The sequence below is a fragment of the Pseudomonas sp. JV414 genome (genome assembly GCF_032424305.1).
GTDB lineage: Bacteria > Pseudomonadota > Gammaproteobacteria > Pseudomonadales > Pseudomonadaceae > Aquipseudomonas > Aquipseudomonas lini.
Genome location: NZ_VYKC01000011.1, coordinates 1 through 113,264 on the forward strand (window position 1 = coordinate 1; position 113,264 = coordinate 113,264).

Consider the following 113,264-nt stretch of genomic DNA (forward strand, 5'->3'; position numbering starts at 1 on the left):
GCGGCTGCTGGCACAGAGTTAGCCGGTGCTTATTCTGTCGGTAACGTCAAAACAGATACGTATTAGGTAACTGCCCTTCCTCCCAACTTAAAGTGCTTTACAATCCGAAGACCTTCTTCACACACGCGGCATGGCTGGATCAGGCTTTCGCCCATTGTCCAATATTCCCCACTGCTGCCTCCCGTAGGAGTCTGGACCGTGTCTCAGTTCCAGTGTGACTGATCATCCTCTCAGACCAGTTACGGATCGTCGCCTTGGTGAGCCATTACCTCACCAACTAGCTAATCCGACCTAGGCTCATCTGATAGCGCAAGGCCCGAAGGTCCCCTGCTTTCTCCCGTAGGACGTATGCGGTATTAGCGTCCGTTTCCGAGCGTTATCCCCCACTACCAGGCAGATTCCTAGGCATTACTCACCCGTCCGCCGCTCTCAAGAGAAGCAAGCTTCTCTCTACCGCTCGACTTGCATGTGTTAGGCCTGCCGCCAGCGTTCAATCTGAGCCATGATCAAACTCTTCAGTTCAAACATCTTTGGGTTTTTAAGAAACCCTAAACTTGGCTCAGCAATCGTTGGTTACATCTTTGATTTCTCGCGGAGTAACTTGTGATGCTGATAATCTTGTTGACTATCAGTCTGACTCCACAAGCACCCACACGAATTGCTTGATTCAGTTGTTAAAGAGCGGTTGGTTAAGATCTTTCGTCTCAACCGAGGCGCGCATTCTACAGCAGCCTCTGTTGCTGTCAAGCGGTTATTTTCAGAAGTTTTCAAAGTTTCGCTTGGAAATCTTTAACAACTTCAACCACTTGCGCTTCCGATCTCTCGTTAGCGGGAGGCGAATTCTACAGCGTTACACGCTGCTGTCAACACCTCTTTTTCTCCGCTTTCGACCGAGAAGATCGAACCGTCAATAAGGCGAAAACACACTGCCTTACCAACTCCTTCTGGCTTCGATGAACTGAAGCATAACCGCTGCCGAAAACTGCGTAACTCTTTGTTTACCAAGGAGTTTTCCGTTTCGACTGCGCCGGAAGTGGGGCGAATTATAGACTTCCAGAATCTGCCGTCAACCCCTGATTACGCTTTTCTATCAATAACTTGCGGAAAGCCGGAAAACTGCGCATCCCCCTCTATATAGAAGAGCAAAACCAGCCCTGCTATATAGAAGGAATCCTCAGAGCACTCCAGATGCCTTGAACTCAGCAACGACGCCGGCATCCAGACCCAACACCCGCTGCAGAACCTCCAGCGTGTGCTCACCCAACAAAGGAGGCGCACTACGGTACTCCACCGGAGTCTCGGACAGACGAATCGGGCTCGCCACCTGCGGCACCATACCTGCCAAAGCATGAGGCAGCTCAATGGCCAACCTACGCGCCTGAACCTGAGGATCGGCAAACATCTGAGCCAGATCATTGATCGGTCCGCATGGCACGCCTGCCTGCTCCAGCTGCGCCACCCATTCGGCAGTAGTCTTGAACACGGTCGCCTGGCGGATAAGCGGAATCAATACTGCTCGGTTAGCCACCCGCAATTTGTTGGTCGCAAAACGTGGATCATCCGCCCACTGCGGCTGACCAGCCACCTGCGCAAACTTGCGGAACTGCCCATCGTTACCCACAGTAAGGATGAAGTCGCCATCGGCCGTAGGAAAGTCCTGATAAGGCACGATATTCGGGTGAGCGTTGCCCAGGCGTTTAGGCGCAACGCCTGTAGTCAGGTAGTTCATCGCCTGATTGGCCAGACACGCCACCTGAACATCCAGCAATGCCATGTCTATATGCTGACCGCCACCGCCCTGGTCCCGATGAGCCAAGGCCGCCAGGATCGCTACCGTTGAGTAGAGACCGGTCAAAATATCTGTCAGCGCCACGCCGACTTTCACCGGGCCCGCGCCTTCATCTCCTTCGGGACGACCGGTCAGGCTCATCAGGCCGCCCAAGCCCTGGATCATGAAGTCGTAACCCGCACGCTTGGCATACGGACCTGTCTGACCGAATCCAGTGATCGAGCAATAGATCAGCTTCGGATTAATCGCCTTGAGCGATTCATAGTCCAGCCCGTAAGCCGCCAGACCACCGACCTTGAAGTTTTCAATGAGGATGTCCGACTTCGCCGCCAGCTCACGCACGAGCTGCTGCCCCTCTGGCCGCGTGAAGTCGATGGTCACTGATTGCTTATTGCGATTGGCGGACAAGTAATAGGCCGCCTCGCTGGTGTTCTCGCCATAGGCGTCTTTAAGGAACGGAGGCCCCCAGGCGCGCGTGTCATCGCCATTGCCCGGGCGCTCGACCTTGATGACTTCGGCGCCAAGGTCCGCCAGGATCTGCCCGGCCCAAGGCCCGGCAAGCACCCGCGACAAATCCAGTACCCGTAGATGCGAAAGCGCGCCCATGGCCGTTCTCCTATTAATAGAACGCCTGGATGCCGGTCTGCGCGCGACCGAGGATCAGCGCGTGGACGTCATGCGTACCTTCATAGGTATTCACCACTTCCAGGTTGACGAGGTGCCGAGCGACACCGAACTCATCGGAGATGCCGTTGCCACCCAGCATGTCGCGCGCCATGCGGGCGATATCGAGGGATTTGCCACAGGAGTTGCGCTTCATCATCGAAGTAATCTCGACGGCAGCAGTGCCTTCATCCTTCATACGACCCAGACGCAGGCAGCCTTGCAGCGCCATGGTGATTTCGGTCTGCATGTCAGCCAGCTTCTTCTGGATCAACTGTGTGGCCGCCAATGGACGACCAAACTGCTTACGATCCAGGGTGTACTGGCGAGCGGTGTGCCAGCAGAACTCGGCAGCGCCCAGTGCGCCCCAGGAAATACCGTAACGCGCCGAGTTAAGGCAGGTAAAAGGACCTTTCAAGCCCCGGACATCCGGGAAGATGTTCTCTTCAGGGACAAACACGTTGTCCATGACGATCTCGCCGGTTATGGATGCACGCAGGCCAACCTTGCCGTGAATCGCCGGAGCGCTAAGGCCTTTCCAGCCCTTCTCCAGAACAAAACCACGAATATCGCCCGCGTCGTCCTTGCCCCAAACCACGAACACATCGGCGATCGGGCTGTTGGTGATCCACATTTTGCTGCCAGTGAGGCTGTAGCCGCCTTCCACTTTGCGTGCACGAGTAATCATCGCGCCCGGGTCGGAACCGTGGTCAGGCTCGGTCAGACCGAAGCAACCGATCCATTCACCCGAGGCCAGTTTCGGCAGGTATTTCTGCTTTTGTGCTTCGGTACCGAATTCGTTGATCGGCACCATGACCAGCGAGGACTGCACGCTCATCATCGAGCGATAGCCAGAGTCGACACGCTCGACCTCACGGGCAATCAGACCGTAACTGACGTAGTTAAGGCCGCTGCCACCGTACTGCTCAGGAATGGTCGCACCCAACAGACCCACTTCACCCATCTCGCGGAAGATCGCCGGGTCGGTCTTCTCATGACGGAAAGCTTCGAGAACACGCGGCGCGAGCTTCTGCTGAGCGAATTGCTGAGCGGTGTCGCGAATCATGCGTTCTTCTTCAGTGAGCTGTTGATCCAGCAGCAGGGGATCGATCCAGTTGAAGCTAGCTTTACCGCCCATGAGTGAGTCCTCTCGAATCGGGTCAAATAACGTGGAGTGATCCTAGGCCGGGTTTGGCTTCACGACAAACGAGGATTTTGCATACTGTTGTGCTAATTTCTCACTCCGTAACGTCGCAAAATGGCTTATATGCGATGTATTAGTGAGGTTGACGTACATGCGCAGGAAGATCCCCAGCACTACCGCCCTGATCAGCTTTGAAGCGGCAGCGCGCCATGAGAGCTTTACCAAGGCCGCCCAGGAACTTTCCCTCACGCAGGGAGCAATTTGCCGACAGATCGCCAGCCTGGAGGAGTTCCTCAGCGTCGAACTATTCCGACGCTCCCGGCGCGGAGTGAAGCTGACGGAGGCCGGGCTTTCCTACAGCCGCCGAGTGGCCACCCAACTCGATGCGGTTGAACGCGACACTTTGTCAGTGATGGGCCAGCAAGGCGCCAACATGATCGAGTTGGCGGTGGTGCCAACCTTCGGCACTCAATGGCTGCTACCGCGACTCAAAGATTTTCAGCACAAACACCCGGAAGTGACGGTCAACCTTACCAACCGCACGCGCCCCTTCCTGTTTGCCGACACCGACTTCGACGCCGCGATCTATTTCGGCGACGCAGACTGGCCAGGTACCGAATCCCACAGGCTAATGAGCGAAAATCCGATGCCGGTGTGCAGCCCCACGTTACTGGGCAAAAAAACCAATCTGAGCCCTAGTGAAATCGCCGAACTGCCCCTGCTGCAGCAGACCACACGTCCTTATGCCTGGCGCCAGTGGTTCAACTCCCAAAACCTGAATATCCCGCGAGACATGACAGGGCCGCGTTACGAGCTATTCTCCATGCTTGCTCAGGCTGCGATGCACGATATGGGGATCGCGCTGATTCCACCGTTCCTGATTCAGCGCGAATTGGCAGAGAAGCGCCTGGTGATTGCCAACGCCCAGGCACTATCGAGCATTAAGGCCTATTACCTGATGATTCCCGAGCGAAAGATCGAATCTGCGTCTTTAAGGGCATTTCGCGATTGGCTGGTGATTCAGGCACAAGGCTACAGCCTAGAAGGATAAAGGCTCGCACTTATTAGCTGACCCCGTAGTCAGCAAAACAAAAGCACTACAGATATAAGTATTTGTCGCATATTGGCAGACTGTACTGAGGAGTAGCACAAACGTCCTACAAAGGCCTGAATACGTGGCCTTGAGCCTCTATTGGCAGGCAATGACGACTCATTCACCGTGCCGATGTGTAAATTCTTGAATTTTGGACAGAATCCTCACAAGCCACGGCCTACAAGGGATTGCGCCGATCACTGCGACATTCGGTCACGGGGTGACTTGTAGTTAATTTTCCGTCACCCGTCATAATCCCTTGAAGGGCACAAAGTTCGCCTGCAAAATGCCGCGCCCCGCCCTGATTTGGCGGGATCGTGCTGATCGGCCACCCCAGACGCACCATCCGAAGTGCCTGGGTTTACTCAACAAGATCACGCAGGAGATTTGACGTGCACATTGGTGTTCCTCTCGAAACCCAGACGGGTGAAACACGGGTTGCTGCAACCCCGGAAACCATCAAGAAGCTGATCGGCCAGGGTCATAAGGTCACTGTGCAAAGCGGCGCCGGCATTAATGCCAGCGTTGTCGACAGTGCTTATGAAGCGGCAGGCGCAACCATTGGCAGCGCCAATGATGCATTTGGCGCAGAGCTGATTCTCAAGGTGGTCGCCCCCAGCGACAGCGAGCTGACACTGATAAAGAGCGGCACCGTTGTGGTGGGCATGCTCAATCCGTTCAGCAATGAAACCATCGCAAAAATGGCCGAGTGCGGCATTACCGCGTTTGCGCTGGAAGCCGCGCCGCGTACCTCCCGCGCCCAGAGCCTGGATGTGCTGTCGTCCCAGGCCAACATCGCCGGCTATAAAGCCGTGTTGCTGGCCGCTCACCACTATCCACGCTTCATGCCGATGCTGATGACTGCTGCGGGCACCGTGAAAGCGGCGCGCGTGCTGATTCTTGGCGCTGGCGTAGCCGGTTTGCAGGCGATTGCCACGGCGAAACGTCTGGGAGCAGTCATCGAAGCGTCCGACGTGCGTCCTGCCGTGAAGGAACAGATCGAATCCCTGGGTGCGAAATTCGTCGATGTGCCGTACGAAACCGATGAAGAGCGCGAATGCGCCGTCGGTGTCGGCGGTTACGCACGCCCCATGCCGGCCAGCTGGATGCAGCGCCAGGCCTTGGCCGTGCACGAACGCGCCAAGCAGGCTGACATTGTCATCACCACCGCACTGATCCCGGGCCGCAAGGCGCCGACGCTATTGAGCGCCGAAACCGTGGCGCAAATGAAGCCAGGCTCGGTGGTCATCGACCTCGCGGCAGCCCAGGGCGGCAACTGCCCGCTGACCGTGGCCGATCAGGTGGTCGTCGAAAATGGCGTGACCATTTGCGGCCCGACCAATCTGGCCGGCGCAGTCGCGGCCGATGCCTCGGCTCTGTACGCGCGCAACCTGCTGGACTTCCTGAAGCTGGTCTTCAACAAAGAAGGCCAGTTCGAAGTGAACCTCGAAGACGACATCGTCGCCGCGTGCCTGATGTGCCGCGACGGCCAAGTCATCCGCAAAAACGCCTAAGCAGGGATTCAGACGATGGAAGAGCTTATCTCCCCCGGTATCTACAACCTGATCATCTTCGTGCTGGCGATTTATGTCGGTTATCACGTGGTGTGGAACGTTACACCTGCACTGCATACGCCGTTGATGGCGGTGACCAACGCCATTTCGGCGATTGTGATCGTCGGCGCCATGCTGGCGGCAGCTTTGACCGTGACCCCGCTGGGCAAGACCATGGGCACCCTGGCGGTGGCTCTGGCGGCAGTGAACGTGTTCGGTGGTTTCCTCGTGACTCGCAGAATGCTTGAGATGTTCAAGAAAAAAGCCCCGAAAGCCGTAAAAGAAGAGGCGCCCAAGTAATGAGCATGAATCTGGTAACGACGCTCTACCTGATCGCGTCGATCTGCTTCATCCAGGCCCTCAAAGGCCTGTCACACCCAACCACGTCGCGGCGTGGCAATGTCTACGGCATGCTTGGCATGGCGTTGGCGATCCTCACTACCGTGGGCCTCATCTATAAGCTGGGCGCTGAGCTTGCTACTGCCGGCATCGGTTACGTCATCGTGGGTCTGTTGGTCGGCGGCACTGCCGGCTCGATCATGGCCAAGCGTGTTGAAATGACCAAGATGCCGGAACTGGTCGCCTTCATGCACAGCATGATCGGTATGGCCGCAGTGTTCATCGCGATCGCTGCGGTGGTCGAGCCGCAATCCCTGGGCATCGTCAAGCAACTGGGTGATTCCATTCCTGCCGGTAACCGCATGGAGCTGTTCCTCGGCGCGGCCATCGGTGCAATCACCTTCTCCGGTTCGGTGATCGCGTTCGGCAAGCTGTCGGGCAAGTACAAGTTCCGCCTGTTTCAGGGCGCACCGGTACAGTTCGGCGGTCAGCACAAGCTGAACCTGCTGCTGGGCCTGGCGACACTGGCTCTGGGCATCACCTTCATGCTGACCGGCAACCTTAGCGCTTTCGCCCTGATGCTAGCCCTGGCCTTCGTGCTGGGCGTGCTGATCATCATCCCGATCGGCGGCGCAGACATGCCCGTCGTGGTGTCCATGCTGAACAGTTACTCCGGCTGGGCAGCAGCGGGTATCGGCTTCTCGCTGAACAACTCGATGCTGATTATTGCCGGCTCGCTGGTCGGTTCTTCCGGTGCGATCCTCTCGTACATTATGTGCAAGGCGATGAACCGTTCGTTCTTCAACGTGCTGCTCGGCGGTTTCGGCAACACCGCAGATGCCGCTGGCCCGGCAGGTTCGAAAGAAGCCCGCCCGGTGAAATCCGGTTCGGCTGACGACGCCACCTTCCTGCTGACCAACGCCGACACCGTGATCATCGTTCCGGGCTATGGCCTGGCGGTGGCCCGTGCGCAGCACGCATTGAAAGAGCTGACCGAGAAGCTGACCCACCGTGGTGTGACCGTGAAGTATGCGATTCACCCGGTTGCGGGCCGGATGCCTGGCCACATGAACGTATTGCTGGCCGAGGCCGAAGTGCCTTACGACCAGGTGTTCGAGATGGAAGACATCAACTCCGAGTTCGGTCAGGCCGACGTGGTGCTGGTGCTCGGCGCCAACGACGTGGTTAACCCGGCGGCCAAGAACGATCCGAAATCGCCGATTGCCGGCATGCCTATTCTGGAAGCGTTCAAAGCCAAGACCATCATCGTCAACAAGCGCTCGATGGCCAGCGGCTATGCCGGTCTGGACAACGAACTGTTCTACCTGGACAAGACCATGATGGTTTTCGGCGACGCCAAGAAAGTCATCGAAGACATGGTTAAAGCCGTCGAGTAATACCCTTCGGCAACCTGAACGCCCCGACTCGTCGGGGCGTTTTTGCTTGTGGCTGTTACGGATCCTGTAACGGTGTTTTGTCTGAAAGACCCAGAATAGACGCCTCGAATGCGACCTTGGTAGCGGGACGCTGGCTCATCAAATTCACTAGACTGCGCACCTTGCTTCCGTTGCCCCGAGAAAATAATTATGTACCGTGACCGTATTCGCTTGCCTTCGTTGTTGGACAAGGTGATGAGCGCCGCCGACGCTGCCGCTCTGATTCAGGACGGCATGACCGTCGGCATGAGCGGCTTTACCCGAGCCGGCGAAGCCAAGGCTGTGCCTCATGCACTGGCCGAGCGCGCCAAGGTCACGCCGCTGAAAATTACCCTGATGACCGGTGCCAGCCTGGGCAACGACCTCGACAAACAACTGACTGAAGCCGGCGTACTGTCGCGACGCATGCCGTTCCAGGTGGACAGCACCCTGCGCAAGGCGATCAATGCCGGCGAAGTCATGTTCATCGACCAGCACCTGTCGGAAACCGTGGAGCTATTGCGCAACCAACAACTCAAGCTACCGGACATCGCGGTGATCGAAGCCGTGGCAATTACCGAGCAGGGCCATATCGTGCCGACCACCTCGGTAGGCAACTCGGCCAGCTTCGCGATTTTCGCCAAACACGTGATCGTCGAGATCAACCTGGCGCACAACCCGAATCTCGAAGGTCTGCACGACATCTATATCCCGACCTACCGGCCGACCCGCACGCCTATTCCGCTGGTGAAGGTCGACGACCGCATCGGCAGTACCGCCATCCCGATACCGCCCGAAAAAATCGTCGCGATCGTGATCACTAATCAGTCCGACTCGCCGTCCACTGTCTTGCCGCCTGACAGCGACACACAGGCCATCGCTGATCACCTGATCGATTTCTTCAAACAAGAAGTGGCTGCCGGGCGCATGACCAACAAGCTAGGCCCGCTGCAAGCCGGTATCGGCACTATTGCCAATTCGGTGATGTGCGGCTTGATCGATTCGCCGTTTGAAGACCTGACCATGTACTCCGAAGTGCTGCAGGATTCGACTTTCGACCTGATCGACGCTGGCAAGCTGAGCTTTGCTTCGGGCAGTTCGATCACCCTGTCGAGCCGGCGCAATGCCGATGTGTTCGGGAATCTGGAGCACTATAAGGACAAGCTGGTGCTGCGCCCTCAGGAAATCTCGAACCATCCCGAAGTGGTGCGGCGCTTGGGCATCATTGGCATCAACACTGCCCTGGAGTTCGACCTATACGGCAACGTCAATTCCACCCACGTCTGCGGCACACGAATGATGAATGGCATCGGCGGCTCCGGCGATTTCGCGCGCAATGCGCACCTGGCCATCTTTGTCACCAAGTCGATTGCCAAGGGTGGCGCGATTTCCAGCGTGGTTCCCATGGTCAGCCACGTCGACCACACAGAACATGACGTCGACATTCTCGTGACCGAAATAGGCCTGGCCGACCTGCGTGGCCTGGCACCGCGTGAGCGCGCGCGGGTCATCATCGACAACTGCGTTCACCCGGACTATCGACCTGCCTTGAATGACTACTTCACTGCCGCTTGCGCAGTCGGCGGGCATACCCCGCACATCCTTCGCGATGCCCTGAGTTGGCACATAAACCTGGAAGAAACCGGGCGCATGCTCGCGGTGTAATTGATACAGATTGCAGCTGACGCAAACACAGTTTCGTCAGCTCGCGGTGATAACACCCAACGCCGCCAAAAACTGTACTGCTGTACCGGTCTTTTCCTACGGTATTTTCCTATCTTTTGCGCTGTATTGAGCAGAAATGCACCGTATTAGTGCAGACAGGTACAGTTGCCTCAATTTCGACCAGTACACTGCCTTTTAACAGTTAACTGGTCTCTCACAATACAGGTGAACTGTATCTACAGAGACTGGCCAAACGAGAGGATCATTGGCATCAGTTAAACCACTACCTAATCCCGCCATAAGCGGAAGGATGTCAACCATGGAACGTACACTCAGTTCCGAACTGTTCTTCGAAGATACTGCTGCAAAAACCCAGGCTTCCATGCCTCTGCGCGTTATCGCCAACCTGATGCTGTGGCAGCGCCGCATCACCAGCCGCCATCAACTGGCTCGTCTGGATTCGCGTCTGCTGGCTGACGCCGGGATTAGCGAAGCACAACGCTACGAAGAGCTGAGCAAGCCGTTCTGGCGCTAAGTTAGCGTCGCTGGCTCTGATCCTCCGGATCCACCGCCAGCACCCCGAATTGAACAAACAAAACCCGTCGTGGGAAACCACGACGGGTTTTGTCGTTTTGGAGCTTTCATATTGGGCCTTACAGAAGAGATAACCGCTAACAGGTACAGTTTATAATTTATACAAAATGAACCAGTACAATTTCATCAGAGTGTGTCTGTGCCCACAGGCGAAAGGGGGTCACCATTGAATCCCGACACGTTGGCAAAAGGACCGCGCCCATGAATAACTTACTAAATGTTTCCATCGTCACACCGCAAGCGAAGCCCCGCTTGGCCAGGCTTCGAGGATTACTGAGAGCGTTTGCCGCTGGAAAGGGCTCGCACCCGACGGTTACTGGGCCAACTCAATGATCAACAGCTCTCGGATCTGGGCATCAGCCATGCCGAGCGCCTCAATGAAGTGGACAAACCGTTCTGGCGCTAACTTTCCCCATTAACAGACGGGGACTGTTCTAACCGAGGTGCACAGGCCTAATATCCAGCTAGAACGTGGCGAACGCTTTACGACAGGCGTCTGATCCTGAGCCACCTCTAAATCGGTCTATCCAAAGGAGCTACCCCATGTCCCGTCTACGTCTGCTCAGCGCTGCCGCCCTGCTTGCCGTTGCTGCCAATTCCCACGCCACCAGTTTTATCGTGACCACCGATTCCATTGTTGGTGGACTGAAGGCGTCCTCTGACGCAACGTCGGATGTCTCGTCTTCCTTTCGCGACGACAAAATCGTCCGTGCTGCTCGTGACGATGCCGCCAGCTTCGTCGCCAGCGAAGGCGCTATTCGTGGTGTGAAACTGGAAAGCGCTCTCGACCATATCCGCCAACAGACTCCACAACTGAATGCGACCGACGCACAGCTGGCCCAGGCCATCCTGACGATCTAAGCGACAGCTCTGACGCGGGACACGCCCGTCGTGTCCCAATGTTTCGGCGCTGGCTCTAGCCCGGGCATTGCGCTAGCCTTGGGACTCGCTTTCAGCTATCGAGTCTCATGCGTTTTCTTTCCAATCTGTCGATCACTGCGGTTTTTCTTGCGGCTTGCTGGTCGGGTTCGGCCCACGCCTTCGATGCTTTCAACCTTTCTACGCAAGGCACCGTGGCCAGTGGTTATGCCTCCAGCATGGTGACCTCCGCGCCCTTCGACCATAAACTGCTGATCGCCGCCCGGGATGACGCTGCCGCGTTCGTTGCCAGCGACGGTCAGCTGCGTGGATCGCAACTGGAGTCCGCCTTGATTTACCTGCGTCGGACCCAGCCAAAACTTCATGCCAGCGACCTTGAACTGGCGCAGGCAATTCTCGTCCAATAGTTATCCCTTGTTCCTCCGGAGTCGTTCCATGCGTAGCCCTCTGATTGCTGCCACCCTTGGCCTGCTGTTGTTGGCCGACGTGGCCCAGGCGCACACCCTGGTAGCCACCAGTAACATCCTCATCAACGCCACCCAGCGCACACTTGATTTCACGTCCGATACCACCACGTCCATCCGTGATTCGAAGATTGTCCGTGAAGCCCAGGACGATGCGGCCAGTTTCGTCGCCAGCGACGGTGAAATCCGCGGTGCGCACCTGGAAGCGGCTTTCGACACCTTGCGCACCCGCGTACCGGAAGCCCGCGACGCCAGTGATCAGGTTCTCGCCGAAGCCATCCTCGCACTGTGAAGTCGCTAGGCGCCTGGCTGTTGGCCGGGGTTGTATTGCTGCTCGGCAATACGGCTCAGGCCGGCCTGCAACTACGGCTCAAGACCGACGGTCTGAGCCCCGCGCAACAGCAGGCCAGTCAGGCACTGCTTGATGAAGCCATGCAGGCGTTACCGCCGCGCTTCATCGAGCAACTGGACCGGCGCATTGATGTCGGCTGGACCGACGACATGCCGAGCGATGCTTACGGTCAGGCGTCGCTGGTGTCCGAGCTGGACCTGAATCGCAATCTGCTCGCCAGCCTCACCAACGGCAGCGCCGCGACCCAAAAAACGTATCGTCCCCACGGTACCGTGCGCCGGGAAATGCTCGCCACGGTGTTGCACGAACTCACCCATATTTATGACCGTGCGCGCCTATGGCCAGCTGCCGAGCGCACACTGATCCAGCGTTGCATGCAACGTAACAGCAGCTCCGGGCTGATCGGTATCCCCGATCAATGCCGTGGTCAGACGGAGCGACGCTGGACCCTCAGCGATGACCCTCGTCTGCTGGATTTGGCCGGCTGGCCGCAATACGTCGGTCGACGCGGCGAGCGCGAACAGCACAACCGGCAGATTGCCCGCAGCCCGGACATCTACGAGACGAGCAGCCCGAAGGAGTTCGTCGCGGTCAACATGGAGTACTTCCTCCTCGACCCAAGCTATGCCTGCCGTCGCCCCGCGCTGTATCGCTACTACAAAGAACATTTCGGCTGGGCTCCTGCCGCAAAAGATACGTGCGGCAAGTCCTTCGCGTTCCTCAATGCGGGTAACGACTTCGCCAAGCAGCCCTTGGGCCAGGTCGATCCGGAGCGGGTTTACGCTGTTGACTATCTACTGGCAGAAGCCAACCAGAACTGGGTCAGCCGCTGGGGTCACAGCATGCTACGACTGGTGATCTGTGCACCGGGTCGGCCTCGCGGGCCGGATTGTCGACTGGATCTGGATCAGCATCTGGTGTTGTCCTACCGCGCCTTCGTCGGTGACCTACAGCTATCGAGCTGGGATGGGCTGGTGGGTAAATACCCGTCGCGCCTGTTTGTCTTGCCGCTGGCCCAAGTGATCGACGAATACACCAAGACCGAACTGCGCAGCCTGGCCTCAGTGCCGCTGAACCTGTCGCAAAGCGAGATCGAAGACGTGGTGGAACACGCCGCGGAAATGCACTGGAGTTACGACGGCAACTATTTTTTCCTGTCCAACAACTGCGCAGTAGAAGGCCTGAAATTACTGCGCAGCAGCACCAACAATGCGCAACTGGTCGGCCTCGACAGCATCATGCCCAACGGTTTGCTGGAAGTGCTCAAGGGCCGCGGACTGGCGGACACCAGCGTATTGGATGATCCCCGTGAAGCACTGCGCCTGGGCTATCGCTTCGACTCCTTCCGCGAGCGTTATCAAGCGATGTTCGAAGTGCTGAAAAAGCATTTGCCGATCAAGCAGGACAAGGTCGAGGACTGGCTGTCCTTGAAAGCTGATGAGCGCCGCAAATGGATTGACCAGGCTGATTTGCGCACCAGCGCAGCGTTGCTGCTGCTGGAGCAGGCCAGTTTCCGTCAGCAGATGGTGCTGGCTCAGGACGAAGTGAAGCAACGCTATCTGGGCGCTCGGGAATTGAAGGATGGCGGCATGGATAAGGCCAATGCGACCTTGCAGGAGATTCTCGCTAACAGCGGCTTCCTCAGTCGGCCGGCCGAACTGCTCGGCACCGGTGGTTATGGTTTGCCACAACCAAACGAGTGGACCCGCCTGGAGTCGGAAAGCAGCCTGCGTCAAAAGCAGCTTCAAGCGCTGACCGGGGATCTCGACAAAGAGGTCAGAGCACTGCTCGAGCCGAGCCGTGCCGCCGAAATGGCCGCCAACGAAGCCAATCTGAAGCAGGTTGGCGAGCATCTGAGGAAGTTACACAAGGCTGCGGGTGGGTTGGAATTGCCCTGAAAGCATAAGATCGTCCGAACGCGGCCCGAACCTTTGGCGGCGCCTGGATCACTTCCCTATGGAGCTGCGGCCGCCGCGATCGCGATCGGCGCGCTGATCGGCGCTAGCATGCAGCAACGGGGTCGCACTGAGCATCAGCACGCCCAGGCTGGCAATCAGACGTTTCGGCATTTTCATCAAGTCTTTCCTCACAGCCATACAGCAAAAAGGGCTTCAGAACGTAGTCCTGAAGCCCTCGGTCTTGCTGTTTAGTCTGTGCCGCGAGGCTCTAATTCCTCTGAATCAGGAACTTTACCTTCAGCTGACCCGCGCTTTACGCACGCCGTTGGACAAGGCCGCGCACAGGCTGAGTACACCCTCCACAGCCTGATCCGGCGTCGAGGCATTGGCGATGTGATCGATCAGTGCCGACCCCACCACCACACCGTCGGCCAGACGCGCGATGGACGCTGCTTGCTCCGGTGTACGGATACCGAAACCGATGCTGATCGGCAGATCGGTATGGCGACGCAGACGGGTGACGGCTTCTTCGACATGTTCCAGAGTCGCCGCGCCCGCACCGGTCACACCCGCAACCGACACGTAGTAAACAAAGCCGGAACTGCCGTTCAATACAGTCGGCAAGCGCACGTCATCAGTCGTCGGAGTGGTCAGACGAATGAAGTCCAGGCCCGCCGCCTGTGCCGGGTCGCACAGCTCGCCGTTATGCTCGGGCGGCATGTCGACCACGATCAAGCCATCGACACCGGCCTCTTTGGCTTCAGCGATGAAACGCGGCACGCCGTACATGTGAATCGGGTTGAAATAACCCATCAGCACCAGCGGAGTCTCGTTATTGCCTTCGCGGAACTCGCGAACCATTTGCAGGGTTTTCGCCAGGTTCTGTTTGGCGCCCAAGGCACGAATGTTGGCCAGTTGAATCGCCGGGCCATCGGCCATTGGATCGGTGAAGGGCATGCCCAACTCGATCACGTCGGCACCCGCTCCCGGCAAGCCTTTGAGGATCGCCAGAGACGTGTCGTAGCTCGGGTCGCCGGCGGTCACGAAGGTCACCAGGGCGGCGCGGTTCTGTTCCTTGAGTTCGGCAAAACGCGTTTGCAGGCGGCTCATCAGTGTTTCTCCTGCTTGGATTGCTCTTGTTGAGAGTGTTCCATGTGGTGCATCACGGTCTGCATGTCTTTGTCGCCACGGCCGGACAGGTTGACCACCATCAGGTGATCTTTCGGCAGCGTCGGTGCGCGTTTGAACACTTCGGCCAGGGCATGGGCGCTTTCCAATGCAGGAATAATCCCTTCCAGACGGCAGCATTTGTGGAACGCGTCGAGGGCTTCATCGTCGGTCACCGAGGTGTACTGGACGCGGCCGATGTCATGCAACCAGGCGTGTTCCGGGCCGATGCCCGGATAGTCGAGGCCGGCGGAAATCGAATGAGCGTCGATGATCTGGCCGTCGTCGTCCTGCAGCAGGAAAGTACGGTTGCCGTGCAGAACACCCGGTACGCCGCCGTTCAGGCTGGCCGCGTGCTTGCCGGTTTCGATGCCATAACCGGCAGCTTCGACGCCGATGATCTCAACGCTCTTGTCATCGAGGAACGGGTGGAACAGGCCCATGGCGTTGGAACCACCGCCAATGCACGCCACCAGGCTGTCGGGCAGACGGCCTTCCTGGGCTTGCAACTGCTCGCGGGTTTCCTTGCCGATCACAGCCTGGAAGTCGCGAACCATGGCGGGATACGGGTGCGGGCCGGCCACGGTGCCGATCAGGTAGAAGGTACTGTCGACGTTGGTCACCCAGTCACGCAGGGCTTCGTTCATCGCATCTTTGAGGGTGCCGGTACCGGCGACCACCGGGATCACTTCGGCGCCCAGCAGCTTCATGCGAAACACGTTGGCTTGCTGACGTTCGATGTCGGTGGTGCCCATGTAGATCACGCAATCGAGGCCGAAACGCGCAGCCACGGTGGCGGTCGCCACGCCGTGCATGCCAGCGCCAGTCTCAGCGATGATGCGCTTCTTGCCCATGCGCCGCGCCAGCAGGATCTGGCCGATGCAGTTGTTGATCTTGTGCGCGCCGGTGTGGTTCAGCTCTTCGCGCTTGAGGTAAATCTTCGCGCCGCCGCAGAACTCTGTCAGACGCTCGGCGAAATACAGTGGGCTTGGACGTCCGACGTAATCTCGCTGGAAGTAGGCCAATTCTTCTTTGAACGCCGGATCTTCCTTGGCCGCTTCGTATTCGCGGGCCAGATCGAGGATCAACGGCATCAGGGTTTCGGCGACGTAACGGCCACCGAACGCGCCGAACAGGCCGTTGGCGTCGGGGCCGTTGCGCAGATTAGTCTGGGTCATGGGTCGCTCCAGTTGTATTCGAGAGGTGACGATGGGGTTCACTCTACCCCTGACATCTCGCACTGAAAACCGATAAGATCGCCACAATCTGTCAGGAAAACTCACATATCCCATGAGCCACGACCTTCCGCCGCTGAACGCCCTTCGCGCCTTCGAAGCCACTGCCCGCCTGAACAGCGTCAGTCAGGCCGCCGAACAGCTGCACGTCACTCATGGTGCGGTCAGCCGACAACTCAAGGTGCTGGAAGAACACCTCGGCGTGAGTCTGTTCATCAAGGATGGACGCGGCCTGAAACTCACAGATGCCGGTGTTCGTTTGCGCGATGTCAGCGGCGAAGCCTTCGAGCGATTGCGCAGCGTTTGCGCCGAACTGACCCAAAGCACCGCCGATGCGCCGTTCGTGCTGGGTTGCTCGGGCAGCCTGCTGGCGCGCTGGTTCATTCCGCGTTTGGGGCGGCTCAATGCAGACCTGCCGGATCTGCGTTTGCACCTGTCGGCTGGCGAAGGCGATCTCGATCCACGGCGGCCCGGCCTGGATGCTTTGTTGGTATTTGCCGAGCCGCCATGGCCGGCGGACATGCAGGTCTACGAATTGGCCAGCGAACGCATTGGCCCGGTCATGAGCCCACGATTCGTCGGCTACGAAAGGCTGCAGAATGCACCGGCAAACGCACTGTTGACCGAACCCTTGCTGCACACCACCTCACGCCCGCAAGCCTGGCCGAGTTGGGCACAGCAAAGCGGCCTCGACTCCAAGGCGCTGAAGTACGGTCAGGGGTTCGAGCATTTGTATTATTTGCTGGAGGCGGCAGTGGCCGGGCTGGGTGTGGCCATCGCTCCTGAGCCGCTGGTGGCCGAGGACTTGAAAGCCGGCCGCCTGGTTGCGCCATGGGGTTTCTGTGAAACCCCGGCGCAACTGGCGTTATGGCTACCCAAGCGCGCCGCGGACGGGCGCGCTCGGCAATTGGCGCAGTGGCTTAAAAACGAACTGCGCCAAGCATCTTAATTACCGCGCTTGCACAGCAGATAGGCCGCGAGCAGGCCCAACGCACCAACGGCGACGCCGGCTGTAGTCCAAGGATGTTCCTGGGCGTAGTCACGCGTCGCGATCCCGGTTTCACGGGTTTTGACCTTGACCTCTTCATAGGCATCGGAGAGCAGATGACGCGAATGCTTCAGCGCGTTCTCGGCGTTGATTTTCAGCGTTTTAAGGGTTTTACGCGACTCGTCCGAGGCGTCGTCCTTCAGGCTTTCCAACGATTTCAGCAGACTCTCGATCTCGGCTTCCATGCTTTGCAATGAGGCTTTGCGTAACGAGGTATTGGCCATGGTGGCTCTCCTGCATTGTTGATGAGTGGCGTGTGTTGGTTGGGACTTCAAGGGTTCGGGAAAGTGCAGTAAATCTGAACTTCCCCCCGGATTAGTCGACAGAAGAAATAAGAAAAATCACTGCTAGGCTGTATTTCACACCCTTAGGAGAACGCCATGACTGATCATCACACCTACAAAAAAGTCGAGCTGGTTGGCTCATCCACCACCAGCATTGAAGATGCGATCAACAACGCCTTGGCCGAAGCCAACAAAAGCCTCAAGTACATGGAATGGTTTGAAGTGACCGAAACCCGTGGGCACATCAAGGACGGCAAAGCGGCACACTTTCAGGTGACGCTCAAAGTCGGATTCCGGATTGCCAGTAGCTGAGCTTAAGCTAGTCTTCTGAACTTGCGCGCCGGCCGAATGCCATAGGGAATGGCAAAGCGCTACGTGGTGAGTGCGTCCGGTCGATAGCTGGATGCCCTCCCCCTATTGATCCGACCAGGGAGTGCAACCCATGAAGAAGTTTATTTTGGCGATAGGTTTGTTGAGCCTTGCGGGAACAGCCTTTGCCCAGGGCAAGTCATGCGACGAGCTGAAAGCCGAAATCTCAGCGAAACTGGATGCCAAGGGCGTTTCCAATTACACACTGGAGATCATCGACAAAGGCGCTGCTGCTGACGGAAAAGTCGTCGGCACCTGTGAAAAAGGCTCCAGGCAAATCGTCTACAAGCAGGGCTGACCGCCCTCGAAAATGAAAAAGCCGACGCAATGGCGTCGGCTTTTTTGTGGGTGCGGTTTGCGCTTCAGCCCTTCATGAGCTGCGCCAGCAACTCATAGGAGTGCAGGCGATCGGCATGTTCGTACAGGTCACAGGTAAAAATCAGCTCATCGGCCTGAGTCTGTTCGATCAGCACTTCCAGCTTGGCGCGGATTTTCTGCGGGCTGCCGACCATGGCCAAGCCCAGGAAATCACCGACCGCTTCTTTCTCATGGGGCAGCCACAGGCCTTCCATGGTCTTCACTGGCGGGCGTTGCACCAGGCTCTGGCCACGCATCAACGCGAGGATTCGCTGATAAACCGAAGTGGCCAGGTAGTCGGCTTGCTCATCGGTGTCTGCAGCCACCAGTGGCACGCCGAGCATCACGTAAGGCTTATCCAATACCGCTGAAGGCTTGAAGTGGTTGCGGTAGACGCGAATTGCCTCATGCATGAAGCGCGGTGCGAAATGTGAGGCGAAGGCGTAGGGCAAACCGCGCTCACCGGCCAACTGCGCACTGAACAGGCTCGAACCCAATAACCAGATCGGAACGTTGGTGCCGGTACCCGGCATGGCAATGATCCGCTGATCCGGCGTGCGTGGGCCGAGGTAGCGCATCAGTTCGGTCACGTCTTCCGGGAAGTCGTCGGCGCTGCCGGAGCGCTCACGACGCAAGGCGCGGGCGGTCATCTGATCGGAGCCGGGGGCGCGCCCCAGGCCCAGGTCGATCCGTCCCGGGTACAGACTTTCAAGGGTACCGAACTGTTCAGCGATCACCAGCGGCGCGTGGTTGGGCAGCATCACGCCACCCGAACCGACACGAATGGTCGAAGTGCCGCCAGCCAGATAGCCCAGCAGCACCGAGGTCGCCGAACTGGCGATCCCGTCCATGTTGTGGTGTTCAGCGACCCAGAAGCGGTTATAGCCGAATTTTTCGACGTGCTGCGCCAGGTCCAGGGAATTGTGCAGGGACTGGGCTGCACTGCCGTTCTCCCGCACGGGCACCAGATCGAGGGTCGAGAACTTGATATCGGATAGTCGTTTCATAAACCTGCTTCTCCAATGGGTAAGCAGGTTTTTTCATGAACGAAAACCTGCCGAGTCTATAAGCGTGTTCTATGCAATGAGGGCATATACCCGAGTTTCAATAGGAGAGACAAAATTCCTACACGATTAGCGGATCAATCAGATGAGGTGAACTTTGGCTGACGGTCTATCCTCAGAACCCTGGTAACCGAAAACCACGAAGGCGCGACGTTTCGCGCCGGATCTTGAGGAGGCAGACATGGCTATCACAAAGAAAGCATCGGCTCATTGGGAAGGTGATCTGAAAACCGGTATCGGCTCGATTTCCACGGAAACCGGCGTCCTCAGAGAAGCGCCCTACGGCTTCAAGGCCCGTTTCGAAGGGGGTAAAGGCACCAATCCGGAAGAGCTGATCGGCGCGGCTCACGCGGGCTGTTTTTCCATGGCGTTTTCAATGATTCTCGGCGAGGCCAACCTTAAGGCCGACAGTATCGATACCAATGCCGAAGTTACCCTGGACCAGGTAGACGGTGGCTTTGCAATCACAGCGGTAAAACTGATTCTCAAGGCGAAAATCCCCGGGGCGACCCAGGCGCAATTCGAGGAACTGAGCAACAAAGCCAAAGAAGGCTGCCCGGTGTCCAAAGTGCTGAATGCGAAAATCAGCCTGGATGCAACGTTGGTCAGCTGATAATGGGTTGATACGTTGGCGGGTAAAAGATCGCAGCCTTCGCGGGCTCCCTTGCGCAGGTTGCGGTCTTTTTTGCCCTGGAACATAACCTGACAGACAAAATTGTGGTCGAATAAATGACAGCAGCTTCAGCGCATCACCCTGCGCGCTGCCTTAAGGGAGCTTCAACCATGAAACGTTTTGCCTTGGCGGTTATCTGTTGCACGCTGGCCACATCGGCCCTCGCGGCACCGAAATCCTGTGAGGAACTCAAGGCCGAGATCGAAGCCAAGATCCAGGCCAATAACGTCTCGTCCTACACTCTGGAAATCGTCACCAACGACGAAGTGCACGATCAGAACATGGTGGTCGGCACGTGCGAAGGCGGCACCAAGAAAATCATCTACCAAAAAAATGACCGTTGATTCGTCTCACATGACGCAGTTGGTCAGTCGATCCTCGGCAACAACCTCCCGCTTGGCGTTGTACAGCCGGGCGCTGGGGGTGAACGCTATGGAACGCGCTTCCAGCAGGTAACGCTGGCCGGCCTCGAAATGGTCGTAGTTGATGGTCAAGTAGCACAGCCGCTCCAGCGGAGCGTTCATCAAGCCCGAGCCACCACCAAGCACTTCAAAATCGAAACGTACTCTCAGTTCATGGCTTCCCGGGGTGACCTGGAAGTAACGCCCGTCGCTCAGCCGCTGGTTGTCCAGCCGTTCGGCCATCAGTAGTTTCCCGCCGGGGCTCGGCGTAGCGAAGTCGACCCAGGCCATCTGCGGATCGACCGCCGGCAACGGACTCGTGCAACCGACAAAGGCGCCTGCAGCGAGCAACAGCAACAACCTGCGCATGATGAATTTCCCAAGGACTGATCATTCAGCATAGCGTCGATCAAGTACGTTGGCAGCCTGCCGGTGTGCCCTGCCCAATCACTTTTCGCTGTTTATCATAGAGCTTCGCCCACGGCCGAAAGCCGATATAGCCCGCTTGCAGCTGATATCGCTGACCGGCGTTGAAGTCCTTGAATTTCACATTCAGCTGGCAGTCGCGCCACAGCGGCTCGGCGTCGGGGCCAATGTTGGTCGGCTGGACTGCGAACAAGTAGCGAACCGTCAGCTCATGGCTGCCCGGCTGTACCTCGAAGTAGCGCTTATCGATGGAAGCCTTGTCATCGACTTCCACCGCTTGCAGCGCGGTGTCTTCCTGCCGTGAATCCAGATCGATCCATGCCTGCGAAGGATCAGGGGTGGGCAGTCCAGCACAACCGGCCAGCATCAGCAGGCCTCCCGTCAGCATCAACTTGCGCATAGCGGAGCTCCAATAGGCGGGATAGTCTTGCGGGCAGACTTTCCAGGGATGATTCATTTTGATCAGGCCGCGTCCAAGCCTTGGGTTACTTGATCGCGTTTTACGCATTTTGTTTCCGGGGATGCTTCTTTTGTTATTTAACGGCTGCACCAGCATCAGCTATTACGGCCAATTGGCCAGTGGTCAGCTGCACTTGCTGCGGGCACGGGAGCCGGTTTCCAGTGTGATTGCCGATCCCGGCCGCGATCAGCAATTGCGCGCGCATCTGGCCCAATCACAAAAGGCCCGGACATTCGCCAGCCAACGTCTGCACCTGCCGGATAACCAGAGCTACCGCCTGTACGCCGACATCGGCCGACCGTTTGTAGTCTGGAACGTCTTTGCCACGCCGGAGTTTTCGCTGAAGCCGCAGAACCATTGCTTCCCCATCGCTGGCTGCGTCGCCTATCGCGGGTATTACAGCCAGAGCGCTGCCCGCGGTGAGGCCGCGTTGCAACGATTGCAAGGTATGGACGTGTCGATTGGCGGCGTCGAGGCCTATTCGACGCTCGGTTGGTTCAACGACCCGATCATGAGCTCGATGATGGGTTGGGGCGACGAACGGTTGGCCACGCTGATTTTCCACGAACTCGCCCATCAACGTTTTTATGTGAAAGACGACACCGAGTTCAACGAGTCCTTCGCCACCTTCGTCGAGCAGGAAGGCACTCGCCAATGGCGCGCATTCCGAGGCATGCCGCCGGATAATGGAGCTTTGGAGCAGCAACGCGATCAGTTCATCCAATTGATTCTGGACGCCCGCAAGAGGCTGGAACGGCTTTACGCCCTGCCGCTGCCTGCCGGGCAAATGCGCGAGCGAAAAGCGGCAGAGTTCGAACAATTGCGCCGTGAGTACCGGACGTTACGCGACAGCCAATGGGCCGGGAACAAACGCTACGATGCCTGGATCAACACCCCGATGAACAATGCTCGACTGCTCCCGTTTGGTTTGTATGACCAGTGGGTGCCGGCGTTTGCCGTGCTGTTCGGGCAGGTCGATGGGGATTGGGTGAGGTTTTATGCGGCGGTGGAGAAATTGGGCGCGTTACCGGTTGAGGAGCGTAAGGCGGCGTTGAAGGTGTTGGCGGGATCAAAGAGCCCCGGTGGCTGAACGGGCCTCTTCGCGGGCAAGCCTCGCTCCCACATTAGATCGGTATATGCCAACGCCCTTTGGCAAAATACAAATCCCCTGTGGGAGCGGGCTTGCCCGCGAAGGCAATTCAACTAACGCTGCCAAAACGCCTGATGCATCTCCTCCAGCGTTTCAAAGTGATACGCCGGTGCTTCGGCGCTCAACTCTTCCCGGCTGCCAAACCCGTATCCCACCGCTGCCGCATCCAGCCCATTGCTGCGAGCGCCGATCAGATCGTGTTTACGGTCACCGATCATCAGCGTATTGGCCGGGTCCAGGCCTTCTTCGCTCATCAAGTGCGCAATCAGCTCGACCTTGTTGGTCCGCGTACCATCCAGCTCGCTGCCGTAAATCACTTTGAAATGCCTGGCGAAGTCGAAGTGACGGGCGATTTCCCGGGCGAAAACCCACGGCTTGGAAGTCGCGATGTACAGCTGTCGCCCTTGCCCACCAAGGGTTTCCAGCAATGGCATGACGCCATCGAACACGCGATTTTCATACAGGCCGGTGACTTTGAAACGCTCGCGATAGAAGTTCACCGCTTCCCACGCCTTGGGCTCGTCGAAGTCGTAGAACTGCATGAACGCCTGCAACAACGGCGGGCCGATGAAGTGCTCGAGCCTGGTCAGGTCCGGCTCATCGATCCCCAGTTTGCTCAGGGCGAACTGGATGGAACGGGTGATGCCTTCGCGCGGGTCGGTCAGCGTGCCATCGAGGTCGAACAGTACGGTTTGGTAATGCATGAAAATTCCTGGGCAATAGCGAAACGCTTTCCGTTATGAAAAGGCTTAGAGCTGGTCGTAGCCTTCGGCCAGATGCAGATCCTTGAGCTTCACGTAGTTCGCCGCGCTGTAGGTGAAAAAGGCTTTTTCCTTGTCAGTCAGCGGGCGGATCTGTTTCACCGGGCTACCGACGTAGAGGAAGCCGCTTTCCAGACGCTTGCCCGGGGGTACCAGGCTGCCGGCGCCGATGATCACATCGTCCTTGACCACCGCACCGTCCATGACAATGCTGCCCATGCCGATCAGAATCCGGTTGCCCACGGCGCAACCATGAAGCATGACTTTATGCGCGATGGTCACATCGTCACCGATCAGCAGCGGGAAGCCATCGGGGTTGAAGGGTCCGGCGTGGGTAATGTGCAACACACAGCCGTCCTGCACGCTGGTGCGTGCACCGATTCGGATGCGATGCATGTCGCCGCGGATCACTGTCAGCGGCCAGACGGAGCTGTCTTCGCCGATTTCGACGTCGCCGATCACCACTGCCGAGCCGTCGACAAAGGCGCCTTTGCTCAACAGCGGCGTGTGGTTCTGATACTTGCGAAGGGTCACGATAGGCTCTCTCTCTTTTGCTGATAGCTGCGGTGAGCGTCGATTGTAATTAAGATGGGGCCATGTTTCTTCCCGCATGTTTTCCAGTCAAGGTGCCAACCGTGAGCGTGAACAACCCTCTTCTGCAGTCCTACGACCTGCCGCCGTTCTCGGCGATCCGTGCCGAACACGTACAACCGGCCATTGAACAGATCCTGGCTGACAACCGCGCCGCCATCGTCGATATCCTCAAAACCCAAGGTACACAACCGACCTGGGCCGGCCTGGTACTGGCGATGGATGAGCTCAACGATCGTCTGGGCGCCGCCTGGAGCCCTGTCAGCCATCTCAATGCCGTGTGCAACAGCGCCGAGTTGCGCGAAGCCTACGAGTCCTGCCTGCCGGCCCTGAGCGCCTACGCCACCGAGCTGGGCCAGAACCGTGAACTGTTCCAGGCCTATGAAGCACTGGCCAACAGCCCTGAAGCCGCCGGTTTCGACGTGGCGCAGAAAACGATCCTGGAACACGCCCTGCGTGACTTCCGTCTGTCGGGTATCGACCTGCCTGCGCCTGAGCAAAAGCGTTACGCCGATGTGCAGAGCAAACTGTCGGAGCTGGGCAGCCGCTTCTCCAATCAATTGCTCGACGCCACCCAGGCCTGGACCAAGCACGTCACCGACGAAGCTGCCCTCGCCGGCCTGACTGAATCGGCCAAGGCGCAAATGGCCACCGCCGCGCAAGCCAAAGAGCTGGATGGCTGGTTGATCACCCTGGAATTCCCGAGTTACTACGCGGTGATGACCTACGCCCAGGACCGCGCCCTGCGTGAAGAACTCTACGCCGCCTACTGCACCCGTGCGTCGGACCAAGGCCCGAATGCCGGTCAGAATGACAACGGCCCGGTCATGGAAGAAATCCTCGACCTGCGTCAGGAACTGGCAAAACTATTGGGCTTCACCAGCTTCTCGGAGCTGAGCCTGGCCACCAAAATGGCCGAGTCCAACGATCAGGTGCTGAGTTTCTTGCGCGACCTGGCCAAACGCAGCAAGCCGTTCGCCGCCCAGGATCTGCAACAGCTCAAGGCCTACGCCGCCGAACAAGGTTGCCCGGACCTGCAAAGCTGGGACAGCGGTTTCTACGGGGAAAAACTTCGCGAACAGCGCTACAGCGTCGCCCAGGAAACCCTTCGCGCTTACTTCCCGATCGACAAGGTTCTGGGTGGGCTGTTCAGCATCATCCAGCGCCTGTACGGCATCGAGATCGCCGAGCTGAAAGGCTTCGATACCTGGCACCCGGACGTTCGCCTATTCGAGATCAAGGAAAACGGCCAGCACGTCGGTCGTTTCTTCTTCGATCTGTATGCCCGCGCCAACAAGCGCGGTGGGGCCTGGATGGACGGTGCCCGCGATCATCGCCGCACAATCAATGGCGTGCTGCAAAGCCCTGTGGCGAATCTGGTGTGCAACTTCACCCCAGCCGACAGCGGTAAACCGGCTCTGCTGACTCATGATGAAGTGACTACGCTGTTCCACGAATTCGGTCATGGTCTGCATCACCTGCTGACCCGCGTCGAGCATGCTGGCGTGTCCGGCATCAACGGCGTGGCTTGGGATGCGGTCGAGCTGCCAAGCCAGTTCATGGAAAACTGGTGCTGGGAGCCGGAAGGTCTGGCGCTGATTTCCGGTCACTACGAAACCGGCGAGCCGTTACCCCAGGATTTGCTGGAGAAAATGCTCGCGGCGAAGAACTTCCAGTCCGGCCTGATGATGGTCCGCCAGCTGGAATTCTCGCTGTTCGACTTCGAATTGCACGCCACTCACGGCGACGGTCGTAGCGTGCTGCAAGTGCTCGAAGGTGTGCGCGACGAGGTCTCGGTCATGCGTCCGCCGGCCTACAACCGTTTCCCCAATAGCTTCGCCCACATCTTTGCCGGCGGTTACGCGGCGGGTTACTACAGCTATAAATGGGCTGAAGTATTGTCGGCCGATGCCTTCTCGAAATTCGAAGAAGAGGGCGTGCTCAATGCCGAGACCGGTCGCGCCTTCCGTGAAGCGATCCTGGCGCGGGGCGGTTCCCAGGAACCAATGGTGCTGTTCGTCGACTTCCGTGGCCGTGCCCCATCGATTGACGCACTCTTGCGTCACAGCGGCCTGAGTGAGGACGCGGCAGCATGAGTGAGGGACCTGTGATTACCAAAAAACGCTTTATCGCCGGGGCGGTCTGCCCGGCCTGCAGCGAGCCGGACAAGTTGATGATGTGGAGCGAAGATGCCGTTCCGCATCGCGAGTGCGTGGCCTGCGGTTATTCCGACACGCTGAATGAACAAGGTCTGTCGGTGCCCAAGGAATTGGGCACGCGGGTCAATACTTCGGCGCTCAAGGTGCCGGACGCCAAGGTCCAGGCCGTGCAGTTTTTTCCGAACCCGAAGCTGAAGAAGAACCCAGACGAGCAACACTGAGTGCTGGCAACCACCTTCCACTGCGCAATGCAGTGGGAGGTATTACTTACTCGACATGGGCCGATTTAAACCAGTTCTTCATCGAGCAACTGGCAAATGGACTGGTGCTGCAATCACCATTGGCCAGCGCCGTACGAAGTTTGTCGACATCGACCTGCATCATGTAACGCACTCCTTCCTTGAAATGGGTGCTGTCACCAAAGCCGCCTTGGGTCATTTCATTCAGAGCGTCTTCCTTGCTCCAACCCTGCACAACCACCCGGTACATTGCAGCCATCAGGCCGGTGCGATCAGAGCCGTGCTTGCAGTGCATAAGCACAGGACCTTTGGTTTCGGCGGTCTGAATCGTGCGGAGGGCCTTGAGCACATCCGCATCATCCACGTGATTGGTGCGATAAGGCAGCTGTACCTGTGCGATACCTGGCGTGGATAACCAGCGTGAATCCGATTCGGGCAGGAAGTTGATAACGGTTGCGACCTTGAGCCTTTCCAGTAACGGCACCGCTCCCTGATCCGGCAATGCGCTGCGATAGAGCGTCGGGGACATTTGATAGAGGTTGTATTGCACCTCGACTGATTGAGCCCACTCTGCCGGGCGAGGCAAAGCAGTGTCGTCAGCGAATACCGGTGTCAGGTTGAAAAATGCGATCAGCGATAGGCCCATCACAGAGATATAACGCGGTAGGGGCATGCTCGGGACCGTTCAGGGAGAGGCTGGATATTGGCGTCGAGTTTGCGCCCTGAACGGTCAAAGGGCTGTGAGGGAGGTGTCAATGAAACGTGAAACGATTCTGCCGGATTGTCTGACAGCCAATGAGCGTCGAATTCTGGTTCTTCACCATCTTCCAGATCCAGTAATTCAATTCGCCGAACGGCACTAGCCCGCCGACATTCCTCGAGATACTGTATGCACATACAGCAATCAGGATCTCTCCCATGAATGCGCCATTGCCCCCTCGCGGCCGCGGCACCGCCACCAACCCGCATAACCGCTTCGCGCCTAACCGTTCAGTGGCCGAGGACGACGGCTGGTATCAGGAAGCGCCGATAACCCAAGGCACCGAAGTGCGCATTGAGACGGCAAAAACCATCATCACCCGCAACAACTCGCCAGACTTGCCCTTCGATCGTTCGATCAATCCCTATCGCGGCTGCGAGCACGGCTGCATCTATTGCTACGCACGGCCCAGCCACGCCTATTGGGACCTGTCACCGGGGCTGGATTTCGAAACCAAACTGATCGCCAAGACCAACGCCGCCGATGTGCTGGAAGAACAACTGTCCAAGCGCGGCTATCAATGCGCGCCGATCAACCTGGGCTCAAACACTGATCCTTATCAGCCGATCGAACGCGAACACAGAATCACCCGCAAGACACTCGAAGTGCTGCTGCGTTACCGCCATCCGGTGACCATCATCACCAAGGGCTCGCTGATTCTTCGCGATCTGGACTTGCTGGCCGAACTCGCCGAACAAAGGCTGGTGGCGGTGATGATCAGCCTGACCACGCTGGATGATGAACTCAAACGCATCCTCGAACCGCGCGCCGCAGCACCCAAGGCACGACTGCGAGCGATCCGGGTGATGCGCGAAGCCGGGATTCCGGTGGGCGTTTTGTGCTCACCGATGATTCCAATGATCAACGACTGCGAACTCGAAAGCCTGCTGACCGAAGCCCATGCGGCCGGCGCGCAAAGTGCGGCCTACATGATGTTGCGCCTGCCGCTGGAAGTGGCGCCGCTGTTCGAAGAGTGGCTGGCCGCCCACTATCCTCAGCGCGCAGCGCATGTGTTGAGCCTGATCCGCCAAAGCCGTGGTGGCGAACTCTACGACAGCCGGTTCGGTGCCAGAATGCGCGGTGAAGGACCGTTTGCCGATCTGTTGGCGCAGCGCTTCGCCAAAACCATCAAGCGCCTGGGGCTCAATCGTCGGGAAGGTTTCAATCTGGATTGCGAAGCCTTTTGTCCGCCGGGTCGCCAAATGTCGTTGATTTAAGGACAATCGAACCTATGGTTTAGAAGAGAAAACGATACGCCGCGTTTAGGCTGGTCACGTTTTTGGTGACCTGGAACACTCGTTCTAGAGCGTTTTATTCAGTTTGAGTTAAGTTTCAACGGCTACCTTGTTCATCGAGTGACTGATGGGTCTGGCTTTTCGACCTGGATGTTTTTTAAACAGCCACTGGCTTCATATCGGACAAAACGGGAAAATTCCCTGACTCCGCCAAAGAGGATGAATTATGAGTGACAAGGATAAACAGCCGTTGGCTGTGTCGGCTTCAGCCCAACCCGAGGCGGAAACCGCCGATGCAGCGCTGCAGCATATCGTTGACGGCTTTTTGCACTTTCATCACGAGATCTTTCCGCAGCAGGAAGAACTCTTCAAAAAACTCGCCACGGCCCAGCGGCCTCGGGCGATGTTCATCGCGTGTGCCGATTCACGCATTGTTCCCGAACTGATTACCCAAAGCGCCCCTGGCGACTTGTTCGTAACCCGCAACGTCGGCAACGTCGTACCGCCCTATGGGCAAATGAACGGCGGTGTTTCCACGGCTATCGAATATGCAGTGCTGGCCCTCGGCGTGCAGCACATCATTATCTGCGGGCACTCTGACTGTGGCGCGATGCGCGCAGTACTCAACCCGCAGAGCCTGGAAAAGATGCCGACGGTAAAGGCCTGGTTGCGTCATGCCGAAGTGGCGAAAACCATGGTTCAGGACAACTGCCATTGCACTGACGAAAACGAGAGCATGCATATCCTCACCGAGGAGAATGTGATCGCTCAGTTGCAGCATTTGCGCACACACCCGTCGGTGGCCTCGCGCATGGCCAATGGTCAGCTGTTTATCCATGGTTGGGTCTACAACATCGAAACCAGCGAAATCAAAGCTTACGACGCGGATCAGGGTTGTTTCCTGCCGCTCGATGGCAGCCATCCGATTCCGGTGGCGACGCCCAAAGCGCGCTTCTAAATCCTCCGTGTGGTTTAGCCGAGGCTGCTGATCCAGCAGCCTGGCTTTGCCATGCCTGAAGAAAACTTTGGGAGAGTCACCATGCGTGCTACTCAATTAAAAGCTGTTCTGCCACGGGAGCTACTGGCTTCGGTGGTTGTGTTTCTGGTCGCCCTGCCCTTGTGCATGGGTATCGCCATCGCCTCGGGGCTGCCACCGTCCAAAGGACTGATCACTGGCATCATCGGTGGTCTGGTGGTCGGCTGGCTTGCCGGATCACCGCTGCAAGTCAGCGGCCCGGCTGCGGGTCTGGCGGTATTGGTGTTCGAACTGGTGCGCCAGCATGGTATTGCCATGCTCGGGCCGATCCTGCTACTGGCGGGTTTTCTGCAGTTGGTTGCCGGACGTTTGAAGCTGGGTTGCTGGTTTCGGGTCACCGCGCCAGCGGTGGTGTACGGCATGCTCGCCGGGATTGGGGTGCTGATCGTGCTGTCACAAGTGCATGTGATGCTCGATGCCGTTCCCAAGCCGTCGGGGCTGGATAACCTGGCGGCCTTCCCCGCTGCAGTGATTCAGGCTTTGCCGTCGTTTGGCTGGCAAGCGGGTTTGCTCGGGCTGTCGACCATTGCCGTGATGTGGCTGTGGGAAAAATTCCGCCCGCACTCCCTGCGTTTCGTTCCTGGAGCATTACTGGGGGTTGGTCTGGCAACGGTCGCCAGCCTGATGCTCGCCTTGCAGGTCAAACGTGTAGAGGTCCCGGCCAACCTGGCGGAAGCCATCGATTGGCTGCGCCCGGCAGACTTGCTCAATCTCGCCGACCCGACTCTGCTGATCGCTGCCTTCGCCGTGGCCTTTATCGCCAGCGCCGAAACCCTGCTCTCGGCCGCGGCTGTGGACCGCATGCACAGCGGCCAGCGCTCGGACTTCGACCGCGAATTATCGGCGCAAGGCGTGGGCAACATGCTGTGTGGTCTGCTCGGCGCGCTGCCGATGACCGGGGTGATCGTGCGCAGTTCGGCCAACGTCCAGGCCGGCGCCACCACTCGACTGTCGACGGTGTTCCATGGTCTGTGGTTGCTGGCTTTCGTCCTGCTGCTATCGAGCGTGCTGCAAAGCATTCCGGTGGCAAGCCTGGCGGGGGTTCTGGTTTACACCGGTTTCAAACTGGTAGACCTCAAGGCCTTTCGCGGTCTGGGTCGTTATGGCCGGATGCCGATGTTCACCTATGCGGCGACCGCACTGGCAATCATCTTCACTGACCTGCTGACCGGCGTGCTGATCGGCTTCGGCCTGACACTGGCCAAACTGGCCTGGAAGGCTTCGCGCCTGAAAATCAGCCTGATCGATCTGCCGGCGGACGGCGAGATGGAGTTGCGACTGGTGGGGGCGGCGACCTTTCTCAAGGTACCGGCGCTGACCCAAGTGCTGGGGAGCATTCCGGCAGGCGCAACGGTGCATGTGCCGCTCAATAACCTGAGCTATATCGATCACTCATGCCTTGAGTTGCTGGAGGAGTGGGGTCGGGCCAATGCGGCCAAGGGTTCGAAGCTGTTAATTGAAGCACGGGGGTTGAAGCGCAGGCTTGAAGGACGGTTACGTACCACAACCGGAGTAGGCTCAGCCGCTTAAAAACAATGTGGGAGCAACTGTGGCGAGGGGGCTTGCCCCCGTTCGGCTGCGAAGCAGTCGCAAAGCTTTTGGGGCCGCTTCGCGACCCAACGGGGGCAAGCCCCCTCGCCACAGAAGCCCGCTCCCACAGGTGTTCAATTGCTACCGTTGAATCAAGCCGCTGGCTGATCCAGCTCAAGGCCCACGCCCAATTGGCGCGACAGGCACGGCCAGCGCTTCCACGCGGCGCCGGTGTCCGGGCTGTTGAGTTTCTCGCGGTAGGCCTCTACCGACTCCAGCGCGAAACTTTCATCGTTAAGCATCTCGTCCACAGCGTGATGCACTGCCTCATCCAGTTGATTGGCAAACTCTTCGCCAATCAGTTGGTGGGCAATCAGGTTGGCAACAGTCATGTCCAAGGGGATCAATGGCTGGCCAAAATGCTTGATGTACAGGTCGTTGACCTCTTCGACCAACCGATGCGCCAGATAAGCTTCGTCCAGCAGGCCGTCCAGGCCGATATGACCGGCCATGATCGCTGGCGGCTGGAGAAAGAACTGCTCGGCGATTTTCAATACCGGCTTGATCTGCGATTCAATGCCCGCTTCCCTGGCGACTTCATTGGCTGCATCCAGCAGGTCCGGCACTTGTTCTATATACGCGGTCACAAAACGCGTCATTACGCCATTGGCATCGACATCCGGCAATTGGATGGCGGAGTGAAGGTGTGGCAGTTGGGTTTCCAACTGACGAGTCAACAGGCCGGTCTCGGCCTCATGTTGTTGGGCTTTTTGGATCTGCTCGCGCAATGCGGCGGTGTTCATGAAAACTCCAGGAAACGAAGGCAATGAAATAGGGAAGACATAACTTAGCTGGCTTACGAAAAAGGCTAAGACGCATTTGTCATAATTATTTCATCCTTGAGACATCCACGTTATATCGATTTGCCACCACTCGTCTGCATCCTTCTCCATTCGTGACCTGGAACGCAAGTCCAACCTGTTTCAGTCGATTTACGCCATCGCATTGCGAGGTGGCAGTCGCTGTCTATACTCGGTTCTGAATGGAGTTAGCTGATGACGCCCGACTGCATATGCAGCAAGGCTCGGCGATTCAAGTTCGTAGTCTGAAAAAGCCGCTCCCTTGCCGCAGGTGAAAGCCGGCGGGATAAAAAGAACTATAAGGGGAACCCGCAATGATGCGACATCCACATGTCTGGATGGGCCTCCTGTTGTGGTCGATTTTCAGTCAGGCGCAAGCGGCCTGGACTGTGAATATGGCGCCTGGAGCGACTGAAATCAGTCACGCAGTATTCGATCTGCACATGACCATTTTCTGGATCTGTGTAGTGATCGGCATCATCGTCTTCGGCGCCATGTTCTGGTCGATGATGGTCCACCGCCGCTCTACCGGGCAGGTGGCCGCAAAATTTCATGAAAGCACCACCGTCGAAATTCTCTGGACCATCGTGCCCCTGCTTATTCTGGTGGCCATGGCGGTCCCGGCAACCGCCACCCTGATCCAGATGTACGACAACACTGAGCCGGATATCGATATCCAGGTCACCGGTTACCAGTGGAAGTGGCACTACAAATACCTGGGTCAGGACGTCGAATTCTTCAGCAACCTGAGCACTCCCTCCGATCAAATCAACAACAAGGAAACCAAGGGCGAGCATTACCTGCTGGAGGTCGACAAGCCGTTGGTGTTGCCGATCGGTGCCAAGGTGCGCTTTCTGGTGACCTCCGCCGACGTCATCCACTCCTGGTGGGTGCCGGCCTTCGCGGTCAAGCGCGATGCGATTCCGGGCTTCGTCAATGAATCCTGGACCCGTGTCGAAAAACCCGGCATCTACCGTGGCCAGTGCGCCGAGCTGTGCGGCAAGGACCACGGCTTCATGCCGATCGTGGTCGAGGTCAAGGAAAAGGCCGATTACGAAACCTGGCTGGGCGAGCGCAAGGCGGAAGCTGCGCAGCTCAAAGAGCTGACCAGCAAGGAATGGACCCTCGACGAACTCAAGGAGCGCGGCGACAAGGTCTATCACACCACCTGCGTGGCCTGTCACCAGGCCGAAGGTCAGGGTCTGCCGCCGATGTTCCCGGCACTCAAAGGCTCGAAAATCGCCACCGGACCGATCAAGGATCACTTGAGCATCGTCTTCCACGGCAAACCCGGCACCTCGATGGCAGCGTTTGGCAAGCAGCTCTCGGAAGTCGATATCGCAGCGGTCGTGACCTACGAACGTAACGCCTGGGGCAACAATAAAGGCGACATGGTCACCCCTAAAGAAGTGCTGGAGCTGAAACAGGCGGAAAGCAAATGACCCGGTTAATTGCGCATGTAAGGAACCGCTCGGGGCATGACGCCCCGGCCCGCCCAGCCCATCCGTTTGCAGGAGACAGGACATGACTGCTGTAGTCGATGACCATGTTCATACCGGCACCGCCCACGCCCACGGCCCCGCCAAAGGCCTGATGCGCTGGGTGCTGACCACCAACCACAAAGATATCGGCACGCTGTACCTGTGGTTTGCGTTCTCCATGTTCCTGCTGGGCGGCTCGTTCGCCATGGTGATTCGTGCCGAGCTGTTCCAGCCGGGACTACAAATCGTCCAGCCGGAATTCTTCAACCAGATGACCACCATGCATGGCCTGGTAATGGTGTTCGGTGCGGTGATGCCGGCCTTCGTCGGCCTCGCCAACTGGATGATCCCGTTGATGATCGGCGCGCCGGACATGGCCTTGCCGCGGATGAACAACTTCAGCTTCTGGCTGTTGCCGGCAGCGTTCCTGCTGCTGGTATCGACCCTGTTCACCCCCGGCGGCGGGCCGAACTTCGGCTGGACCTTCTATGCCCCGCTGTCGACGACCTACGCGCCGGAAAGCGTGACGTTCTTCATCTTCGCCATCCACTTGATGGGGATCAGTTCGATCATGGGGGCGATCAACGTGATCGCGACCATCCTCAACCTGCGCGCCCCCGGCATGACGCTGATGAAAATGCCACTGTTCGTCTGGACCTGGCTGATCACCGCATTCCTGCTGATCGCGGTGATGCCGGTATTGGCCGGCTGCGTGACCATGATGCTGATGGACATCCACTTCGGCACCAGTTTCTTCAGTGCCGCCGGTGGCGGTGACCCGGTGTTGTTCCAGCACGTGTTCTGGTTCTTCGGGCACCCCGAGGTGTACATCATGATCCTGCCAGCCTTCGGTGCCGTCAGCTCGATCATTCCGGCCTTTTCGCGCAAGCCATTGTTCGGCTACACCTCGATGGTCTACGCCACGGCGAGTATTGCGTTCCTGTCGTTCATCGTCTGGGCGCACCACATGTTCGTGGTCGGCATTCCGCTGGTGGGCGAGTTGTTCTTCATGTACGCCACGCTGCTGATCGCGGTGCCCACCGGGGTCAAGGTGTTCAACTGGGCCAGCACCATGTGGCAAGGCTCGCTGACCTTCGAGACGCCGATGCTGTTCGCCGTGGCGTTCGTCATCCTGTTCTCCATTGGCGGGTTCTCCGGGTTGATGCTGGCGATCGCCCCGGCGGACTTCCAGTACCAGGACACCTACTTCGTGGTCGCGCACTTCCACTATGTGCTGGTGCCGGGAGCGATCTTCGGGATCTTCGCTTCGGCCTACTACTGGCTGCCGAAATGGACCGGCCACATGTACGACGAAACCCTCGGCAAGCTGCACTTCTGGCTCTCGTTCATCGGCATGAACCTGGCGTTCTTCCCGATGCACTTCGTGGGCCTGGCGGGCATGCCGCGGCGGATTCCGGACTACAACCTGCAGTTCGCCGACTTCAACATGGTGTCGTCGATCGGCGCGTTCATGTTTGGGGCCACGCAGATCTTCTTCCTGTTCATCGTGATCAAGACCATTCGTGGCGGCGAGCCGGCACCGGCCAAGCCGTGGGATGGCGCCGAAGGCCTGGAATGGAGCATTCCGTCGCCCGCGCCGTATCACACCTTCACTACGCCGCCGGAAGTGAAATGAAACGCCTCGGTCTTGTGGGAATTCCTGTGGGAGCTGGCTTGCCTGCGATGCATGCGGCGCGGTGTGTCAGACATATCGCTATCGCGGGCAAGCCCGCTCCCACAGGGTTCCGCGTAGAGGGCTCGTGCGATGGCTGATTCGATTTCGATGAAAAAACTGGTCACCCGCCTGTTGCTGGTGGTGGTAGCAATGTTTGTCTTCGGTTTTGCCCTAGTGCCGATCTACGACGTGATGTGCAAGGCGTTCGGCATCAATGGCAAAACCTCCGGGCAGTATGAAGGCGAGCAAACGGTCGACGCCTCGCGGCAGGTTCGCGTGCAGTTTCTGTCGACCAACGCCGCCGACATGACCTGGGATTTCTATCCCAAGAGTGATGAGCTGACCGCTCACCCGGGGGCGGTGAACGAGATGATTTTTATCGCCCACAACCCGACTGATCGCCCGATGAGCGCTCAGGCGGTGCCGAGCATCGCGCCCAGCAACGCAGCCGCGTACTTCCACAAGACCGAATGTTTCTGCTTTACCCAGCAAGTGCTGCAGCCCGGTCAGCGAATCGAGATGCCGGTACGGTTCATTGTTGACCGCGACATGCCCAAGGAAGTGAAGCACCTGACGCTGTCCTACACGCTGTTCGATATCACCGCACGTCATCCGCCCGTGGCTGTTGCAGCAAGCACAGGCGGCTAGGCGTTAAAGCGTGCCCGATAAGGAGAACAATAAATGGCAACTCATGAACATTATTACGTTCCAGCCCAGAGCAAATGGCCGATTATCGCCACGTTCGGGATGCTGATCACAGTGTTCGGCCTGGGCACCTGGTTCAACGACCTGAAGGCTGCGCGTCCGGAATCCCATGGTCCATTGATCTTTTTCGTCGGCAGCCTGTTGCTGGCCTACATGCTGTTCGGCTGGTTCGGTACGGTGATCAAGGAAAGTCGCCAAGGGTTGTACAGCGCACAGATGGACCGCTCGTTCCGCTGGGGCATGAGCTGGTTCATTTTCTCGGAGGTGATGTTCTTCATCGCCTTTTTCGGTGCGCTGTTTTATGTGCGCAACATCACGGGCCCGGCACTGGGCGGTGAAGGCACCAAAGGCATCGCTCACATGCTGTGGCCAGCGTTTGAATTCACCTGGCCGCTGCTGAACAATCCGGACCCGAAACTCTTTCCTCCACCCAAGGAAGTCATCAGCCCTTGGGGCCTGCCGCTGCTCAATACCGTGCTGCTGGTGAGTTCCAGTGTCACGGTGACCATTGCTCACCATGCCTTGAAAAAAGGCCACCGCGGCGCACTGAAAATCTGGCTGGCACTGACCGTGTTGCTCGGTTGCGCGTTCCTCGGTTTCCAGGCCGAAGAATACCTGCACGCCTACCACGAGCTGGGCCTGACTCTGGGTTCCGGCATCTACGGCGCGACCTTCTTCATGCTCACCGGTTTCCACGGCGCTCACGTGACCATGGGCACCATCATTCTGTTCGTGATGCTGATGCGGGTCATGCGCGGGCACTTCGATGCCGACCATCAATTCGGCTTCGAGGCGGCGAGTTGGTACTGGCACTTCGTGGACGTGGTGTGGATCGGTCTGTTCGTTTTCGTCTACGTGCTCTGAGCCTTGGCTCTCATGACTACCAAGGCACGTGAGACACCAACTGGCCGCTGAAAAAACCCCAGGCGATCAAGCCGACAGTGGTGGCGGCCAGCGCAACACGAACACTCAAGGCGATGACCAGGCGATTCGAGTGGCTGTCGTCCTTGACCAGAAAAAACAGGCCGCTGAACAGGCTGACGACCGTGGCAATCAGCATCAGGACGATGGCTGCTTTGAGCATGGTGACACTCCGGGGGACAGGCGATGCATTTGAGTATAGCTATCGCAACTACCGACTTTCAGGCGACGCCATGAAACGCTTCCGGCCGGGCCTCGTGCCGACTCTGATGGTCGCGATGCTGCTGCCGTTGCTGGTGTCACTCGGGTTCTGGCAGTTGAGCCGGGGCGCGGAGAAAAGCGCGCTGCTGCAAAGCTACGCCGAGCGCCGGGCGGCCGAACCGATGGCCAGCACTGAACTGCAACACACCGAAGATCCGGCCTTCCGCCGGGTTCGCCTGCATGGCCAGTTCGATGCCGAACACAGTCTGCTGCTGGACAACCGTCAGCGCGACGGCAAGGTCGGGGTCGAGCTGCTGCAACCGTTTCAGGACCGGGCAACCGGGCTCTGGCTACTGGTCAATCGCGGCTGGTTGCCGTGGCCGGATCGGCGCACACCGCCGTCATTCACCACACCGACTCAGGCATTGAGCCTCGACGCCTGGGTCTACGTCTCCCCCGGCGCAACGTTCCAGTTGCACGCCGACCCAGACGCCACAACCTGGCCACAACTGGTCACCGCCATTGAACCGGCCAGGCTCTGGGCGGCGCTTGGTCGTGACGGTTTCGCCTACGAATTACGCGCGCAAAGCGGTCCCGCGACCTACCAGGCCGATTGGCCGGTGGTGGCCATGGGGCCGGAAAAACACTTGGCTTATGCCGTGCAGTGGTTCGCCCTGTCGATAGCCCTGCTCGGCCTTTACCTCTATCTCGGCTGGCACAACGCAAAGGAGAAAAATAATGGGAGCGGCCATGAATCCACCCGGCATGTCTGAGGCGAAAACGCCGGTAAATCGTCGGCGCGGGCGCTTGCAGTTGTTACTGATCCTGTTGGGAGTGATCGGTCCGATGATCCTCGCCACCGGCATGTACAAATTGCAGTTCTGGGTGCCGGAGGGCCGCAGTTATCACGGTGAACTGATCGGCAACGGCCAGACCCGCGCCGACATCGGCGTACCGGCGCAAGAAGACCGCTGGCAGTTACTGGTGACGGCGCCCAAGGACTGTTCGGTGGACTGCCAGCAGCTGGTTTATCTGGCGCGGCAGATCCAGATCGGCCTCGGTCGCGATGCCTCCCGCGCCAGCCATGCGCTGGCCATCGCGCAGCCGCTGAACAGCGATTACGCGACTAAACTTCAACGCGAGTACCCGCAGTTGCAGCGCTATTCGCTGGACCCGCCGACCTACATCAAAGGCGCGCAGAGCAATGACACGCCGCACCTGTGGATCATCGACCCTCACGGCAATTTGGTGCTGCGCTACGACCCGACGGTGAAGGGCAAGGACCTGCTCAACGACCTGCGCCATTTGCTGAAACTGTCGAACATCGGATAAGGGCATCGTCATGGCCAAACCTGGATTTCGCCTCGCGCTGTTTGCCACCTTGCTGGCACTGATTGTGGTGTTGCTCGGCGCCTACACACGCCTGACCCATGCAGGCCTCGGCTGTCCGGACTGGCCCGGCTGCTACGGCTTTATCAGCGTGCCGAACAGCGAAGCCCAACTGGCCCATGCCGAACTGCATTTTCCCGATACGCCGGTAGAAGCCCACAAAGGCTGGAACGAGATGCTTCACCGCTACTTCGCCGGCACATTGGGCCTATTGATCACGGTGCTGGCGGGCCGGGCCTGGACCCATCGTCATCACCCGGGGCAGCCGGTGAAATTACCGTTGTTCTTGCTGGTGGTGGTGTTCGCCCAAGCGGCGTTCGGCATGTGGACGGTGACGCTCAAGCTGTGGCCGCAAGTGGTCACCGGGCATTTGCTCGGCGGCTTTGCGACTTTGAGCCTGTTGTTTCTGCTGACCTTGCGCCTGTCCGGCGTGTTGCCGGCGCTGACCGTGCCACGGCGTTTGCAGCACTGGGCGACCGCCGGGTTGTTGCTGGTGATCCTGCAAATTGCCCTGGGTGGCTGGGTCAGTTCCAATTACGCGGCGGTGGCCTGCATCGACTTTCCGACCTGCCACGGGCAATGGCTGCCACCGGCTGATTTCGCCAACGGCTTTCACCTGACCCAACACATCGGCCCCAATTACCTGGGCGGGCAACTGGACAGCGATGCCCGCACCGCGATTCACCTGACTCATCGCATCGGCGCGTTACTGGTCACCCTCGTTCTGCTCGGTCTGGCCTGGCAACTGAAGGTCGTTGGCATGACGCGCCTGGCCGCCATGGTGCTGATCGCCCTGGCCGCACAAATCACCCTGGGCATCAGCAATGTGGTGTTCCACTTGCCACTACCGGTGGCCGTCGCCCACAACGCCGGTGGCGCAGCGCTGTTGCTGACGATGGTGCTGGTCAATTATCACGCACGAACCAGTCTGGTTCGGGTCAAGCATCAGCCCCCAGTGCGTTGGCGTCTCAGCCTGCGTAAACACTCGGCCGGGCCCATAACAATAAAAGGAGAAATGCCATGGCGACCTTGATCGGCGAACGTCACAGTCAGGCAATCTGGCGCGATTACCTGGAGCTGACCAAGCCGAAAGTGGTGGTGCTGATGCTCATCACCTCGTTGGTCGGCATGTTTCTCGCGACGCGCGCCGGGGTGCCGTGGACGGTGCTGGTGTTCGGCAATCTGGGGATTGCCTTGTGTGCCGGCGGTGCGGCAACGGTCAACCATGTGGTGGACCGGCGCATCGATGCTGTCATGGCCCGGACCCACAAGCGGCCCTTGGCCGAAGGTCGGGTTTCTCCAACCGCTGCGCTGACTTTCGCTCTGGTGCTGGCAGTGCTCGGCCAGTCTTTGCTGCTGGCCTTCACCAACCCGTTGACGGCATGGCTGACCCTCGCATCCTTGCTCGGTTATGCGGTGGTTTACACCGGCTTCCTGAAACGCGCGACGCCGCAGAACATCGTCATCGGCGGCCTCGCTGGTGCGGCCCCGCCGCTGCTCGGCTGGACCGCCGCCACCGGTCATGTCAGCGCCGAACCGTTGCTGCTGGTGCTGATCATCTTCGCCTGGACCCCGCCGCACTTCTGGGCACTGGCGATTCATCGCAAAGAGGAATACGCCAAGGCTGACATTCCGATGTTGCCGGTGACCCATGGCGAGCACTACACCAAAGTCCACATCCTGCTTTATACCTTTGCGCTGCTGGCTGTCAGCCTGATGCCCTACGTAATCCACATGAGCGGCGTGCTCTACCTGATTTGTGCCCTCGCACTGGGCGCGAGGTTTCTGCAATGGGCCGTGGTGCTGTACCGTGGCACTCGGCCGCACGCGGCGATCAACACGTTCAAGTACTCTATTTACTACTTGTTCCTGCTGTTTATCGCGCTGCTCGTAGACCACTACTTACTGTTGAACCTATGACTCGAACCCAGAAAACCGTCTTCATTCTCGTCGCCTTGATCGCGCTGATCCTGGGCCTGACCATTAATAAAGTACTGACCGGAAAAAACCAGGGCGACCCGACGGCACTGATCGATGCGGGGATCATCCTGTTGCCCCAAAGCCGTAACCTGCCAGACGTGAAGATGACCGATCAGGACGGTAAACCGGTGGCGGTCAACGAGCTGAAAGGCAAATGGAGCGTGTTGTTCTTCGGCTACACCTTCTGCCCGGACATCTGCCCGACCACCCTCGCCCAGCTGCGGCAGATCAAGAGCGAACTGCCGGCGGATGCTGTGGACAAGTTGCAGGTCGTTTTGGTCAGCGTCGACCCGAATCGCGACACGCCAAAGCAACTCAAGCAATACCTGGGCTACTTCGATCCGCAATTTATCGGGCTGACTGCGTCCTCGGTCGAAGACATTCAGAAACTGGCCAATGCGGTGAGTATTCCGTTTATTCCGGCGGACACCAGCAAGCCTAATTACACCGTCGACCACAGCGGCAACCTCGCGGTGATCGGGCCGGACGGGACTCAACGCGGATTTATTCGTGCACCGTTGAACAATCAGAAGCTGGTGGCGCAGTTGCCGGTGATGCTCAAGCGCGAATAACCACCCCCCCCCTGTAGGAGCCAGGCTTGCCGGCGAAGGCGATCTCGCGGGCGCCTTCGCCGGCAAGCCTGGCTCCTACAGGGGGGGTGTTTCAGGCATAAAAAAACGGGGACGCAATCATTGCGTCCCCGTTTTTTTGATCGTTCCCACGCTCCGCGTGGGAATGCAGCCAAGGATGCTCTGCGTCCCCTTCAACGTCAGAACGCTGGCAATACCGCGCCTTTGTACTTCTCGAGAATGAAGGCTTTCACTTCCGGGCTGTGCAGGGCAGCAACCAGTTTCTGCATCGCAGCGCTGTCCTTGTCGTCCGGACGGGCAACGAGGATGTTCACGTACGGCGAGTCGCTGCCTTCGATGACCAGCGCATCCTTGGACGGATCGAGCTTGGCTTCCAGCGCGTAGTTAGTGTTGATCAGCGCCAGGTCGACCTGAGTCAGCACGCGCGGGATGGTCGCGGCTTCCAGTTCACGGAATTTCAGGTCCTTGGTGTTCTCGGTGATGTCCTTCACGGTCGACAGGATGTTGTTCGAGTCCTTCAACTTGATCAGGCCAGTCTTCGCCAGCAGCAACAGCGCACGACCACCGTTGGTGGCGTCGTTCGGGATCACCACGTTGGCGCCGCCCGGCAGCTCGGTCAGCGCTTTGTACTTGCTGGAGTAAGCGCCCAGCGGCTCCAGGTGTACACCGGCAACGCTGACGAGGTTGGTGCCCTTGGCCTTGTTGAACTCATCCAGGTACGGCTGGTGCTGGAAGAAGTTGGCGTCCAGACGCTTCTCGGCCACCTGCACGTTCGGCTGGATGTAGTCGGTGAAGACTTTGACCTTCAGGTCCACGCCTTCTTTGGCCAGGGCCGGTTTAACAAACTCGAGGATTTCCGCATGAGGCACCGGGGTGGCCGCGACGGTCAGGGTGTCGGCAGCGTGTGCGGAAAAGGCTGCAACGGCAGCGAACGCGACGAGTAGTTTTTTCATTCAGCTAACTCCTTGTGAGGCGCCCGTTTGGCGCCTGCCAGCGAATGGCCGGCTCATGACTTATTTACGTGAGAAGTGGACAACCAATTTGTCGCCAACGGTTTGCAGCACTTGAACCAGCATCAGCAGCAATACCACCGTCACAACCATCACATCCGTCTGGAAACGCTGGTAACCGAAACGGATCGCCAGGTCGCCCAGGCCGCCAGCGCCGACCACACCGGCCATTGCCGTGTAGGACACCAGTGTAATCGCTGTCACCGTAATCGCCGCGAAGATGCCCGGGCGGGCTTCCGGCAGCAAGGCATTGATGATGATCTGACGTGTCGTCGCGCCCATGGCCTGGGTCGCCTCAATGATGCCGCGATCCACTTCACGCAGGGCGGTTTCCACCAGTCGCGCGAAGAACGGCGTGGCACCCACCACCAGCGGTGGAATCGCACCGGCGACACCCAGGGAGGTGCCCGTGATCAACACGGTGAACGGAATCATCACGATCAGCAAAATGATGAATGGCAGCGAACGCAGAATGTTCACCACCAGCGACAGCATCGCGTACACACCTTTGGCTTCCAGCAACTGGCGCGGGCTGCACAGGAACAACAACACGCCCAGCGGCAGGCCCAACAGCACGGTGAACAACAGCGAACCGCCGAGCATCAGCAGGGTGTCGCAGGTAGCCAGCCAGATTTCGTACCAGTCGATATTGGAAAAGAAACTCATCAGGACTTCCATCAGCGCAGCACCTCCATGTGGACGTCAGCTGCAGTGAAGTGAGCAAACGCCGCTTCCATATCGCCACCGGTGACGGCCAGGGTCAATTGCCCATAAGGGACGTCTTTGATGCGGTCGATACGACCGGCCAGGATGCTGTAGTCCACCCCCGTTTCCCGGGCGACGGTACCCAGCAATGGCGCGTAGGTCGCTTCGCCCTGGAAGGTCAGACGCACGATACGCCCCGGTACATGAGCGAAGTCGTCGCGCTGTTCGCTTTCGTCGATTTGCTCGTCTTCCTGCACGAAGCGCTTGGTGGTCGGGTGCTTGGGGTGCAGGAACACCTCGGCCACCGGACCCTGCTCGACGATCTTGCCGGCATCCATTACCGCCACCTGATCGCAGACCCGACGGATCACATCCATTTCGTGGGTGATCAGGACGATGGTCAGTTTCAGCTCACGGTTGATCTCGGCCAGCAGTTGCAGGACCGACGCCGTGGTTTGCGGGTCCAGGGCACTGGTGGCTTCATCGCACAGCAGGATTTTCGGTTTGGTTGCCAGGGCGCGGGCGATGCCGACACGCTGCTTCTGACCACCAGACAGTTGCGCCGGGTACTTTTTCGCATGGTCAGACAGGCCGACCCGCGCCAGCAACTCCGCCACACGCCGGTCGATTTCGCTACGGGACAGTTCACCGGCGAGGGTCAGCGGCAGCGCGACATTGTCGGCCACGGTTTTGGACGCCAGCAGGTTGAAGTGCTGGAAAATCATCCCGACCTGCTGACGGAAGCGCCGCAGGCTATTGGCGTCCAGCGCGGTGACTTCTTCGCCATCGACGATGATCTTGCCGCCACTGGAGTTCTCCAGGCGATTGATCAGACGCAGCAGGGTACTTTTTCCCGCGCCGGAATGGCCGATCAAGCCAAAGACCTGACCATTCTCAATCGTCAGACTGGTTGGATGCAGGGCGGGAATATCCTTACCGGCGACGCGGTAAGTTTTGTGGACGTTTTGAAACTCGATCACGTAGCGAACCTTGTGGGGCGCGTTAGAAAAGGATCAGCGGTTAGCCGGGCGCGCATTTTAGCCTGTCCGTATAGAGGTTCTTAGCATTTATTTCGCATTCAACCAGCGATTTGGCAATAACGCGATCAAAGGTCAGAAAAAAGGAACGGCGCCAACTCCCCATCGGTCACTGATTAAGCAACTCGAGAATGCCTGGATGCCGTGGCTGGGCAATGGCTCAGAAGCCTTGGCCCGACGGGAATCGCAACGAGGAGTTTACGTCTGATGAGTACTAAAAAGCCTGCCGCCCCCAAAAGCGCACTGGCCGGGACCGATACCCTGGACCGCAGCAACACCAACGCCAAGCTCGACAGCCTGGAAAAATTTCGCTCCGATGCCTCCGAGCAGGCCTTGCGCACCAACCAGGGCGTAAAGGTCGCGGACAATCAGAACACGTTGAAGGGCGGTGCCCGCGGGCCGTCGTTGCTGGAAGATTTCATCATGCGTGAAAAGATCACGCACTTTGACCATGAACGCATTCCCGAGCGCATCGTCCATGCCCGTGGTACCGGCGCCCATGGTTACTTCCAGGCGTATGAAACCCATTCGGTACTGACCAAGGCCGGATTCCTACAAGACCCACTTCAAAAGACTCCGGTTTTTGTGCGCTTTTCCACGGTGCAAGGCCCACGCGGGTCAGGCGATACCGTCCGGGACGTACGAGGTTTCGCGGTGAAGTTTTTCACCGATGAAGGCAACTTCGATCTGGTGGGCAACAACATGCCAGTGTTCTTCATTCAGGATGCGATCAAGTTTCCTGACTTCGTACATGCGGTAAAACCCGAGCCCCACAATGAGATTCCTACCGGCGGTTCGGCCCACGATACGTTCTGGGACTTTGTTTCTCTGGTGCCGGAATCCGCGCACATGGTGATGTGGACCATGTCTGACCGGGCGATCCCCAAAAGCCTGCGCACCATGCAAGGCTTCGGCGTGCACACGTTTCGCATGATCAATGCCGAAGGCAAGGCGCGCTTCGTAAAATTCCACTGGCGCCCCGCCGCCGGTACCTGCTCGCTGGTGTGGGATGAAGCGCAGAAGCTTGCCGGTAAAGACACCGACTTCCACCGTCGTGATCTTTGGGAGTCCATCGAGATGGGGGACTACCCGGAATGGGAATTGGGCGTACAGGTCATCGAGGAGGAAAACGAACATGCCTTCGATTTCGACCTTCTCGATCCAACCAAAATCATTCCCGAGGAAGTCGTGCCGATCACTCCGCTGGGCAAGATGGTGCTCAACCGCAACCCGGACAACTTCTTCGCCGAAACCGAGCAGGTTGCCTTCTGCCCCGGGCATATCGTGCCGGGGATCGACTTCTCCAATGATCCGTTGCTGCAAGGTCGGTTGTTTTCCTACACCGATACGCAGATCAGCCGACTGGGTGGGCCGAATTTTCATGAGATCCCGATCAACCGTCCGGTTTCACCATTCCACAACGGCCAACGAGATGCGCAGCACCGCACCACCATCGACAAGGGACGCGCCTCCTACGAGCCGAACTCTATCGACAGCGGCTGGCCGAAGGAAACCCCACCAGCCGCGCAGAACGGTGGCTTCGAGACTTATCCGGAGCGCATCGACGCTGCGAAAATCCGCCAGCGCAGCGAGTCGTTCGCCGACCACTTCTCTCAGGCGCGGCTGTTCTTTCACAGCATGAGCAAGCACGAACAGGAACACATCATCGCGGCCTACAGCTTCGAGCTGGGCAAGGTCGAACGCGAATTTATTCGTGCGCGGCAGGTGAATGAGATCCTGGCCAATATCGATCTGGAACTGGCCAAACGCGTGGCGCAGAACCTGGGCTTGCCGGTACCGAAGGCCGGAACGGTCGAGGTGCGCAAAACTTCACTCGACCACTCCCCCGCCCTGAGCCAGGCCAACCTGCTGTCGGGGGATATCAAAACCCGAAAAGTGGCCATTTTGGCGGCCAACGGGGTGGATGGCGCAGCGGTTGATGCGATGAAAAAGGCTCTGATGGCCGAAGGCGCGCACGCCAAACTGCTCGGCCCGACCTCGGCCCCCGTGACAACCGCCGATGGCAAAGCGCTGCCGGTGGATGCGTCGATGGAAGGTTTGCCTTCTGTAGCCTTCGACGCGGTGTTCGTGCCGGGTGGCGCGGCCTCGATCAAGGCGCTGAGTACCGATGGAGTAGCGCTGCATTATCTGCTGGAGGCGTACAAGCATTTGAAGGCCATCGCGTTGCATGGCGAAGCGAAGCAGTTGCTGGATGTGTTGAGACTGGAGGCTGATGCCGGGTTGATCGTGGGGACGGATGCCAAGCTGTTCAAGGCGTTTTTTGCCGCGATCGGGCAGCATCGGGTTTGGGAGAGGGAGCCAAAGGCCAAGGCGGTTCCGGCTTAAGGATTTTTATCGAATAGGAGGACGCCTTCGCGGGCAAGCCTCGCTCCTACAGGTTTTTTACGTCGAATCTGTAGGAGAGAGGCTTGCCCGCGAAGCTTTTAGGGCTTACGCGGACTCAAAACCATCTGCGCCGGAATGTTGCGCAAAATCTGCTTTTCCAGCTTCAGATCAAACTCCGAATCCAGCTTCTTCACCCGTTTGGTCAGCAGCGTGGCCAGCCATGGGTAATCCTGGGTGCGCGGCGCCTGAATGCTCACATCGCACTGATAATTCACCACGTCGGCGGCAATGGCATCCAGTTGACGACGAAGCTTGCTCATATCGGTGAGGTTCAACGCCACCGTAGTGCTTTCAGCCGTCGGGTCGATCACTTTGGCCTGAGGTTTGGCTTCAGCCGCCATGAGAGCCGCTTCGGCTTTATCCAGTTCGGCCTTGCGCGCATGGACAATGGCGCTGTTGACGCCACCGGTCAGCGCCGGAGCCTTAGGCATCAATACCCGGGCACGGCTCAGCGCCGTGGCCGCGGCATTCACATCACCTTTCTGCAGCACGATCCGGCTGCGCAGCAAATAAGCTTCGGCCAATTGCCGCTGGTATTGCTCGAGGGATTGATCGTTGGGTGACTCGGCTTGCAAGGCCGCCAATTGCCCTTCGGCGGTGGCCAGTTCGCTGCTGGCCAGGCTTTGTTCCAGCTGTGCGATAGCCGTGGCCCGCGCATCGGGGGCCTCGGTGGCCGCCGGTGGCGTGCTTTGGCAAGCGCCCAGCAGCAGCGAAAATGCGACAAGGAGCAGATAACGGGAGGCGAACAGCTTCATTCCTGCGACTCTCTATTTGCGCAAAAAACGAGCAAGTCTACACCCCTCGACGGGGCAGGACAAAACTCAGCAGAAACAGCGCGGCGGCCGTCACCACAATCGACGGGCCAGCCGGGGTGTCCTTGAACCAGGACAACGCCAGCCCGCCACACACCGCGAGCATGCCCAGCAGGCTCGCGCCCAATGCCATCTGCTCCGGCGAGCGGGCGTGACGCTGTGCCGCAGCCGCCGGAATAATCAGTAACGAAGTAATCAGCAACACGCCGACGATTTTCATCGCCACCGCAATCACCACAGCGATCAGCAACATCAGCGCCAGGCGCAACGCCGCCACGGGCAAACCTTCCACTTTGGCCAGTTCTTCGTGCACCGTGATCGCGAGCAACGGTCGCCACAGCGTGACCAGCAATGCCAGCACCGCCGCGCTACCGCCGAGGATCCAGGCCAGATCGGTCGGACTGATCGCCAGCAGGTCGCCGAACAGATAGGCCATCAGGTCGATCCGTACTTCATGCATGAAGCTTAGTACCACCAGGCCAAGCGAGAGCGTGCTCGGTGCGAGAATTCCCAAAAGCGTGTCGGACGCCAGTGGCTGCCGTTGTTGCAACGTCACCAGCAATACCGCCAGCAACAAGCAACCGACCGTGACGGCAACGGTCGGGCTGACATCCAGCAGAAAACCCAGTGCCACGCCGAGCAATGCGGCATGGGATAGCGTGTCGCCGAAATAGGCCATCCGCCGCCAGACCACGAACGAACCCAACGGGCCCGCGACCAGCGCCAAGGCCAGACCTGCAAGCAGGGCATAGAGCAGAAAATCAGCCATGCTTGCAGCTATCTCCATGAACGTGAGTCGACGGGACCGCGATGACCACCGAGCCATGCAGGTCGTGGGCGTGGTCGTGATGGTGGTGATAAATCGCCAGGCTTTGTGCGTTTTTTCCGAACAGCTCGACGAATGCCGGATCGCCGCTGACCTGCTCGGGATGTCCAGAGCAGCAGACGTGGCGGTTCAGGCACACCACCTGGTCGGTGGTGCTCATCACCAGATGCAAATCGTGAGAGACCATCAAAACGCCGCAACCATGCCGGTCGCGCAAGCGTGTAATCAGGCTATAGAGCTCGGCTTGACCGGCCACATCGACGCCTTGCACCGGCTCATCAAGCACCAGCAGTTCCGGCTCACGCAACAATGCCCGCGCCAGCAGCACTCGCTGCATTTCGCCACCGGAAACACTTTGCACCGGGCTGTCGATGACCTGTTCGGCACCGACTTCCTTGAGGGCCGCCAAGGCCCGAGCGCGATCCACGCCCGGAACCAGACGCAAGAAGCGCAGCACCGACAGCGGCAGGGTCGGATCGACGTGAAGTTTTTGCGGCATGTAACCGACCCGCAACTTCGGCTTGCGCCAGACGCTGCCGCTGTCCGGTTTCAGCAAACCGAGCACCGCGCGCACCAGCGTGGTTTTGCCGGCACCGTTGGGGCCGATCAACGTGACGATCTGCCCCGGTTCGACGCTTAGCTCGATATTGTCCAGCACGTTTTGCCCGGCAAAGGTGACAGCCACCTGCTCGAGGCGAATCAGCGCGTTGCTCATCAAGCCCCCTGGCAACCCGAGCAGAGACCGATCACTTCAACGGTCTGGGCCTCGACGATAAATCCGACATCTTTGGCGCTATTGATGATCGCGTCGCTGATGGATTTCTGTTCGAGTTCGATGGCGGCGTGGCATTCGCGGCAGATCAGGAACTGGCCTTGGTGAGCGTGTTCCGGGTGATTGCAGCCGACGAAGGCGTTCAGCGAAGAGATCCGGTGTACCAGGCCGTTTTCCAGCAGGAAATCCAGCGCGCGGTACACGGTTGGAGGCGCGGCGCGGCGGCCGTCCTGCTCGCTGAGCACCGCCAGAATGTCGTAGGCACCCAATGGTTTGTGGCTTTGCCAGACCAGTTCCAGCACTCGCCGGCGCAATGCGGTCAGGCGCAGCCCCTGACGTGCGCACAAGGCATCGGCCTCAGACAATGCGCTATGCACACAATGAGAGTGGTCGTGGGGACGGCTGGCAATCGGTGTTTTAGGCATGAGCGCGACGAGTTTTGTGAGAGACGTTATTATGTTACCCGTTCTCGCCTCTTCGAGTGGTCATCGTGTCCCGACTTTTTTCCATCTTTGTCGCATTTATCGCAAGTTTTCTGCTGATCGGCTCAGCTCAAGCCGAGGTCAAAGTCCTCACCAGCGTCAAACCCCTGCAGCTGATTGCCGCGGCGGTGCAGGACGGCATAGCAGTTCCGGAAGTCTTGCTGCCGCCCGGCGCCTCGCCCCATAACTATGCCTTGCGCCCTTCCGACGTACGGAAAGTGCAATCGGTGGATCTGCTGTACTGGATCGGCCCGGACATGGAAGGTTTCCTGCCTCGCGTGCTGAAAGGTCGTACGTTGCCCAACGTCGCGGTACAGGATTTGCCTGGCCTGAAACTGCGACATTTCGCCGGAGATAACCACTCCGACGCAGAAGAAGCCGACGAGCATGACCACGATCACCGTCCCGGCAGCCTGGATGCACACTTGTGGTTGTCACCGATCAACGCCCGAGTGATCGCCACCAAAATGGCCACCGATCTGAGCGCTGCCGATCCGGCCAACGCGGCACGCTACCAGAGCAACCTCAAGGCATTCGATGAGCGACTGGATGCTTTGGACCTGCGCCTGAAGACCCGTCTGGCGGGTATCGCGGGCAAGCCTTACTTCGTGTTCCACGAAGCCTTCGACTACTTCGAAGACGCTTACGGCCTCAAGCACACCGGCGTGTTCAGTGTCGCTGCCGAAGTGCAGCCCGGTGCCCAACACGTGGCAGCGATGCGCACGCGGTTGCAGGAAGTCGGCAAGACCTGCGTGTTCAGTGAACCTCCGTTGCGCCCACGCCTGGCAGAAACCCTGGTGGCCGGGTTGCCGGTGAAATTGGCGGAGCTGGATGCATTGGGCGGGTACACGCCAGCGACCGCTCAGGGGTATGAGCAGTTGCTGGAAAAGCTGGGGAATGATTTGGCGGGGTGTCTGGAGTCGTTGTAGTTCCGAAAATTGTGTCGCCCCCAATCGCGGGCAAGCCACGCTCCCACAGAGTTTGTATCGTTCGCCAATATTATGAACGACACAAACCCTGTGGGAGCGTGGCTTGCCCGCGATGCTTTTAGAGGGCGAACGGCAGCGGCGTACTGACCTTCTGCCGCTGCGCCAACCGCAGCTGAAACTCCATCGGATCGTGAATCAACACGTCCTGCCCGGCGAAAGACTCCGCGGCAATCAACCGCGACAACCAGAACCGTACGCACGCCACGCGCAGCATGGTCGGCCATAGCTCGGCTTCGGCAGCGGTAAACGGTCGCAGCGCGGCATAAGCGCCCAGCAATGCCCGCGCCCGAGCGCCATCAAGCTGTCCTTGTTCGTCCGAACACCAATCGTTCAAGGCAATCGCCACGTCATAGAGCATCGGTCCCGAACAGGCGTTGTAGAAGTCGATCAACCCGGTCAGGTGCGTGCCTTCGAACATCGCGTTGTCGCGGAACAGGTCCGCGTGGATGTTGGCTCGCGGCAGTGCCAGAATTTTCGTCTTCTGTTGTGTGATTTCATCCAGCGCCCGTTGCAGCAAATCGCTTTGCTCGGCATTCAGATGCGAAAGCAACTGCGTGCCCTCCTCCAGCATCCAGTCCAGGCCGCGATCGGTTTTGCGTTTGATCATGTTGGCCTGGGTCGCCAAATGCAGATGAGCCAGCAACTCGCCGACCTGAGCGCAATGCTGCGCGTTGGCGTCCTTGATGTGCTTGCCCGCCAGACGTGGCTGCAACAGCGCAGGTTTGCCGGCCAGCTCGCGCAAGGCGACGCCGTCGGTGGTACGCAGTGCATAAGGCACCGGCAGGTTGGCATCGTGCAGCACGTCGAGCAGCTCGATGAAGAACGGCATCTCCTGCACCGGACCGCGCTCAACGAGGGTCAGGACAAATTCGCCCTGCTCCAGGCTGATAAAGAAATTGGTGTTTTCGCTACCGGCGGCGATCCCCTGGAAATCAAGCAGGCGGCCGAGCCCGTAAGGGGCGAGAAAGGTTTCCAGCTCGGGCCGAGCCAGGGGGGTGAACACAGACATGGTTAAAACTGCCAGTACGGGCGCCGCGACTGTCGGCGCCGATTTAAGTTAGGAGCGGTTTACCACTCGAATATTTTCCACGACGGAATCAGCATATCCGGCTGGTCCGAGCGGATGAAGTTACCGTCCGAGCCATCAGCGCGCACCAGGAAATAAGGCTTACCGACTTTCGGAGTCACCTTGATGGCGTACAAAAAGCCATTTTGCCGATATTCCTGAATGGTTTTATCGCCTTCCGTGCGGATTGTTACATCCGGGTCTGCCGAGGGCGCATCGTCCGCCGCCATGACAGCCAATGGAGTGATTGCAAACAAGCCAGCCAGCAACAAGCGATTTAGTGTGCGCATGATAACCTTGTCCCTTTGTCGTCAACGGTCCCGCTATTCTAGCGCCGGACCCGCCGAAAAGGTTGATCCTGCTCATGAGCCAAGCCCCCCTCGTCCTGGTGGACGGTTCTTCTTATCTGTACCGCGCCTTTCACGCGCTGCCACCGCTGACCACGTCCAAAGGCCTGCCGACCGGTGCGGTCAAAGGCGTATTGAACATGCTCAAGAGTCTGCGCAAGCAGTACCCGGACAGCCCGTTCGCCGTAGTATTCGACGCCAAGGGCGGGACCTTCCGCGACGCGATGTTCGCCGAATACAAGGCCAATCGCCCAAGCATGCCCGACGACATGCGGGTACAGATCGAACCGTTGCACGCCAGCGTCAAAGCCTTGGGCTTTCCATTGCTGTGCGTGGACAACGTCGAAGCGGACGACGTGATTGGCACTCTGGCCCGCAGCAGCGCGGCCGCCGACCGTCCGGTGGTGATCTCCACCGGCGACAAGGACATGGCGCAACTGGTCGACGGGCACATTACCTTGGTCAATACGATGACCGGTAGCGCGCTGGACGTGGAAGGCGTGAAAGAGAAATTCGGCGTCGCACCCGAGCAGATCATCGATTATCTGGCGCTGATGGGCGATTCGTCTGACAACATCCCGGGCGTTCCGGGTATCGGCCCCAAGACTGCTTCTGGCCTGCTGGTCGGCGTGAACGGCGGCCTGACCGAGCTCTATGCGCAGCTCGACATCGTCCCGACCCTGCCGATTCGCGGCGCCAAGACCCTGCCGGCCAAGCTCGAAGAGCATAAGGAGATGGCGTTCCTCTCCTATCAACTGGCAACCATCAAGATCGACGTGCCGCTGGACATCGGTCTCGATGACCTGCAAATGGGCAAGCCGGATCACGACAAGCTCGCCGAGCTCTACACCCTGCTGGAATTCAAAAGCTGGTTCGAAGAGAACCAGCGCGACGCGAAGCGCTCGGGTCAGGAAATTGTCGAGGTCGCCCAGGAATTGCCGGGCGCCGCCGAAGCGAAGTACGAAACCATCCTCGACCAGAAGCGCTTCGAGACCTGGCTGGACAAGCTCGATAAGGCACCGCTGATCGCCTTCGTCACCGAAACCAATGGCACCGATGCTCAACATGCACAACTGGTGGGCCTGGCGTTTTCCGTCGCGGCCAGCGAAGCGGCCTACATTCCGCTGACCCATTCCTACATGGGCGTGCCGGAGCAACTGGATCGCGACACCGTGCTGCTGGCACTGAAGCCGCTGCTGGAAAATCCGAACAAACTGAAAGTCGGCCAGCACGCCAAGTTCGAAACCAATATCCTCGCCAACTGCGCCATCGGTGGCGATCAGAACAACGGGATTATTGTTCGGGGCATTACTTACGACACCATGCTCGAGTCTTACGTCCTGGACTCGACGGCCACCCGCCACGACATGGACAGCCTGGCGCTCAAGTACCTGGGCCAAAGCAAGACCGACATTCAAGGGATCGCAGGCAAAGGCGTCAAACAGCTGACTTTCGACCAGATCTCTCTTGAGCTGGCGGGCCCCTATGCTGCCGAAGATGCCGATGTCACCTTCCAGTTGCACCTGGCTTTGCAGGAAAAACTGGCAGCAACGCCAAGTCTGGGTAAAGTGCTCAACGAGATTGAAATGCCGCTGATGCCGGTTCTGGCCCGTATCGAGCGCCAGGGCGCGCTCGTGGATGCCAACCTGCTGGGTATCCAGAGCGTCGAACTGGGCGAGAAACTGGTCGCCCTTGAGCGTGAGGCGTTCGCCATTGCCGGTGAAGAATTCAACCTGGGTTCGCCGAAGCAGCTGGGCGTGATCCTCTACGAAAAGCTCGGCTTGCCCGTACTCAGCAAAACCGCCAAGGGTCAGGCCTCGACAGCCGAAGCGGTACTGGCCGAGTTGGCCGAACAAGACTACCCGCTGCCCAAGGTGCTGATGCAATACCGCTCGCTGAGCAAGCTCAAGAGCACCTACACCGACCGTTTGCCAGAGCAGATCAACGCTCGCACAGGGCGCATTCATACGTCTTATCAGCAAGCCGTCGCCGCCACCGGACGCTTGTCGTCCATCGACCCGAACCTGCAGAACATCCCAATTCGCACTGCCGAAGGTCGTCGGATTCGTCAGGCATTCGTCGCGCCGAAAGGCTACAAGCTGCTGGCCGCGGACTACTCGCAAATCGAACTGCGGATCATGGCGCATCTGGCCAAGGACGAAGGCTTGCTGCATGCCTTCCGCAACAACCTCGATGTACACCGGGCAACAGCCGCAGAGGTGTTTGGCGTCGAGCTGGACGCAGTCACTAACGATCAGCGTCGTAGCGCGAAAGCCATCAACTTCGGTTTGATCTACGGCATGAGCGCGTTTGGCCTGGCCAAGCAGATCGGCGTTGACCGTAAACAGTCCCAGGCCTACATCGACCGCTATTTCGCCCGTTATCCCGGCGTACTGGAATACATGGAGCGCACGCGCGCCCAGGCCGCTGAGCAAGGTTTCGTCGAAACCATCTTTGGTCGTCGTCTGTACCTGCCGGAAATCAACGCAAAAAACCAGGCCCTGCGCAAAGCTGCCGAGCGCACAGCGATCAACGCCCCGATGCAAGGCACCGCGGCGGATATCATCAAGAAAGCCATGGTAACGGTGGATAACTGGCTGACATCGTCAGGCCTGGACGCCAAAGTCATCCTGCAGGTACACGATGAATTGGTGCTTGAGGTGCGTGAGGACCTGATCGACCAGGTGCGTGAGGAGATTCGCGTACACATGAGCAGCGCCGCACAACTGGATGTACCGCTTCTGGTCGAGGTAGGCGTGGGCAACAACTGGGATGAAGCGCACTGATCGGCCTGAAAGACGCCTGTGCTGCGGCCTTATGCCGCAGCACAAAATAACGAAGGGCTATAGTGCGGAAAATGACATCGATTATTTCCAATGGTTTTTGAAAATAGTCTGAACTAAATCCGTGATCCGCCACTCAGAGATACTGAATGGCTGGTGAAGCCCTTCGATGCTCCTATGTTGTGTTAAGTGTTGGCAGATATCTGGACCCCGCCCTAGCGGTCCGGAGCTTGAACCCCGGAACTTCTCCCTCCCCATATGAAGTCCGGGGTTTTTTTTGCCTGGCTTTTCACCTGCAAAGCCTTACTCGGCAGTCTCGCTACCCTTGTCCGCCAGCTCCATCCAGCCCGCCAGTACAGTGTAGGCGTCTTCCAGGCCCATGCGTTTGGGTGCCGAAAAAAGCTGGATAGTGATCGAATCGCCCCAGCCCTTGCGGATTTCCGCCTGAACCTTGAGCAGCGCGTTTTTCGCCGCGCCATAGGTCAGCTTGTCTGCCTTGGTCAGCAAAATATGCATCGGCATGCCGCTGGCGATGGCCCAATCGAGCATCAGCAGGTCGAAATCGGTCATTGGATGACGGATGTCCATCATCAGAATCAAACCTTTCAAACTCTCGCGACCGCCCAGATAGGCTTCGAGGTGACGCTGCCAGTGCAGCTTCAACGGGATCGGTACTTTCGCGTAACCGTAACCCGGCAGGTCGACCAGACGGCGTTCATCGTCTAGCTTGAAGAAGTTCAACAGCTGCGTGCGACCCGGTGTTTTCGAGGTCCGCGCCAGGCTGGCGTGTGTCAGGGTGTTCAACGCGCTGGACTTACCGGCGTTGGAACGCCCGGCGAAGGCCACTTCAAAGCCTTCGTCGTCGGGGCATTGATCGACTTTGGCGGCGCTGAGCATGAAGGTGGACTGTTGGCACAGACCGAGGATGGGGTTCTTGAGTTGCATGGGATTTCCGATGTGGGCGGCGCCGGGAATGGACGCGGCAAGCAGTGTCGTTTCCGTTTCAGTGACGCCAGTATATAATGCCGCAGATTTTGTGTGCGCTTTGTCCCAGCGTAGGATGAAGTTCACGAGAGCGATTGACCTTGATTGCGCATTAGAACGCAGAACGCTCTCAACCCTGAAAAGGTCGTTTTATGACGAAATGGCTGCTAGCTGCCGGTGTCTTGATGCCGCTTTACAGCGCTCAGGCTACACAGGATCCGGAAGCTGTGTACAACCGTGTTTGTGGTGCCTGTCATTCCGGCCAACTACCCATGGCGCCCCGCAAGGGCGATCAGGAAGCTTGGACGCCGAGGTTGGCGAAAGGTATGGAGACGCTGGTGCAACACGTGACCCAGGGTTTCAAGGCGATGCCGCCGCGTGGTTTGTGCAAGGACTGCAGTGCCGAGGATTACCGAGCCATCATCCAGTGGATGAGCGAGTAAACCCGGCCCATAACTCTTTAACCCTTAGCCGTAGTTGGATTAGCTGATGAACAAATTGATCGTGAGTCTGCTGTTGACCGTGGGGATCTCCGGCATTGCCCATGCTGCAGGTGATGCGACTGCTGGTCAGGCGAAAGCCGCAGTATGTGGCGCCTGTCATGGCCCGGATGGCAATAGCATGGCGCCAAACTTTCCGAAACTGGCAGGTCAGGGCGAGCGTTATCTGAACAAGCAGCTGCACGACATCAAGGCCGGCAAACGCACGGTACTGGAAATGACCGGCCTGCTGACCAACCTGAGCGATCAGGACCTGGCTGATATCGCCGCCTACTACGCCAGCCAGAAAGGCAGCGTCGGCGCCGCCGACCCGAAAGTCGTGGCTCGCGGTGAAGCACTGTTCCGTGGCGGTGATCTGGCCAAGGGTCTGCCAGCCTGCACCGGCTGCCACTCTCCAGACGGCAAAGGCAACGCTGCTGCCGGCTTCCCGCATCTGGGCGGCCAGCATGCCCAGTACGTCGGCAAGCAACTGACCGATTTCAGAAAAGAAGAAGGTGGCCGGACCAACGACGGCGATACCAAACCGATGCAGAGCATCGCTAAAAAGCTGAGTGACGAAGATATCGCCGCAGTCTCCAGCTATATTCAAGGCTTGCACTAAGGCCTGCGATCGAGCGTTGCGAGTGATGTACATCTCTTGCAACGTTAACACTCGATTAATCCGTCGATGCAAACATAAAAAGGGTAGCTTTGGCTGCCCTTTTTTGTGGCCGCTGCCGTTACACTACAGCACTCAAGCCCGCCAGGATCTGTCTGAAAACAGGTCGCGCGAGGCGCCCCAATTGTCCAGGAGTAAAGCATGCGTAATCTGATCATCAGCGCCGCGCTCGTCGCTGCCAGCCTGTTCGGCATGACTGCCCAAGCCGCCGAAAAACCTGAAGCGCCCTATGTCGAACTGAGCAATCCGGTCCCGGTGGCCGTGCCTGGCAAGATCGAAGTCGTGGAGCTGTTCTGGTACGGCTGTCCGCACTGCTATGCCTTCGAACCTGTCGTTAACCCATGGGCTGAAAAGCTGCCTGCCGACGTGAATTTCGTGCGTATTCCGGCGATGTTTGGCGGCCCTTGGGACGCACACGGCCAGATGTTCCTGACGCTTGAAGCCATGGGTGTCGAGAACAAGGTTCACGCAGCGGTGTTCAACGCGATTCAGAAAGAACACAAGAAACTGACCGACAAACAAGACATGGCGGACTTCCTGGCGACCCAAGGTGTAGACAAGGACAAGTTTCTGGCCACCTTCGACTCCTTCGCCATCAAGGGCCAGATCAACAAAGCCAAAGAACTTGCAAAGAAATATGAAATCACCGGCGTGCCTACCATGGTCGTCAACGGCAAGTATCGTTTTGACATCGGCTCTGCCGGTGGTGCCGAACAAGCGCTGAAACTGGCCGATCAACTGGTCGCCAAAGAGCGAGCGGCAACCAAGGCCGTCGCCAACTAAGCGCGGCACCTGCCATGCGCCGCTGGGGAACTGAACGCATCGTTGGCCTGCATCATCCGCAGGTCAACGAGCATCACCTGGAATCGACGGGGTTGCCCGTGGACAGCCGTCTGCGTTTGCTCAGTTTCAATATCCAGGTCGGCATCAGTACCGAGCGCTATCGGCACTATCTGACCCGCGGCTGGCAACATCTTTTGCCGCACAACGGGCGTGCCGATAACCTGCAAAAAATCGGCAATCTGCTGGGCGACTTCGATCTGGTCGCCTTGCAGGAAGCCGATGGCGGCAGCCTGCGATCAGGCTACGTCAATCAAGTCGAACACTTGGCGCAGCTCGGCGCCTTCCCCTACTGGTATCAACAACTCAATCGCAATCTGGGTCATCTCGGTCAGCACAGCAATGGCGTGCTCAGCCGGCTGCGCCCGTGGGCAATTGAAGATCATCCGCTACCGGGGCCCAAGGGTCGCGGAGCTATTCTGGTGCGCTTTGGCGAAGGTCCTGAGGCGCTGGTGGTAGTCATGATGCACCTGGCGCTGGGCGCTCGCGCCCGCAGCCTGCAACTGGCTTACATCCGCGAGTTGATCGGCGGTTATAAACACCAGGTGCTGATGGGCGACATGAACACCCATGCCAGTGACTTGCTGCAAAACTCCCCGTTGCGTGATTTAGGCCTGCTCGCGCCGCAACTGGAAGCGACCTTCCCCAGCTGGCGCCCACAGCGTTGCCTGGACCATATTCTGCTCAGCCCCACCCTGACCCTTGAAAAGGTCGAAGTGCTGGCACATCCCATTTCCGATCACCTGCCGGTCGCGGTAGAGATTCGTCTGCCGGGTTCGCTCACGGCCGATGCATTGCCCGCGTTGAGTCCTGCCTGAATGAGCGACGAAGCACAGCGCTGGAAAGAGAAATACCTCAAAAGCATCGAACAACAAGAAAAACTGGAACGTCGATGGGACGCCCGGCTTGATCTGCTGCGTCGTGGGCTGGTGCGCAGTACCCTGGCCGCGGAAGGTACCGATCGCGCCGTTGATCAATGCATGAAGGAAATGCGTGAAGTCGTACGCACCGATGACATGGATGCCGGCCTGGCTGCCTTGCTGCCGCGCCTGGAAAAAGCCGTGCTCGACTCTGAGCAACGCCGGGAAACCCGAGTCGATCAAGTCAGTGCCGCACTGACGGCGCTGGTCTCTCAGCTGCAAGCGTTGCCACTGCCCAGGGAAGTGAGCCGGCCACTGAAAAAATTCGCCAAACAGCTCGACGGACGCGTAAGCCAGGCTCGCGAAATTCCGTTGCTGCTTAGCGAGCTGAGCGGCTTGCAAGGCAAAGCCTTGAACCTGCTGGAGAACCCTGCCGAACCTGATCGTCCGGGGTTTCTGCAGCGGTTGTTCAGTAGGGAAACGGAGGAGACTGCGCCACAGATCGTCGCCCCCGAATCACAAAGACCTGCCGCGCAACCTGTCGAACCGGTTGCAGCAGCGCCGACCGTGCCCCTGGAAGCGACGGTCAATCTCGCGCCAGCCGCCGATAAACCGCAAGTGGTGCTGCCAACTGTAGAAGTCGCTCTACCCGCCGCTGCACCGCTGCAAATTCAGGCGCCAACAACAATGGCACCTGCGGCTGAAGTCATGGCGTTTGTCCCGCCAGTCCTTGATCCAGAAGCTAAAAGCAGTCAGATCCCAGAGCCTCAAACACGATTACACATTGAGCGACCACAAGAGCCGGCTCCCTCAATTGCCGCCCCGGTCACTGCGGCCCCCTTGGCAATCAATCCCGATGAACTGACTCCGGTCACTATCGATCCAGAGCCGTCTGAGCACGATATTCTGTATGCCCTGCCGGACTCGCCGGAACCGTCCTACAGCTCTGTCGCCAAGCATATCGAAGAAACGCTGCTGGGCCTTCTCGATGATCTGGCGTTGCCCGAGCGCCATCGTCCGCAAGCCGAGGCGATGCGCGATCGTCTTCAAAATGGCTTGAACTGGTACGAACTACTACCCATCCTCGATGACCTGGCCACATTGATGCTGGCAATCACCGACAGCGGCCAGCACGAATTCGAAGCGTATCTACAGCAACTCAACGAACGACTTGAGTCATTCCAGAGCAACCTGCAGGCCGCAAGCGACGGCCACGCCGACAACCGTTCGGCCGCGCGCGAGATGGACACGCAGATTCGCGAGCAAGTCGACGGCTTGCAAAGCAGCATGCAGGAAGCGGCAGATCTTGATGATCTCAAGCATGTGCTGGAAAACCATCTCGAAGGCCTGCTCGGCACCATGGACCAACACCAGAAGCAGCGCGATGAGCGTGAGCAGGAAGTAGCAGCCCGTCTGCAAAGCCTGGCCGAAAGGGTTGCCCATATGGAGCAGGAAGCCCTGGGCTACCGCGAGCATCTTGAAGAACAGCGCCAGAAGGCGTTGATCGATCCATTGACCAGCCTGCCGAATCGAGCAGCCTGGAGCGAGCGCCTGGAGCATGAAGTCGGCCAATGGCAGCAACATGGCAATACCCTGTTGCTGGCAATGCTCGACCTCGACCATTTCAAACGCATCAATGACAACTATGGCCATCTGGCGGGCGACAAGGTGCTGAAAATCATCGCCAGCGTGCTACGCAAGCGACTGCGCGGGACTGATTTCATCGCCCGATTTGGCGGTGAGGAGTTTGTACTGTTGATGCCTGCCACAATCCCTATGGTCGGCGCGAAACTGCTGGAAACCTTGCGCGCATCGATCGAAGCCTGCCCGTTCCACTTCAAGGGCGAGCGAGTCACCATCACTATTTCCATGGGACTGACAGCATTCAGGGCTGGGGAACACAGCGACCTGGTGCTTAAAAGAGCCGATCAGGCGCTATATCGTGCGAAAAATACTGGACGAAATCGGGTAGAACTGGGCTGACGGCCAATTGTTCCATTTTGTTTAAAGGAACGTTTTTTGCCGTCAGCGCCGCAAGGCGATACGTTACACTGTTGCATTATTGTCTCGCGTGTATTGCCCTAGCCATGAAATGTCTTGTTCTTATTGCGTCGCTGCTTCTATTAGCCGGTTGTGCCAGCGGCCCCCGAATCGATACCAGCCACCCTTCAGCCAATCACGACAGTCGTATTCAGTTCGTGGTGATGCATTACACCTCCGCATCCCTGGAAGAGTCGTTGCAATTGCTGACCCATGGCGAGGTCAGTAGCCACTACCTCATCAGCGACGACAAGCGCGCCACTATTTATAAGCTGATGGATGAAAATTTCCGGGCCTGGCACGCTGGTGAAAGCGAATGGCAAGGCCGGACCTGGCTGAACTCCAGTTCCATTGGTATCGAGATCGTCAATCAGGGCTTTAAGGACACCCCGAACGGGCGTCTTTGGTATCCCTACAGCGAAGCCCAGATTCAGTCGATGATCTTCCTGCTCAAGGACATCAGTAAGCGCCAAGGGATCAGCCCCCGCCACATCATCGGTCATAGCGACATCGCACCGATGCGCAAACTCGACCCAGGCCCGCTGTTCCCCTGGAAGCGCCTGGCTGCCGAAGGCCTGGGGATCTGGCCAGACGAGCAGACCGTGGCGCGGCAGCAAGTGCAGTTCGCCGTGCAACTGCCAAGCATCAGTTGGTTTCAGGGACAGCTTGCCCGCTTGGGCTATGCCACGCCGCAAACCGGCGAACTGGATGTAGAAACACGTAATGTACTGGCGGCCTTTCAGCTGCATTTTCGCCCTTCCCGTTTCGACGGTACACCGGACGCACAAACCGCGGCGATTCTTCAGGTGTTGAATCAGACAAAATAATGACGCCCGCCCGACGGTCAGCGCTTTTTCCAAATCAGCAGCTATAACTCATTGGTAATTCTTCGGATATTCCATGATGCCTGCTGCTCGGGAGAGACTGCATAGCTGGTTCTATCGCCCTTGGTTTTTGGCGATGCTGGCTACTGCCTTGAGCGCAACGCTTCTAACGGTTGGCAGTTTGTTCGTGGCGATGAATCAAGTCGAGCACAATGAAAGCCAGGAAATGAATGCCCAGGGAGAACGTTTTCTGGTCCGTCTGGAGCAGCTGTTCGGGCAGTTGCGCGAAAGCCTAGATGATCTGCAAGCCCAACCGCTGCGAGGTTGCGATGACGAAATGATCGCCACCCTGCAGCAGGTCAGCTTCAATTACCGCTTCGTTTATGAAGCCGCTTATATGGACACTTCGCGAACCTGCTCCAACCGCCCCCGCCAGGAAGGGGTATCGCTGATCCGACCGCCGGACATCAAGGGCCCCACCTACAGCTATTGGCTGAACACCACCACCGAACCCGATGAGAACCGCGCCGCACTGATGCTTGGGCGCGGCAATTTCCGGGTGGCGACGTCGCGCGGGCATTTGACCGATATGGTCGATCTGTCTCCGGGGAGCAGCCTGTTGGTGGTACTCGACCAGGGCACCCGGGCGATTCCGGTACTCGGTGTCGCGCAGGCCTGGCCCCCCGCGGAGCCCTGGCCCCCGAAAAGCCGCGATGCGCTGCAAGTCACCCATACCCGACTGATTTACCGAATGCCCACTAACACCCCCGAATACCAACTGGTACTGATCACCCCACGCACTGGAATGCATGTACCGGCGGTATGGTGGTGGCTACTGCCGGCCAGCCTGGCGCTGAGTGCCTGTGTCGGTATTCTGGTGTTTTTGCTGGTACGCCAGCGTCAGTCGCTGGATGCCGAACTGCAAGGCGCCATACGGCGAGGCGAGCTACAGGTGTTGTATCAACCGATCTTCGACCTCGACAGCCGCAACTGCGTCGGTGCCGAGGCCCTGCTGCGCTGGCGAAGGCCGGACGGCACGCTGACCAGTCCCGACCTGTTCATTCCCATGGCGGAGAATACCGGCCAGATCCGCCAGATGACCGACTTCGTATTGCAGCGCCTGCTGGAACAGCTCGGGCAACTGTTGCGGTCCAATCCGCAGCTGTACATCTCGGTCAACCTGGCAGCCTGCGATGTCATGGTGCCGCGTATCGGCCAGGTGATGGCGCGCCTGCTGAGTGTGCACCGAGTGGCGGCCAGGCAGATTGCCTTTGAAGTGACCGAGCGCGGATTGGTCGATGTGGTGGTGGCCAGAGAAAACCTGCAAGCCCTGCGGGATGTCGGGCATCAGGTGCTGATCGATGACTTTGGCACCGGCTATTGCAGCCTCGCCTACCTGCAAACCCTACCGGTGGACTGCCTGAAAATCGACAAGGCGTTTATCGACGCACTGGGCCATGATGCCGCCAGCAGCGGCGTGGCACCGCACATCATTCGCATGGCTCAGGCCCTGCAACTCAAGGTGATTGCAGAAGGCATCGAACATGAAGCCCAAGCGGTGTTTCTGAGCAGCGAGGGGGTGAAGTTTGGTCAGGGCTGGCTGTTCGCCCATGCACTGAGCGCCGTGCAGTTCATCGAACTGATTACCCGTGGCCGCCGACTGAGCACGCGACGCCTGGACGACGAGGCCTGAGTGGGCCCCCAGTTTATAGCGCCAGCGCCATGTAGAACTGCGTCCCCTGCCCCGGCCGCGAGTAAACACCCATCCGCCCGCCATGCAGTTGCACGATTTCCTTGCACAGCGCCAGACCAAGCCCGGCACCGCCCTTTTTGCGGCCGACCTGGACAAAGGGCTCGAAGATCCGTCCTTGCTGGCCGTAAGCAATGCCTTCGCCGTTGTCCTCGACGCTGATAATCATCCGCTCGCCATGGCGCCGGGCTTGCAAACGGATCAGTCCATCGTGGGAGGTATGGCGCAAGGCGTTGTCAATCAGGTTGTCGAGCACCCGCTCCAGTTGCGCCTGATCGGCTTGCAGCCGCGGCAACGGTCCCTGCACTTCCACCAGCAGTTCAATGCCTTTCTCCTGTGCCGGGCCGGCAAAACGTATCTGGGCCTGATCCAGCAAGTCTTCGATGGAGCACGGTGCCAGCGTGAGTTTTTGCAGGCCATTTTGATAGCGAGAGAAATTCAGCAGGTCATTGATCAACTGCATCAGGCGCTGCATTTCTTCGTTGACGGTGTCCAGCAGGTCGGCTTCGCGGGAGTCTGCGGCAAAATGCGTCCGCTCGCGGAACAGGCCGAATGCCATGTGCATCCCGGTAACCGGTGTGCGCAACTCATGGGAGGCGCGCAAGACGAACTCGCTGCGTACCCGTTCGAAGGCACGCTGTTCGGTGACGTCATGCAACACCATCACCGCGCCGAGAATATGACCCTGGGTATGGCTGACCGGCGTCAGGCTATACGTCAGCAATCGCGACTCGCCATCGACCTCGATGCTCAGGTCGTCCGGCGCTCGTTCCAGAGTGCCGCCGCGCAACACCAGTTGCAGTTGTTCATCCAGTTCGGGACGCTCAAGCGCCGTGCCCAGCCCTTGGCCGAGACGATCGGTGTCCCAGCCTAGCTGGCGCTGAGCCACTGGGTTGAGGTGCTCGAGATGACCTTGACGATCGATAATCAGCAAACCGTCGTCGATGCTGTCGAGCACCGCTTGCAAACGTTGCTGGCCGGCGAGCAGCTCGTCGATATTGGTAGCCTGGTGCTCACGCAGGGCCTCAGCCATGATTCCGAACCGCCGGCTCAACTGGTTCATTTCCACCGCGGACGAAATCGGCAGGGTCACTTCGAAATTGCCCTGGCCGATATTGTCAGCTGCCTGCACCAGAGCCTCGATCGGAGCCCCGAACCGTCGGGCAATCGCATGGGCGGTAATGAACCCGATGAACAACACCGCCACCCCGACCAACCCAAGCAGGCCGGCAATCAACAGTGCCCGCTCCCGGGACTCGCGCTCGATCTCAGTGATGTTATCCAGTGCGCGCTTCTGTTCAGAGATCAAACCGTTACGCAACGCGTTGAATTTTTCCGTGAGATCTCCGTCATCATTGACTACCTGTACCGGAGCGCGGGAAAGATCAAAGGCCTGCAGTAAGCTCTGATAATCAGCCTTGGCCTTTCTGAAACCATACTGGCCACCCTCGCTGGACGGCTCGCGAGCAATGCCTTCGTCAAGCAATTCGAGGGAATGCTGCCTGGAGGCCTCGAACGCCGCAGGGTCAGGGTTCTCGCCAAGCACGATAATCAGTTGATCACCCAGGCTCTGACGCAGCTTCAATCCCAGATCCAGCGTGACGAAGTTGTCACGGAGCAGGGCTTCCTGAGTCCCAGCCATCTGCATCACGCTGACCAGCCCGAGCAAGAGCCCTAGCAGCGCCACGGTGATCAGCGCGGAAATACTCAGAAACAGCCGGGTGCGCAACGTCATCGCCAGTTTCATCGGTTAAGACTCACAGGTTGTACTGCTTGCGTTTGCGGTACAGGGTCGAGGCATCGATACCCAGGGTCTTCGCCGCCTGGTCCAGCGTGTCGGCCGTGGCGAGGACCGCGCCAATGTGAGCTTTCTCCAACTCATCCAGGCTCAACGCAGCACCAATGCGCGGCGTGTGGTTGGCCGGGATCTCGGCCATGCCCAAGTGGCTGAGCTCTACCCGCTCCTGCGGACAAATAATGCTCGCGCGCTCCACCACGTTGCGCAGTTCGCGAATGTTGCCCGGCCAGCGGTAGCTGAGCAGCGCTTCGCGGGCCTCGTCGCTGAAACACCGGGCCGGACGCGAGTATTCCTTGACGAAGCGCGCCAGGAAGCGGTCTGCCAGGTTCAGAATATCTTCCCTGCGCTCGCGAAGCGGCGGCAAGTGCAAGGTGATGACGTTCAGGCGATAGAGCAAATCTTCACGAAAACGACCATCGCGAACCATGTCTTCCAGGTTGAGGTTTGTGGCTGCGAGGATTCGCACGTCGGCGCGACGGGTCACCGGGTCGCCCACGCGCTCGTATTCCTTGTCTTGGATGAAACGTAACAATTTTGGCTGCAAGGTCAGTGGAAAATCGCCGATCTCGTCGAGAAACAACGTTCCGCCGTCGGCCTGATTGACGCGACCCAAGGTGCTTTCGCTGGCACCGGTGAAGGCGCCCCGGCTGTGGCCGAAAAGCTCGCTATCCATCAACTCTGCAGTCAGGGACGGACAGTTGATGGTGACGCAGGATTTCTTCTGGCGTTTGCTCCAGCCGTGAATCGCCCGTGACAGTTCACCTTTACCGGTGCCGGACTCGCCGAGAATCAGGATGTTGGCGTCAGTACTGGCGACCTGACGTGCGGTTTCGAGCACCACTTTCATGGCCGGACTGTGGGAATCCAGGCCCTCCTTGGGTTTGCGCACTTCACCTTCGAGGGCTTCCAGCCGCGCCGAGAGTTGTCGCACTTCCAGCTGTTTGGCCGTGGCCAGACGCAACTGGTCGGGGCTGCAAGGTTTGACCAGATAGTCGGCGGCACCGGCCTGAATCGCATCCACCGCAGTGTCCACGGCCGAATGAGCAGTCACGATCACCACCCGCATCCACGGCGCCTGGATGCGCATTTGGGCCAGTACATCGAGCCCATTGTCTTCACCCAGCCGCAAATCGAGAAAGCACAGATCGAAAACCTGGCGCTGCAACAAGGCTTCGGCCTGAGCAGCGCTGGTCGCGGTGGCCACGCTGTAGCCTTCATCTTCGAGGCAATAGCGAAAGGTTCGAAGGATGGCGGATTCATCATCCACCAGCAGAATGCGGCCTTGATGCTCAGTGGCTGATTCCATGTTCCTGCGCTCCTTTAATTGTTGATTTTGGTTAGGCCCAGAAAAATCGGGCAAGTTGCATGATTGATTGTGGCCGATTTCAGCTAAATCAGCGGAGCTATCTACTTATTAACAAGATAACCAACTGATTTATATGATTTTTTATTAATGAACCGTTCTGCGCCGATGGCCTGCGTCCCTTTCTGACATCTGCGCCCTTCCCTCAATTCCAAAAATATTGAAAGTTTTCGCGAGTCCATCGTGCATTACGCACGACCTCAGAAGGTCCATCGTGCAGGATGCGTCCAAAACGATTTGGACAAACCATCTAATTCATTGATTTTTAACATATTAATACCAACAAAAAGCTGGCATGCAGGCTGCAGGAGTCTGGGTAACCAGGGCATTTAATGAATCAGCGCCCGCCAAAGATCACTACCCCAGCGTGGGAGGAACTTCAGGATGAATCGCCAAGGTGCCGCCCAATTGCGTATCTCGCCTTTGCTTGTCCAGCAAGGCTTGTTTGTCCTGCTGGCGTTATTGATCACCTTGATTGGCGGCCAGCAGTACTTGCGTTGGGAACAGAGCCAGCAGCCAGAGACGCCGCACCTGTCGATTCCACACACTCCTCAAACCCACTTCAGCGCCGCCAGCAGCAGCCTGGCTGACAGCGACTCGATGCGAATGATGGACGTCGACCAGGCCCAGCCTGTGGATGAGACGCCTCAGGAGCGTTGGGTGTTTTAAGCAAACGAACTTGGCGCGCTCAACGCGCCGGGATAAGCACCACAAGCAACACCTTTAAATAGAAGCGTAAGGAGAATCACCATGTTGAGCTGGGCAATCACATTCTTGATCATTGCCATCATCGCTGCAGTATTGGGCTTCGGTGGTATCGCGGGCACCGCCACGGGTATCGCCAAGATTCTCTTTGTCGTATTCCTGGTGATGTTCATTGCTTCCTTCTTCTTTGGCCGCCGCGGTCGAGGCTGAACATGAGCATTTCGTTAAAGACAGTGGCAGCCGCCCTGCTTCTGGGCGGCAATGCCATGGCGATGGCGGCCAATGATGGCCAGATACGCCAATGAATGGCTCAATTGATGGAACAACTAAAAAAGATCCAGGCTGGTACTGAGTTTCGAAACACGAAAGAGGCCCCAGCGCTTCTTTCCACTGCGCTACCCGAGGACGGTAGACGCATGACCAAGGGGTCGGGACGTTCTGACTGTTTCAGGGTCGGAGTGACCTACGGGTACAGGGAGTACCTGCGCAAGGGCCGGGTCAGGCAAAGCTGCGACGCAAGTTCGCCGCAGGCAGCGCCTCGACGGACTTGCGGAGAGCTTCAACGTGCAAAACGTTGATCTAGAGCATTCAGCTCATCTGTTCTTAGTGCATATTCCCCGCAAAACCGTTTCGCGGTGTTTCTTCTTGACCGTATATCGAGAAAGCTCCGACTTTCCCGAGAAGAAAATTCGCAGCCAAACGTAGGCCTTTTCCTAAATTTCCGCCTATTTAAAAAACATCGACCTGCGCTGAAATGGCCGGCATACGGCACTTATGCCCGCCTGAATGTCGTATTCAAACCGGGTGGGACGCGGGTTTCAGTTAGAAAATCTCATGCCGATTCGGCATAGGGTAGGCGTTTACGGCATTAGACGGCGCTTCCCGGCATCGGAATAGTTGCGCCTTTTTCACTGCCTGAGAGCTGTAAATGCTCGCTCGCGGGGACCTTATACGGGGGCCGATGCAAGACTTGTTCGCCATTGGGCGTTTCAGTTCGTGCATCAGCCTGAGTCAAACGCAAGTAAGGGTAAAGATATGAAGAAGGCAAAGCTTAGCCTCGCCTGGCAGATCCTCATCGGTCTGGTTCTGGGGATAGCAATTGGTGCACTGCTCAACCATTTCAGTGCCGAAAAAGCCTGGTGGATCAGCAACGTGCTGCAACCGGCAGGCGATATCTTTATCCGTCTGATCAAGATGATCGTGATCCCGATCGTGATCTCCTCGCTAGTCGTCGGCATTGCTGGCGTGGGCGACGCGAAGAAACTCGGTCGCATCGGTCTGAAGACCATCATTTACTTCGAAATCGTCACCACCATCGCCATTCTGGTCGGTCTGGTGTTGGCCAACGTGGTCCATCCGGGCACCGGCATCGACATGAGCACCCTGGGTACGGTGGATATTTCCAAGTACCAGGCCACTGCCGCCGAGGTTCAGCATGAACATGCGTTCATTCAGACCATCCTCAACCTGATCCCGTCGAACATCTTCGCGGCCATGGCCCGCGGCGAAATGCTGCCGATCATCTTCTTCTCCGTGTTGTTCGGTCTCGGTCTGTCGAGCCTGCAATCGGACCTGCGCGATCCGCTGGTGAAGATGTTCCAGGGCGTATCGGAAAGCATGTTCAAGGTCACCCACATGATCATGAACTACGCCCCGATCGGTGTGTTCGCATTGATCGCGGTAACCGTGGCCAACTTCGGCTTCGCCTCTCTGCTGCCACTGGCCAAACTGGTCGTTCTGGTTTACTTCGCCATCGCTTTCTTCGCCTTCGTGGTGCTGGGCCTGATCGCTCGCCTGTTCGGCTTCTCGGTGATCAAGCTGATGCGCATCTTCAAGGATGAGCTGGTCCTGGCCTACTCCACCGCCAGTTCCGAAACCGTGCTGCCGCGCGTGATCGAGAAGATGGAAGCTTACGGCGCGCCGAAAGCCATTTGCAGTTTCGTGGTACCGACCGGCTATTCGTTCAACCTCGACGGTTCGACCCTGTACCAGAGCATCGCGGCAATCTTCATTGCCCAGCTCTACGGCATCGACCTGTCGATCAGCCAACAATTGCTGCTGGTGCTGACGCTGATGGTCACCTCCAAAGGCATCGCCGGCGTACCGGGCGTGTCCTTCGTGGTGCTGCTGGCCACCTTGGGCAGTGTTGGTATTCCGCTGGAAGGCCTGGCGTTCATCGCCGGCGTCGACCGCATCATGGACATGGCCCGTACCGCGCTGAACGTGATCGGTAATGCCTTGGCCGTGCTGGTCATCGCACGTTGGGAAGGTATGTACGACGACGCCAAGGGCGAGCGCTACTGGAACTCCCTGCCGCACTGGCGCAGCAAGGAAAAGCTGCCGGTTGGCGAGATTTCCAGCAACTGACGTAGATCCCTGTAGGAGCGAGGCTTGCCCGCGAATGGGACGCCGCGGTGTTTCAGTTGCACCGCGTTATCGTTCTTCGCTGGCAAGCCATACTCCTACAGGACCGAGTTGCACGCACAATGTGTAGGGCGCAATCCCGCAGCGCGATAAACGCTCGCAAACAAACCCCGGAGAAATCCGGGGTTTGTCGTTTCTGCCTACCCCGCTATCATTCGCCGCATCTTCCGGGGGATTTGACTGATGCTTAATGGCCTGTGGCTTGGCTTCTTCATCGTGGCTGCCGTTTCGGCGCTGGCGCAATGGCTGATCGGCGGTAACGCCGGGATCTTTGCGGCGATGGTGGAGAGCATTTTCGCCATGGCCAAATTGTCGGTCGAGGTCATGGTCCTGCTGTTCGGCACCCTCACCCTCTGGCTGGGTTTTCTGCGGATTGCCGAAAAGGCAGGGATCGTCGAATGGCTGGCCAAGGCGCTGGGCCCATTGTTCCTGCGCCTGATGCCGGAAGTGCCGGCCGGGCACCCGGCCATCGGCCTGATCACGCTCAACTTCGCCGCCAATGGCCTGGGCCTGGACAACGCCGCCACGCCGATCGGCCTCAAAGCCATGAAGGCGCTGCAAGAGCTCAACCCCAGCGACACCATTGCCAGCAACGCGCAAATCCTGTTTCTGGTGCTCAACGCCTCCTCCCTGACTTTGCTGCCGGTGACGATCTTCATGTACCGCGCCCAGCAAGGCGCGCCCGATCCGACCCTGGTGTTCCTGCCGATTCTGCTCGCGACCAGTTGCTCGACCCTGGTCGGCCTGTTGTCGGTGGCGTTCATGCAGCGTCTGCGCCTGTGGGACCCAGTGGTGCTCGCCTACCTGATTCCCGGTGCCCTGGCCCTCGGCGCCTTCATGGCGCTGCTGGCGACGCTCTCGGCGACCGCTCTGGCGAGCCTGTCATCGATCCTCGGCAACCTGACGCTGTTCGGGCTGATCATGCTGTTTCTGGTGATCGGCGCATTACGCAAAGTGAAGGTCTACGAGGCGTTCATCGAAGGCGCCAAAGAAGGCTTCGACGTGGCCAAGAATTTGCTGCCGTATCTGGTGGCGATGCTCTGCGCTGTGGGCGTGCTGCGAGCATCCGGAGCGCTGGATTTCGGTCTGGACGGGATTCGTCATCTGGTGGAATGGGCCGGTTGGGACACGCGCTTCGTCGACGCGCTACCGACGGCCATGGTCAAACCCTTCTCCGGCAGCGCCGCACGGGCAATGCTGATCGAAACCATGAAGACCTCCGGAGTCGACAGCTTCCCGGCGCTGGTGGCGGCGACAATTCAGGGCAGTACCGAAACAACCTTCTATGTGTTGGCGGTGTACTTCGGCGCGGTGGGCATCCAGCGCGCACGGCATGCGGTGGGGTGTGCGTTGCTGGCGGAATTGGCGGGGGTGCTTGGCGCGATCGGGGTTTGCTACTGGTTCTTCGGCTAAACCAAGAACCCTGTGGGAGCGGGCTTGCTCGCGAAGAGGCCGGTACATTCAACATCTCTGTTGACTGACACACCGCCTTCGCGAGCAAGTCGAATCGTCGCACCGCCGCTCCCACATTAAATAGGCGTCGGACCTTTATGGCCTCAGCGGCGGCGCAACTTTCTGACCTTGCTCCACCGTCCAAGCCACCACCTGCGCCGTCAATTGGTCGCTGGCCAAGCCAAAACCGGTCACCACTGCCGGCACCTTCACATCACTCAACGGCTGACGCACTTCAAAGTGCCGGCTGGCGAGGATTCGCTGGTCATACCCACGCACCAGCAACGCATCCAGGCGCACGACCACACTCGCTGCCGTGCCCTGATACTCGGTCTGGAATGCTTGCAGGTTGCCGCCCAGCTCCAGGTCTGCCTGGAAATTGCTGTCATCGGTGCTGAGCAACGGCACCCGACCGTCACGCTGGAAACCATCAAGCAGACGATTACGCAACAGCACCGGTGCCGGATCGCTCCAGCGTGAGGCCTTGTAGCTGCTGATCAGGTCACCTTGAGGTATCACTGCGATTTTCGGGTTGTTCAAGGCTTCGCTAGTCTGAGGCTTGGCCAGCCGCAACGACCAGCGCTGCGGCGTGCCGTGTTGGGCCGATGCGTCGCGCTGTGCCGACGGCAGTCGATAGACATCGGACGGCTCGGCCTTGGGGAAAATCGAACAGGAAGCGACCAACGCAAAACCGGCGAGGAGGGCGAGATGAGCCTGCTTCATGGCGTGAACTCCTTGTTCTTGTCATTGCCCAGCAGGTAACCGCTGGGGTTGGCCTCAAGCCGCTGGGAAATGGTCCGCAACGAACTCAAGGTATCGCGCAGCTCGCGCACCGCCGGCGCCAGGCCATTGAAGCCCTGCATGCCGCTGTTGAGGGAATCCTGATTGGCGGAAAGCAATGTGTTGATGGTCGCGCTGCTTTGCTCCAGGGACTTCATCGCTTGCTCGGCACTGCCGAACATCTGCTTGCCCTGATCGTTGAGCAGGCCATTGGCGTTGCGCATCAACGCGGTGGTCTGTTCCAGGGTGGCGCTGGCCTGCTTGCCAACCGAAGCCAGTTGCTGCATCGCCTGACGAATATCGCCGCGCTGATCGGCAATGGTGCCTGTGGTTTGCTCCAGGTTCTCCAGGGTGCTGCTGATACGCGCGACGTTCTCCGAGGAAAACAACTGATTGGCGTTGTGCATCAACACGTTCACGCCCGCCATCAGATCGCTACTGTCATTCATCAACCGGGCAATGGGCGAGGGCGATGCAACGATTGTCGGCAAATCACCGTCCTTGCCCTTGAGCGTCGGACTTTGTGGCGTGCCGCCGCTGAGCTGGATGATCGAAGTCCCGGTGATCCCGGTCAGCGCCAGCTTGGCCTGGGTGTCTTCTTTGATCGGAGTGTCTCCGCCCAGGCGAATCCGCGCCAACACCCGGCGCGGATCGTTCGGGTCCAGGCGCAGCATCACCACGTCGCCGACCTTGATCCCGCTGTACTGCACGGCGCTACCGTTGGACAGGCCGCTGACCGCCTCGTTGAAGACGATTTCGTAATCCTTGAATTCGGTATCGACACTGGACTTGGCCAGCCACAGACCGAAGAGCAGGGCGCCTGCCACCACTATGACGGTGAACAGGCCGATCAATACGTGATGGGCTCGGGTTTCCATGTCAGACCTCGTTGAGCTGGTTAGCGGCTGTCAGCGCCGCGCGGCCGCGAGGGCCATGGAAGTATTCGTGAATCCACGCATCATCGGTTTCCGACACCTTGTCGATGGCGTCCGCCACCAGCACTTTCTTCTGCGCCAGCACTGCCACCCGGTCGGTGATGGTGTAGAGCGTGTCGAGGTCGTGGGTCACCAGAAACACACTCAAGCCCAAGGCATCGCGCAGGGTCAGGATCAGTTGATCGAAACCGGCGGCGCCAATCGGGTCTAGACCGGCGGTGGGCTCGTCGAGAAACAGGATGTCCGGGTCCAGCGCCAACGCTCGGGCCAAAGCCGCGCGCTTGATCATGCCACCGGACAGCGAAGCAGGGTATTTGTCGGCCGCCGACAACGGCAACCCGGCCAACGCCAGTTTCACCGCAGCCAGGTGCTCGGCGTCGGCACGGCTCAGGCCGGCGTGTTCAATCAGCGGCAGGGCGACGTTCTCGGTCACGGTGAGCGAAGAGAACAAAGCGCCTTTCTGGAACAACACACCGAACCGCCGTTCCACCAGCGAGCGCTCGTGTTCCGACAGGCTCGGCAAGTTCTTGCCGAAGACCTTCACCAGCCCTTCGCTGGGCTGACGCAGGCCGACAATGCTGCGCAGCAGCACCGATTTGCCGCTGCCGGAACCGCCGACCACCGCCAGAATCTCGCCCTTGTACAAGTCCAGGTCGAGGTTCTCGTGCACGCTCTGCCGGCCGAAGCGATTGCACAGCCCACGGACTTCAATCACCGCCTCTGAAGGCGCTCGGGGTAAACGACTCACCAGTCCATCTCCATGAAAAACAACGCAGCCACGGCGTCGAGCACGATCACCACGAAAATCGACTGCACCACACTGGACGTGGTGTGCGCGCCGACGGACTCGGCGCTGCCGCTGACCTTGAAGCCCTCGAGGCAGCCGATGGCGGCAATCAGGAACGCAAAAATCGGTGCTTTGACGATCCCCACCAGAAAGTGCTGAACGCCGATATCCGATTGCAGCAGTGACAGGAACATCGCCGGCGAAATATCCAGCGACAGCGCGCAGACCACGCCACCTCCGACAATCCCTGACACCATCGCCAGAAAGGTCAACATCGGCAGCGCCACCAGCAACGCCAGGACGCGGGGCACTACCAGCAACTCCATCGGGTCGAGGCCGAGGGTGCGGATCGCGTCGATTTCTTCGTTGGCCTTCATCGAACCGATCTGCGCGGTGAACGCACTGGCGGTGCGGCCCGCCATCAGGATCGCCGTGAGCAACACGCCGAACTCCCGCAGAAAAGAGAACGCCACCAGGTCCACGGTGAAAATACTCGCGCCAAAACTCGCCAGCACCGTCGCCCCGAGAAACGCCACCACAGCGCCCACCAAAAACGTCAGCAGGGCGACGATGGGGGCGGCATCGAGGCCGGTCTGCTCGATGTGAGCGACCATCGGCGTGAGGCGCCAGCGCTTGGGCCGAAACAACCCGCGAGCAATGGTTTCCAGAATCAGGCCGACGAAACCCAACAGTTGCAACGTGTCCCGCCAGACCGCATCGACCGCGCGGCCGATGCGGGTCAGCAGTTGAATGCCGACGCTGATTTCCGGTTCTTTGATCGGCACGCAGAAATCGGTCAGCGAGCAGTACACCGTCTGCAGCAAGGCGCGATCAGCGGAAGAAAGGGTGCAATCGGGGTGTTCGGCAGATTTGCCCAGCCGCTCGGCCCCCAGCAGCTCCACCAGCAATGACGCACCCGCCGTATCGAGCGCGCCGAGGCCATTGAGATCGATGTGGGTGTTGCTGTCGTATTGGCCACGGAGCTTTTCGCTCAGGCGGCTGAGATCGGCGTAATGGGCGAGCGTCCAGTCACCCGTGACCCGCAACAGGGCAGGGCTGTGCGAGGTGTCCAGTTGGGCACTGCCGGGCATTGTGCTGCTAGTCATAAGCTCCGTGCTTGTTCGGCTATTACGCAGATCTGACTAATAGCACGAACCGCGTTACTTTTCTTTGATGGGTGTGCTGTCCAGGACCTTGAAGCGCAGCACGCCAATCAGCTGACCGTCCTCAGTCAGCACCCGGACCTGCCATTTGCCTGCGGGGTTGCCGGGGAAGTTCTGCTTGTGGGTCCAGGCGCGGTAGCCTTCCTTGCGCCCCCCGTTGATGTCCAGCGGGATACGGTCGACTTCTTTACCGTTGAACATCCAGACGTGATAAATCCGCTCGGCCAGACCCCGCGGGGCATTGATCGCGGTGTACGCGTACAGCCCACCGCCGCGAATCTGCTCGGCGCTGACTTCTTCCAGGCTCTTGCCGGGGGTTCGATCCTGCATTTGAGTGCTGATCGCCACATCGGTCATCCACAGGGTCGCCGGCGGAACCCAGGAGCGCAGTACCCAACCGGCGGCGCCGATGCCGACGGTGATGCTGAGGATCGCCAACGCATTGCGCACGGTGCGAATCGGGAAGATCGAGGCCAGGCTCGGGAACGACAGCAACATGGCAATGCCCAGCGCCAGCTTGAAGCTCTGGGCGGTGGTCAGGTGCAGGATGACGGGCAGGGCGGTCAGCAGGGCCGCGAACAGGGTCAGGGTGTGCAGCGCCAGGAACGCCCAGCGGCGCGGTGCCAGCCATTTGTAGTAGAGCGGGTCGATGATCGAAATCAGCGCCGCCATGCTCAGTAATCCAGTGAAGAACAACTGGCCGCTGTTCCAGGTGGTGGTGATTAAAAAGAACGGCAGGACGAAGAACAGGCTTTCCTGATGGATCATCTGCGTCGCATAACGCAGCAAGGGCTGGGGTATTTCGCGCTTGAAGACCCTGGCGAACAGCTTGGTGAGGCTGTTTTCCAGCATCAGCCAGACCCAGCTGACCAGCATGATGGTGGTGATCCAGGTCGCCAGCCCTTGTTGGCGATCCACCAGCATGAAGCTGCCAACCCCTGAAATGAAACCGCCAAGCGCAATGACCCCGGGATAGCGCTTCATCAATTCGAGGATGCGCTGTACGTACAGGGTCAGATTCGGCATTCGGCGATTCACAATAGTCGTGGGGAAAATCCTCGACAGGGTACCGCCCGAAGGACCCCTGTGGCGAGGGGGCTTGCCCCAATGCCGCGACGAAGATCCTGTAGGAGCGTGGCTTGCCCGCGAAGAATACACCGCGGTTTTTCAGGTATTACGCGTCATCGTTCTTCGCGGGCAAGCCACGCTCCCACAGGTTCTGCGCCTTGCCACAGGGAAATCATTACTTTCTGCGGCGAACGCGCCAACCCAATATGCCAAGCACCATCAATCCAAATCCCCCGACAATCGCCCACATCACCTGGTCATAACTCATCAGCGGCTTCTCGATCCGCAGATACCCCGGCTGCAGCAGCAACTCGCGCATCGCCTTGTTCGCCTCGGCCAGTGTCACGTCTTGCAGTGCCTTGGCCGGGTTGACGAAATGGCCGTCCTCGTAGTCGCCAAGGGCGCTCCAGTAATAGTCCGCCAGGGCGCTGTTGCCTTGCACGGCCCAAGCCTGGCGAGCGATGGCGGCTTGCTTGAGACGGGCGAAGGTGGCGGCGTCGAGGCCGTTCTTGAGTAGATCGGCTTTAAGCTCATCCAGCACCTGTTCCGCTGCCAGCACGTCGTCGCGATCAAGGTCGGCGTTCAGGCTCATGAAGCCCACCCCGCCAAATACCTCGCGCTCGGCCGAGGGACCGTAGGACAGCCCATGGGCCAGGCGCAATTGGCGATAGAGCGCCCAATCCAGATAGTCCTTGAGCAGGTCGAAGGTTTCGTCATGCTGGTCTTCCAGCACCGGTTCCGGCACCAGCCAGTGCAACTTGGCTCCGCCGCCGACGAAACCGTTACTCAAATTGCGCTCGTGGGCCGCGCTGGCCTGAATGTCTGGCAGCGGCAGGTGAGCGCTAGGCTCAACCGCTTCGAGCGCACCATAGGCCCGTTCCAGATAGGCCGGCAGCAAGCGGTCGAGGTCACCGACCACGATCAGGGTCATGTTGTTGGGCGCGTACCAGTCCTTGCGCACCTTCTCCAATTGCTCGCGGGTCAGGTGATCGACTTGCGCGCGCTCGGGGCATTTGAGGCCCAGCTCCACCGCCAACTGATTACTCGCGGTGTGGCCCAGGTCCTGGCGATCCAGCCAGCGTTGCAGGTGCGAGTAATGACCACCGTCTTCGCGCTCGACCACTTGCTTGGCGACGTTGATCGCATTGTCATCGATCCGGGTCTGGGTCAGCAGCGCCAATAACAGGTCGAGGACCTTGCGCTGGTTTTTCGCCGGGGCTTCGATGACGAAAGTCGTGTCGGCATTGCTGGTGTAGGCATTCCACTCACCGCCCAAGGCCTGCATGCGCTCTTCCAGACCGCCTTCGCCGGTGGCGTCGATGCCGCTGAACAACAAGTGTTCGAGCAGATGCGGCAGCTCTTTGTCGGCACAGCTGAAATCATCCAGGCCCACGCCAACCACCAACCGGATCGCCACATGCCCGCGCTCGGTGCCCGGTTTGAGGACCAATTGCAGGCCGTTGCGCAAGGTGTAGCCCTCGACCTGAAAGCGATCCAGGGCAAATGAAGGCAGTGAGCCAAGCAGCAGACAAGCGAACAGCAGACAACGCATAACGAGTTTCCGTACGACCAGCGTAAGTTCAACAGACTTCAGGTAACTGTGGACGTTCAGGGTGAATGAGTGATGTCAGTCAAATCGTCGACCGCCAGAGCGCCGGTGTCCGAAGTGCCCAACACCGCATAGGCACTGCTGCAGAACAGCGAATTCAAGCGTCTCATGTCAGCAATCAGTTCCAGATGCAGCGAACTGGTCTCGATACTTTGCACGATCTTACGGTTTAAACGGCTGACATGAGCGTGGGCCAGGCGGCGCTCCTGCGCGCGAAAGCGACGTTTCTCACGCAGTAACTGGCGAGCACTTTCCGGGTCGGCACTAAGGAACACTGACAACCCCAGACGCAGGTTGGCAATCAGCTGACTGTGCAGCCCCGCCAACTCCTCCAGCCCGACCTCGGAAAAAGACCGGCGTTGCGAGGTTTTCTGCTGCTGAACCTTTCGCAGCATGCGTTCGATCAGGTCGCTGGAGAGTTTCAGGTTGATCGCCAGCTCGATGGTTTCCGCCCAGCGCCGACTGTCCTGCTCGCTGAGGTCTTCGCGGGGCATTTGTGCCAGATAGAGTTTGATGGCGCTGTAGAGCGCTTCGACATCATCGGTCAGGCGACGAATTTCCTGGGTGACGGCGGTCTGTTTGCCGCGCAGCACGTCGAGCATGGCTTCGAGCATGCTGTCGACCAAATCGCCGATGCGCAGGGTTTCCCGGGCAGCATTGGCCAGCGCCAGACTCGGGGTGACCAATGCGGTTGGATCAAGATGCCGCGGTTTGGCTGTGCCATTGATGTCCGGCCGCTCTGGCAGCAACCACGCACAGAGCCTGGCCATCGGCCCGACGCTGGGCAAGAGGATCAGGCAACGCACGGTGTTGTAGAGCAGGTGGAAGCCGATGACCATTTCCTGAGGGCTGAAGTCGAGGCTGTCGATCCAGTGCACCAGCGGGTCGAGCACCGGAATGATCAGCAGCAGGCCGATCAATTTGTACAACAGGCTGCCGAGCGCCACCTGACGGCCGGCTGCGTTCTGCATGCTGGTGCTGAGGAACGCCAGAATGCCGCTGCCGATGTTGGCACCGATCACCAGGCCGATGGCCACTGGCAGACTGATCACGCTGGCACCGGCGAGGGTCGCGGTCAGCAGGACGGCGGCCAGGCTGGAATAGGAAATCATCGCGAACAGCGCGCCGACCAAAGCATCGAGCAGGATGTCGCCGGTCAGGGAGGCAAAGATGACCTTCACGCCTTGCGCCTGAGTAATCGGCGCAGCGGCCTCGACGATCAGTTGCAGCGCGAGAATGATCAGCCCCAGACCGATGCTGACCCGGCCCATCTGCCCGACCCGGGTCTGCTTGCGCGACAGGAAGAAAATCACCCCGAGGAAAATCAGCAGCGGCGACAGCCACGACAAGTCGAGGGTCAGTACCCGCGCCATCAGCGCGGTACCGACATCGGCGCCGAGCATGGTCGCCAGCGCCGGCGTCAGCGCCATCAGGCCCTGACCGACAAACGAGGTCACGAGCATGGCGGTGGCATTGCTGCTCTGGACCATGGCGGTCACCATGATCCCGGCGACAAACGCCAGCCAGCGCCTGGACATGTTATGGGCGATCACGTGGCGCAAGTTGGAGCCATAAACCCGCAGGATGCCGGTTCGGACGATGTGCGTGCCCCAGATCAAAAGGGTCACGGCCGATAACAAATTGAGCAGGGTGAGCATGCAGGCCCCCTGTGGTGGTAGCGCCCCAGTGGGGCAAGTCAACGGTGCCGCGCGTTTTTCTACGTTCTACATAAGCTGTAGTTGGCTAACGGTCTGGGCGCCAGCATCGCATAGCTAAAGAGACGATTGAAACAAAACTGTCATGAAAACAGTTTGCTGCAGCGATGACAAAGGGGCCCGAAGGCCCCTTTGTCATCGCTGGGTGTTCGGGTTACTGACCCGGAACATCCTTGCGCAGTTTCACCGGATCCTGCTGTTTGCGCTTTCTCGCCATGGCGGTGCGCAACTTGATGTTGATCGCTTCCACCGCCAACGAGAACGCCATCGCGAAGTAGACGTAGCCTTTTGGCAAGTGCACGTCGAGCGATTCGGCAATCAGCACGGTACCCACCAGCAACAGGAACGACAGCGCCAGCATTTTCAGCGACGGGTGCTTGTCGATGAACGCGCTGATGGTGCCCGAGGCCGCCATCATTACCAGTACGGCAACGATGATCGCCGCAACCATGACCGGTACGTGGGAAACCATGCCCACCGCCGTGATCACCGAGTCCAGCGAGAACACGATGTCGATGATCGCGATCTGGATGATGGTGTACAGGAAATTGCCGCCCTTGCCCGAAGGCTCGTCGCCGCCTTCATCTTCACCTTCCAGCGCGTGGTACATCTCTTGCGAGCTCTTCCACAGCAGGAACAGACCACCGAAGAACAGGATCAGGTCTCGCCCGGAAATACCCTGGCCGAATACTTCGAACAGGTCTGCGGTGAGGCGCATGACCCAGGTGATCGACAGCAGCAACAAAATCCGCGTGATCATGGCCAGCGCCAGGCCGAAAATCCGGGTGCGCGCCTGCATGTGCTTGGGCATGCGGCTGACCAGGATCGAGATCATGATGATGTTGTCGATGCCCAGGACGATCTCCAGGGCAGTCAGGGTGAAGAAGGCAACCCAGATTTCAGGGTTGGTCAGCCATTCCATGTGTATTCCTTTGAGCGAGTGTTTAAACCACAAAGGGCCCGGGCTTCAAACAACAAAGCCTGGACCCGTCATGGTGAGTCTTGGGCTTATAGAGTGCTGAACAGCGGAAAAATCCCCATCAGCAACGCAGCGACCAGTATGCACAGGCAAACCAGCACTGCCCACTTCAAGGTGAACCGCTGATGATCACCGAATTCGATACCGGCCAGGGCCACCAACAGATAAGTCGATGGTACCAGCGGGCTCAGCAAGTGGACGGGCTGACCGACGATCGAGGCACGTGCCATTTCCACCGCGGTTATACCGTAATGACTGGCAGCTTCGGCAAGTACCGGTAACACGCCGTAATAAAATGCATCGTTCGACATGAAGAACGTGAACGGCATGCTCACCAGCGCGGTGATCACGGCCAGGTACGGGCCGAGGAAATCCGGGATGACCGCCAGCAGGCTTTTCGACATGGCGTCGACCATGCCAGTGCCCGTCAGGATACCGGTGAAGATACCCGCGGCAAAGATCAAACCGACCACCGCCAGCACGCTACCGGCGTGGGCCGCGACGCGATCCTTCTGCTGTTGCAGGCAAGGGTAGTTGACGATCATCGCGATACTGAAGGCCACCATGAACAACACCGGCAACGGCAACAGGCCGGCGATCAGAGTGCACATCAGCGCCAGGGTCAGGGCGCCGTTGAACCAGATCAGCTTTGGACGACGAGCATCCGGGAATTGCGAAACGCTGATTTCGCTGTGGTCGACTTCATCGCCCACCAGGTGCAATTCACCCAGACGCGCACGCTCGCGTTTACCGTAGAAGTAGGCAATCGCCAGAATCGCCACCACGCCGGCCAGCATTGCCGGAATCATTGGCACAAAGATGTCGGACGGGTCGACATGCAGCGCACTGGCCGCACGAGCGGTCGGGCCGCCCCAAGGGGTCATGTTCATCACGCCACCGGCGAGGATGATCAGACCGGCCATGATCCGCGGGCTCATGCCGATACGGCTGTAGAGCGGTAGCATGGCGGCCACGCAGATCATATAAGTGGTCGCGCCGTCACCATCGAGGGAGACGACGAGCGCCAGTACGGCGGTGCCGACCGAAACTTTCAGCGGATCGCCCTTGACCAGTTTGAGGATCTTGCGCACGGCCGGGTCGAACAGGCCGGAGTCGATCATCAGGGCGAAGTAGAGAATGGCGAACATCAGCATCACGCCGGTCGGCGCGAGCTTAGTGATGCCTTCGAGCATCATCGGGCCGATTTTCGGCGAGAAGCCGCCGAACAGGGCGAAGATGATCGGGATGATGATCAGGGCGATCAGCGCGGACAGGCGCTTGGTCATGATCAGGAACATGAACGTGATGACCATGGCGAAGCCAAGGAAAGTCAGCATAGGAATACTCCAGGCGTAGCGCGGCTAGTAAATGGGCGAACCGGATGAGGTCAGCGCAGAACGGGAAGCACGAGGCGTACGGGCGGAGTTGCAGCGAAGAGGCGGGTAGTAGCGGACATCAGAATCACCATTGTTGTTGTTTAATGGACCGGGCGGGCAATAAAACACTCGCATTGGCCAACCGGTCTGTTGCCGGCAGTGAGGGCGATCCTAATCGGGGAAGCTTTCAGCCAGCTTTCGCGAGTGAAAGCATTGACCGAATGTACAACCGGTCGTCGGCCCGGTTGAAAGGCCGTAATCACGGGGTCAGGAGCAAAAGACATGGGTGAACTTCACACCGGCGGTTGCCACTGCGGACAAATCCGCTATCAATTCAGCGGGCCATTGCACGACATCGCTCACTGTCATTGCTCGATTTGCCGACGGGTCAGCGGCGGGATCGTGACCACCTGGATCACCGTGCCCGCCTCAGCATTTGAATGGATGGCGGGTACGCCATCCCGGTACGAGTCTTCGTCTACTTGCGTGCGATATTTCTGCCCAAACTGTGGGGCGCAACTGGCACTGGTGACGCAGCTCAGCCCCGAGAGCATCGATGTGACCATCGCCACCCTCGACCATCCCGAGCAGGCACCGGCCGAGCGGCATATCTGGACGGACAGTCGTTTGCCGTGGCTGCATCTGGACGAGCACTTGCCCGGTGAGGCGCAAGAACAACTCTGATCAGAAAACAGACAGGTTCAGCGGCCGGATCGCGCCCATCCAGATCGCGTGCTCGGTGTGGTCGAGCAGATCGTCGCCGGTGTCCGGGTGCAGGAATATCACTAATCCCTTACGGTTGAGCGCCAGCCACGGCAACACCTCGCCAATGTACTGCGGCTCGAAAGCCAATTGGTAGCTCCAGTCTGGATGCGGGCCGACCGGGCGTTCGTGCATTCGGCCCATCTTCAGCGGAAACAATTGCACTGCCTGTTCACACAGGGCCCGGGCCTGCGGCAGGGTACTGGCGTCGAAATAGACATGGGCGTGGTAGCCCTTGATCGTTTGCATCTGACCCCCTCTGAAACCTTGTCGAACCCTCGCCGCTTCCCGCAGGTCACACACCATATACGCAGGAAAGTAGGGAGCACGGCCATGAAAAATGCCGAAACCCCGGTGGTGAAGGTAGTGCTTTATGGTGCCATGAGTAGCTTGGGCAGTGCGCTGATGGCTGAAATGCTGCGGCGCCAGCATGAAGTGATCGCGATTCTCGATGACCTGAACGCGCTCGCGCCGCGCCCGGGTTTACGCACCAAGGCCGGTGACCTGTTCGATGCCAAGCGGGTCAAGCAGAGCGTGGCCGGCTGTTCGGCGGTGATCTGCCTGCTCGATGCGCCAGGGTTGCCGATGAACAGTGAGCACATCGAAAAATCCATCGTGCCCGGTCCGGTCGAGGAGGTGCTGGCGGTGGATGCACTGATCGACGGCATGCAGGCCGCAGGCATTTCCCGGCTGTTTGTGGTGGGCGATTTCGAGGTGCTGGACGACCCGGAAATAGAAGACCCGTTGCAACGCCACGCCGCCGAAGAAATCCGCGAGGCTCTGCAAAGCAGCTCTTTGCACTGGACCTTGGTCAACGCACCACGCCGCGTGCCCGGCCTGACCATCGAGCATTTCAGTCACGTCAGCAGTAGCCTGGAACCTGGCCTGGCCGCAGCGCTGGAACGGCTGAACAGGGTAGCCGTAGGGATTGCCGATGAGCTGCACCTGAACCTGCATGTTGGTGAGCATGTGAATTTTATTGCGACATCGGAATAGTAAAAATCGTCCGAACCCGTTTACACCGCAATCGAAGGTAAAGGGAGACCATTGAGCGATTGCGCACTGCTGGCCTGTTCCGCCATCAACCAATCCACAAACAGTTGAATCAATGCCCCACGCCGTTTGCGCTGGGGCAGAACCACGTAATAACCCAGCCTGGAAATCACCGTGTCGGCGATGGGGCGACACAACAAACCTTGCGCCAACAAGTTATCCACAAGGTGCCGCCACCCAATCGCAACGCCCTGGCCGCCAATTGCCGCTTGAATCAGCAGGGTGTAATTGTCGAAGCGCAGTTGTCCCGGGGACGGGGTCGAGGTGATCCCCAATTCGCGAAACACGCCGCTCCAGTCGAACCAGTTGCTGCTGTTTTCGCCTCGCAGGTGCAGCAGCGGAAACTCCAGCAATGCCTGTGCCGGCAAGGGCAGGGGACGGTCCTTCAATAGCAGCGGACTGCACACCGGAAACACCTCTTCGCTGAACAGCCAATGGCTCTCGCCTTGCTTGAACCGGCCATCGCCGAACAGCACCGCCACATCGATATCGGTTCGCAGCATGTTGTGGCTGCGTTCGCTGGTGACCAGGCTGACGTCCACTTGAGGGTTGGCGGTGTGGAAGCGGTGAAGTCGCGGCATCAGCCAGTACGCGGCGAAGGCGAAGTCGGTGGCCACCTGCAACACTTCGTGCTGTTGCTGTGCGCTGATTGCGCTCAATCCTGCATCGATATTCTGCAAACCGAGCTGAACTTGCTCGAACAGAATGGTCCCGGCCTCAGTCAGCTCAATTCCGCGATAAATACGATCGAACAACCGGGTCGCGAGCTGTTCTTCCAATCGTTTGATCTGCTGACTGATGGCCGGTTGCGTGGTGCCGAGCTCCACCGCGGCGGCGGTGAAGCTGCGCTGCCGGGCCGCGGCTTCAAAGGCGCGCAGCAAGTCCAGAGACAAATCACCGAGGGCGTCATACATAAGCTGTGCTTATCCTAGTCATTGCCTAGCATGGGCTTTACCACAAGGTTAATGGACTCCATGCTCGATCACAGCACTCTCGCATAAATATCCACTATGGAATGCCGCGATCACATGAAGCGCAAAAATATTCTTTTCATCATGGCCGATCAAATGGCCGCGCCAATGTTGCCGTTCTACGGCCCTTCGCCTATCAAACTGCCGAATCTCAGCCGCCTCGCCGCCGAAGGCGTGGTGTTCGACGCCGCTTATTGCAATAGCCCTCTTTGCGCGCCGTCGCGTTTTACTCTGGTCAGCGGTCAGTTGCCGAGCAAGATCGGCGCCTACGACAACGCGGCCGATTTCCCCGCCGACGTTCCAACCTATGCCCATTACCTGCGTCGCCTCGGTTATCGCACCGCGCTGTCGGGCAAGATGCACTTCTGCGGCCCGGACCAGTTGCACGGCTATGAAGAACGCCTGACCAGCGACATCTACCCGGCCGATTACGGTTGGTCGGTGAACTGGGATGAGCCGGATGTGCGGCCAACCTGGTATCACAACATGTCGTCGGTGCTGCAAGCCGGGCCTTGCGTGCGCACTAATCAACTGGATTTCGACGAAGAGGTGGTGTTCAAGGCCCAGCAATACCTGTTCGATCACATTCGCGAGGATGGCGATCAGCCGTTCTGCCTGACCGTGTCGATGACTCACCCACACGATCCGTACACGATTCCCAAAACTTTCTGGGATATGTACGACGACGCCGACATCCCTTTGCCCGAAACACCCGCACAGGATCAACTTGATCTTCACTCCCAGCGTTTGCTCAAGGTCTATGACCTTTGGGACAAGCCGCTGCCTGTGGATAAGATTCGCGACGCGCGACGCGCCTACTTCGGTGCATGCAGCTATATCGACAGTAACGTCGGCAAACTTCTGCAAACACTCGAGGAAACCGGGCTGATCGATGACACCATCGTCGTATTCTCCGGTGACCATGGCGACATGCTCGGCGAGCGCGGCCTCTGGTACAAAATGCATTGGTACGAAATGGCTGCCCGTGTACCGCTGTTGATCAGTGCACCAGGGCAATTCGGGGCCGGCCGGGTCAGCGCGGCGGTGTCCACTGCCGACCTGCTGCCGACCTTTGTCGAATTGGCCGGCGGCTCGCTGGAACCGGGTCTGCCGCTGGACGGCCGTTCGCTGGTTTCGCACCTGCAAGGGCAGGGCGGTCACGATGAAGTTTTCGGTGAATACATGGCTGAAGGCACCATCAGCCCGTTGATGATGATTCGCCGTGGCGCCTACAAATTCATCTACAGCGAAGACGATCCTTGCCTACTCTTCGATGTACATAACGACCCCAAGGAACAGGAAGAACTCAGCCAATCGCCGCAACATCGGCAGCTTTTCGAGGAGTTTCTCGCCGAAGCGCGGGCCAAATGGGATATCCCGGCGATCCACCAACAGGTGCTCGCCAGTCAGCGACGCCGGCGTTTCGTCGCCGACGCCCTGACCATCGGCAAGCTGAAGAGCTGGGATCACCAGCCGCTGGTGGACGCCAGCCAGCAGTACATGCGCAACCACATCGACCTCGACGATCTGGAACGTAAAGCACGTTATCCACAACCCTGCCAAAACCAATAATGTTAAGGGGAAGTCCATGCAAAGGTTATCCACAGTACTGACGGTCGGGCTTCTGGCTCTGGGCAGTGCCTCGGCCTATGCCGAGCAAAGCTGCGAGACGGTGAAAATGGCCGATCCTGGCTGGAGCGACATTGCTGCAACCAACGCCATCACCGGGTTTCTGCTGGACGGCATGGGCTACAAGGCCAAGGTCGATACGCTGGCAGTACCGATCACCTTTGGCGGTCTGAAGGATGGCCAGGTGGACGTGTTTTTAGGTAACTGGATGCCGGCGCAGCAAGGCTTCTACGACAAGTTCGTGGCCAATGGCGACGTTACGCAACTGGCGAAGAACCTCGACGGCACCGAGTTCACGCTGGCGGTCCCGGATTACGTTTGGGACGCGGGTGTGCATAACTTTAACGACTTGAACAAGTTTGCTGACAAGTTTGACAAGAAGATCTATGGCATCGGCTCTGGCGCCCCGGCGAACATCTCGCTGCAAGAGATCATCAAGAAGAACGACTTCGACCTGGGGCAGTGGAAGCTGATCGAATCCAGTGAGCAGGCGATGCTGGCCGAAGTGTCTCGCGCGGTGAAGAAACAGAAGTTCGTGACCTTCCTCGGCTGGACGCCCCACCCGATGAACGTGCAGCTGAAAATGCATTACCTGAAGGGCGGCGAGAAGTACTTCGGCGACACCGGCAGCGTTTATACACTGACCCGCAAAGGTTATGCACAGGCCTGCCCGAACGTCGGCAAACTGCTCACCAACCTGAGTTTTACCCAGGAAATGGAGAACAGCATCATGGCCGAGGTGGTGAACAAAAAGATCAGCAATGCCGCGGCGGCCAAGGCATGGATCAAGGCCAATCCGGCGGTGCTGGATAAGTGGCTGGACGGGGTGAAGACCGTGGACGGGAAGGACGCGTTGCCGGCCGTGAAAGCCAAGCTCTAAGTTCATGTGGGAGCGGGCTTGCTCGCGAAGGGGTCATCAGATCCGGCATTTATATCGACTGACACACCGCATTCGCGAGCAAGCCCGCTCCCACAGTGGGAACGATCAGCGTGGGTCCTGATACTCTTCCGTAAAACCCCACCCGAGAGGACCCATGGCCTTCCCCAGCCGCCATTCACTCTTTCCCTTCCTGACCTGGTTGCCCCGGCAAACCCGCGCCAGCGTCGGCCGTGACCTGATCGTCGGCCTGAGCGGTGCGATTCTCGCGTTGCCACAATCGATTGCCTACGCCCTGATCGCCGGTCTCCCACCGGAATATGGCTTGTACGCCGCGATCATCCCGGTGCTGATCGCCTGCCTGTGGGGTTCGTCGTGGCATTTGATCTGCGGTCCTACGGCGGCCATTTCCATCGTCCTGTACGCCAGCGTCAGTCCTCTGGCCGTCCCCGCGTCGCAGGACTACGTCACGCTGATCCTGCTTCTGACACTCCTTGCGGGCATTTTCCAGTGGTTGCTGGGTTTGCTGCGTTTCGGCGCCCTGGTGAATTTCGTCTCTCACTCAGTGGTGCTGGGCTTCACCCTTGGCGCAGCGGTGGTGATTGCCATTGGGCAACTGCCGAACTTGCTGGGGTTGGATGTGCCCAACCAGGCCACGGCGCTGAACAGCCTGGTGCTGCTGTTCAGTCATCTCAGTGAGGTGGACAAACCCTCGCTGGTACTGGGCCTGGCCACGGTGGTGATAGGCATCGTGCTAAAACTGCTGGTGCCGCGCTGGCCGACGCTGTTGATCGCTCTGGCCTTGAGCGGGTTGCTGGTATGGCTGTGGCCAGCGATGTTCGGTCATGTGAAGCTAGTCAGCGCCTTTGTCGGGCGGCTGCCGCCCTTCAGCCCGTTGCCGCTGGACCTAGACCTGGTGTTGCGCCTGCTGCCTAGCGCGGTGGCGGTCGGTATGCTCGGGCTGGTGACAAGCCTGTCGATTGCCCGCTCCTTGTCGGCGCGCTCGCAGCAGTTGCTCGACGCCAATCAAGAAGTCCGCGCCCAGGGTTTCTCGAACATGGTCGGGGCGTTTTTTTCCGGCTCGCTGTCAGCCGGTTCCTTCACCCGCTCGGCCCTGAGCTATGACGCCGGTGCCTGCTCACCGTTGGCGGGCGTTTTTTCAGCAGTGTGGGTGGCGTTGTTCGCTATCTTCGGCGCGCTATTGATCGCGCACATTCCGATCCCGGCCATGGCCGGCAGCATTTTGTTGATCGCCTGGGGATTGGTCGACCATCGCGGCATTCGCGCCTTGTTGCGGGTCAGCCGTGCCGAGTTTCTGGTCATGGCGCTGACCTGTGTCGCGACGCTGTTGCTGGAGTTGCAAACGGCGATCTACGCCGGCGTGCTGGCCTCGCTGTTCTTCTACCTCAAACGCACCTCGCAACCTCGAGTGCAGTATTGGCGTGAGGGCGACGAAGACATTCTGCGAGTCGGCGGTTCGATTTTTTTCGGCGCCAGCCATTACCTGCAAGTGCGTTTGCAACGGATGCAAGGCGCGCGGGTAGTGATCGAGGCGCAGCAGATCAACTTCATCGACTATTCGGGCGTGGAAATGCTGCACCAGGAAGCGCGACGGCTGCTGCGCCAGGATCGCAGCCTGACCTTGCGGCGAGCACGGCCGCAGGTGGTGGAGGAATTGAGAAAGCTCGAAGGCGCGGAGAAATGCCCGATCCGGTTTGAAGATTGAAACACTCGACCCTGGAATAAACACCGACTTGTGGCGAGGGGGCTTGCCCCCGTTCGGCCGCGCAGCGGTCGTGGCAGTTTTGGGACGGCTTCGCCGTCCAACGGGGCGATGTGGCGTTCCGACAAGCCCCCTCGCCACAAAAGCCTAGAGCGCGAGCTGGCGGCGGAGTTCGGCCAATACCGGCGCGGTATCCGGGCGCACACCGCGCCACAGGTAGAAAGCTTCCGCCGCCTGCTCGGCCAGCATTCCCAGACCATCCATCGCCACCGCCGCGCCGTGCTCGCTGGCCCAACGGCAGAACGAAGTCGGATCTTTGCCGTACATCATGTCGTAGCAAACCGTCTTGCCCGGCTCGATCAAACTGCTGGCAATCGGCGGTACATCGCCTGACAGACTGGCGGACGTAGCGTTGATGATCAGGTCCACCGGCTCCCGCAACCAATCGAAACCGCTGGCCGATACCGGCCCCAGATCCGCGAACAATTCCACTAGCAATTCGGCTTTTTCCACCGTGCGGTTGGCGATAATCACCGACGCCGGTTGCTCCACCAGCAGCGGTTCCAGCGCCCCGCGCACCGCACCGCCGGCCCCGAGCAGGAGGATGCGTTTGCCCGCAAGGCTGAAACCCGCATTAACCGTCAGGTCCCGCACCAGCCCGGCACCATCGGTGTTGTCACCCAGCAAACTGCCATCGGCCAGTTTGCTCAGGGTATTCACCGCGCCGGCCCGCTGTGCTCGCTTGGTCAAGCTGTTCGCCAAACGATAGGCGTCTTCCTTGAACGGCACCGTCACATTCGCCCCACGCCCTTCGCGGAAAAATGCCTGGGCACAGCCGGAAAAATCGTCGAGGGGCGCCAGCAAAGTGCTGTAGTCCAGTTTTTGCCCCGTCTGCTCGGCGAACAAACGGTGGATCAGCGGCGACTTGCTGTGGCCAATCGGGTTACCGAATACGACGTAACGGTCCATCAGAATTCCTCGTTCAGGCCTTGGCCAACCAATCGCGGTCTTGCAGGAAGTACTCGGTCAGGCGCGCTTCTTCACTGCCCGGCTCGGCTTTCCAGTCGTAGGCCCAGCGCACTTGCGGCGGCAGCGACATCAGGATCGATTCGGTACGTCCGCCCGATTGCAGGCCGAACAGCGTGCCGCGGTCATAGACCAGGTTGAACTCGACGTAACGACCACGGCGAAACTCCTGGAATTCCCGCTGTTTGGCCGTGAACGCATCATTCTTGCGGCGCTGCACGATTGGCAGGTACGCGTCGATAAACGCATCGCCGATGGCGCGCATGAAGGCGAAGCTGGTGTCGAAGTCCCACTCGTTCAAGTCATCGAAAAACAGGCCGCCGATGCCACGCGGCTCGTGACGATGCTTGATGTGGAAGTAACTGTCGCACCATGCCTTGTAGCGCGGGTAGACGTCCGGGCCAAACGGCGCGCAGGCCTGTTCGGCGACGCGGTGCCAATGCACGCAGTCTTCTTCATTACCGTAATAAGGGGTCAGGTCGAAGCCGCCACCGAACCACCAGACCGGCTCTTCACCTTCTTTTTCAGCGATGAAAAAGCGCACGTTGGCGTGGGACGTCGGTACATGGGGGTTATGCGGGTGAATCACCAAGGACACGCCCAGGGCTTCGAAGCCTCGGCCGGCCAATTCTGGCCGATGAGCGCTGGCGGAGGGTGGGAGACCGCTGCCAAAGACGTGGGAAAAGTTGACGCCGCCCTTTTCAATGACCGCGCCGTTTTCGATCACCCGGGTGCGACCGCCACCACCGGCAGGCCGGGTCCAGGCATCTTCGACGAAACGCGCGCCGCCGTCTTCAGCTTCCAGAGCAGCGCAAATGCGGTCTTGCAGGTCGAGCAGGTAGGCTTTTACAGCCTCGGTGCGGGTAGTCATGGCATCACCTTGAATCGGGCAAAGCTACGCGGCGCTCATACAGGCCGGCGGCAAATTGCTGCGTAGGATAACACTGCACCTTGTGCCGTCGCAGTTGACGAAGGTCAAGCTTTAAGAGTCCGATAGGCCGCTTGGCGCTACAACTCTAGAAGCTAATACTTAAGGAAAGTGCAGATGGCAAAGCGTATCCAGTTCCGCGCCCATGGCGGTCCCGAAGTGCTCGAGCATGTCGATTACCAGCCCGCCGAACCCGGTCCGCTGCAGGTGCGCGTGACCAACAAGGCCATCGGCCTGAACTTCATTGACACCTATTACCGCGGTGGCCTTTATGCGCCACCCGCCTTGCCGTCGGGCCTGGGCGCGGAGGGCGCGGGTGTGGTCGAGGCGGTAGGCAGCGAAGTCACCCGCTTCAAGATCGGCGATCGCGTGGCTTACGGCAGTGGCCCATTGGGCGCTTATAGCGACGTTCATGTCTTGCCGGAAGCCAATCTGGTACATCTGCCGGACGCCATCAGCTTCGAACAGGCCGCCGGCGTGATGCTCAAAGGCCTGACCGTGCAGTACTTGCTGCGCCAGACATATGAACTCAAGGGTGGCGAAACCATTCTGTTCCACGCAGCAGCCGGTGGCGTCGGCTCACTGGCCTGCCAATGGGCCAAGGCCTTGGGCGTGAAGCTGATTGGCACGGTCAGTTCACCCGAAAAAGCCGCCCTGGCGAAGGCCAATGGTGCCTGGGCGACCATCGATTACAGCCATGAAAACGTCGCGCAACGCGTGCTGGAATTGACTGACGGTAAAAAAGTGCCGGTGGTGTACGACGGTGTAGGCAAAGATACCTGGCTGACGTCACTCGACAGCGTCGCACCTCGAGGGCTGGTGGTGAGTTTCGGTAATGCTTCGGGCGCAGTGGACGGAGTGAATCTGGGGATTCTCGCGGGGAAGGGTTCGCTGTACGTGACCCGACCGACCCTGGCGACCTACGCCAACAACGCTGAAAACCTGCAAAGCATGGCCGATGAGCTGTTCGAGATGATCATCAGCGGCAAGTTGAAGGTGGACATCAGTCAGCGGTATCCATTGGCTGAAGCGGCGAAAGCACAGATCGAATTGTCGGCGCGGCGCACGACGGGCTCAACCGTTTTGTTGCCTTGAGGACGCCATCGCGGGCAAGCCCGCTCCCACAGGATTTCGGTCGTTCACATAATTTGTATACGCCTCGGACCTGTGGGAGCGAGGCTTGCCCGCGAAGAACGATGACGCGGTCTCAATCCGGGCGCACAACGTGGCCGGTCGCCAGATCGCGAATCACGCTCGGATTCTTGCGCCCGCCCAGATTCCCACCCAATACCCAATCAACCTGCCCGCGGAAATACTGCTCCACGCGAAGCCGCGTCCGCGCCGCTGGTTGCCCCTGAGGGTTGGCCGAGGTCGACACCAGCGGCCCGACCAACGCACACAAATCCCGCACCAGTGGGTGATCGCTAACCCGCAACGCCACTGTTTCGTGCACGCCGGTAATCCACTGGGGCAACAAATTCTGATGCGGCACCAGCCAGGTGTTGGGGCCCGGCCAAGTGCTGGCCATGCGGTCCATCCACAATTCAGGGAAGTCTTCGAAGAGGAAGTCGAACTGGCGAATATTGTCGGCCACCAGAATCAGGCCTTTATCCACAGACCGTCCCTTGATCGCCAGCAGACGATAGACCGCCTCTTCGTCCCAGGGGTCGCAACCCAGGCCCCAGACAGCTTCGGTTGGGTAGGCAATCACCGCGCCTGCGCGAATGGCTCTTGCGGCTTGTTGCACACGCCAACTGTTAACCATGAAAAACTCTCCGGAATAAGGCTCTGCGCAGTTTACCGATCTTCCATGCAAAACCTAGCCTGTAAAATCTAGTGCCCCCGCGCAAGCCAGCGGCCACTTTCACAGACCGCACGGCCGTCCATCTCCAGCTCCGTCAGCGCTGCCAGCACTTTCGACAACGCCCAGCCGCTGGTGATCGACAAGGCTTCGCTGGTATGGGGCGCCGCGTGGAGCAATATGAGCAGCGGATGAGTCTCTGTCGTCTGCGGCGTTTCTGTGGATAACGGCAGCTGTTGCCAGCCGCGCAAGGCTTCGAGGATGTGCTCGATGGTTTCCACCAGCACCGCGCCGTCGCGGATCAGTTGATGGCAACCCTTTGCGCCAGGGTGATGGATCGACCCCGGTATCGCATACACCTCACGCCCCTGTTCCGCCGCCAGCCTGGCGGTGATCAATGAACCACTGGCAACACTCGCCTCGACCACGAGCACACCGAGGGACAAACCGCTGATGATTCGATTGCGTCGGGGGAAGTTGCTGGGGGAAGGGCCGGCGTCCAGCGGGAACTCCGAAAGTACCGCGCTTCCCGAGGCGATCATGGCCTCTGCCAGTCGCTGATTGCGCTGTGGATAAAAATTTTCCAGCCCCGTGCCAAGCACGCCGACCGTTTGCCCGCCAACGTCCAGAGCCGCCTGATGCGCGGCGGCATCGATGCCCAGGGCCAGACCGCTGGTGATGACAAAACCGGCGCCGGCCAGAGTGCGGGAAAACGCGGCGGCGGTGTCCATGCCTGGTCGCGAAGCACGACGGCTGCCAACCATCGCCAGCTGTGGTTTTTCCAGAATTCCCGGATCACCCGCGACGAATAACAGCGGCGGCGCATCACTGATTTGCGCCAGCAGAGCGGGGTAGTCAGGTTGGTCCCACATCAGTAAATGCTGGCCCGGACGCTCTAACCAGGCTAATGCATGGCTGGCGCCGTCACGAATTTCGCTGGAGCGCCGGGCCTCCGCGCAAGCGAGTGGCAGGCCCAACGCACGCCAGGCACTGGCCGGTGCGCTGATGGCTTTGGAGGCAGAGCCGAAGGCCTCAAGCAATTTCTTGAAACGCGCAGGGCCAAGCTCCGGTAAACGGTGCAAGCGTAAACGGGCTTCCAGTTCCGCAGGGGAAACGGACGTACAGGCAGACAGCGACATGGATCATCCTTGATCGTTATAGAGTCCCGTCGAATCGGGAATAAGCTGTGGATAACTCTGTTGGTAACTTGTGAGCAGGCTTACGGATTTCGCACCTTGTCCATCACCGCCAAAGAGCGCGATGCGTTAAGGACAAGCCCGTAGCTGAGCTTGTCGTAGGTGCGGAAGACCATCAGCAAACCGGCCCGCTCGTCGGGAATTTTCAATGGCTGGCCAGTGATCCGGTCACGCACGGTTTCACCGGTTTTCATCACCACCAGCACATTGCCTTCGGCCAGGCCATCGCGCTGCCCCTTGTTCAGCGTGACGACATCCAGCGCGCCGATCTGGGTGACCCCGCGCGGCACATCAATAATCAGGCCGTTGATTTCGGTTGTCGGGGCACTGGGCATGAAGGTCGAATTGATCGAGCGCTCTTCGCCGCTGAACAGCCGGTCGCCGAGTCGCACTTCCTGAGTGGTGCGTTGCAGGGCCAGGGTGGCGACGTCGCCTTCAGTGGCAATGATCTCGCCGCCACCGATGTCGTCGGCGTTGATCCCCAAAAACTCCTTGCTCTGCGGATCGGTGTAGACCTTGCCCTGACGGAAGATGCCGTACGACGGTTGTGCCGGGTCGAAATGGCCACGGGCGAATATTCGATCACCGGTACCGCTGAGCACCCGTTCGGCATCGCCGGCGACGATGTAGGGCGCCTTGTCGAAATCCTCTGCCTTGTCGACGATGCGATTGCTCAGCAGAAAGCTGTTGATCGATTTCAGCGGAATGCTCGGAATGGCATCGGCCACCGGCGAGCTGCGGATTCGTGGCGAAAGCTTGATTGTGCCCCGGGAAGCGCCGCGATTGAGGGTCAGGCGTGGCTGACCGTTGACGTAAACCAGCGACAGCGTATCGCCCGGATAGATGAGATTGGGGTTTTCGATCTGTGGATTGGCCTGCCAAAGCTGCGGCCATTCCCACGGTTCACGCAGGTATTTAGCGGAAATGTCCCAGAGTGTGTCCCCTGCCACCACGGTGTATTGCTGTGGAAAACCTTCCCTGAGTTGCACTTGCCCGTGCGCAAAACCGGCCGAGGCCAGAAGGAGCAAGGCGAGTAGTGATTTCCTCATGCGGTGAATCCCTTTATTATGTACGTTCGCGTGAAACGCCAGAGCCCTCGTGGCTCGCTTCCTGCTCATTATTGAAAAGCCGGAAGCTACGTTCACAACGGTAGCCTGCATCCTCGGACTCGCCAGGCCATCGACCCGACTTTACCTCACACGTGCAGCAATTGAGCTTATGGCCATTTTAGACATCCTCGAATTCCCCGACTCGCGCCTGCGTACTATCGCCAAACCAGTGGCTGTAGTGGACGACGAAGTGCGTCAGTTGGTCGATGACATGTTTGAAACAATGTATGAAGCGCCAGGCATCGGCCTCGCCGCGACCCAGGTCAACGTGCATAAACGTATCGTCGTGATGGACCTCTCCGAAGACCGCAGCGAACCGCGGGTGTTCATCAACCCCGAGTTCGAAGTCCTGACCGACGAGGTGGACCAGTACCAGGAAGGCTGTCTTTCGGTGCCGGGTTTCTACGAAAACGTCGACCGCCCGCAAAAGGTCAAGATCAAGGCCCTGGACCGCGACGGCCAGCCGTACGAACTGATTGCCGAAGGCCTGCTCGCGGTATGCATCCAGCATGAATGCGACCACCTCAACGGCAAATTGTTCGTTGACTATCTGTCTACGCTCAAACGCGACCGGATCAAGAAGAAACTGGAAAAGCTCCATCGCCAGAACGCTTGATGCCCTTCTTTCAAAGGCTTGCTGCGGCAAGCCTTTTTCTTTTCAAGACGCTTTGTAATTGAGAGCTTTCATGACTGAGCCACTGCGCATTGTCTTTGCCGGTACCCCGGAATTCGCCGCCGAACACCTCAAGGCCCTGCTCGACAGTCCTTACAAGATCGTTGCGGTCTACACCCAACCGGACCGTCCGGCGGGCCGTGGGCAGAAGCTGATGCCGAGCCCGGTCAAGCAGTTGGCGTTGGAAAACAACATCCAGGTGTTGCAACCGCCGACCCTGCGCAACGAAGACGCTCAGGCTGAACTGGCTGCACTGAAACCGGATTTGCTGGTAGTGGTCGCTTACGGGCTGATCCTGCCGCAAGTGGTGCTGGATATTCCGCGCCTGGGTTGCATCAACAGCCACGCTTCCTTGCTGCCACGCTGGCGCGGTGCGGCACCGATCCAGCGCGCCGTTGAGGCGGGCGACAGCGAAAGCGGCGTGACCGTGATGCGCATGGAACTGGGCCTCGACACCGGGCCGATGCTGCTCAAGGTCACCACGCCGATCAGCGCCGAAGACACCGGCGGCAGCCTCCATGATCGCCTCGCAGAGATGGGCCCACCGGCCGTGGTTCAGGCGATTGCCGGCCTGGCCGCAGGCACTCTGGAAGGCGAAGTGCAGGACGACAGCCTCGCCACCTACGCACATAAATTGAACAAGGACGAAGCGCGCATCGACTGGAGCCGCCCGGCAGTTGAGCTGGAGCGTCTGGTTCGCGCCTTCAACCCATGGCCGATCACCCACAGCACGCTGAACGGCGAAGCGCTGAAAGTGCTGGCTGCGAGCCTGGCCGAAGGGCAGGGCGCACCGGGTGAAATCCTCAGCGCCAGCAAGGACGGCTTGGTCGTCGCCTGCGGTGAACAGGCACTGTGCCTGACCCGTCTGCAATTGCCCGGCGGCAAGGCGCTGAACTTCAGCGACGTGTTCAACAGCCGTCGTGAGAAATTCGCCGTCGGCACCGTTCTCGGTCAAGCGGCGGACGCTCAATGAATCCACGTCTGGCTGCCGCCAAGGCACTGGCTGCTGTTCTTAACGGAAAAGCCTCACTCAACAGTTCTCTGCCGACGCAAATGGACAAGGTCGAAGACCGTGATCGCGGCTTCACCCAGGACCTGGCGTTCGGCACGGCTCGCTGGCAGCCACGTTTGTCGGCGTTGGCGGCCAAGTTGCTGCAAAAGCCGTTCAAAGCAGCTGATGCCGATGTCGAGGCGCTGTTGCTGGTCGGCCTCTACCAACTGCTCTACACCCGGGTTCCGGCCCACGCGGCCATCGGCGAAACCGTCGGTTGCGCCGACAAACTGAAAAAGCCGTGGGCCAAAGCCTTGCTCAACGCCGTGTTACGCCGCGTCCAGCGCGAAAGCGAAACACTGCTGGCGGAGCTGGAACACGACCCGGTGGTGCGTACCGCTCACCCGCGCTGGCTGCAAAAATCCCTCAAAGCCTTCTGGCCTGAGCAGTGGGAAGCCATTTGCGCGGCGAACAACGCGCATCCGCCGATGATTTTGCGGGTCAACCGTCGCCATCACACCCGCGATGCTTATCTCGGGTTGCTGACTGAAGCGGGCATCGCTGCCACGCCGTGTGTTTACAGCCGGGACGGCATCATCCTCGACGCAGCGGCCGACGTGCGCAGCCTCCCGGGTTTCGCCGAAGGCTGGATCAGCGTGCAGGACGAAGCCGCGCAACTGGCCGCCGATCTGCTGGACCTCGCGCCAGGCCAACGGGTGCTGGACGCTTGCTGCGCACCGGGCGGCAAAACCTGCCACATCCTTGAGGCCGAGCCCAAACTGGCCGGCGTGGTGGCTGTGGATCTGGAAGCCAAACGTCTAGTGCGAGTACGGGAAAACCTTGCACGCCTGGGCCTGAGCGCCGAACTGATCGCCGCCGACGGCCGCGATACCGCCACTTGGTGGGACGGCAAACCGTTCCAGCGCATCCTGCTGGATGCACCATGCTCGGCTACCGGAGTGATCCGTCGTCACCCGGACATCAAACTGACCCGCCAACCCGATGACATCGCCGCGCTGGCGGTGCTTCAGGGCGAGCTGCTTGATGCCATGTGGATAACGTTGGAAGTGGGCGGCATTCTGCTTTACGCCACCTGCTCCACGTTGCCGACCGAGAACACCGAAGTCATCGAGGCGTTCCTCGCTCGCACACCGGGTGCCCGCGAACTCGACATCGCCAGTCAGGCCGGCATCAAGCAGCCCCACGGTCGCCAATTGCTGGCCCAGGAAGGTGGCCACGACGGGTTCTACTACGCCAAGCTGATCAAGATTGCCGCCGCGCGCGGTTAACCGGTTTTAAGGGAGTGACTGGATGAAAATCATCATCCTCGGCGCAGGGCAGGTCGGCGGTTCGCTGGCAGAACACCTGGCCAGCGAAGCCAACGACATCACCGTGGTCGACACCGATGGCGAACGCCTGCGCGACCTCGGCGATCGGCTGGACATCCGCACCGTACAGGGTCGCGGTTCGCTGCCGACCGTACTGCGTCAGGCCGGTGCCGACGACGCCGACATGTTGGTTGCAGTGACCAACAGTGACGAAACCAACATGGTGGCTTGTCAGGTCGCTCACACCTTGTTCCACACGCCAACCAAGATCGCCCGAGTCCGCGAAGCCGCGTACCTGACCCGCGCCGACCTGTTCGATAACGAAGCGATTCCGGTCGACGTGCTGATCAGTCCGGAGCAAGTCGTTACCAACTACATCAAGCGCCTGATCCAGCATCCGGGTGCGTTGCAGGTCATCGACTTCGCCGAAGGCAAAGCACAGTTGGTGGCAGTGAAAGCCTATTACGGCGGCCCGCTGGTGGGTCAGCAACTGCGCCAGTTGCGCGAACACATGCCGAATGTCGAAACCCGCGTTGCGGCGATTTTCCGTCGTGACCGGCCGATCCTGCCTCAAGGCGATACGGTGATCGAGGCCGACGACGAAGTATTTTTCATCGCAGCCAAAGCGAATATTCGCGCGGTGATGAGTGAAATGCGCCGCCTCGATGAAAGCTATAAGCGCATCGTCATCGCCGGTGGCGGGCAGATTGGCGAGCGTTTGGCCGAGGCCATCGAAAGCCGCTATCAGGTGAAGATCATCGAGATGAACCCGGCCCGCTGCCGCCATCTCTCGGACACCCTCGACAGCACCGTGGTGTTGCAGGGCAGTGCCTCCGACCGCGACTTGCTGATGGAAGAGAACATCGCCGACGCCGACATCTTCCTGGCGCTGACCAACGACGACGAAGCCAACATCATGTCGTCGCTGCTCGCCAAGCGCCTGGGCGCGAAGAAGGTGATGACGATCATCAACAACCCGGCCTACGTCGACCTGATCCAGGGCGGCGACATCGACATTGCCATCAGCCCGCAATTGGCGACCATCGGCACCTTGCTGGCCCACGTGCGGCGCGGCGATATCGTCAGCGTGCACTCACTGCGTCGAGGTGCGGCGGAAGCCATCGAGGCCATCGCCCACGGTGATGCGAAGTCGAGCAAGGTGATCGGCAAGGCCATCGAAAACATCGGCCTGCCGCCGGGGACCACCATTGGCGCGATCATTCGCGATGAGGAAGTGATCATCGCCCACGACAACACAGTGATCGAAGCTGGCGACCATGTGATTCTGTTCCTTGTGGATAAAAAGCATATTCGGGATGTGGAGAAGCTGTTCCATGTGGGCTTGAGCTTTTTCTGATGATCGTTCCCACGCTCTGCGTGGGAATGCCTCAACGGACGCTCCGCGTTCGGCTTTGAATGGGACGCAGAGCGTCCCGGGCTGCGTTCCCACGCAGAGCGTGGGAACGATCACTGACTGAGGAAGCACCGATGATCGAATCCCTGGAAAAAATGCTCGCCAAGGGTGTGGATAACTCGCTGCTGCGTTTCGGCCTGGGCAAGGGTTATCTGGATCTGGGTGAAAATGCCAAGGCCGCGGAGCATTTCCAGCGCTGCGTCGAGTTCGATCCGAAGTATTCGGCGGCCTGGAAGCTATTGGGTAAGGCCCATCTGGCGCTGGCGGATTACGCGGCGGCGCGTCAGGCCTGGGAACAGGGCCTGGAAGCCGCCCGCAACCATGGCGACAAGCAGGCGGAGAAGGAGATGGCGGTGTTTCTGAAAAAGCTTGAGCGTCAGGCGCACGCAGGCCAATAAAGATCAAAAGATCGCAGCCTCCGGCAGCTCCTACGGGATGTACGCCGAGCCTTTGTAGGAGCTGGCGAAGCCTGCGATCTTTTGATTTTTTGCATCAATACCAGCGTTCTTCACCCGGCGGACGCTTCTTGAAGCGCTTCATGCTCCACATGTACTGGCTCGGATAAGCCCGCACATAGCGCTCGACCACCTGGCTCATCGCCGCGCAGGAGGTTTCGGTATCGGTGCTGTACATGGCCTCTGGCGCGGCTTCGAGGATCACTTTGTAACCCGAACCGTCCGGTAGCCGCAGGGCATGCAGGAACACGCCGACCGCTTTGCCGCCGGCCAGCATGTTCGGGACGAATTTACTGGTCAGGGCCTGAGTGGCGAAGAACGGCACGAAGATCCCGGCGGATTCGGCCGGTTCCGGGTCTGCCGGAATGCCCACTGCACCACCTTTGCGCACTTCCTTGATCACGCTGAGGATGCCTTCCTTGGTGGAAGCTGCCACCCGGTTACCCAATTGCACCCGCTGCTTGCGCAGCAACTCATCCACCGCCTTGAGCTTGGGCGGACGGTAGAAAATGATCGGTTTGCACTGGTTGCAATAGAAATGGTTCAACACTTCCCAGTTGCCCAGGTGACTGGTGATGCCGACCACGCCTTTGCCGGAGGCGAGAGCATCCTTGAGCACGTCGAGACCTTCGACTTCGCGCACCAAATCAATGGAACGCTGAGCCGGCCAGATCCACGCGCAAGCGCTCTCGGTCAGGGACTTGCCAATGTCTTTCAGGCTCTGGCCCACCAGACGCTCGCGTTCGGCCGGGTCCATCTGCGGAAAGCACTTGGCGAGGTTGATCCGCACCACGTCGCGGGAACGGTTGGGGGTTTTCCACATGATCCAGCCAATCGCCGAACCCACCGTCTGCACTGCCCGCCAAGGAAGCAGGGCAAACAGACGCAGAGCGCCTACCAGCAAGGCGCCTTTCAACTTATCCACAGGTCACTCCTGATCTTGTGCTGTGCGCGAGGCGGCTATTCTAACCGCCGTTCACCAAGGTGGCGTAGCGATCGCAATCCCGAGTGTGGTCCATGACCATGCCCGAAGCCTGCATCAACGCGTAACAAATGGTCGGGCCGACGAACGTGAATCCGGCTTTTTTCAGGCCTTTGCTCATCTCGACGGCGACCGGTGTCACGGCCGGCACTTCACTGCGATCCTTGAAATGATTGATCACCGGCGTTCCGCCGACGAACGACCAGAGAAACGCCACCGGGTCCTCCAGCGCCAGCCAGGCCTGGGCATTGCGCCGGGCGGCATTGAGTTTGAGGCGATTGCGTATGATCCCCGGATCGAGCATCAATTCATCGATTTCCGCATCGCTCATCTGTGCCACGCGCTGTACGTCGAAGCTAAACAGTACCTCGCGATAGCGCTCTCGTTTGCGCAACACGGTGATCCAGGAAAGCCCGGCCTGGAACCCTTCGAGCAAAAGCAACTCGAACAAACCCTGCGCATCGCGTAGCGGCGTGCCCCACTCCTGATCGTGATAAGCCATGTATAGCGGATCTTCGGTACACCAAAAGCAGCGTGGCATAAGGCTCCAGGGGGCGTGCGCAGGACCGAATCGGGTATACTCCCGCTCTTTAAATCGCAGCCCAAGAAACAGGTGAATTTCGTGAGCCAGCCTACGCCAGCCGTGCGTACCTTCCAAGACTTGATCCTCGCCCTCCAGCAATACTGGGCCGAGCAAGGTTGTGTGGTACTTCAGCCCTACGATATGGAAGTAGGCGCCGGCACTTTCCACACTGCCACGTTCCTGCGCGCCATTGGCCCGGAAACCTGGAACGCCGCTTATGTGCAGCCCAGTCGTCGCCCGACTGACGGCCGCTACGGCGAAAACCCGAACCGTCTGCAGCACTACTACCAGTTCCAGGTAGTCCTGAAGCCGAACCCGGACAACTTCCAGGAACTGTACCTGGGCTCCCTCAAGCACGTGGGCCTCGACCCGCTGGTGCACGACATCCGTTTCGTCGAAGACAACTGGGAGTCGCCAACGCTGGGCGCCTGGGGTCTGGGCTGGGAAGTCTGGCTCAACGGCATGGAAGTGACGCAGTTCACTTACTTCCAGCAAGCGGGCGGCATCGAGTGCTACCCGGTGACCGGCGAGATCACTTACGGTCTGGAGCGTCTGGCCATGTACCTGCAAGGCGTGGACTCGGTCTATGACCTGGTCTGGGCTGACGGTCCGTTTGGCAAAGTGACCTACGGCGACGTGTTCCACCAGAACGAAGTGGAGCAGTCGACCTACAACTTCGAACACGCCAACGTCGAGAAGCTGTTCGAGTTGTTCGACTTCTACGAAAGCGAAGCCAAGCGCCTGATCGAACTCGATCAGCCATTGCCGTTGCCGAGCTACGAAATGGTGTTGAAGGCTTCCCACACCTTCAACCTGCTGGATGCGCGCCGGGCGATCTCGGTGACCGCGCGTCAGCAATACATTCTGCGTGTCCGCACCCTGGCGCGTTCCGTTGCACAAGCCTACCTGCTGGCTCGCGCCAAGCTGGGCTTCCCGATGGCGACCCCGGACCTGCGTGATGAAGTACTGGCCAAGCTGGAGGCTGCACAATGAGTGCTCAAGATTTTCTGGTTGAATTGGGCACCGAAGAACTGCCACCCAAAGCCCTGAACACCCTGGCCGAAGCGTTTATGGCCGGTATCGACAAAGGCCTGCAAGCTGCCGGCCTGAACTACGAAACCAAAACCGTCTACGCCGCGCCACGTCGCCTGGCCGTGCTGATCACCGCGCTGGCAACCCAGCAGCCGGATCGCAGCATCAACCTCGACGGCCCGCCGCGTCAGGCCGCGTTCGATGCCGAAGGCAACCCGACTCAAGCGGCCCTGGGCTTCGCCAAGAAGTGCGGCGTCGACCTGAGCGAAATCGATCAGAGCGGTCCGAAACTGCGCTACAGCCAAAGCATCGCCGGCAAGCCGACCGCGAGCCTGATGCCGACCATCGTCGAAGATTCCCTGAACGACCTGCCTATTCCCAAGCGCATGCGCTGGGGTGCTCGCAAGGAAGAATTCGTTCGCCCGACTCAATGGCTGGTGATGCTGCTCGGTGACCATGTCATCGACTGCACCATCCTCGCGCAAAAGTCCGGCCGCGATTCCCGTGGTCACCGCTTCCACCATCCTGAAAGCGTGCGCATCACCTCGCCGGCCAACTACCTGAGCGATCTGCGTGCTGCCTATGTGTTGGCCGATGCCAACGAGCGTCGCGAGCTGATCAGCAAGCGCACCGAAGAACTGGCGACGCTGCAGGAAGGGACGGCCATCGTGCCGCCAAGCCTGCTCGACGAAGTGACCGCGCTGGTTGAATGGCCGGTGCCGCTGGTGTGCTCGTTCGAAGAACGTTTCCTCGACGTGCCGCAAGAAGCGCTGATCACCACCATGCAGGACAACCAGAAGTATTTCTGCCTGCTGGATGCCGACGGCAAGTTGCTGCCTCGTTTCATTACCGTGGCCAACATCGAAAGCAAAGACCCGCAGCAGATCATCGCCGGTAACGAGAAAGTGGTTCGTCCACGCCTGACCGACGCCGAGTTCTTCTTCAAGCAAGACAAGAAGCAGAAACTCGAAGACTTCAATCTGCGTCTGCAGAACGTGGTGTTCCAGGAAAAACTCGGCAGCGTCTACGACAAGGCCGAACGCGTTTCCAGACTCGCTGCGTTCATCGCTCAACGTATTGGCGGTAACGCCGCATGGGCTTCCCGTGCCGGCCTGCTGTCCAAGTGCGACCTGGCGACCGAAATGGTCGGCGAGTTCCCGGAGATGCAAGGTGTCGCCGGTTACTACTACGCCCTCAACGACGGCGAGCCGGAAGAAGTCGCACTGGCGCTGAACGAGCAGTACATGCCGCGCGGCGCCGGCGCTGAACTGCCGACGACCCTCACCGGTGCAGCCGTGGCCATCGCCGACAAGCTCGACACACTGGTGGGCATTTTCGGTATCGGCATGCTGCCTACCGGGAGCAAAGACCCGTATGCCCTGCGCCGTGCAGCGCTGGGTGTATTGCGCATCCTGATCGACAAGAAGCTCGACCTCGACCTGAACGACGCCGTGGCGTTTGCCGTGAATGCGTTCGGTACCAAAGTGAAGGCTGCCGGCCTGAATGACTCGGTGCTGGAATTCATCTTCGACCGTCTGCGTGCCCGTTATGAAGACGAAGGCGTTGATGTCGGGACTTATCTGTCGGTACGTGCCCTGAAGCCGGGTTCGGCGCTGGACTTCGATCAGCGTGTACAAGCGGTAGAAGCGTTCCGCAAATTGCCGGAAGCCGCAGCCCTGGCCGCTGTGAACAAGCGCGTTTCGAACTTGCTGAGCAAGGTCGAAGGCTCTGTTCCTTCGGTCGTTGAAGCCAAGTACTTCGACAACGCCAACGAGTTCTCCCTGTATTCGGCGATCCAGCAGGCTGACCAGGCTGTTCAGCCAATGGCCGCTGCTCGTCAGTACAGCGAATCGCTGGCGCGTCTGGCCGCCTTGCGCGAGCCGGTGGATGCGTTCTTCGAAGCGGTGATGGTCAACGCCGAAGATGCCAAGGTGCGAGCCAACCGCTATGCGCTGCTGGCGCGTCTGCGTGGGTTGTTCCTCGGCGTCGCCGACATTTCGCTGCTGGGCTAAGGGGCTGCTGTTGAAACTGCTGATTCTCGATCGGGACGGGGTGATCAATTACGACTCCGATGCGTACATCAAGTCGGTGGAGGAGTGGATTCCGCTCCCCGGTTCGATCGAAGCGATCGCGCAGTTGAGCAAGGCCGGCTGGACGGTGGCGGTCGCTACCAACCAGTCGGGCATCGCTCGCGGCTACTACGACATCGCCACCCTGGATGCCATGCACGCTCGCTTACGCGAGCTGGTGGCGGAGCAGGGCGGTGAAGTCGGGCTGATCGTCTATTGCCCGCACGGGCCAGACGATGGCTGCGATTGCCGCAAACCAAAACCCGGGATGTTGAAAACCATCGCCGCGCATTACAACGTTTCGCTGACGAATCTATGGTTCGTCGGCGATACTCTCGGTGACCTGGAAGCCGCCAGAGCCGTCGACTCTCAGCCAGTTTTGGTAAAGACCGGGAAAGGCGAAAAGACGCAGGGCAAGACCCTACCGGCGGGCACCTTGATTTTTGACGATCTGGCGGCGATTGCCGCGGAACTTATCCACAACTAAGGCTCTTCTGACATCCTGGCCAAGGACTGATCGGGAGTGCGCTTGAATAGGCGGGCAATGCCCGCAACGGTAAATGTCGCCATGTCGATACTGCAGGCCATCAGAACTTTCCTCTTTTACCTGCTGCTGGGCACCAGCTCTTTGCTCTGGTGCACCCTGAGCTTTTTTATCGCGCCGTTTCTGCCATTCAAGGCGCGCTATCGCTTTATCAACGTGTACTGGTGCCGCTGCGCCTTGTGGCTGAGCAAAGTCTTTCTGGGTATCCGTTATGAAGTGAAGGGTGCCGAGAACGTGCCTGACCAGCCCTGCGTGATTCAGTCGAACCACCAGAGCACTTGGGAAACATTCTTTCTCTCGGCGTACTTCGAGCCCCTGAGCCAGGTGCTCAAGCGCGAACTGCTCTACGTTCCGTTCTTCGGCTGGGCCATGGCCATGCTGCGACCGATCGCCATCGATCGTGGCAACCCGAAAGCAGCGCTCAAGCATGTGGCGAAGAAGGGCGATGAGCTGCTCAAGGACAATGTCTGGGTACTGATCTTCCCGGAAGGGACTCGCGTTCCTTACGGCACCATCGGCAAGTTCTCCCGCGGTGGCACCGCGTTGGCTGTCAATGCGTCATTACCGGTGTTGCCGATTGCGCACAATGCCGGCAAATTCTGGCCAAAAGCCGGTTGGGCGAAGCAGGAGGGCGTGATCACCGTGATCATTGGCGCGCCAATGTACGCCGAGGGTAGTGGGCCGCGGGCCATCGCCGATCTGAATGATCGGGTGCAGGCCTGGAACGAACAGATGCAGCGCGAGATGGGTTCACTGCCAGCAGCTCCGGCGGCACCCAACGCTACTGATCAAGTGACTGTCTGAGATTCTGTGGATAACCTGTGTACCGTTTTGTTGAAAAACGTCGTTTTTAGCTATTAAGCTTATGATTTACATACATATTTCTTAAGTAAATAAAACGTCGAAAAAGGTGCATAAGTTTATTTAGGACGTAAAAAAACCGGCTGATATAGCCGGTTTTTTTATGCCCGCTGAAAACGTCTGTATCACTCGCTCAATAGCGGTAACTGGACGCTGAACGTCGAGCCTTGCCCCACCACGCTACGACAGGAAATCCGCCCGCCGTGACGATCTACCACGGCCTTGACCATGGACAAACCCAGCCCCAGACCGTCGCTGCCATGAGCCGAGGCAAAACGCCGATACTGACAGAACAACTCGGGAAGTTCATCGACAGCAATCCCTCGGCCCTGATCGGCGATTTCGCACAGTAGCCAGCCCTCGGCACAACTCACCCGCACCGAGATCCGCGACCCCGCCGGACTGTACTTGATGGCGTTTTCCAATAGGTTGAACAGTGCCCGTGTCAGTAGCGATTGATCGGCCAGGACCAGCGCTTCGGCGTCTTCGTCGAGGTCATGCAGCAACTGAATATTCTTCAGATGAGCGATGCTCGAGGCTTGGTCGAAGGTATCGAGCAACAACATTGCGAACATGCTCGGCTGAAACTGATAGGCCTCGGACTCGGCTTTTGCCAACTGCACAAAAGCCTCGGTCAAGTTCAGCGCTTTGCGCACTTGTAACTCGATCTGACTGAACACTTGAGTGTCGCCGGACACCTGATGCCGCTGAACATCGAGCAAGGCCAGAATTGCAGAGTGAGGAGCTCTGAGGTCGTGAGACAAAAAGCGCAGCAGTACGGCGCGCTGTTCTTCGGCGTCCCGCTCGACGCTCAAGTCAGTAAGGCTCAGTAGCCAGCCAATCACGGAGTCGCCCTCGGCCGGCAACAGCGGTGCCAGGTCCAGACGCAGACTACGTGCCTGAGTGTCACGAAACTCCAACGGCTCCAGGGTCGACAACGCAGATGGCATTCCGTTGGACGGCACCGGGTAACCCAGGTCGCTCAGTTGCTCGAGCATGTCCTCGCCCACCAGACCACGACAAAACACTTCTCGAGCCTTGCGGTTGGCCAGCAGAATACGTCCGTTCGGATCGCTGATCAGCGTCGCCACCGGCAGGTATTCAAGTCCATCGGCGATGAAACGTCGGGTGTCGCGGGTCCGGCTCATAGCCTGCTCCAGCGCAACGATTTGCCCTTGCAGCACATCACCGGCCGGAGCCTGGGTGCGACGACGTTCGGGAAAAACTTTTGGCTCGCTGTCCAGGCGCGCCAGTTCCCAGCCGAAATAGGCGAGCACCGCGTTCAGCCTTCGCCAATTCCAGATCAGATAACCCAGCATCATCCCTAGCAGGCTCGCAGCCGGGGACCACCACCAGCCAAGCCGCAACAGTACACCCGAGCCCAGCAGAGCAGCGGCCATTGCACCTAGGGTCAGCCATAGGGCGCGACGCGGACGCACCAAGAGCAGGCCCAGCAACTCTCCGACAATCACTACCGATAGCAACGCCGCCAAGCGCTTATCGAGAACCACAATGTTGCGCTTTTGTAGCAGTCCGTTGAGGATATTCGCCTGAATCTCGATGCCCGATGTGGTGCCGATGCTGGCCGATTGCGGTGTCACGTAGCGGTCGCCCAGGCCTGCAGCGGTCGAGCCGATCAGGATCAAGCGATCGCGCAGCAATTCGGGTGGGACTTCACCGCGCAATACGCTGACGTAGGGTACAGTGGGAAAGCCCGCGTCGGAATGGATGAAAGGAATCCGTATTTCGTGGGCTCGCTGCCAGCCTTGCACCGATGGCAGCGCCGGGGTACCCGGCATTGGTGCATTTCCCTTATCGGCGAGGGTTTCTTCGTACAGCAGCCAGGCCAGTTGCGGGCGTGTTTTTTGCGCCGGTCCTTCGCTTAAATACACGCTGCGCACGATCCCGTCGGCGTCCGCTTCGGCATTGATATGCCCGACGCCTTTGGCACAGTGGTTCAGCGGATCCACTGGTTCAATTTCCCCCAAGGGCTGACCATAACGCGCTACATCTTCGCGCAGCAGCGGCACGAAAACATTACCGGCCCGGCAGGCCGCCTGAGCCAAAAGGTGATCGTTCTCGGGTTCGCTATCAGGCTCGCTGAAAATTACGTCGAATAGAACGCCTTTAACGTTCGCGGCGCTGAGCCGATCCAGCAGTTGCGCGTGCGTCGCCCGCGACCACGGCCATTGGCCGATCTGCTGCAAGCTGTAGTCGTCGATCGTGACAATGAGTATTCGCGGGTCCACCGGCAGCGGGTTCAGTCGGCGCAGGTTGTCGTAGAGCAGTTTGCTCAGGACCAGACCCTGACTCATGGACAGCATCGCCGTCAGCGGCAACAGAATCAGACAGACCCACAGCCACTCACGGACCATCCGCCGAAACAATCGCTGAGCCTGGGTCGGCTCGCGGTCATCCTTCCTTGGCCGGTTCTTCATCGGTCGTCTGCCAGGGCGCTATTGGACACGCGTGGTCCTGGGGTAATAGAAAATGTCATACACCCCGGTCTCTCCCTCTAACCCCTGAGCATCATAGGCTGACAGGCGAACATGGTAGAAAAACGCTTTCAGCCCGCTGAACTTGACCTCGGGTGTGCTGGAAAACTGCTCTTGCTTGATGTCCAGAAAGGCTTCGTCGGTAGCCACTTGCGCCCGATAACGCGTAGCCCCTTCGATGGGTTTCATGATCAATTGCCAGATAGGCACATTACCCGTCTGACCGGCCTGCCCCAACAAACCTGGGGCGGGTAACAAGTCGATTGGCGTCAACGCGCCTTGTTTCTGAATACGCAAACCTTGACGGGCCATGACCTGGACCTCGTCATCCTCAGGGCTCTGAGTCCGTTTGGCAGCCGACCGGGCAGGGCGGGCGCCCGACGTTTCCACATCACGATTAACCGCGACTTGCCCGTTCAGAACCTCCAGTAGCGCCTGGCCATCGTCATCGTTGCGCACCCGGAAATGCGTGCCCCGTACGCCCAGTACGCCGACCGGCGTGACGATCTGAAAGCGATCACGGTCGCTGGCCCGCTTGATCACATACGACTCAACCTGCCCCTGCTCAAGAATGACCTGAGGGATCGAATGTTCTTCATTGAGATGCAAGGTGATATGGGAACTGGAGGGCAACACCATCCGCGAGCCATCACCCAGGGACAGGCTGACAAATGCCGAGGGCGATGTTTTGATGCCTTCCTGCTCGTCAATCGACGTACCTTCCTGCAGTGGCGTCTGCTTGCCTTTGGCGTCCAGCTTCCAGGCTTCGCCGGTCAAATGCTCGACAGTCGCCGGTAGTGGTTGGCCACGGCATTGTTGGTTTTCATCGATATAAGGCAGGCGTTTTGCCGAGGCGACAGTCGCTGATGCACTCTGGGTGAACAATCCCATCAGGCCAGCAACCAGTAAAAGACAGACACCCGAACGGCGGGGGAGCAATAAGGTCATGGGGTTCATGGATTGCTTTTTATGCTCTTATGGAAATCTTGCCGGGGAAACGTACGCGCTTGACGCACGATACCTGACTGGATGCTCTGGCAGATAGCCATGGGGTAAAGGAAATGACACATCCCTGTGTCGGAGCTGAGCAGGCACTCCGTGTTTTCCCCTGAACTGCAGACTCGCCGAAAACCGGCGATCGACGGCCCTGCAGAATTGGCGTTGACGCTCCCTGCGTCGGGGCACATCCCAATGCCCCTGTGCCGCTCAGCGACAACGAATTTACCGGCATAAGTGACCTTGCGAGCCGATTCTCAATATTTGTTCAGAATTGGCCGAAAGCTAAAACACCCAGCGTTGTTGCGTTGAAGGGATGTCGAGCTCTACGGACTCCATCGGGGGGGAGTGCATCGGGGCAAAGCCTGGCGAGTCCCCCACGACCGTGTTTGTCTCCGTTGGACCGAAGTAACGCGGTCTAACCTCATGGTCAATGATTGGAGTCGACTGAACCGTGGTACATCCCAGGCCAAGACCAGCCGCCAACATCAACGCTGCCAACCTTGTGAATCCATTAGAGAGAATCTCTAGACGCATCTTCCCCACAGTCCCTCTTAAGCATTCTGCCGATGGTTCATCGCCTACCGGCGAAGTGACATCAGCGTAGCCATACTTGGGAACTTCGCAGCAATTCGCCACAATTGTTCAGATTCAATCAATCAGCCTAAACTCCCGTGGGAATTTTTACTTTGCACTTACGAGATGAAGGAAACACTCGGCATGCGTGTCGCAATACTGGATGACGAGCCCGCCGAACTCCGCCGGGTGGAACAGACACTGCGACAGATCCCCGTCACGGGAGAGCAGGCGTGGATGCTGCATTGCTTCGAGCGGGGAGAGGACCTGCTACGGCAACTCCGGCGGGAGACCTTCGATCTGCTGATCCTCGATTGGCAACTGCCCGATATCAGCGGCCTGGCATTGTTACGCTGGACCCGTGAACACATGGACGTGCCACCAGCCGCGATCATGCTCACCAGTCGCGATACCGAAAGCGATATCGTCCAGGCATTGAACGCCGGGGCCGACGATTATGTGAGCAAACCGTTTCGTCCCAATGAGCTGATGGCTCGGGTCAGCGCGGTGCTACGTCGTCATGGGCTGCAACGCGCGGCAGCCACCGAAATACTGACCTTCAATGACCTCGAATTCGACGACGCCGAACTCACCGTCACCCGCGCCGCCACCCCCATCAGCCTGACCGAACGGGAATACCGTCTCGCCCGTTGCCTGTTCGCCAATCTGGGCCGACCTTTGTCCCGTGAATACTTGTATGAGCGCTTTTGGACTCATGAAGAAATAGTCTCCTCGCGCCCGCTGGATACTCACATTTATCGCCTGCGCAACAAGCTGGGCCTGACGGCTGATCGCGGTTGGCAACTGCTGACGATTTACGGGTATGGGTATCGGCTTGAGAGCGTGGCCACTGCTAGCGAATGACGACGTTTCGACGATCAATAAAAAAGGCCAACGCTAAGCGTTGGCCTTTTTCGTTTTAGCGGTCCTGCCGGATCAGAAGTCCAGGTTGGAAACCGCCAAGGCGTTGCTTTCGATGAAGTCACGACGGGGTTCGACCGCATCACCCATCAGGGTGTTGAAGATCTGGTCCGCGCCAATGGCGTCTTCGATGGTCACTTTGAGCATCCGGCGCTGGCTTGGGTCCATGGTGGTTTCCCACAGCTGATCCGGGTTCATTTCGCCCAGACCTTTGTAGCGCTGGATCGTGTGACGCTTAGTGCTTTCAGCCATCAGCCATTCAAGTGCTTCCTTGAATTCGGTGACCGGCTTCTTGCGCTCGCCGCGCTGGATGTACGCCCCGTCGTCCAGCAAGGTGCTCAATTGAGCGCCCAACGACACAACAGTCTTGTAATCGTTACTGCCGAAGAAATCGCGGTTGAAGGTGATGTAGTTCGACAGGCCGTGGGAGATCAACTCGACCTCTGGCAGCCAGACGTTACGTTCACGGTCTTCACGCAGGCTGGCTTTGTAAACCAGGCCGGATTTCTCGACGGTGCGCAGACGAACTTCGAACTGAGCCATCCAATCCTGCATCGCTGCGTGATCGGACAGTTGCTCCATGCTCACCGCTGGCAGGTAGATGAAGTGCTCGGTCAGTTCCTGCGGATACAGGCGCGACAAACGCTTGAGGGTCTTCATCACCAAGCGGAAATCATTCACCAGACGCTCAAGGGCTTCGCCGGAGATACCCGGGGCTTCCTCGTTCAGGTGCAGGCTCGCGTCTTCCAGGGCCGACTGCGTCATGTACTCTTCCATGGCGTCGTCGTCTTTGATGTATTGCTCTTGCTTGCCTTTCTTGACCTTGTACAGCGGTGGCTGAGCGATGTAGATGTAACCGCGCTCAATCAACTCCGGCAACTGACGGAAGAAGAAGGTCAGCAACAGGGTACGGATGTGCGAACCGTCGACGTCAGCATCGGTCATGATGATGATGTTGTGATAACGCAGCTTGTCGATGTTGTACTCGTCGCGGCCAATGCCGCAGCCGAGCGCAGTGATCAAGGTGCCCACTTCCTGAGAAGAGATCATCTTGTCGAAGCGTGCCTTCTCCACGTTCAGGATCTTGCCCTTGAGCGGCAGGATGGCCTGGGTGCGTCGGTTGCGTCCCTGCTTGGCGGAGCCGCCAGCAGAGTCACCTTCCACGAGGTACAGTTCGGAGAGGGCAGGGTCTTTTTCCTGGCAGTCAGCCAGTTTGCCCGGCAGGCCGGCGATGTCCAGCGCGCCTTTACGGCGGGTCATCTCACGGGCCTTACGCGCTGCTTCACGCGCACGCGCCGCGTCGATCATCTTGCCAACAACCAGCTTGGCTTCGTTCGGGTTCTCCAGCAGGAAGTCGGAGAAGTACTTGCCCATTTCCTGTTCGACCGCGGTCTTCACTTCGGAAGACACCAGCTTGTCTTTGGTCTGGGAGCTGAACTTCGGATCCGGCACTTTTACCGAAATGATCGCGGTCAGGCCTTCGCGGGCGTCGTCACCGGTGGTGGCAACTTTGTGCTTCTTCGCCAGACCTTCAGCTTCGATGTAGGTATTCAGGTTACGCGTCAATGCGGAACGGAAACCCACCAGGTGAGTACCGCCATCGCGCTGCGGAATGTTGTTGGTGAAGCACAACAGGTTCTCGTTGAAGCTGTCGTTCCACTGCAGGGCGATTTCCACGCCGATGCCGTCTTCACGCTGGATGTTGAAGTGGAACACCTGGTTGACCGCAGTCTTGTTGGTGTTCAGGTATTCAACGAACGCACGCAGACCGCCTTCGTACTTGAACAACTCTTCCTTGCCGCTGCGCTCGTCCTTGAGGACGATGCCGACACCGGAGTTGAGGAAAGACAGTTCGCGAATCCGCTTGGCCAGGATGTCCCAGCTGAAATGGATGTTCTTGAAGGTTTCAGCCGAAGGCTTGAAGTGAATCTGGGTACCAGTGGTTTCGCTCTCGCCAACGATTTTCATCGGCTCTTGCGGAACACCGTGGACATAAGTCTGTTCCCAGATCTTGCCGCTGCGGCGAACGGTCAGGATCAGTTCTTTGGACAGTGCGTTCACCACCGACACACCTACACCGTGCAGACCGCCGGATACCTTGTAGGAGTTATCGTCGAACTTACCGCCGGCGTGCAGCACGGTCATGATGACCTCGGCTGCCGAAACGCCTTCTTCTTTGTGCACGTCTACCGGGATGCCACGACCGTTGTCGCGAACGGTGATGGACTCGTCCGGGTGGATGATAATGCTGATGTCGTCGCAATGGCCGGCCAAAGCTTCGTCGATCGAGTTATCGACCACCTCGAACACCATGTGGTGCAGACCACTGCCATCGTCAGTGTCACCAATGTACATACCGGGACGTTTGCGTACGGCATCCAGGCCTTTCAGCACTTTAATGCTCGTTGAGTCGTACGTATTTTCTTCGCTCAATGCCTTCACTCCCGATGGTCGTGGGTCTGGGTGATACGGCCCTGTTCCACGTGGAACAGAGCGACTGGCGTTTCCGTCTGCCAGCCTTCCCTCAATAATTCGTGATCTACACAGGTGATAAAGACCTGGCAGCGTAAGTCTTCCAGCAAGCGGCAAAGCGCGCGACGGTGGTGCTCGTCCAGTTCAGACGGCAGGTCATCCACCAGATAAATACACTGGCCGCGACGGGCCTGGCTAACCAAGTGCCCTTGGGCGATCCGCAATGCACAGACCACCAACTTCTGCTGGCCACGAGACAAGATGTCCGCGGCGTTATGTGCGCCCAATCTAAGACGCAAATCAGCGCGTTGTGGTCCGGCTTGGGTATGACCCATTTGCTGATCCCGCTGAAGGGACCCGGCGAGCACAGCACTCAACTCACGGTCTTTGTCCCAACCTCGGTAATAGCTGAGCGTTAAGCCCTCAAGCTCAACCAGTTCGCTCAAGGTCTGTTCAAAGACTGGTTTCAAGGCTTTGATGTAAGCGCGGCGGTATTCATCTATTTCAGCGCTGGCCTGGCACAGTTCTCTGTCCCAAACCGCTTGCGAAACGGCGTCAAGTGTACCATGTCGCAGCCAAGAGTTTCTCTGGCGCAAGGCCTTCTGCAAGCGCTGCCACGTGGACATGAATCGGGGTTCCACGTGGAACACACCCCAGTCGAGAAACTGTCGGCGAATCTTCGGCGCACCTTCCAGCAGGCGGAAGCTGTCCGGGTTGATCAACTGCAACGGCAGGATCTCTGCAAGTTGCGCAGCACTTCGGGCGTTCTGCCCATCGATGCGGATCTGGAACTCGCCTTGGCGGTCGCGAGATATCCCCAGCGCACTATGTCCACCCTCAGCCAGTTCGATCTGGCCAAACACCGTACACGCCAATTGCTCGTATTGAATGACGGGTAACAGACGGCTGCTACGAAACGAACGGGCAAGCCCCAGCAGATGAATGGCTTCCAGAACACTGGTTTTGCCGCTGCCGTTGGCGCCGTAAAGAATGTTTATTCGGGGGGAGGGGGAGAAGGTCACCGGGTGCAGATTGCGCACCGCGGTGACCGAGACGCGACTTAAGGACATCTAGCTTCTACTGAGCATGATTACAGACGCATCGGCATGACAACGTAGGCCGAGTCGTCGTTGTCGGACTCTTGCACCAGCGCACTGCTGTTGGAGTCGGACAGGATCAAGCGAACCTGCTCGGTGGTCATCACGCCCAGCACGTCGAGCAAATAGCTCACGTTGAAGCCGATTTCCAGAGAGCCGCCGTTGTACTCAACGCCCACTTCTTCTTCCGCTTCTTCCTGTTCCGGGTTGTTCGCCTGAATCTTCAGCTGACCATTGGCCAGTTGCAGACGGATGCCACG

At 58.9% G+C, this 113,264-nt stretch carries 109 protein-coding genes, 1 rRNA gene and 1 pseudogene (1 of these 111 running past the window's edge); 61 read left to right on the forward strand and 50 right to left on the reverse strand.

Annotated elements, in window-relative coordinates:
• The 3 genes from F6R97_RS13800 to F6R97_RS13810 form a co-directional block, all read right to left on the reverse strand.
• A 16S ribosomal RNA gene (locus tag F6R97_RS13800) occupies nt 1–522 on the reverse strand; the annotation flags it as partial.
• 652 nt (nt 523–1,174) lie between these two features.
• Nucleotides 1,175–2,395 carry a CaiB/BaiF CoA transferase family protein gene (locus F6R97_RS13805; protein ID WP_038980283.1) on the reverse strand — a complete coding sequence of 407 codons (1,221 nt, stop codon included), beginning with the start codon at nt 2,393–2,395 and terminating at the stop codon, nt 1,175–1,177.
• Between the two features lie 13 nt (nt 2,396–2,408).
• Nucleotides 2,409–3,590, reverse strand: coding sequence for an acyl-CoA dehydrogenase (locus F6R97_RS13810; RefSeq protein ID WP_007897013.1), 1,182 nt, complete (start codon nt 3,588–3,590; stop codon nt 2,409–2,411).
• Between the two features lie 157 nt (nt 3,591–3,747).
• Here F6R97_RS13810 and F6R97_RS13815 point away from each other — a divergent pair, with 157 nt between their 5' ends.
• The 11 genes and pseudogenes from F6R97_RS13815 to F6R97_RS13865 all read left to right on the forward strand — a co-directional run bounded on the left by F6R97_RS13815 (nt 3,748) and on the right by F6R97_RS13865 (nt 13,848).
• Nucleotides 3,748–4,647: a LysR family transcriptional regulator gene (locus F6R97_RS13815; protein WP_038980286.1), complete on the forward strand. Its 900-nt coding sequence runs from the start codon at nt 3,748–3,750 to the stop codon at nt 4,645–4,647.
• A 434-nt stretch (nt 4,648–5,081) separates the two neighbouring features.
• A complete protein-coding gene (locus tag F6R97_RS13820) occupies nt 5,082–6,203 on the forward strand; it encodes a Re/Si-specific NAD(P)(+) transhydrogenase subunit alpha (RefSeq protein ID WP_038980288.1) in 1,122 nt (373 codons plus the stop codon).
• Nucleotides 6,204–6,218: 15 nt separating this feature from the next.
• A complete protein-coding gene (locus F6R97_RS13825; protein WP_003187010.1) occupies nt 6,219–6,542 on the forward strand; it encodes an NAD(P) transhydrogenase subunit alpha in 324 nt (107 codons plus the stop codon).
• Nucleotides 6,542–7,978: an NAD(P)(+) transhydrogenase (Re/Si-specific) subunit beta gene (locus F6R97_RS13830; RefSeq protein WP_038980291.1), complete on the forward strand. Its 1,437-nt coding sequence runs from the start codon at nt 6,542–6,544 to the stop codon at nt 7,976–7,978. The genes F6R97_RS13825 and F6R97_RS13830 overlap by 1 nt, the downstream gene beginning before the upstream one ends.
• A 189-nt stretch (nt 7,979–8,167) precedes the next feature.
• The gene (locus F6R97_RS13835) at nt 8,168–9,661 is read left to right on the forward strand and encodes an acetyl-CoA hydrolase/transferase family protein (RefSeq protein WP_007902745.1); all 1,494 of its coding nucleotides are present in this window, start codon (nt 8,168–8,170) and stop codon (nt 9,659–9,661) included.
• A gap of 319 nt (nt 9,662–9,980) precedes the next feature.
• Nucleotides 9,981–10,196, forward strand: coding sequence for a DUF1127 domain-containing protein (locus tag F6R97_RS13840; protein ID WP_030129620.1), 216 nt, complete (start codon nt 9,981–9,983; stop codon nt 10,194–10,196).
• Nucleotides 10,197–10,456: 260 nt separating this feature from the next.
• Nucleotides 10,457–10,661: pseudogene (locus F6R97_RS13845) on the forward strand (DUF1127 domain-containing protein).
• A gap of 137 nt (nt 10,662–10,798) precedes the next feature.
• On the forward strand, nt 10,799–11,116 hold the full coding sequence (locus F6R97_RS13850; protein WP_007902756.1) for a DUF2388 domain-containing protein: 318 nt from the start codon (nt 10,799–10,801) through the stop codon (nt 11,114–11,116).
• A gap of 107 nt (nt 11,117–11,223) precedes the next feature.
• Entirely contained in the window at nt 11,224–11,541 is a 318-nt protein-coding gene (locus F6R97_RS13855) for a DUF2388 domain-containing protein (RefSeq protein WP_038980295.1), read from the forward strand.
• A 28-nt stretch (nt 11,542–11,569) separates the two neighbouring features.
• On the forward strand, nt 11,570–11,890 hold the full coding sequence (locus tag F6R97_RS13860; RefSeq protein WP_038980296.1) for a DUF2388 domain-containing protein: 321 nt from the start codon (nt 11,570–11,572) through the stop codon (nt 11,888–11,890).
• Nucleotides 11,887–13,848 (forward strand): DUF4105 domain-containing protein, encoded by a 1,962-nt coding sequence (locus F6R97_RS13865; RefSeq protein WP_038980297.1) that lies wholly within the window; start codon nt 11,887–11,889, stop codon nt 13,846–13,848. The genes F6R97_RS13860 and F6R97_RS13865 overlap by 4 nt, the downstream gene beginning before the upstream one ends.
• 48 nt (nt 13,849–13,896) lie before the next feature.
• Here F6R97_RS13865 and F6R97_RS13870 read toward each other — a convergent pair whose 3' ends face one another.
• The 3 genes from F6R97_RS13870 to trpB all read right to left on the reverse strand — a co-directional run bounded on the left by F6R97_RS13870 (nt 13,897) and on the right by trpB (nt 16,193).
• Nucleotides 13,897–14,025, reverse strand: coding sequence for a hypothetical protein (locus tag F6R97_RS13870; RefSeq protein ID WP_267885950.1), 129 nt, complete (start codon nt 14,023–14,025; stop codon nt 13,897–13,899).
• A gap of 120 nt (nt 14,026–14,145) precedes the next feature.
• A complete protein-coding gene (gene trpA / locus F6R97_RS13875; RefSeq protein WP_038980299.1) occupies nt 14,146–14,958 on the reverse strand; it encodes a tryptophan synthase subunit alpha in 813 nt (270 codons plus the stop codon).
• Nucleotides 14,958–16,193 carry a tryptophan synthase subunit beta gene (gene trpB / locus F6R97_RS13880; RefSeq protein ID WP_007902766.1) on the reverse strand — a complete coding sequence of 412 codons (1,236 nt, stop codon included), beginning with the start codon at nt 16,191–16,193 and terminating at the stop codon, nt 14,958–14,960. Before trpB ends, trpA begins: the two co-directional genes overlap by 1 nt.
• Before the next feature lie 112 nt (nt 16,194–16,305).
• Here trpB and F6R97_RS13885 point away from each other — a divergent pair, with 112 nt between their 5' ends.
• On the forward strand, nt 16,306–17,199 hold the full coding sequence (locus F6R97_RS13885; protein ID WP_048397309.1) for a LysR family transcriptional regulator: 894 nt from the start codon (nt 16,306–16,308) through the stop codon (nt 17,197–17,199).
• On the opposite strand, the gene F6R97_RS13890 is transcribed toward F6R97_RS13885, so the two are convergent.
• Nucleotides 17,196–17,522, reverse strand: coding sequence for a YqjD family protein (locus F6R97_RS13890; RefSeq protein WP_007902771.1), 327 nt, complete (start codon nt 17,520–17,522; stop codon nt 17,196–17,198). The genes F6R97_RS13885 and F6R97_RS13890 overlap by 4 nt on opposite strands.
• Nucleotides 17,523–17,678: 156 nt before the next feature.
• Between F6R97_RS13890 and F6R97_RS13895 the strand changes: the two genes are divergently transcribed.
• The gene (locus F6R97_RS13895; RefSeq protein WP_007902773.1) at nt 17,679–17,894 is read left to right on the forward strand and encodes a dodecin; all 216 of its coding nucleotides are present in this window, start codon (nt 17,679–17,681) and stop codon (nt 17,892–17,894) included.
• Nucleotides 17,895–18,024: 130 nt separating this feature from the next.
• The gene (locus tag F6R97_RS13900; RefSeq protein ID WP_038980303.1) at nt 18,025–18,249 is read left to right on the forward strand and encodes a DUF1161 domain-containing protein; all 225 of its coding nucleotides are present in this window, start codon (nt 18,025–18,027) and stop codon (nt 18,247–18,249) included.
• A 64-nt stretch (nt 18,250–18,313) separates the two neighbouring features.
• Here the strand turns inward: F6R97_RS13900 and F6R97_RS13905 are convergent, their stop codons facing one another.
• Nucleotides 18,314–19,315 carry an LLM class flavin-dependent oxidoreductase gene (locus tag F6R97_RS13905; RefSeq protein ID WP_048397313.1) on the reverse strand — a complete coding sequence of 334 codons (1,002 nt, stop codon included), beginning with the start codon at nt 19,313–19,315 and terminating at the stop codon, nt 18,314–18,316.
• Between the two features lie 238 nt (nt 19,316–19,553).
• Here F6R97_RS13905 and F6R97_RS13910 point away from each other — a divergent pair, with 238 nt between their 5' ends.
• Together F6R97_RS13910 and F6R97_RS13915 are read left to right on the forward strand one after the other, a co-directional pair.
• Nucleotides 19,554–19,985, forward strand: coding sequence for an OsmC family protein (locus F6R97_RS13910; RefSeq protein WP_038980307.1), 432 nt, complete (start codon nt 19,554–19,556; stop codon nt 19,983–19,985).
• 170 nt (nt 19,986–20,155) lie between these two features.
• Nucleotides 20,156–20,389 (forward strand): DUF1161 domain-containing protein, encoded by a 234-nt coding sequence (locus F6R97_RS13915; RefSeq protein ID WP_038980309.1) that lies wholly within the window; start codon nt 20,156–20,158, stop codon nt 20,387–20,389.
• Between the two features lie 6 nt (nt 20,390–20,395).
• Here the strand turns inward: F6R97_RS13915 and F6R97_RS13920 are convergent, their stop codons facing one another.
• The gene (locus F6R97_RS13920; protein WP_315866697.1) at nt 20,396–20,815 is read right to left on the reverse strand and encodes a hypothetical protein; all 420 of its coding nucleotides are present in this window, start codon (nt 20,813–20,815) and stop codon (nt 20,396–20,398) included.
• Between the two features lie 40 nt (nt 20,816–20,855).
• Nucleotides 20,856–21,272 (reverse strand): hypothetical protein, encoded by a 417-nt coding sequence (locus F6R97_RS13925; RefSeq protein WP_315866698.1) that lies wholly within the window; start codon nt 21,270–21,272, stop codon nt 20,856–20,858.
• 58 nt (nt 21,273–21,330) lie between these two features.
• On the opposite strand from F6R97_RS13925, the gene F6R97_RS13930 reads away from it, so the two are divergent.
• The gene (locus F6R97_RS13930) at nt 21,331–22,422 is read left to right on the forward strand and encodes an aminopeptidase (RefSeq protein ID WP_315866699.1); all 1,092 of its coding nucleotides are present in this window, start codon (nt 21,331–21,333) and stop codon (nt 22,420–22,422) included.
• A 113-nt stretch (nt 22,423–22,535) separates the two neighbouring features.
• Here the strand turns inward: F6R97_RS13930 and F6R97_RS13935 are convergent, their stop codons facing one another.
• Entirely contained in the window at nt 22,536–23,186 is a 651-nt protein-coding gene (locus tag F6R97_RS13935) for an HAD family hydrolase (RefSeq protein WP_050681402.1), read from the reverse strand.
• Between the two features lie 45 nt (nt 23,187–23,231).
• Nucleotides 23,232–23,777 (reverse strand): gamma carbonic anhydrase family protein, encoded by a 546-nt coding sequence (locus tag F6R97_RS13940; protein ID WP_315866700.1) that lies wholly within the window; start codon nt 23,775–23,777, stop codon nt 23,232–23,234.
• A gap of 62 nt (nt 23,778–23,839) precedes the next feature.
• On the opposite strand from F6R97_RS13940, the gene prlC reads away from it, so the two are divergent.
• Complete coding sequence (gene prlC / locus F6R97_RS13945; protein ID WP_315866701.1) at nt 23,840–25,930, forward strand: oligopeptidase A; 2,091 nt, start codon at nt 23,840–23,842, stop codon at nt 25,928–25,930.
• A complete protein-coding gene (locus F6R97_RS13950) occupies nt 25,927–26,214 on the forward strand; it encodes a YheV family putative zinc ribbon protein (RefSeq protein WP_038980320.1) in 288 nt (95 codons plus the stop codon). The genes prlC and F6R97_RS13950 overlap by 4 nt, the downstream gene beginning before the upstream one ends.
• A 46-nt stretch (nt 26,215–26,260) precedes the next feature.
• Here the strand turns inward: F6R97_RS13950 and F6R97_RS13955 are convergent, their stop codons facing one another.
• A complete protein-coding gene (locus tag F6R97_RS13955; RefSeq protein ID WP_038980322.1) occupies nt 26,261–26,905 on the reverse strand; it encodes a tyrosine-protein phosphatase in 645 nt (214 codons plus the stop codon).
• 245 nt (nt 26,906–27,150) lie between these two features.
• On the opposite strand from F6R97_RS13955, the gene F6R97_RS13960 reads away from it, so the two are divergent.
• The 3 genes from F6R97_RS13960 to F6R97_RS13970 all read left to right on the forward strand — a co-directional run bounded on the left by F6R97_RS13960 (nt 27,151) and on the right by F6R97_RS13970 (nt 30,793).
• Nucleotides 27,151–28,209 carry a PA0069 family radical SAM protein gene (locus F6R97_RS13960; protein WP_038980323.1) on the forward strand — a complete coding sequence of 353 codons (1,059 nt, stop codon included), beginning with the start codon at nt 27,151–27,153 and terminating at the stop codon, nt 28,207–28,209.
• 244 nt (nt 28,210–28,453) lie between these two features.
• The gene (locus F6R97_RS13965; protein ID WP_038980324.1) at nt 28,454–29,185 is read left to right on the forward strand and encodes a carbonic anhydrase; all 732 of its coding nucleotides are present in this window, start codon (nt 28,454–28,456) and stop codon (nt 29,183–29,185) included.
• Between the two features lie 81 nt (nt 29,186–29,266).
• Complete coding sequence (locus tag F6R97_RS13970) at nt 29,267–30,793, forward strand: SulP family inorganic anion transporter (RefSeq protein ID WP_048397322.1); 1,527 nt, start codon at nt 29,267–29,269, stop codon at nt 30,791–30,793.
• 152 nt (nt 30,794–30,945) lie between these two features.
• Here the strand turns inward: F6R97_RS13970 and F6R97_RS13975 are convergent, their stop codons facing one another.
• Nucleotides 30,946–31,596, reverse strand: a complete 651-nt coding sequence (locus F6R97_RS13975) for a hypothetical protein (protein WP_050681400.1) — start codon at nt 31,594–31,596, stop codon at nt 30,946–30,948.
• Nucleotides 31,597–31,967: 371 nt separating this feature from the next.
• Between F6R97_RS13975 and coxB the strand changes: the two genes are divergently transcribed.
• From coxB to F6R97_RS13995, 4 genes are all read left to right on the forward strand, one after another.
• Nucleotides 31,968–33,095, forward strand: a complete 1,128-nt coding sequence (gene coxB / locus F6R97_RS13980; RefSeq protein WP_038980326.1) for a cytochrome c oxidase subunit II — start codon at nt 31,968–31,970, stop codon at nt 33,093–33,095.
• An 82-nt stretch (nt 33,096–33,177) separates the two neighbouring features.
• Entirely contained in the window at nt 33,178–34,770 is a 1,593-nt protein-coding gene (gene ctaD / locus F6R97_RS13985; protein ID WP_050681399.1) for a cytochrome c oxidase subunit I, read from the forward strand.
• A 129-nt stretch (nt 34,771–34,899) separates the two neighbouring features.
• A complete protein-coding gene (locus F6R97_RS13990; RefSeq protein WP_315866702.1) occupies nt 34,900–35,457 on the forward strand; it encodes a cytochrome c oxidase assembly protein in 558 nt (185 codons plus the stop codon).
• A 33-nt stretch (nt 35,458–35,490) separates the two neighbouring features.
• On the forward strand, nt 35,491–36,378 hold the full coding sequence (locus F6R97_RS13995; RefSeq protein ID WP_038980328.1) for a cytochrome c oxidase subunit 3: 888 nt from the start codon (nt 35,491–35,493) through the stop codon (nt 36,376–36,378).
• 16 nt (nt 36,379–36,394) lie between these two features.
• Here F6R97_RS13995 and F6R97_RS14000 read toward each other — a convergent pair whose 3' ends face one another.
• Nucleotides 36,395–36,598: a twin transmembrane helix small protein gene (locus F6R97_RS14000; protein ID WP_030129650.1), complete on the reverse strand. Its 204-nt coding sequence runs from the start codon at nt 36,596–36,598 to the stop codon at nt 36,395–36,397.
• 70 nt (nt 36,599–36,668) lie between these two features.
• Here F6R97_RS14000 and F6R97_RS14005 point away from each other — a divergent pair, with 70 nt between their 5' ends.
• From F6R97_RS14005 to F6R97_RS14025, 5 genes are read left to right on the forward strand one after another with little or no spacing between them, the layout of a single operon-like run.
• A complete protein-coding gene (locus tag F6R97_RS14005) occupies nt 36,669–37,409 on the forward strand; it encodes an SURF1 family protein (RefSeq protein WP_048397328.1) in 741 nt (246 codons plus the stop codon).
• Complete coding sequence (locus F6R97_RS14010) at nt 37,375–37,968, forward strand: hypothetical protein (RefSeq protein WP_038980330.1); 594 nt, start codon at nt 37,375–37,377, stop codon at nt 37,966–37,968. The genes F6R97_RS14005 and F6R97_RS14010 overlap by 35 nt, the downstream gene beginning before the upstream one ends.
• 10 nt (nt 37,969–37,978) lie before the next feature.
• Nucleotides 37,979–39,058 (forward strand): COX15/CtaA family protein, encoded by a 1,080-nt coding sequence (locus tag F6R97_RS14015; RefSeq protein WP_038980331.1) that lies wholly within the window; start codon nt 37,979–37,981, stop codon nt 39,056–39,058.
• A complete protein-coding gene (cyoE, locus tag F6R97_RS14020; protein ID WP_038980332.1) occupies nt 39,046–39,945 on the forward strand; it encodes a heme o synthase in 900 nt (299 codons plus the stop codon). The genes F6R97_RS14015 and cyoE overlap by 13 nt, the downstream gene beginning before the upstream one ends.
• Nucleotides 39,942–40,577 (forward strand): SCO family protein, encoded by a 636-nt coding sequence (locus F6R97_RS14025; protein ID WP_048397331.1) that lies wholly within the window; start codon nt 39,942–39,944, stop codon nt 40,575–40,577. The genes cyoE and F6R97_RS14025 overlap by 4 nt, the downstream gene beginning before the upstream one ends.
• Before the next feature lie 197 nt (nt 40,578–40,774).
• Here F6R97_RS14025 and F6R97_RS14030 read toward each other — a convergent pair whose 3' ends face one another.
• Genes F6R97_RS14030 through F6R97_RS14040 form a run of 3 tightly spaced genes read right to left on the reverse strand, consistent with a single transcriptional unit; the run spans nt 40,775 to nt 43,290 of the window.
• The gene (locus F6R97_RS14030; RefSeq protein WP_315866703.1) at nt 40,775–41,548 is read right to left on the reverse strand and encodes a MetQ/NlpA family ABC transporter substrate-binding protein; all 774 of its coding nucleotides are present in this window, start codon (nt 41,546–41,548) and stop codon (nt 40,775–40,777) included.
• Nucleotides 41,549–41,608: 60 nt separating this feature from the next.
• Nucleotides 41,609–42,283: a methionine ABC transporter permease gene (locus F6R97_RS14035; RefSeq protein ID WP_052963571.1), complete on the reverse strand. Its 675-nt coding sequence runs from the start codon at nt 42,281–42,283 to the stop codon at nt 41,609–41,611.
• Entirely contained in the window at nt 42,283–43,290 is a 1,008-nt protein-coding gene (locus F6R97_RS14040; RefSeq protein ID WP_038980336.1) for a methionine ABC transporter ATP-binding protein, read from the reverse strand. Before F6R97_RS14040 ends, F6R97_RS14035 begins: the two co-directional genes overlap by 1 nt.
• A 264-nt stretch (nt 43,291–43,554) precedes the next feature.
• Here F6R97_RS14040 and katE point away from each other — a divergent pair, with 264 nt between their 5' ends.
• A complete protein-coding gene (katE, locus tag F6R97_RS14045; protein WP_048397333.1) occupies nt 43,555–45,693 on the forward strand; it encodes a catalase HPII in 2,139 nt (712 codons plus the stop codon).
• A gap of 98 nt (nt 45,694–45,791) precedes the next feature.
• Here katE and F6R97_RS14050 read toward each other — a convergent pair whose 3' ends face one another.
• From F6R97_RS14050 to zur, 4 genes are read right to left on the reverse strand one after another with little or no spacing between them, the layout of a single operon-like run.
• Nucleotides 45,792–46,508, reverse strand: coding sequence for a PA5502 family lipoprotein (locus F6R97_RS14050; RefSeq protein ID WP_038980338.1), 717 nt, complete (start codon nt 46,506–46,508; stop codon nt 45,792–45,794).
• Between the two features lie 37 nt (nt 46,509–46,545).
• Nucleotides 46,546–47,334 (reverse strand): zinc ABC transporter permease subunit ZnuB, encoded by a 789-nt coding sequence (gene znuB / locus F6R97_RS14055; protein WP_030129661.1) that lies wholly within the window; start codon nt 47,332–47,334, stop codon nt 46,546–46,548.
• On the reverse strand, nt 47,327–48,106 hold the full coding sequence (gene znuC, locus F6R97_RS14060) for a zinc ABC transporter ATP-binding protein ZnuC (RefSeq protein ID WP_048397334.1): 780 nt from the start codon (nt 48,104–48,106) through the stop codon (nt 47,327–47,329). Before znuC ends, znuB begins: the two co-directional genes overlap by 8 nt.
• Nucleotides 48,106–48,588 (reverse strand): zinc uptake transcriptional repressor Zur, encoded by a 483-nt coding sequence (gene zur, locus F6R97_RS14065; RefSeq protein WP_007902861.1) that lies wholly within the window; start codon nt 48,586–48,588, stop codon nt 48,106–48,108. Before zur ends, znuC begins: the two co-directional genes overlap by 1 nt.
• A gap of 65 nt (nt 48,589–48,653) precedes the next feature.
• Here zur and F6R97_RS14070 point away from each other — a divergent pair, with 65 nt between their 5' ends.
• Nucleotides 48,654–49,574, forward strand: coding sequence for a zinc ABC transporter substrate-binding protein (locus tag F6R97_RS14070; RefSeq protein ID WP_315866704.1), 921 nt, complete (start codon nt 48,654–48,656; stop codon nt 49,572–49,574).
• A gap of 118 nt (nt 49,575–49,692) precedes the next feature.
• On the opposite strand, the gene F6R97_RS14075 is transcribed toward F6R97_RS14070, so the two are convergent.
• Together F6R97_RS14075 and F6R97_RS14080 are read right to left on the reverse strand one after the other, a co-directional pair.
• Nucleotides 49,693–50,643 carry a homoserine kinase gene (locus F6R97_RS14075; protein ID WP_038980340.1) on the reverse strand — a complete coding sequence of 317 codons (951 nt, stop codon included), beginning with the start codon at nt 50,641–50,643 and terminating at the stop codon, nt 49,693–49,695.
• Between the two features lie 59 nt (nt 50,644–50,702).
• Nucleotides 50,703–50,990 (reverse strand): DUF2782 domain-containing protein, encoded by a 288-nt coding sequence (locus F6R97_RS14080; protein ID WP_008076254.1) that lies wholly within the window; start codon nt 50,988–50,990, stop codon nt 50,703–50,705.
• 74 nt (nt 50,991–51,064) lie between these two features.
• Here F6R97_RS14080 and polA point away from each other — a divergent pair, with 74 nt between their 5' ends.
• Nucleotides 51,065–53,833: a DNA polymerase I gene (gene polA, locus F6R97_RS14085; RefSeq protein WP_048397336.1), complete on the forward strand. Its 2,769-nt coding sequence runs from the start codon at nt 51,065–51,067 to the stop codon at nt 53,831–53,833.
• Between the two features lie 300 nt (nt 53,834–54,133).
• On the opposite strand, the gene yihA is transcribed toward polA, so the two are convergent.
• Nucleotides 54,134–54,775 (reverse strand): ribosome biogenesis GTP-binding protein YihA/YsxC, encoded by a 642-nt coding sequence (yihA, locus tag F6R97_RS14090; RefSeq protein WP_038980342.1) that lies wholly within the window; start codon nt 54,773–54,775, stop codon nt 54,134–54,136.
• A gap of 191 nt (nt 54,776–54,966) precedes the next feature.
• Between yihA and F6R97_RS14095 the strand changes: the two genes are divergently transcribed.
• The 7 genes from F6R97_RS14095 to F6R97_RS14125 all read left to right on the forward strand — a co-directional run bounded on the left by F6R97_RS14095 (nt 54,967) and on the right by F6R97_RS14125 (nt 62,229).
• The gene (locus F6R97_RS14095) at nt 54,967–55,257 is read left to right on the forward strand and encodes a c-type cytochrome (RefSeq protein ID WP_048397338.1); all 291 of its coding nucleotides are present in this window, start codon (nt 54,967–54,969) and stop codon (nt 55,255–55,257) included.
• 46 nt (nt 55,258–55,303) lie between these two features.
• Entirely contained in the window at nt 55,304–55,915 is a 612-nt protein-coding gene (locus F6R97_RS14100; protein WP_048397339.1) for a c-type cytochrome, read from the forward strand.
• Between the two features lie 198 nt (nt 55,916–56,113).
• A complete protein-coding gene (gene dsbA / locus F6R97_RS14105; protein WP_038980345.1) occupies nt 56,114–56,755 on the forward strand; it encodes a thiol:disulfide interchange protein DsbA in 642 nt (213 codons plus the stop codon).
• 14 nt (nt 56,756–56,769) lie between these two features.
• Nucleotides 56,770–57,630 (forward strand): endonuclease/exonuclease/phosphatase family protein, encoded by an 861-nt coding sequence (locus F6R97_RS14110; protein WP_038980346.1) that lies wholly within the window; start codon nt 56,770–56,772, stop codon nt 57,628–57,630.
• Nucleotides 57,631–59,655, forward strand: coding sequence for a GGDEF domain-containing protein (locus F6R97_RS14115; RefSeq protein WP_038980347.1), 2,025 nt, complete (start codon nt 57,631–57,633; stop codon nt 59,653–59,655).
• 104 nt (nt 59,656–59,759) lie between these two features.
• Nucleotides 59,760–60,539, forward strand: coding sequence for an N-acetylmuramoyl-L-alanine amidase (locus tag F6R97_RS14120; RefSeq protein ID WP_038980348.1), 780 nt, complete (start codon nt 59,760–59,762; stop codon nt 60,537–60,539).
• A 73-nt stretch (nt 60,540–60,612) separates the two neighbouring features.
• The gene (locus F6R97_RS14125) at nt 60,613–62,229 is read left to right on the forward strand and encodes an EAL domain-containing protein (protein ID WP_038980349.1); all 1,617 of its coding nucleotides are present in this window, start codon (nt 60,613–60,615) and stop codon (nt 62,227–62,229) included.
• Between the two features lie 13 nt (nt 62,230–62,242).
• Here F6R97_RS14125 and F6R97_RS14130 read toward each other — a convergent pair whose 3' ends face one another.
• The gene (locus tag F6R97_RS14130) at nt 62,243–64,033 is read right to left on the reverse strand and encodes an ATP-binding protein (RefSeq protein ID WP_038980350.1); all 1,791 of its coding nucleotides are present in this window, start codon (nt 64,031–64,033) and stop codon (nt 62,243–62,245) included.
• A 10-nt stretch (nt 64,034–64,043) separates the two neighbouring features.
• Nucleotides 64,044–65,390: a sigma-54-dependent response regulator transcription factor AlgB gene (gene algB / locus F6R97_RS14135; protein WP_038980351.1), complete on the reverse strand. Its 1,347-nt coding sequence runs from the start codon at nt 65,388–65,390 to the stop codon at nt 64,044–64,046.
• Nucleotides 65,391–65,831: 441 nt separating this feature from the next.
• Here algB and F6R97_RS14140 point away from each other — a divergent pair, with 441 nt between their 5' ends.
• From F6R97_RS14140 to F6R97_RS14155, 4 genes are all read left to right on the forward strand, one after another.
• Nucleotides 65,832–66,116 (forward strand): hypothetical protein, encoded by a 285-nt coding sequence (locus tag F6R97_RS14140; RefSeq protein ID WP_038980353.1) that lies wholly within the window; start codon nt 65,832–65,834, stop codon nt 66,114–66,116.
• 81 nt (nt 66,117–66,197) lie between these two features.
• Entirely contained in the window at nt 66,198–66,362 is a 165-nt protein-coding gene (locus F6R97_RS14145) for a DUF1328 domain-containing protein (RefSeq protein WP_003177151.1), read from the forward strand.
• Nucleotides 66,363–67,187: 825 nt separating this feature from the next.
• On the forward strand, nt 67,188–68,519 hold the full coding sequence (gltP, locus tag F6R97_RS14150) for a glutamate/aspartate:proton symporter GltP (RefSeq protein WP_038980359.1): 1,332 nt from the start codon (nt 67,188–67,190) through the stop codon (nt 68,517–68,519).
• A 240-nt stretch (nt 68,520–68,759) separates the two neighbouring features.
• A complete protein-coding gene (locus tag F6R97_RS14155) occupies nt 68,760–69,989 on the forward strand; it encodes a nucleoside recognition domain-containing protein (protein ID WP_315866705.1) in 1,230 nt (409 codons plus the stop codon).
• A gap of 135 nt (nt 69,990–70,124) precedes the next feature.
• Here F6R97_RS14155 and F6R97_RS14160 read toward each other — a convergent pair whose 3' ends face one another.
• The 9 genes from F6R97_RS14160 to F6R97_RS14200 all read right to left on the reverse strand — a co-directional run bounded on the left by F6R97_RS14160 (nt 70,125) and on the right by F6R97_RS14200 (nt 80,401).
• On the reverse strand, nt 70,125–70,751 hold the full coding sequence (locus F6R97_RS14160) for an ABC-type transport auxiliary lipoprotein family protein (protein ID WP_217857015.1): 627 nt from the start codon (nt 70,749–70,751) through the stop codon (nt 70,125–70,127).
• A complete protein-coding gene (locus tag F6R97_RS14165; RefSeq protein ID WP_217857014.1) occupies nt 70,748–71,686 on the reverse strand; it encodes an MlaD family protein in 939 nt (312 codons plus the stop codon). The genes F6R97_RS14160 and F6R97_RS14165 overlap by 4 nt, the downstream gene beginning before the upstream one ends.
• A gap of 1 nt (nt 71,687) precedes the next feature.
• Nucleotides 71,688–72,491, reverse strand: coding sequence for an ABC transporter ATP-binding protein (locus F6R97_RS14170; protein WP_038980365.1), 804 nt, complete (start codon nt 72,489–72,491; stop codon nt 71,688–71,690).
• Nucleotides 72,488–73,636, reverse strand: coding sequence for an ABC transporter permease (locus tag F6R97_RS14175; RefSeq protein WP_315866706.1), 1,149 nt, complete (start codon nt 73,634–73,636; stop codon nt 72,488–72,490). Before F6R97_RS14175 ends, F6R97_RS14170 begins: the two co-directional genes overlap by 4 nt.
• A gap of 54 nt (nt 73,637–73,690) precedes the next feature.
• Nucleotides 73,691–74,719, reverse strand: coding sequence for a DUF5924 family protein (locus F6R97_RS14180; protein ID WP_217857011.1), 1,029 nt, complete (start codon nt 74,717–74,719; stop codon nt 73,691–73,693).
• Between the two features lie 217 nt (nt 74,720–74,936).
• Complete coding sequence (locus tag F6R97_RS14185; protein ID WP_315866707.1) at nt 74,937–76,313, reverse strand: M16 family metallopeptidase; 1,377 nt, start codon at nt 76,311–76,313, stop codon at nt 74,937–74,939.
• A gap of 56 nt (nt 76,314–76,369) precedes the next feature.
• Nucleotides 76,370–78,028: a Na/Pi cotransporter family protein gene (locus F6R97_RS14190; RefSeq protein ID WP_038980369.1), complete on the reverse strand. Its 1,659-nt coding sequence runs from the start codon at nt 78,026–78,028 to the stop codon at nt 76,370–76,372.
• A gap of 211 nt (nt 78,029–78,239) precedes the next feature.
• Nucleotides 78,240–79,007, reverse strand: coding sequence for a TerC family protein (locus tag F6R97_RS14195; RefSeq protein WP_038980370.1), 768 nt, complete (start codon nt 79,005–79,007; stop codon nt 78,240–78,242).
• Nucleotides 79,008–79,093: 86 nt separating this feature from the next.
• Nucleotides 79,094–80,401, reverse strand: a complete 1,308-nt coding sequence (locus F6R97_RS14200) for a CitMHS family transporter (protein WP_038980371.1) — start codon at nt 80,399–80,401, stop codon at nt 79,094–79,096.
• Nucleotides 80,402–80,722: 321 nt separating this feature from the next.
• Between F6R97_RS14200 and F6R97_RS14205 the strand changes: the two genes are divergently transcribed.
• Nucleotides 80,723–81,124 (forward strand): GFA family protein, encoded by a 402-nt coding sequence (locus F6R97_RS14205; RefSeq protein ID WP_038980372.1) that lies wholly within the window; start codon nt 80,723–80,725, stop codon nt 81,122–81,124.
• Here the strand turns inward: F6R97_RS14205 and F6R97_RS14210 are convergent, their stop codons facing one another.
• Nucleotides 81,125–81,451 (reverse strand): DOPA 4,5-dioxygenase family protein, encoded by a 327-nt coding sequence (locus F6R97_RS14210; protein ID WP_315866708.1) that lies wholly within the window; start codon nt 81,449–81,451, stop codon nt 81,125–81,127. It abuts the gene before it with no gap.
• Between the two features lie 84 nt (nt 81,452–81,535).
• Here F6R97_RS14210 and F6R97_RS14215 point away from each other — a divergent pair, with 84 nt between their 5' ends.
• Nucleotides 81,536–82,198: an NAD(P)-dependent oxidoreductase gene (locus F6R97_RS14215; protein ID WP_038980374.1), complete on the forward strand. Its 663-nt coding sequence runs from the start codon at nt 81,536–81,538 to the stop codon at nt 82,196–82,198.
• Between the two features lie 20 nt (nt 82,199–82,218).
• Here the strand turns inward: F6R97_RS14215 and F6R97_RS14220 are convergent, their stop codons facing one another.
• Complete coding sequence (locus F6R97_RS14220) at nt 82,219–83,169, reverse strand: choline sulfate utilization transcriptional regulator (RefSeq protein ID WP_315866709.1); 951 nt, start codon at nt 83,167–83,169, stop codon at nt 82,219–82,221.
• A gap of 114 nt (nt 83,170–83,283) precedes the next feature.
• On the opposite strand from F6R97_RS14220, the gene betC reads away from it, so the two are divergent.
• The 3 genes from betC to F6R97_RS14235 all read left to right on the forward strand — a co-directional run bounded on the left by betC (nt 83,284) and on the right by F6R97_RS14235 (nt 87,458).
• A complete protein-coding gene (gene betC / locus F6R97_RS14225; protein ID WP_048397349.1) occupies nt 83,284–84,798 on the forward strand; it encodes a choline-sulfatase in 1,515 nt (504 codons plus the stop codon).
• A gap of 16 nt (nt 84,799–84,814) precedes the next feature.
• Nucleotides 84,815–85,735 carry a choline ABC transporter substrate-binding protein gene (choX, locus tag F6R97_RS14230; protein ID WP_048397350.1) on the forward strand — a complete coding sequence of 307 codons (921 nt, stop codon included), beginning with the start codon at nt 84,815–84,817 and terminating at the stop codon, nt 85,733–85,735.
• Between the two features lie 154 nt (nt 85,736–85,889).
• On the forward strand, nt 85,890–87,458 hold the full coding sequence (locus F6R97_RS14235) for a SulP family inorganic anion transporter (RefSeq protein WP_048397351.1): 1,569 nt from the start codon (nt 85,890–85,892) through the stop codon (nt 87,456–87,458).
• A gap of 144 nt (nt 87,459–87,602) precedes the next feature.
• On the opposite strand, the gene aroE is transcribed toward F6R97_RS14235, so the two are convergent.
• Nucleotides 87,603–88,424 carry a shikimate dehydrogenase gene (gene aroE, locus F6R97_RS14240; protein ID WP_315866710.1) on the reverse strand — a complete coding sequence of 274 codons (822 nt, stop codon included), beginning with the start codon at nt 88,422–88,424 and terminating at the stop codon, nt 87,603–87,605.
• A gap of 13 nt (nt 88,425–88,437) precedes the next feature.
• The gene (hemF, locus tag F6R97_RS14245; protein ID WP_007902928.1) at nt 88,438–89,352 is read right to left on the reverse strand and encodes an oxygen-dependent coproporphyrinogen oxidase; all 915 of its coding nucleotides are present in this window, start codon (nt 89,350–89,352) and stop codon (nt 88,438–88,440) included.
• A 174-nt stretch (nt 89,353–89,526) separates the two neighbouring features.
• Between hemF and F6R97_RS14250 the strand changes: the two genes are divergently transcribed.
• Nucleotides 89,527–90,504, forward strand: coding sequence for an NADPH:quinone reductase (locus tag F6R97_RS14250; RefSeq protein WP_048397354.1), 978 nt, complete (start codon nt 89,527–89,529; stop codon nt 90,502–90,504).
• Between the two features lie 112 nt (nt 90,505–90,616).
• Here F6R97_RS14250 and F6R97_RS14255 read toward each other — a convergent pair whose 3' ends face one another.
• The 3 genes from F6R97_RS14255 to F6R97_RS14265 all read right to left on the reverse strand — a co-directional run bounded on the left by F6R97_RS14255 (nt 90,617) and on the right by F6R97_RS14265 (nt 93,455).
• On the reverse strand, nt 90,617–91,174 hold the full coding sequence (locus F6R97_RS14255; RefSeq protein ID WP_038980384.1) for an L-threonylcarbamoyladenylate synthase: 558 nt from the start codon (nt 91,172–91,174) through the stop codon (nt 90,617–90,619).
• Nucleotides 91,175–91,242: 68 nt separating this feature from the next.
• Nucleotides 91,243–92,349: a DNA-processing protein DprA gene (gene dprA / locus F6R97_RS14260; RefSeq protein WP_315866711.1), complete on the reverse strand. Its 1,107-nt coding sequence runs from the start codon at nt 92,347–92,349 to the stop codon at nt 91,243–91,245.
• A gap of 80 nt (nt 92,350–92,429) precedes the next feature.
• Complete coding sequence (locus tag F6R97_RS14265) at nt 92,430–93,455, reverse strand: LysM peptidoglycan-binding domain-containing protein (protein ID WP_038980388.1); 1,026 nt, start codon at nt 93,453–93,455, stop codon at nt 92,430–92,432.
• 169 nt (nt 93,456–93,624) lie between these two features.
• Here F6R97_RS14265 and def point away from each other — a divergent pair, with 169 nt between their 5' ends.
• The 5 genes from def (at nt 93,625) to F6R97_RS14290 (ending at nt 98,319) form a co-directional block, all read left to right on the forward strand.
• A complete protein-coding gene (def, locus tag F6R97_RS14270) occupies nt 93,625–94,131 on the forward strand; it encodes a peptide deformylase (protein ID WP_008007919.1) in 507 nt (168 codons plus the stop codon).
• Between the two features lie 70 nt (nt 94,132–94,201).
• Entirely contained in the window at nt 94,202–95,161 is a 960-nt protein-coding gene (gene fmt / locus F6R97_RS14275) for a methionyl-tRNA formyltransferase (protein ID WP_315866712.1), read from the forward strand.
• Entirely contained in the window at nt 95,158–96,468 is a 1,311-nt protein-coding gene (rsmB, locus tag F6R97_RS14280; protein WP_315866713.1) for a 16S rRNA (cytosine(967)-C(5))-methyltransferase RsmB, read from the forward strand. Before fmt ends, rsmB begins: the two co-directional genes overlap by 4 nt.
• A 22-nt stretch (nt 96,469–96,490) precedes the next feature.
• Nucleotides 96,491–97,864, forward strand: a complete 1,374-nt coding sequence (gene trkA / locus F6R97_RS14285; RefSeq protein WP_038980394.1) for a Trk system potassium transporter TrkA — start codon at nt 96,491–96,493, stop codon at nt 97,862–97,864.
• Between the two features lie 131 nt (nt 97,865–97,995).
• Entirely contained in the window at nt 97,996–98,319 is a 324-nt protein-coding gene (locus F6R97_RS14290) for a tetratricopeptide repeat protein (RefSeq protein ID WP_315866714.1), read from the forward strand.
• A 94-nt stretch (nt 98,320–98,413) separates the two neighbouring features.
• Here the strand turns inward: F6R97_RS14290 and F6R97_RS14295 are convergent, their stop codons facing one another.
• Together F6R97_RS14295 and tag are read right to left on the reverse strand one after the other, a co-directional pair.
• On the reverse strand, nt 98,414–99,301 hold the full coding sequence (locus F6R97_RS14295) for a lysophospholipid acyltransferase (RefSeq protein ID WP_038980396.1): 888 nt from the start codon (nt 99,299–99,301) through the stop codon (nt 98,414–98,416).
• Nucleotides 99,302–99,341: 40 nt separating this feature from the next.
• Nucleotides 99,342–99,899, reverse strand: coding sequence for a DNA-3-methyladenine glycosylase I (gene tag / locus F6R97_RS14300; RefSeq protein WP_315866715.1), 558 nt, complete (start codon nt 99,897–99,899; stop codon nt 99,342–99,344).
• Nucleotides 99,900–99,980: 81 nt separating this feature from the next.
• Here tag and glyQ point away from each other — a divergent pair, with 81 nt between their 5' ends.
• From glyQ to F6R97_RS14320, 4 genes are all read left to right on the forward strand, one after another.
• Nucleotides 99,981–100,934, forward strand: a complete 954-nt coding sequence (gene glyQ / locus F6R97_RS14305; RefSeq protein ID WP_003213601.1) for a glycine--tRNA ligase subunit alpha — start codon at nt 99,981–99,983, stop codon at nt 100,932–100,934.
• Nucleotides 100,931–102,985, forward strand: coding sequence for a glycine--tRNA ligase subunit beta (glyS, locus tag F6R97_RS14310; protein WP_048397358.1), 2,055 nt, complete (start codon nt 100,931–100,933; stop codon nt 102,983–102,985). The genes glyQ and glyS overlap by 4 nt, the downstream gene beginning before the upstream one ends.
• 4 nt (nt 102,986–102,989) lie before the next feature.
• The gene (gene gmhB, locus F6R97_RS14315) at nt 102,990–103,529 is read left to right on the forward strand and encodes a D-glycero-beta-D-manno-heptose 1,7-bisphosphate 7-phosphatase (protein WP_162831697.1); all 540 of its coding nucleotides are present in this window, start codon (nt 102,990–102,992) and stop codon (nt 103,527–103,529) included.
• 81 nt (nt 103,530–103,610) lie between these two features.
• The gene (locus F6R97_RS14320) at nt 103,611–104,390 is read left to right on the forward strand and encodes a lysophospholipid acyltransferase family protein (protein ID WP_038980400.1); all 780 of its coding nucleotides are present in this window, start codon (nt 103,611–103,613) and stop codon (nt 104,388–104,390) included.
• A 182-nt stretch (nt 104,391–104,572) separates the two neighbouring features.
• Here the strand turns inward: F6R97_RS14320 and F6R97_RS14325 are convergent, their stop codons facing one another.
• Together F6R97_RS14325 and F6R97_RS14330 are read right to left on the reverse strand one after the other, a co-directional pair.
• Nucleotides 104,573–106,885: a CHASE2 domain-containing protein gene (locus tag F6R97_RS14325; RefSeq protein WP_038980401.1), complete on the reverse strand. Its 2,313-nt coding sequence runs from the start codon at nt 106,883–106,885 to the stop codon at nt 104,573–104,575.
• Nucleotides 106,886–106,903: 18 nt separating this feature from the next.
• Entirely contained in the window at nt 106,904–107,833 is a 930-nt protein-coding gene (locus F6R97_RS14330) for a FecR domain-containing protein (RefSeq protein WP_173667534.1), read from the reverse strand.
• Between the two features lie 825 nt (nt 107,834–108,658).
• On the opposite strand from F6R97_RS14330, the gene F6R97_RS14335 reads away from it, so the two are divergent.
• On the forward strand, nt 108,659–109,378 hold the full coding sequence (locus F6R97_RS14335; RefSeq protein ID WP_048397362.1) for a response regulator transcription factor: 720 nt from the start codon (nt 108,659–108,661) through the stop codon (nt 109,376–109,378).
• A gap of 72 nt (nt 109,379–109,450) precedes the next feature.
• On the opposite strand, the gene gyrB is transcribed toward F6R97_RS14335, so the two are convergent.
• The 3 genes in view from gyrB to dnaN are tightly spaced (at most 20 nt apart) and all read right to left on the reverse strand, a layout consistent with a single transcriptional unit that may run on beyond the window.
• The gene (gene gyrB / locus F6R97_RS14340) at nt 109,451–111,868 is read right to left on the reverse strand and encodes a DNA topoisomerase (ATP-hydrolyzing) subunit B (RefSeq protein ID WP_007902994.1); all 2,418 of its coding nucleotides are present in this window, start codon (nt 111,866–111,868) and stop codon (nt 109,451–109,453) included.
• 5 nt (nt 111,869–111,873) lie between these two features.
• The gene (gene recF, locus F6R97_RS14345) at nt 111,874–112,977 is read right to left on the reverse strand and encodes a DNA replication/repair protein RecF (RefSeq protein ID WP_315866716.1); all 1,104 of its coding nucleotides are present in this window, start codon (nt 112,975–112,977) and stop codon (nt 111,874–111,876) included.
• A gap of 20 nt (nt 112,978–112,997) precedes the next feature.
• A protein-coding gene (gene dnaN / locus F6R97_RS14350) for a DNA polymerase III subunit beta (RefSeq protein WP_007903001.1) crosses the window boundary here: on the reverse strand, nt 112,998–113,264 show its 3' end. 837 nt of this gene lie beyond the right edge of the window; 267 of the gene's 1,104 nt are visible here — the last part of the coding sequence; its start codon lies beyond the right edge, outside the window; its stop codon occupies nt 112,998–113,000.

Coding starts and splice junctions, on each gene's coding strand:
- F6R97_RS13805 (WP_038980283.1), bottom strand. CDS start 2,395: ATGGGCGCGCTTTCGCATCTACGGGTACTGGATTTGTCGCGGGTGCTT.
- F6R97_RS13810 (WP_007897013.1), bottom strand. CDS start 3,590: ATGGGCGGTAAAGCTAGCTTCAACTGGATCGATCCCCTGCTGCTGGAT.
- F6R97_RS13815 (WP_038980286.1), top strand. CDS start 3,748: ATGCGCAGGAAGATCCCCAGCACTACCGCCCTGATCAGCTTTGAAGCG.
- F6R97_RS13825 (WP_003187010.1), top strand. CDS start 6,219: ATGGAAGAGCTTATCTCCCCCGGTATCTACAACCTGATCATCTTCGTG.
- F6R97_RS13830 (WP_038980291.1), top strand. CDS start 6,542: ATGAGCATGAATCTGGTAACGACGCTCTACCTGATCGCGTCGATCTGC.
- F6R97_RS13835 (WP_007902745.1), top strand. CDS start 8,168: ATGTACCGTGACCGTATTCGCTTGCCTTCGTTGTTGGACAAGGTGATG.
- F6R97_RS13840 (WP_030129620.1), top strand. CDS start 9,981: ATGGAACGTACACTCAGTTCCGAACTGTTCTTCGAAGATACTGCTGCA.
- F6R97_RS13850 (WP_007902756.1), top strand. CDS start 10,799: ATGTCCCGTCTACGTCTGCTCAGCGCTGCCGCCCTGCTTGCCGTTGCT.
- F6R97_RS13855 (WP_038980295.1), top strand. CDS start 11,224: ATGCGTTTTCTTTCCAATCTGTCGATCACTGCGGTTTTTCTTGCGGCT.
- F6R97_RS13860 (WP_038980296.1), top strand. CDS start 11,570: ATGCGTAGCCCTCTGATTGCTGCCACCCTTGGCCTGCTGTTGTTGGCC.
- F6R97_RS13870 (WP_267885950.1), bottom strand. CDS start 14,025: ATGAAAATGCCGAAACGTCTGATTGCCAGCCTGGGCGTGCTGATGCTC.
- trpA (WP_038980299.1), bottom strand. CDS start 14,958: ATGAGCCGCCTGCAAACGCGTTTTGCCGAACTCAAGGAACAGAACCGC.
- trpB (WP_007902766.1), bottom strand. CDS start 16,193: ATGACCCAGACTAATCTGCGCAACGGCCCCGACGCCAACGGCCTGTTC.
- F6R97_RS13885 (WP_048397309.1), top strand. CDS start 16,306: ATGAGCCACGACCTTCCGCCGCTGAACGCCCTTCGCGCCTTCGAAGCC.
- F6R97_RS13890 (WP_007902771.1), bottom strand. CDS start 17,522: ATGGCCAATACCTCGTTACGCAAAGCCTCATTGCAAAGCATGGAAGCC.
- F6R97_RS13895 (WP_007902773.1), top strand. CDS start 17,679: ATGACTGATCATCACACCTACAAAAAAGTCGAGCTGGTTGGCTCATCC.
- F6R97_RS13900 (WP_038980303.1), top strand. CDS start 18,025: ATGAAGAAGTTTATTTTGGCGATAGGTTTGTTGAGCCTTGCGGGAACA.
- F6R97_RS13905 (WP_048397313.1), bottom strand. CDS start 19,315: ATGAAACGACTATCCGATATCAAGTTCTCGACCCTCGATCTGGTGCCC.
- F6R97_RS13910 (WP_038980307.1), top strand. CDS start 19,554: ATGGCTATCACAAAGAAAGCATCGGCTCATTGGGAAGGTGATCTGAAA.
- F6R97_RS13915 (WP_038980309.1), top strand. CDS start 20,156: ATGAAACGTTTTGCCTTGGCGGTTATCTGTTGCACGCTGGCCACATCG.
- F6R97_RS13920 (WP_315866697.1), bottom strand. CDS start 20,815: ATGCGCAGGTTGTTGCTGTTGCTCGCTGCAGGCGCCTTTGTCGGTTGC.
- F6R97_RS13925 (WP_315866698.1), bottom strand. CDS start 21,272: ATGCGCAAGTTGATGCTGACGGGAGGCCTGCTGATGCTGGCCGGTTGT.
- F6R97_RS13935 (WP_050681402.1), bottom strand. CDS start 23,186: ATGCATTACCAAACCGTACTGTTCGACCTCGATGGCACGCTGACCGAC.
- prlC (WP_315866701.1), top strand. CDS start 23,840: ATGTTTCTTCCCGCATGTTTTCCAGTCAAGGTGCCAACCGTGAGCGTG.
- F6R97_RS13950 (WP_038980320.1), top strand. CDS start 25,927: ATGAGTGAGGGACCTGTGATTACCAAAAAACGCTTTATCGCCGGGGCG.
- F6R97_RS13955 (WP_038980322.1), bottom strand. CDS start 26,905: ATGCCCCTACCGCGTTATATCTCTGTGATGGGCCTATCGCTGATCGCA.
- F6R97_RS13960 (WP_038980323.1), top strand. CDS start 27,151: ATGAATGCGCCATTGCCCCCTCGCGGCCGCGGCACCGCCACCAACCCG.
- F6R97_RS13965 (WP_038980324.1), top strand. CDS start 28,454: ATGAGTGACAAGGATAAACAGCCGTTGGCTGTGTCGGCTTCAGCCCAA.
- F6R97_RS13970 (WP_048397322.1), top strand. CDS start 29,267: ATGCGTGCTACTCAATTAAAAGCTGTTCTGCCACGGGAGCTACTGGCT.
- F6R97_RS13975 (WP_050681400.1), bottom strand. CDS start 31,596: ATGAACACCGCCGCATTGCGCGAGCAGATCCAAAAAGCCCAACAACAT.
- coxB (WP_038980326.1), top strand. CDS start 31,968: ATGATGCGACATCCACATGTCTGGATGGGCCTCCTGTTGTGGTCGATT.
- ctaD (WP_050681399.1), top strand. CDS start 33,178: ATGACTGCTGTAGTCGATGACCATGTTCATACCGGCACCGCCCACGCC.
- F6R97_RS13990 (WP_315866702.1), top strand. CDS start 34,900: ATGGCTGATTCGATTTCGATGAAAAAACTGGTCACCCGCCTGTTGCTG.
- F6R97_RS13995 (WP_038980328.1), top strand. CDS start 35,491: ATGGCAACTCATGAACATTATTACGTTCCAGCCCAGAGCAAATGGCCG.
- F6R97_RS14000 (WP_030129650.1), bottom strand. CDS start 36,598: ATGCTCAAAGCAGCCATCGTCCTGATGCTGATTGCCACGGTCGTCAGC.
- F6R97_RS14005 (WP_048397328.1), top strand. CDS start 36,669: ATGAAACGCTTCCGGCCGGGCCTCGTGCCGACTCTGATGGTCGCGATG.
- F6R97_RS14010 (WP_038980330.1), top strand. CDS start 37,375: ATGGGAGCGGCCATGAATCCACCCGGCATGTCTGAGGCGAAAACGCCG.
- F6R97_RS14015 (WP_038980331.1), top strand. CDS start 37,979: ATGGCCAAACCTGGATTTCGCCTCGCGCTGTTTGCCACCTTGCTGGCA.
- cyoE (WP_038980332.1), top strand. CDS start 39,046: ATGGCGACCTTGATCGGCGAACGTCACAGTCAGGCAATCTGGCGCGAT.
- F6R97_RS14025 (WP_048397331.1), top strand. CDS start 39,942: ATGACTCGAACCCAGAAAACCGTCTTCATTCTCGTCGCCTTGATCGCG.
- F6R97_RS14030 (WP_315866703.1), bottom strand. CDS start 41,548: ATGAAAAAACTACTCGTCGCGTTCGCTGCCGTTGCAGCCTTTTCCGCA.
- F6R97_RS14035 (WP_052963571.1), bottom strand. CDS start 42,283: ATGGAAGTCCTGATGAGTTTCTTTTCCAATATCGACTGGTACGAAATC.
- katE (WP_048397333.1), top strand. CDS start 43,555: ATGAGTACTAAAAAGCCTGCCGCCCCCAAAAGCGCACTGGCCGGGACC.
- F6R97_RS14050 (WP_038980338.1), bottom strand. CDS start 46,508: ATGAAGCTGTTCGCCTCCCGTTATCTGCTCCTTGTCGCATTTTCGCTG.
- znuB (WP_030129661.1), bottom strand. CDS start 47,334: ATGGCTGATTTTCTGCTCTATGCCCTGCTTGCAGGTCTGGCCTTGGCG.
- znuC (WP_048397334.1), bottom strand. CDS start 48,106: ATGAGCAACGCGCTGATTCGCCTCGAGCAGGTGGCTGTCACCTTTGCC.
- zur (WP_007902861.1), bottom strand. CDS start 48,588: ATGCCTAAAACACCGATTGCCAGCCGTCCCCACGACCACTCTCATTGT.
- F6R97_RS14075 (WP_038980340.1), bottom strand. CDS start 50,643: ATGTCTGTGTTCACCCCCCTGGCTCGGCCCGAGCTGGAAACCTTTCTC.
- F6R97_RS14080 (WP_008076254.1), bottom strand. CDS start 50,990: ATGCGCACACTAAATCGCTTGTTGCTGGCTGGCTTGTTTGCAATCACT.
- polA (WP_048397336.1), top strand. CDS start 51,065: ATGAGCCAAGCCCCCCTCGTCCTGGTGGACGGTTCTTCTTATCTGTAC.
- yihA (WP_038980342.1), bottom strand. CDS start 54,775: ATGCAACTCAAGAACCCCATCCTCGGTCTGTGCCAACAGTCCACCTTC.
- F6R97_RS14095 (WP_048397338.1), top strand. CDS start 54,967: ATGACGAAATGGCTGCTAGCTGCCGGTGTCTTGATGCCGCTTTACAGC.
- F6R97_RS14100 (WP_048397339.1), top strand. CDS start 55,304: ATGAACAAATTGATCGTGAGTCTGCTGTTGACCGTGGGGATCTCCGGC.
- dsbA (WP_038980345.1), top strand. CDS start 56,114: ATGCGTAATCTGATCATCAGCGCCGCGCTCGTCGCTGCCAGCCTGTTC.
- F6R97_RS14110 (WP_038980346.1), top strand. CDS start 56,770: ATGCGCCGCTGGGGAACTGAACGCATCGTTGGCCTGCATCATCCGCAG.
- F6R97_RS14115 (WP_038980347.1), top strand. CDS start 57,631: ATGAGCGACGAAGCACAGCGCTGGAAAGAGAAATACCTCAAAAGCATC.
- F6R97_RS14120 (WP_038980348.1), top strand. CDS start 59,760: ATGAAATGTCTTGTTCTTATTGCGTCGCTGCTTCTATTAGCCGGTTGT.
- F6R97_RS14125 (WP_038980349.1), top strand. CDS start 60,613: ATGATGCCTGCTGCTCGGGAGAGACTGCATAGCTGGTTCTATCGCCCT.
- F6R97_RS14130 (WP_038980350.1), bottom strand. CDS start 64,033: ATGAAACTGGCGATGACGTTGCGCACCCGGCTGTTTCTGAGTATTTCC.
- algB (WP_038980351.1), bottom strand. CDS start 65,390: ATGGAATCAGCCACTGAGCATCAAGGCCGCATTCTGCTGGTGGATGAT.
- F6R97_RS14140 (WP_038980353.1), top strand. CDS start 65,832: ATGAATCGCCAAGGTGCCGCCCAATTGCGTATCTCGCCTTTGCTTGTC.
- F6R97_RS14145 (WP_003177151.1), top strand. CDS start 66,198: ATGTTGAGCTGGGCAATCACATTCTTGATCATTGCCATCATCGCTGCA.
- gltP (WP_038980359.1), top strand. CDS start 67,188: ATGAAGAAGGCAAAGCTTAGCCTCGCCTGGCAGATCCTCATCGGTCTG.
- F6R97_RS14155 (WP_315866705.1), top strand. CDS start 68,760: ATGCTTAATGGCCTGTGGCTTGGCTTCTTCATCGTGGCTGCCGTTTCG.
- F6R97_RS14160 (WP_217857015.1), bottom strand. CDS start 70,751: ATGAAGCAGGCTCATCTCGCCCTCCTCGCCGGTTTTGCGTTGGTCGCT.
- F6R97_RS14165 (WP_217857014.1), bottom strand. CDS start 71,686: ATGGAAACCCGAGCCCATCACGTATTGATCGGCCTGTTCACCGTCATA.
- F6R97_RS14175 (WP_315866706.1), bottom strand. CDS start 73,636: ATGACTAGCAGCACAATGCCCGGCAGTGCCCAACTGGACACCTCGCAC.
- F6R97_RS14180 (WP_217857011.1), bottom strand. CDS start 74,719: ATGCCGAATCTGACCCTGTACGTACAGCGCATCCTCGAATTGATGAAG.
- F6R97_RS14185 (WP_315866707.1), bottom strand. CDS start 76,313: ATGCGTTGTCTGCTGTTCGCTTGTCTGCTGCTTGGCTCACTGCCTTCA.
- F6R97_RS14190 (WP_038980369.1), bottom strand. CDS start 78,028: ATGCTCACCCTGCTCAATTTGTTATCGGCCGTGACCCTTTTGATCTGG.
- F6R97_RS14195 (WP_038980370.1), bottom strand. CDS start 79,007: ATGGAATGGCTGACCAACCCTGAAATCTGGGTTGCCTTCTTCACCCTG.
- F6R97_RS14200 (WP_038980371.1), bottom strand. CDS start 80,401: ATGCTGACTTTCCTTGGCTTCGCCATGGTCATCACGTTCATGTTCCTG.
- F6R97_RS14205 (WP_038980372.1), top strand. CDS start 80,723: ATGGGTGAACTTCACACCGGCGGTTGCCACTGCGGACAAATCCGCTAT.
- F6R97_RS14210 (WP_315866708.1), bottom strand. CDS start 81,451: ATGCAAACGATCAAGGGCTACCACGCCCATGTCTATTTCGACGCCAGT.
- F6R97_RS14215 (WP_038980374.1), top strand. CDS start 81,536: ATGAAAAATGCCGAAACCCCGGTGGTGAAGGTAGTGCTTTATGGTGCC.
- F6R97_RS14220 (WP_315866709.1), bottom strand. CDS start 83,169: ATGTATGACGCCCTCGGTGATTTGTCTCTGGACTTGCTGCGCGCCTTT.
- betC (WP_048397349.1), top strand. CDS start 83,284: ATGAAGCGCAAAAATATTCTTTTCATCATGGCCGATCAAATGGCCGCG.
- choX (WP_048397350.1), top strand. CDS start 84,815: ATGCAAAGGTTATCCACAGTACTGACGGTCGGGCTTCTGGCTCTGGGC.
- F6R97_RS14235 (WP_048397351.1), top strand. CDS start 85,890: ATGGCCTTCCCCAGCCGCCATTCACTCTTTCCCTTCCTGACCTGGTTG.
- aroE (WP_315866710.1), bottom strand. CDS start 88,424: ATGGACCGTTACGTCGTATTCGGTAACCCGATTGGCCACAGCAAGTCG.
- hemF (WP_007902928.1), bottom strand. CDS start 89,352: ATGACTACCCGCACCGAGGCTGTAAAAGCCTACCTGCTCGACCTGCAA.
- F6R97_RS14250 (WP_048397354.1), top strand. CDS start 89,527: ATGGCAAAGCGTATCCAGTTCCGCGCCCATGGCGGTCCCGAAGTGCTC.
- F6R97_RS14255 (WP_038980384.1), bottom strand. CDS start 91,174: ATGGTTAACAGTTGGCGTGTGCAACAAGCCGCAAGAGCCATTCGCGCA.
- dprA (WP_315866711.1), bottom strand. CDS start 92,349: ATGTCGCTGTCTGCCTGTACGTCCGTTTCCCCTGCGGAACTGGAAGCC.
- F6R97_RS14265 (WP_038980388.1), bottom strand. CDS start 93,455: ATGAGGAAATCACTACTCGCCTTGCTCCTTCTGGCCTCGGCCGGTTTT.
- def (WP_008007919.1), top strand. CDS start 93,625: ATGGCCATTTTAGACATCCTCGAATTCCCCGACTCGCGCCTGCGTACT.
- fmt (WP_315866712.1), top strand. CDS start 94,202: ATGACTGAGCCACTGCGCATTGTCTTTGCCGGTACCCCGGAATTCGCC.
- rsmB (WP_315866713.1), top strand. CDS start 95,158: ATGAATCCACGTCTGGCTGCCGCCAAGGCACTGGCTGCTGTTCTTAAC.
- trkA (WP_038980394.1), top strand. CDS start 96,491: ATGAAAATCATCATCCTCGGCGCAGGGCAGGTCGGCGGTTCGCTGGCA.
- F6R97_RS14290 (WP_315866714.1), top strand. CDS start 97,996: ATGATCGAATCCCTGGAAAAAATGCTCGCCAAGGGTGTGGATAACTCG.
- tag (WP_315866715.1), bottom strand. CDS start 99,899: ATGCCACGCTGCTTTTGGTGTACCGAAGATCCGCTATACATGGCTTAT.
- glyS (WP_048397358.1), top strand. CDS start 100,931: ATGAGTGCTCAAGATTTTCTGGTTGAATTGGGCACCGAAGAACTGCCA.
- F6R97_RS14320 (WP_038980400.1), top strand. CDS start 103,611: ATGTCGATACTGCAGGCCATCAGAACTTTCCTCTTTTACCTGCTGCTG.
- F6R97_RS14325 (WP_038980401.1), bottom strand. CDS start 106,885: ATGAAGAACCGGCCAAGGAAGGATGACCGCGAGCCGACCCAGGCTCAG.
- F6R97_RS14330 (WP_173667534.1), bottom strand. CDS start 107,833: ATGGGATTGTTCACCCAGAGTGCATCAGCGACTGTCGCCTCGGCAAAA.
- F6R97_RS14335 (WP_048397362.1), top strand. CDS start 108,659: ATGCGTGTCGCAATACTGGATGACGAGCCCGCCGAACTCCGCCGGGTG.
- recF (WP_315866716.1), bottom strand. CDS start 112,977: ATGTCCTTAAGTCGCGTCTCGGTCACCGCGGTGCGCAATCTGCACCCG.